The organism is Stenotrophomonas sp. GW821-FHT01H02A, from assembly GCF_059422145.1.
On record NZ_JBWKWI010000001.1, the window covers coordinates 393,359 to 507,448 of the forward strand.

A 114,090-nucleotide genomic window follows, 5' to 3' on the forward strand; every position below is an offset into this window, starting at 1 on the left:
GGCATGCTGTAACCGCCCATCGCCAGCCGGCGTCACGGCGTTCCCCGTAACCAGAACAGGAAATATCCGGTGTCCCAGTCTTCCGTGAGCTTCAACACCACCCGTTCCGCCCAGCCGCGCAGCAGCGAGGAGCGTGAGCGCATCCTGGCCGCCCCCGGTTTTGGTCTGCACTTCACCGACCACATGGTGGAAGTGCGCTGGGACAAGGACACCGGCTGGCACGACGCCGTGGTACGCCCGTACGGCCCGCTGCAGCTGGACCCGGCCGCCGCGGTGCTGCATTACGGCCAGGAAATCTTCGAAGGCATCAAGGCCTACCGCCACGCCGATGGTTCGATCTGGACCTTCCGCCCGGATGCCAACGGCCGCCGCCTGCAGCGTTCGGCCCAGCGCCTGGCGCTGCCGGAACTGCCGGTGGACATCTTCGTCGAATCGCTCAAGCAGCTGATCGCCGTCGATGCCAGCTGGGTGCCGTCGGCGGACGAATCCAGCCTGTATTTCCGTCCCTTCATGATCGGCGATGAAGCCTTCCTCGGCGTGCGCGGCGCGCACAAGGCCGGCTACTACGTGATCGCCAGCCCGGCCGGCCCGTACTTCGCCAAGGGCGTGGCCCCGGTGTCGATCTGGCTGTCCACCGAATACGCGCGCGCCGCCAAGGGCGGCACCGGTGCCGCCAAGTGCGGTGGCAACTACGCCGCCTCGCTGCTGCCGCAGCAGAAGGCGCAGGCGCAGGGCTGCTCGCAGGTGCTGTTCCTGGACCCGGTCGAGGGCAAGTACTTGGAAGAACTGGGCGGCATGAACGTGTTCCTGGTCTACAAGGACGGCACCCTGGTCACCCCGGCGCTGTCGGGCAGCATCCTGGAAGGCATCACCCGCGAGAGCATCCTGCAGTTGGCCCGCGACCGCGGCATGAAGGTCGAAGAGCGCAAGGTCACCATCGATGAGTGGAAGCAGGGCGTGGCCTCCGGCGAAATCGCCGAAGTGTTCGCCTGCGGTACCGCTGCGGTGGTCACCCCGATCGGCCAGCTCAAGGGCGAAAGCTTCTCGGTGGGCGACATCAACGCACCGGCCGGCGAAGTGACGATGTCGCTGCGCAAGGAACTGACGGACATCCAGTACGGCCGCCTGCCGGACCGTCACGGCTGGCTGGTCCGCCTGGACGCCTGATCCCGCCGGATTGACGCTGATGCTTCGGAATCCGCCTGGTGACAGGCGGGTTTTTTGTTGCCTGTCCTGCGGTGGCAATCCTGTAACCCATTGATGCGCAAGGGTTGACCTGGATTTGTCAGAGATGACAGCCGTTTCGGACATCCTTTGACGCCTGCGGGCCGTTCGAAAGCTCCGTAGCGCCTTCACTTTCACAAACCCTCGACCCGGAAAGTCTCAGATCCGACATTTCATGTCACGGACATGCCGCGGAAACGTTGTTCATCTGCCAGCAAGCTACTAGCGTCGGGCTGGGCGGTTCGATGTCAGGGGACCGATCCACTCACCGGGCCGATCCGCGCCAGCGCTTCCAGCAGCCCCCGGATCGGACCTGGATTCTCAGCCGCGATGACGGCACTCACTGTCTGAAAGGGAAATCCGATGTCTCATGTCTCGCAACACCGTTTGCGTCACCGTGCATTGGTTGTACTGGGCGCGTCCGTTCTGTCGACCCTGCTGCTGGCCACCCCGGCGTTCGCCGGCGACGTGCAGTTGAGCGGCCTGTCCTCGGCGCCGACCCATCAGCGCTTCATCGTGAAATACAAGGACGGCAGCAGCGACGTCGCCACCCCGAGCGCGCTGGCCAGCTCGCTCAAGGCGGCCGCCGCAGCGGTGCCGGCCGCGCAGGGGCGCGCGCTGGGGCTGCAGAAGCTGCGCCAGCTGGCGATCGGCCCGACCGTGGTCAAGGCCGACCGGCCGCTGGACCGTGCCGAAGCAGAGCTGCTGATGCGCCGCCTGGCAGCTGACCCCAGCGTGGAGTACGTGGAGGTCGACCAGCTGATGCAGGCGACCCTGGTGCCCAACGACACCCGCTTCTCCGAACAGTGGGGCTTCGGCACCAGCAATGCGTCGATCAATGTGCGCCCGGCCTGGGACAAGGCCACCGGCACCGGCGTGGTGGTGGCGGTGATCGACACCGGCATCACCAACCATCCGGATCTCAACGCCAACATCCTGCCCGGCTACGACTTCATCAGCGATGCGGCGATGGCGCGCGACGGCGGTGGCCGCGACAACAACCCCAACGACGAAGGCGACTGGTACGCCGCCAACGAGTGCGGCGCCGGCATTCCGGCGTCCAACTCCAGCTGGCACGGCACTCACGTGGCCGGCACCGTCGCCGCGGCGACCAACAACAGCACCGGCGTGGCCGGCACCGCCTTCAACGCCAAGGTCGTGCCGGTGCGCGTGCTCGGCAAATGCGGCGGCTACACCTCCGACATCGCCGACGCGATCGTCTGGGCCTCCGGCGGCACCGTCAGCGGCGTCCCGGCCAATGCCAATCCGGCCGAAGTGATCAACATGTCGCTCGGCGGCGGTGGCAGTTGCTCCACCACCTACCAGACCGCGATCAATGGCGCGGTCTCGCGTGGCACCACCGTGGTGGTGGCTGCCGGGAACAGCAACACCAACGTGTCCTCCTCGGTACCGGCCAACTGCGCCAACGTGATCGCCGTCGCCGCGACCACCTCGGCCGGCGCCCGCGCCAGCTTCTCCAACTACGGCACCGGCATCGATATCTCGGCCCCGGGGCAGGGCATCCTCTCCACGCTCAACAGCGGCACCACAGTGCCGGGCAGTGCCTCGTACGCTTCCTACAACGGCACCTCGATGGCCGCGCCGCACGTGGCTGGCGTGGTCGCGCTGATCCAGTCCGTGGCGCCCACGGCGCTGAGTCCGGCCGCCATCGAAAGCCTGCTCAAGAGCACCGCCCGGCCGTTGCCCGGGGCTTGCTCCGGCGGTTGCGGCGCGGGCATCGTCGACGCCGATGCGGCCGTGACCGCCGCGCTCAACGGCACCGGCCCGGGACCGGGCACCGGCAACGTGCTGCAGAACAACGTCCCGGTCACCGGCCTCGGCGCCGCCAGCGGTGCCTCGCTGGCCTACACCGTGACCGTGCCTTCGGGCAGCAGCCAGTTGAAGGTCACCATCGCCGGGGGCAGCGGCGATGCCGATCTCTACGTCCGCAATGGCAGTGCCCCGACCGACACGGTCTACACCTGCCGCCCGTACCTCAGCGGCAACAACGAGACCTGCACCATCGCGTCGCCGGCGGCCGGCACCTGGCACGTCCGGGTCAAGGCCTACTCGACCTTCTCCGGGGTGACGCTGACCGCGCAGTACTGATCGCTTTCCATGGCACCAACGAAGAACGCCCCGGCATGCCGGGGCGTTCGTTCAATCACCAGGGCTTATGCAGCCTCGAACCGGTTCGCCGCGACGTTCTTGCGCACCTGCTCCGGATTCCAGATCCGGCCGTTCATCGCGATGTACACCCCGCTCGGCAACGACTGCACCGCACCGATCGCACATCCGATATTGAACTCCGCATCCGAACCGCGGAAGCGTGCCGGACTCAGCGCGCCGGTCATCACGATGGTCTTGTCGGTGATCGACTTCAACACCTGGCCGGTCTGCACCATCGAATCGGTTCCGTGCGTGACCAGCACATGCCGCGTCGGCTGCGCGGCGATCGTCGCCCGGATCAGCTCGCGGTCATCGTCGGTGATGTGCAGCGAATCCTTGCGCAGGATCGGGATCACGTTGAAACGGAAGGTCACGCCCAGTTCGCGCAGGATCATGCCGATCTGCGGATCACCGATCTGATAGTCCGACTTGTCGTCGAAGTAGATCTTGTCGATCGTGCCACCGGTGGTGATGATCAGTAGTTCTTCCATTGCAAGCATCCTGGGTACCAGACAGAAGGGCACGGAACCGCCGCGCCGACCCGTAGATGATACGGCCCTCGGCCCGCCCGATGCAGGCGCGCCGCGTCCTCAGCCCGCGGTCGTCCTGCGCCCGAAGCGCCGCCGCAGCCCGGGCGTGCTCGCCACCCCGATCACGGCCAGGGCCAGCCCCAGCTCCAGCCAGCCCCATAGCGCCACCTCCGGATGGCTCCAGGCGCTCATCACCCCGTGGCTGAACCAGAACAGCGCCAGCACCCCGGCCCAGAACATCGCTTTGCCCCGCCGCACCAGTACGCCCAGTGCCAGCAGCAGCGGCGGCAGGGTGAAGACCAGCTGGGTGGCCAGCCAATGCTTGTCCTGCGCGAACCAGACCGCGAACAGCACCGCCAGTGCTGCCAGCAGCAGGGCCAGCACGACCTCCTGCGCCCGCGTGCTCACGCCAGCCGCCGTGCGATGTCGGCGACCCGCCGCCCCAGCGCCCGCGCCAGGATGCTTTCATCCTCGCTCGGCACCGGGTTGTCGTCCGCGCCGGCCACGTGGCTGGCGCCATATGGCGTGCCGCCGGTGGTGGTGTGGCTCAGCGCCGGCTCGGTGAACGGGATGCCCACGATCAGGCAGCCGTGGTGCAGCAGCGGCACCTGCATCGAGAGCAGGGTCGACTCCTGGCCGCCGTGCAGCGAGGCGGTGGAGGTGAACACCCCGGCCGGCTTGCCGGCCAGCGTGCCGTTGACCCACTCCGCGCCCAGCCCGTCCAGGAAGTGCTTCACCGGTGCGGCCATGTTGCCGAACCGGGTCGGACTGCCCAGCAGCAGCCCCGTGCATTCGGCCAGGTCGGCCACGCTCACATACGGTGCGCCGTCCTCGGGCACCGGTGGCAACGCCGTCTGCGTCACCGCGGCCACCGGCGGCACCGTGCGCAGCCGGGCGCTCATGCCCGGCACCTCGCCGATGCCACGCGCAATCTGGCGGGCAAGCCGTGCCACTGAACCGCCACGGCTGTAATACAGCACCAGGATCTCCGCCATTTCGCTTTCATCTCGTTGCGTCCGATGCAGGCAGTATGGCAACGCAGCCCGCTCAGGGCGAGGTCCGTGCATGCCCCACACCCGTCATCGGGTACCCTTGCGCCGATGGAACCTCTCGATACGATCAATCTGTGGATCGAACGCGTCCGGGACCGCGCGCGCACGATCAGCTTCGGCCGCTTCCTGTGGCGCCGTTTCCTCGATGACCGTCTGTTCCAGGCGGCCGCCTCGCTGGCCTACACCACGGTGTTCGCGCTGGTGCCGCTGGCGATCGTGGTGTTCGGGGTGCTCTCGGCGTTTCCGGTGTTCGACCGCTGGAGCGACACCCTCAGCGACTACGTGTTCTCCAACTTCGTGCCCAACGCCGCGCGCGCCGCCGAAGGCTACCTGCGCCAGTTCTCGGCCAGTGCCGGGCAGCTGACCGCCGCCGGCTTCATCGCGCTGGTGGTGTCGCTGCTGATCACCCTCAACAGCGTGGAAGAAACCTTCAACCAGATCTGGCGGGTGAGTTCGACCCGGCCGAAGCTGACCCGCTTCCTGGTCTATTGGACCGTGCTCACCCTCGGTGCGATGCTCGCGGCGGCCTCGCTGGCGGTCTCGGCACGGGTGTTCGCGCTGCCCCTGTTCGGTACCAGTGAAGGACGCTGGCTGGCCAACGTGTCGTTGACGGTCGCCCCGATCCTGATTGAATTCCTCTGCATCATGCTGGTGTACCGCGTGGTGCCGCACCACACGGTCAAATGGCGGCATGCCATTCCCGGCGCGATCCTGGCCGCGATCATGCTGGAGCTGGTGAAGTGGGGCATGGGGGCTTACCTGGGCAGCTTCCAGTCCTATCAGAAGCTCTACGGCACGGTCGCCTTCGTGCCGATCCTGCTGCTGTGGATCTACCTGTGCTGGGTCTCGGTGCTGCTCGGCGCCTCGCTTGCCTCCTCGATCGCCGCGTTCCGCTACCAGCCGGCCGACCTGCGCCTGCCGGTGGGGTACGAGATCTACGGCCTGCTGCGCCTGATCGGCCGCTTCCACCAGGCGCGTGCCGATGGCCGCAGCCTGGACGATGATGAGATCCTGCGGTTGGAGCCGATGCTGACCGACTCGCTGCTGCAGACCCTGCTCTGCGACCTGGAAGCGATCCGCGTGGTCCGCCGTGACGAGCAGGGCGACTGGTTGCTGGCGCGCGACCTGGACAAACTCACCCTGGCCGACCTGTACGAGACCACGCAGATGCGGATCCCGATCAAGGAAGCCTACCTGCCGTATCGCGACGACAGTCTGGGCACCGCCTCGGTGGCCGCGCTGGACACGTTGCGCCTGCCGCTGCGTGAACTGCTCAAGCGCCGCGTCAGCGACATCTACTCGACCCCCGGAGACAAATCATGACCGCCAAGCCCCTGCTGCTGGCCCTGGGCCTGCTGACGCTGGCTGCCTGCAACAAGCCCGCCGCTCAGAGCGAGGCCACCGTGCCCGCCACCCCTGCCCCGATCGATGCGCCCGCCGTGCCACCAACCGAGGCCGTGCCCGCCACCGAGCGCAAGACCGTCGAACAGCCGACGTTCAAGGCCAAGGCGCTGGATGGCACGGACTACGATCTGGCCGCCCACCGCGGCAAGTGGGTCGTGGTGAATTTCTGGGCGACCTGGTGCGCGCCGTGCCGCAAGGAAATGCCCGAGCTCTCTGCACTGCACGCGATGCGCAGCGAGATCGAGGTGGTCGGGCTGGCGTTCGAAGACATCGAGCCGGCCGAGATGAAGGCCTTCCTGGAGAAGCGTCCGGTCACCTATCCGATCGTGATCGTGGATACCTACAACCCGCCGGAGGACTTCGCGATCCCGCGGGGCCTGCCGATGACTTACCTGATCGCGCCGGACGGCAAGGTCGCCAAGGAATTCCTGGGTCCGGTCACCGCGCACGACATCGAAGCGCGGATCAAGGAAGGCTGAGCCTCACGTAGATCCACGCCATGCGTGGATCTACCCGGCACCGAACGGCTCGATCGGCTTCAATACCCCGAAATGCTCTTTGTGCAGCTTGCCCTTCAACGGCGGCAGCGCCAGCACCGGTTCGTCCACGCGGGTATCGGGCAGGCGGTCGAGCAGGTTGCGGATCAGGCCCAGCCGCCCGCGCTTCTGATCGTTGAAGTCCACCAGCGTCCACGGCGCATCGTCGTTGTGGGTGGCGCGCAGCATCGCTTCGCGGCTCTCGGTGTAAGCGCTGTATTTGCTGCGCGATTTCAGGTCCACCGGCGAGAGCTTCCAGCCCTTGAGCGGATCGAGGTGGCGTTCGGCGAAGCGCTTTTCCTGCTGTTCCTGGTCCACGCTGAGCCAGTACTTGAACAGCACGATGCCATCGTCGATCAGCAGCTTCTCGAACACCGGCGCCTGCGCCAGGAAGCTGCGGTACTGCGCCTCGCTGCAGTACCCCATCACATGCTCGACGCCAGCGCGGTTGTACCAGCTGCGGTCCATCAGCACGATCTCGCCAGCCGCCGGCAGGTGCGACACATAGCGCTGGAAGTACCACTGCGTGCTTTCGCGGTCGGTTGGCTTGGGCAGCGCGACCACCTTGCACTGGCGCGGATTGAGATGCTCGGCGATGGCCTGGATCGCGCCCCCTTTGCCGGCGGTGTCGCGGCCTTCGAACAGCACCAGCACGCGCTGCCCGGTGTGCTGCACCCAGCGCGCCATCGCCGCCAGTTCCAGTTGCATCGGTTCCAGCAGGGCCTGGTAGTCCTTGCGCTTGAGCTTGCCCATCCGCGTGCCTCGATCGTCCACAGGGAAGCCGAGCCTAGCGCAGCCGCTGCTCAGGCGATGTGTGGGCCCTGCCAGCCGCGCTCGCGCGCAAGCGTTTCGACCAGTCCGGTGAAATCCCGCGCGAAGCCGGCCATGTCGAACAGGCCGCTGTCCTGGCGGCGCTGCACCAGCGTGGCGCGCGCGGCCTGGAGGGCAGCCGGGTCGTTGCCGAGGCGCACCGCAGCGGCGACGAACGCGGCGTCATCGGCCACGTTGAAATCGTGCATGCCCAGGTGATGGTTCAGGCTGCCGGCCACGCGCGAGGCGAAGGTCGCGCCCGGGCAGGTCAGCACCGGGCAGCCGGCCCACAGCGCATCGGAGGCGGTGGTGTGGGCGTTGTAGGGATGGGTGTCCAGGAACAGATCGGCATGCTGATAGCGGGCCAGGTACTGCGGGTGGGGCAGGCGCGGCATGAACACCAGCCGCGCCGGATCCAGCTGCGCCTGGCGTGCCGCGCTGCGCAGGCGCGCGTCGGCATTGCCCGGACCGGACAGCAGCCACAGCACGCTGCCGGGCACGCCCTGCAGCACCGCGAACAGCCGTTGCATGCTGCGCGGGTTGAGCTTGTAGCTGTTGTTGAAGCAGCACAGCACCATGCCCTGCGCCGGCAGCCCGCAGGCCTCGCGCGACGGCACCGGTTCCAGCGCGCGGGTAGTGTCCGAGGGCTGGAACGCGCGCGGCAGGCGCCGCACGTTTTCACTGAAGCCCGGTGCCAGCGCGTCGGGCAGGACGAAGGCGTCGGCCAGCACGTGGTCGATCCACGCTGCGCCGGACGTGCCCGGGTAGGCCAGCCAGTTGATCTGCACCGGGGCCGGGCGCATCGCCAGCACCTGCGGGGTGCCGCCGCCGCCCCAGCCACGCAGATCGAACAACACATCGATCGCGGTCTCGCGGATGCTCCGGGCGATGATCTGGTGCGGCTGCGTGCTGACATCGTGCAGCGTGTCGGCCGCCTGCTGCAGGCGCTGTCGGATGGGGCTGCCGTCGTCCCCGGTGAGCGCGAACAGATGCAGCTGCAGCGTGCCGAGCGCACGCAGCTGCTCGAACAACGCGACGGTCAGCAGGCCGGTCGGATGCGCGCCGAAGCCGTTGGAGAGAAAGCCGACCCGCAGCGTGCCCTGCGCACGGACCGTGGTCGGGGGCAGGCGGGCAATGCCCTCTGCCAGGGCGGCGGCGCGCTGGCGGGCGCAGGCGAGCTGCTCGGCGGCGCTGCTGTCTTCGCTGAGGAAGGCGAACGGTTCGACCACCGCCTGGCCCTGGGCGACGGCCTGGCGTACCAGCGCCGACAACCGCTCCAGCTCGCGCCAGTCGCACAGCCTGCGTTGCCAGTTGAGCAGCTGGGCGGTGATGTAAGGTTCGTTCGGCAGCAGGCGATGTGCGTGGCGATAGGCATCGGCGGCGGCCTCGGGCTGGCCGGCGTCTTCCAGTGCATGGCCCAGCCACAGGGTGATGCCGGGATGCTGCGGGGCGCGATCGGCGGCCTGGCGCAGCAGGGTGGCCGCTTCGCCATGACGGCCCTGCATCCAGCGCGCACGACCGAGCCGGGCCAGTGCCTCGGGATGGTCGCCACGCAGCTGCAGCGCGCGCGCGGCGGCCTGTTCGCCGGCACCCACATCGCCAGCCTCGAGCTCGGCATCGGCCAGCATCACCCAGGCAATGAAATCCGCCGGTTGCCGCTGCACGGCCTGGCGCAGCTGCAGGCGCTGCGGATCGGCACTCATCGCTGCCGCTCCGGGGCGGCCATGCTCAGCTGCCTTCCGCGAGCCGGGCCAGCTCGTCGGCCTGGTGCTCGTGGGTCAGGCGGCTGACCAGTGCATCCAGGTCGCCGGTCAGGATGTTGGGCAGGTCGTACAGGGTCAGCCCTTCCACGCGGTGGTCGGTGATCCGCCCCTGCGGGAAGCTGTAGGTCCGGATACGCTGGCTGCGGTCGCCACTGCCGACCTGCAGCCGGCGGCTTTCGGCCTGGGCGGCGGCCTGCTTGCTGCGCTCGGTGTCCAGCAGCTGCGCCTTGAGGCGCTTCATCGCCTTGTCGCGGTTGGCGTGCTGGCTGCGCTCGGTCTGGCATTCCACCACCACGCCGGTCGGCAGGTGGGTGATGCGGATCGCCGATTCGGTCTTGTTGACGTGCTGGCCGCCGGCGCCGGAGGAGCGGTAGGTGTCCACGCGCAGGTCGGCCGGGTTGATCACCACGTCCTCCACGTCGTCCGCCTCGGGGATGATCGCCACGGTCGCCGCGGAGGTATGGATGCGCCCCTGCGACTCGGTCGCCGGCACGCGCTGCACGCGGTGCGTGCCCGATTCGAACTTCAACCGCGAGAACGCGCCACGACCCACCACGCGCGCCACGACTTCCTTGTAGCCACCATGTTCGCCGGGGTTGTCCGATTCGATCTCGACCTTCCAGCCCTGGCGCTCGGCATACCGGGCGTACATGCGGAACAGATCGCCCGCGAAGATCGCCGCCTCGTCACCGCCGGTACCGGCGCGGACTTCCAGGAACAGGTTGCCGTCGTCGCGCGGATCGCGCGGCACCAGCAGCAGCGCGAGCTCCTCGTCCAGCTGCTGCAGGCGCTGCTGCGCGGCGGTGATTTCCTCGTCGGCCAGCTCGCGCAGGTCCGGGTCCTCGCGCATCGCTTCGGCGGCAGCGAGATCGGCCTTGGCACGGGCTTCCTCGGCCAACGCCGTGGCGACCGGCTCCAGCTGCGAGAACTCGCGCGACAGCGACCGGAACCGGTCGTTGTCGCCCACCACGGCCGGGTCGGACAACAGGCGTTCAAGTTCTTCGCGGCGCTCGGCCAGCGCTTCCAGCTTACGGCGCAGGGTCGGCGTCATCGTTCCTCGCTACATCGGTACGCACGGCAGGGTGCTGGTAACCCGGCTTGGCCGGGAACAGGCGCTCGGCGGCGCGGGTGAGTTCAGTATCGCCGCTGAGCGCGGCCGCGCGCAGGGCGGCGGTCGGCGGGTGCAGCAGGCGGTTGGTCAGGCCGTGCGCGAGCAGTTCGAGCACTTCGTCCGGGGATTTGCCGTGGGCCAGCTGCTGGCGGGCTTTCTCCAGCATCTCCACGCGGGTCGCTTCGCCGTAGGCGCGCAGCTGCCGCAGCGGGGCCTGGTGCACGCTGGCCTGCAGCGTCTCCACGAAACGGGCGACCTGCAGTTCGATGATCGCTTCGGCCTCGGCCGCGGCTTCCCGGCGGCTGCGGCGGTTGTCTTCGACCGCCCGCTCCAGATCGTCCACGGTGTACAGGAAGGCATCGGCCAGTTCGCCCACGCCGGCCTCGATATCACGCGGTACCGCCAGATCGAACAGCAGCATCGGCTTGTGCTTGCGGGTCTTCAGCGCGGCGGCCACGTGCGCGCGGGTGATCACCGGCGCGCGTGCGGCGGTGGCCGAGAACACCACGTCGGCCTCGCCCAGATGGCGGTCCAGTTCGCTCAATGGCAGGGCGACGCCGCCATGCCGGCTGGCCAGCTCCTGCGCATGGGCGAGGGTACGGTTGGCGATCAGCAGCCGGCGCACGCGCCCTTCGCTGAGATGGCGTGCAGCCAGTTCGATGGTCTCGCCGGCGCCGACCAGCAGCACGGTGGAATCTTCCAGTCGCGCGAACGAATTCTGCGCCAGGCGCACTGCGGTGGAGGCCACCGAGACCGGATTGGCGCCCACGCGGGTATCGGTGCGGGCGCGCTTGGCGACCGAGAAGGTCTGCTGGAACAGCCGGTCCAGGCGCTGGCCAAGCAGGCCGTGGTCGCGGGCGAGGGCCCACGCATCCTTCACCTGGCCCAGGATCTGCGGCTCGCCCAGCACCATCGAGTCCAGCCCGGTGGCCACCCGGAACAGGTGGCGGACCGCATCGGCATCGGTGTGCTGGTAGAGGTACCCATGCAACGTGCCGGCGTGCGACTCCAGCCACTGCGCCAGCGCCTCACCGGATTCGGCCACCGCATACAGCTCGGTGCGGTTGCAGGTGGACAGCAGGACCGCCTCGGCCACCTGCGGGGTATCGCGCAGCGACGCCAATGCCTGGGGCAGGGCGTCGCCGCCAAAGGACGCGCGTTCGCGCAGTTCCACTGGCGCGGTCTGGTGATTCAGTCCGAGCACCCACAGGGTCATTGTTCAGTTGCTTGCGATAAGCTGCTGGCCATTCAAGTCGCCATTTTAAGGCTCAGATGCCCCCGATGCCCGCATTGATTCGCATCTCCAGCGTTCTGCTGCTGTCTTTGTTCACCGCCAACGCCCTGGCCGCCCCGTCGGCGGTCGCGGTCAAGGGCAAGGACAGCACGGCCGAGGCGATTCCCCTGGCCCCGGTCATGGCGGGCGAATTCGCCCTGCAGGCCGGCAAACTGGGCGATGCCGCGCGCTGGTACCTGGAGGCGGCCGAGGCCAGCGAGGGCGATGCCGGGCTGGCCGAGCGGGCGGCCCGGATCGCCATGCTGGCCAACGATGACAAGCGTGCCGCCCGTGCGCTGGCCCTGTGGGAGCAGCGCGCGCCCCGTTCGCTGGCCATGCGCAGCAGCACCGCCGCGCTGGATATGCGCCAGAACAAGGTGAAGGCGGCCCGCACCGAACTGCAGGCCCTGCTCAAGGATCCGGACCCCACCGCCTGGAAGTTCGCGATCGGCGCCCTGATCAGCGGCGGCAGCGATCCCAAGGTGCCAGCCCAGGTGCTGGGCGAGCTGGTCGATGCCAACGCGATTCCCGATCGCCTGGAGGTCTGGCAGGAGTTCGGCCGCCTGGCGATGCGCATGGAACAGCCCGAGCTGGCCCGGCGCATGGTCGATGAGGTGGTCAAGCGCTTCCCGGATGAGCCGCGCGTGGCCCTGCTGCATGCCAGCCAGCTCAACCAGGCCGGCAAGACCGATGAGGCCCTGGCCCTGTTGAAAGGCGTGGAGCCCAGGACCACGCAGGACCCGGAACTGCGCAACGCGGTGGCGATCTCCTACGACCTGATGGGCCAGCCGGCCGCGGCCGAGCGCGTGCTGGCGGTTGGCCCGCAGGACGTGCAGACCTACGGCATGCGCGCCTCGCTGCTGGCCAAGCAGAAGGACGACCCGGGCCTGCTGGCCCTGTATACCGACATCTCCAGGCAGGCGACCAAGCCGGACCCGGCCCAGCGCCTGCTGCTGGGCAAGATCGCCGAGTACCTCAAGCGCTACGAGGAGGCGGTCAACTGGTACCACAGCGTGCCCGGTGGCCCGGAGCGCGATGAATCGCGGCTGCGTGCGGCCAACGCGCAGAACGAACTGGGCCGCACCGACAAGGCCCTGGCCGAAGTGCACGCGATCCAGTCCGATGCCACCGTCGATGACGATGCCCGCCGCGATGCCTATCTGCTCGAGGCCGAACTGCGCCAGCGCGGCAACGACGATGTCGGTGAACTGGACGCGCTGGCCCGTGGCCTGGCGGCGTATCCGGATGAAAACGCGCTGCTGTATGCCCGCGCGCTGGCCTGGGAGCGCCGCGATGACATCCCGCGTGCCGAGGCCGACCTGCGCAAGGTGCTGGTCACCGACCCGGAGAACATCGCCGCGCTCAACGCGCTGGGCTACACCCTGGCCGACCGCACCCAGCGTTATCAGGAGGCCCTGGAGCTGATCGACCGCGCGCGCGTCGCCGAGCCGGACAACGCCGCCATCGTCGACAGCTATGGTTGGGTGCTGTATCGCCTGGGCCGCACGGAAGAAGCGCTGGTGCAGCTGCGCCGGGCCTGGACCCTGGCCAAGGATCCCGAGATCGCCGCGCATGTCGGCGAAGTGCTGTGGGTGTTGAACAAGAAGGACGAGGCGCGCCACTTCTTTGAAGAGGCCCGCAAGCTCGACCCGGACAACCGCGCCCTGCAGCGCGTGATCGAGAAATACGGCGTATGAATCTGCTGTTCCTGAAGGCCGCGTTTGCCGTGGCCGTCGCGTTGTCGCTCTCGGCCTGTGTATCGCTGGATGAGCGCAAGGCGCCCTCCGCCCCGGCCGTGGTCACCACCGTTTCGCCCGCGGCCCAGCAGGCCGAGGCCGAGCGCGTCGCCGCCGTGCGCGCGTCGCCGGCCTGGTCGTTCCAGGGCCGGGTGGCGATCAGCAAGGGCAAGAACGGCGGCAACGGCCGCATCGACTGGCAGCAGCAGGCGCAAGGCTACGTGGTCGAACTCAGTGCCCCGGTCACCCGGCAGAGCTGGAAGCTGACCGGTGACAGCCATCACGAGGGCGGGCGCCTGGAAGGCCTGGAAGGCGGGACGCGCGAGGGTGACGATGCCCAGCAGGTCCTGCTGGAGGCCACTGGCTGGGATATTCCGGTCAACCAGTTGCCCGACTGGGTGCGCGGCCTGGTGGCCGATGCCGCCCCGGCCGAGCGGATCGAGCGCGACGGCGAAGGCCGCCCGCGCCGTGTGCAGCAGCTGGGCTGGGAGATCCAGTACCTGGACTGGTACCCCGCGGAAGCCGGTCGCCCGGTGCTGCCGCGCCGGATCGAAGCGGTCAATGGCGACGCCAAGGTCCGCCTGGTGGTCGACAGCTGGGTGCTGGCCGGCCCATGAGCATGCTGCCGACGGCCGACGGCTGGTCGACCTGGCCGGCCCCGGCCAAGCTGAACCTGTTCCTGCACATCACCGGGCGGCGCCCGGATGGCTATCACCAGCTGCAGACCGTGTTCCGCCTGCTCGAGTGGGGCGATCGCATCCACCTGCGGGTGCGGGACGACGGCCGGATCCGCCGTGAAGGCACCTCGGTGGCCGGCGTCGCCGAGGACGATGACCTGGCGGTGCGTGCCGCCAAGTTGTTGAAGCGCGTGGCGAACATCGCTCAAGGTGCCGATATCGGCGTCGAAAAGCTCGTTCCTGCCGGCGGCGGCTTCGGCGGCGGTTCGTCCGATGCCGGCACCGTCCTGGTCGCGCTCAACCGGCTCTGGAACGCCGGCCTGGACGTCGACGCGCTGGCTGCGCTGGGCCTGCAGCTGGGCGCGGACGTGCCGGTCTTCGTGCGCGGGCACAACGCCTGGGCCGAGGGTGTGGGGGAAGTACTGACCCCGATCGCGCTGCCGCCGGCCTGGTTCGTGCTGGTCCATCCCGGCGTTCACGTGCCGACCCCCGCACTTTTCGCATCACCGGATTTGACGCGCGACGCCCCAGTGGCGAAAATAGCGGACTTCGCTTCCGGGTCTTTGCTCGGGAATGCGTTCGAGCCGGTCCTGCGCCGCCGCGAACCTGCCGTAGCGGCAGCGCTCGCAGCGTTGAGCAGTATCGGCCGGGCACGACTCACCGGGTCGGGAAGCGGTTGTTTCGTCGAGTTCGCCACGCGCGCTGCTGCAGAGCAGGGCTTGGCGCAATTGCCGAAGGAACTGCGGGCATGGGTGGCTGCGGGCGTGGAGCGCTCGCCACTGCTTGATGTACTCGAGCGTTACTGATTTTGATGCAGGGGCGTCGCCAAGAGGCCCAAGGCACCAGGTTTTGATCCTGGCATTCGGAGGTTCGAATCCTCCCGCCCCTGCCACTAGCGGATATCTGCCGCGACTCCATGCGCATGTCTGCGCGGGCGCGGTGCATACGCCGCGGTGTTGTCACCGCAGACACCTCCGGGTGCCGGCGGCCCAGTTCTCCGCCAATCGCTCCCGCCCGAGACCGTCATGATGCAAGAACACCCCAACCTGCTGGTATTTTCCGGCAACGCCAACAAGCGCCTTGCGCAGAGCATCTGCAAGGAACTGGGGGTGCGGCTTGGCAAGGCACTGGTGTCGCGCTTCTCCGATGGGGAGGTGCAGGTCGAGATCGAGGAAAACGTCCGCAAGCAGGACGTCTTCGTCATCCAGCCGACCTGTGCGCCCAGCGCCGAGAACCTGATGGAACTGCTGGTCCTGATCGATGCGCTCAAGCGCGCCTCGGTCAACAGTGTCACCGCCGTGGTGCCGTATTTCGGCTACTCGCGCCAGGATCGCCGCATGCGTTCCTCGCGCGTGCCGATCACCGCCAAGGTGGCTGCAAAGATGTTCAGCGCTGTCGGGGCTGACCGGGTACTGACGGTGGATCTGCATGCCGACCAGATCCAGGGCTTCTTCGACATGCCGGTGGACAATGTGTACGCCTCGCCGCTGCTGCTCGCCGATATCTGGCGCGCCTACGGCACGGAGAACCTGATCGTGGTGTCCCCGGACGTGGGTGGTGTGGTGCGTGCGCGCGCCGTCGCCAAGCGCCTGGATGATGCCGATCTGGCGATCATCGACAAGCGCCGGCCGCGCGCCAACGTCTCCACCGTGATGAACATCATCGGTGACGTCGAAGGCAAGACCTGCGTGATGGTCGATGACATCGTCGACACCGCCGGCACCCTGTGTGCGGCCGCTGCAGCCCTGAAGGCGCGCGGCGCCCTCAAGGTCGCCGCGTACTGCACCCACGCCGTGCTCTCGGGCCCGGCAGTGGACAACATCAACAACTCCCAGCTCGATGAGCTGGTGGTGACCGACACCATCCCGCTGCGTGAAGAGGCGCGGGTGTGCAGCAAGATCCGCCAGCTCAGCGTGGCGGAAATGCTGGCCGAGACGATGCGCCGCATCGCCTTCGGTGAGTCGGTCAGCTCGCTGTACGTGGATTGATTTTTCCGCCCGCCGGCAACGGTGGGTGGTTTCCCGGGGACATCTGGTCGCGGATGTCCCCTCACCGCTTCGCCGCAGGGCGAGGCATCAACTGGTAGTAAAACAATGTCCAAGACTCATGAAATCAAGGTCACCGCTCGTGACGTGCAGGGCAAGGGTGCGAGCCGCCGCCTGCGTCACGCCGGCGTGATCCCGGCCGTCGTGTACGGCGGCGACGTCGCTCCGATCAACATCAACCTGGACCACAACCAGATCTGGCTGGCGCAGCAGAACGAGTGGTTCTACTCGTCCATCCTGGACCTGAACCTGGACGGCCAGGTCACCAAGGTGCTGCTGCGTGACATGCAGCGCCACCCGTTCAAGCAGCTGATCATCCACCTGGATTTCCTGCGCGTGAACGAGAACGAAGCACTGACCGCCAGCGTGCCGCTGCACTTCATCAATGAAGACACCTCGGCCGCCGGCAAGGCTGCCGACGTCGTGGTCACCCACGAACTGAAGGAAGTGACCATCACCTGCCTTCCGAAGGACCTGCCGGAATCGATCGACGTCGACCTGGCCGACCTGAAGGCTGGCGATGTGATCTACCTGTCGGACATCAAGCTGCCGAAGGGCGTCGAGATCCCGGCCCTGGCCCAGGGCAAGGACCATGACGACGCGATCGTCACCGCCAAGCTCGGCAAGGAAGAAGCTGCCGACGAAGCGCCGGCTGCAGAGTAAGTGATTGCGGCGCCTGTCCTCCGGGACAGGCGCCGTTTCTGTATGTGCCGGCACAGGGCCGGTACCGACGAAAGAAGAGTGATGACAGGATTGCGATTGATCGTTGGTCTGGGCAATCCCGGACCCGAGCACGCCCAGACCCGGCACAATGCCGGGTTTCGTTTCATTGACGCCCTGGTGGAACAGGCCGGCGCGCGCTGGAGCGTGGACAGCAAGTTGTTCGGCGAGACCGCCAAGGTCGACATCGCCGGCCAGCCGGTGTGGCTGCTCAAGCCCGCCACCTTCATGAACCTCAGTGGCAAAGCGGTCACTGCCGCGCAGCGCTTCTGGAAGATCGAACCGGAACAGACGCTGCTGGCGCACGACGAACTGGACCTGCCGCCTGGCGTGGCCCGGCTTAAGTTCGACGGCGGTCATGGCGGCCAGAACGGCCTGCGCGACACCATCCGCCTGCTCGGCCACGGAAAATTCCACCGCCTGCGCATCGGCATCGGCCATCCCGGTCACAAGGACCGCGTGGTGCCGTGGGTGCTGGGGCGCGCGAGCAAGGACGACGATGTGCTGATCGGACACGCCGTCAACGATGCGATCGACGTCCTGCCGCTGGCAGTGAAGGGCGATTTCAGCGAAGCGATGAAGCGGCTGCACACCCCCAAGTAGGTACCGACCGTTGGTCGGTACGGAGAATGATTGGTAAAACGGCGAACACACCGCGCCTTTTTCCCAATCACGTTCACCCCAGAGGTTGTCAAAGATGGGTATCAAATGCGGCATCGTCGGTCTGCCCAACGTCGGCAAATCGACCCTGTTCAATGCGCTGACCAAGGCGGGCATCGCCGCGGCCAACTTCCCGTTCTGCACGATCGAGCCGAACGTCGGCATCGTGCCGGTGCCGGATCCGCGCCTGAACGAGCTGGCCGCGATCATCAACCCGCAGAAGGTCATCCCGACCGCGGTGGAGTTCGTCGACATCGCCGGCCTCGTTGCCGGCGCGGCCAGTGGTGAAGGCCTGGGCAACAAGTTCCTGGCCCATATCCGCGAAGTGGACGCGATCACCCATGTGGTGCGCTGCTTCGAGAACGCCGACGTCATCCACGTCAACAACAAGGTCGACCCGCTGTCGGATATCGACACCATCGATACCGAGCTGGCCCTGGCCGATCTGGACAGCGTCGAGAAGGCATTGAACCGCGCCGAGCGCGCCGCCAAGGGCGGCGACAAGGAAGCGGCGGCCCGCAAGCCGGTGCTGGCCAAGCTGCAGGCCGCGCTGGCCGACGGCAAGGCGGGTCGTACCGCCGGCCTGGACGAGGAAGAGAAGGCCCTGGTCCGTGACCTGTTCCTGCTGACCCTCAAGCCGGTGATGTACATCGCCAACGTGCTGGAAGACGGCTTCGAGAACAACCCGCACCTGGACGCCGTGCGTGCCCGCGCCGCCGAAGAAGGTGCGCAGGTGGTGCCGGTTTCGGCTGCGATCGAAGAAGAGCTGTCCCAGCTCGATGACGAAGACCGCGATACCTTCCTGGCCGACCTGGGCCTGTCCGAGCCGGGCTTGAACCGTGTGATCTACGCTGCCTACCAGCTGCTGGGTCTGCAGACCTACTTCACCGCGGGTGTGAAGGAAGTCCGCGCATGGACCGTGCGCAAGGGCGCCACTGCTCCGCAGGCCGCCGCCGTGATCCATACCGACTTCGAGAAGGGCTTCATCCGCGCCGAAACCATCGCGTATGACGACTTCATCAAGTACAAGGGCGAAGCCGGCGCGAAGGAAGCCGGTCGTCTGCGCCTGGAAGGCAAGGAGTACCGCGTCCAGGAAGGCGACATCCTGCACTTCCGCTTCAACGTCTGATTTGCTGCACGTTGATGCCCGCGACGCCCCGCCCTGAGCGGGGCGTTTGCGTTCGTGGACCAGCGTGATCCACGCCATGGAGATCTGGACAAAAAATGACCAGGCATCGAAACGCTTGCCAGGCATGCCTCTGCCTCACTTGTCCACAACAAACTCCCACGCCTCTCCACGCACCGTGTGGAGAACCTGCGGACGATAGTGCCGGCCGCTGGCCGGCAACCCGGCAGACCTGCCCGCCACGCGGCGTGGACAATTTCTGACCACCGCTGAAAACCGTTGCAGTGCATCGTTCACACCGGGTTGTCCACAGCAAACCCCCATCGCTTTCCACGCACTGTGTGGAAAACCGCCACCGCCGCGTGGATAAAAAACAGCCATGCCATGAAAGCGTTGCCCTGCATGGCTTGCATGCACTTGTCCACAGTAAGCCCCCATGCCTCTCCACGCGATGTGTGGAAAACAACGAGGCACATCCGGGGCATGCATGACGCCGGCCAGCGCCCGGTAGCACCCGTGCCTGCGGTGCGCATTCCGCCACTGGCGATGAACCTTCAAGAGCCCACCCGGCGACCAAAAAAAAGACGGAGGCCATGCCTCCGTCCCTGATCCCGCATTGGCCTGGGAAACGGCGTCCTACAACGCCGTACCGCCAAACTTGTGCGTGTACTGCAGATTGATCGTCCGGCCCACCGTGTCGAACCAGGACACGTCGTAGTACGGATACGGCGTGTACGTCGCATCCTTCGGCGGCATCTTGTTGGCGATGTTGACCACCGACAGCGACAGGCGCGAATGATCATCGAAGCGGTACTGCAGCGACACGTTGTAGCGGTACGTCGCCCCGATCCACGGGCTGTCGCCGCTGTCCGGGTCGAAGCTCTGGTCGTAGCTGTCGTAGGTCGGCAGCCTGCCCAGGCGCGAGCCATACAGCGTGGCCGACCATGCCGCGTTCTCCCAGGTCACGCTCGCACTGGTCTTGGTGCGCGGGATATCGAAACCGCTGTTGACCGCGAACTGGTCCTCGACCACGTCGCCCTCGAACTGCTGGAAGTCGTGCGTCTTCACCCAGGTGTGGTTGCCACTGAAGATGAAGTCGCCGATCCCGGTGCCCAGCCGGTAGCGCAGGCCCACGTCGATGCCGCGGGTCGTCTCGCGGGCGATGTTGATCGGGCTCACATGCACCCCGTACAGGCGGCCATCGCTGGTGCGGGTGACCCGGCTGATCGCATCCACGCAGGTCGGCGAGGCCGGATCAGCGCCACCCAGGCGGCAGGCTGCCTCGTCGCGCAGGATCGTGCTCACGTCCATGTCCTGCACCTGGTCGCGCATGTCGATGTCGAACCAGTCCACCGACAGGTCCAGCCCCACTGCCGGCGACCACACGAAGCCGGCGCTCCACGAGGTGCTGGTTTCCGGGTCCAGCTTGCGGTTGCCCTCGCGCGTGCGGATCAGGTTCTCTTCGTAGTCCGAGCAGTCATCGCCGCCGTCCACCGCGCAGGTGTAGTAGTCGTTGGCACTGGTTTCATCGTTGCCCGGGCCGGCATACACATAGTGCAGGTCCGGCGCGCGGAAGGCGGTGCCGTAGGAGCCGCGCACCAGCAGCGTGTCGATCGGGCGCCACTCCAGGCCGCCGCTCCAGGTCGCCTTGCCGATCGTGTTGCCGGAATAGCGGTACTGATCGAAACGACCGGCCACGCTCACGTTGAACGTGTCATGCAGCGGCAGCCGCAGTTCGGCCGCGGTGGCCCAGCGGTTGCGGCTGCCGTGGCCGTCCGAATCCTTCCAGCTGTAGTAGTAGTACTGCGTCGCCAGCGGGTCCGGATTCAGCGCGTAGGACTGGTTGCCGAACTCGGCGGTCGCCGCGAAGCCGGCCTTGCCGCCCGGCAGCTCGAACAGCTCGCCGTTGGTCAGGGTCAGCGCGGCGGTATCGGTGCGCGATTTCGGCGTATAGGTGGTGCGTGCGGCGATCGAGTCGTACTCGCCGCGGCTCAGCGGGCGGTACAGGCGCGCCGGGTCGGCGTTGAACACCGGGAACACGTTGTCATCGTCATCGGTGTACTCGCCCAGCTGCTCGCCCAGGAACAGGGCATTGGCCCTGGCGGCGATGATCTGCGGCCAGCGGATGCTGGACTGGTACTGCGAGTGGCTCAGCGAGGCTTCGTATTCCCAGTCCGCGCCGAGCGCGCCCTTGAAGCCGGTGGTCACGCTGAAGGTTTTCTGCGTGCTGCGCACCATGCCGTTGTCCAGGCCGCCCATTTCCTCGGGCGAGAACTGGCGCTGCCAGAACTCCACCTGGTCGGTGGCCTGGTTGTAGAAGTAGCCGTCTTCGTTGCCATCGGCGGCCATGCGGCCCCACTGGGTGACGTCGCGCATCAGCGCCAGGTCGTGGTAGCCCATCTGCACATCGGCGAACCATTCCGCGCCATTGTCGAAGGCATACCGCAGCGAGGCGTAGCCGTTGGCGCCGCGGCGCTTGCTGAGGATCGTGCCGTAGCCGATCGAGCTGTCGCTGCCGCAGTAGAAGCCATAGCGCGCACGTTCGGCGTACTGGGTGCTGCCGTTGTTCTGGCCAGCCAGCGCATCGCAGGTGGCCTGGCCCGGATCGAGGTAGTCGTCGTTGTAGTCGGTGCGCAGGTAGGCGCGGCGCGCGGCGCGGGCGCTCTCGGTGGGTGCGTCCAGGGTGGAATCCTGCTGGCTGCGCTCATACGCCCACAATGGCGTCTGCGACTGCAGTTCCAGGCTGTAGACCGCGCTGAAACGGCCCGCATCGAAACCGCTGGCGATGCTCATGTCGAACGACTCACCGCCGCCTTCGCTGGTGGTGCCCATGCGCATGTCCACCGTAGTGCCATCCACCTGCTTTTTCAGGATGAAGTTGACCACGCCGGCGATCGCGTCCGAGCCGTAGATCGCCGAGGCGCTGCCGGTGAGCACTTCGATGCGCTCGATCATCCCGATCGGGATGTTGGAGACATCGGTGAAGTTGCTGCGGCCCTGGAAGGGCATCGGGAAATCGGCGATGCGACGGCCATTGACCAGCACCAGGGTGTGGTTGGGGCCGAGGCCGCGCAGGTCGACCTGCTGCGCGCCGGGGGAGAAGTCGGCGCCGCTGGAGGACTGCTGGCTCTGGGTTTCACCGCCGTTCTGGGTCATCGAACGCAGCACGTCCGGCACGCTGGTGAAGCCGCTGGCCTGGATCTGCTCGGCGGTGATGACGGTGACCGGGGCCGGGCCTTCCACCTGCGCGCGCGGAATGCGCGAGCCGGTGACCTGCACCGTATCCAGTTGCTGCACCCCGGGGGCGGGCGCCTGCGCCCCCGCGGTTGCGGCCACACCCATCAACGCCAGCTGGATCGACCACGCCATCGCCTGTTTACGCATGAGAATTCTCGAGAAGAAAGTGTCGGCCTCGAGGGAGGCCTGTCCCCCATTCACATTTCGCGAATGGACGGCGCGCATTTAACGCCTTTTTTACGGGGTTGACCACTTCCAATTTCTCTGGCAAAGAGTGAAAGCGCTTACAGGCCCGTTTTGTTCAGGGAGGTCAACGTGCACAAGGGTTTCCGGCCGTTCCGCGCCTTTCTCTGGCTGCTGCTTGCCGTGCCCTCGGTGCCCCTCTCCGCGCAGGTGTCGCGCAGTCTGCAGGACCCGGGCTACCGCTATTACGAGATCGGCGCGTTGGGCACACCGCCGGCGACGCAGACCGAGCCGGCGATGCTGCTGATGGGCGGCGGCGAGTGGGTGCCGGCCGCCTTCCACTGGTGGCTGGAGCGTGCCCGCCACGGCCGGGTGGTGATCCTGCGCGCCTCCGGCGCCGACGACCTGCAGCGCCGCCTGTACCGGGAGATCGGCGGGGCAGCCTCGGTCCAGACCCTCGTGTTCAACAACCGCCGCGCAGCCGATGACCCGGCGGTGCTGGGCGTGATCGCCGCCGCCGATGCGATCTTCATCGCCGGCGGCGACCAGTCGCGCTACATCCGCTTCTGGAAGGGCACGGCGGTGAATCAGGCGCTCAATGCGCACGTCCGCGCCGGCCGGCCGATCGCCGGCACCAGTGCCGGGCTGGCCATCCTGGGCGGCTACAGCTATGGCGCCCTGGACGGTGGCAGCGTCACCTCCCGGCGCGCCCTGCGCGATCCGATGGGCAAGGCAGTCACCCTGGACAGCGATTTCCTGACGATGCCGTACCTGGCCAATGTGGTCACCGATACCCATTTCGGCAAGCGCGACCGGCTCGGCCGCCTGATCGTGTTCGTGGCCCGTGCGGCGCAGCGCAGCGGGCAGCAGGACATGGTCGGGATCGGCGTGGACGAGGACACTGCACTGTGCGTGGAAGCCGATGGCACCGGCCAGGTGTTCAGTCGTGATGGCGGCTACGCCTGGCTGGTGATGCCGCGGCACACCGCCGATCGCCTGCGTGGCGGCAGGCCGCTGGATTTCCATGCCGTCCCGGTCACCGGCGTGGGCGAGGGCAGTCGCCTGCACCTGGATGGCTTCCGGGTGGACGATGCGGCGTTCGAGATGACGGCGGACATCCGCAAGGGACGCCTGCAGCTGCGATAGCGCATGGCCATCCGGCGCCTGGCCCAGCATCGTGGCTGCCGGGTCAGGCTCTACCCACGGTGCGTCCGTGTCGCCATGATGGGGTTCCCGTCCGATCAGAGTGCGTTGCCCATGCCCCGTCCAAGCGCCTTGCTGCTCTCGCTGTATCTGTCGATCCCGCTGGCGGCCACCGCCGCCGAGCCGGTGCTGGTCATCCATGGGGGAGCGGGGGTGGAGCGCAAGGATCTCTCGCCCACCGAAGAGAAAGCCGCGCGCGCGGCCCTGCGGCAGGCGCTGTTGAAAGGCCATGCCGCGCTGGCGGCGGGCAAGCCGGCGTTGGAGGCCGTCACCGCGGCGATCACCGTGCTCGAGGACGATCCCACCTTCAATGCAGGCAAAGGGGCGGTATTCACCCACGATGGCCGCAACGAACTGGATGCCTCACTGATGGATGGCGCCACGCTCAAGGCCGGCGCGGTGGCCGGGGTGCAGCGCGTGCGCAATCCGATCCTGCTCGCCGAGGCGGTGATGCAGCATTCTCCGCACGTGATGATGGTCGGGCAGGGCGCCGAAGCCTTCGCCACCAGCCAGGGCATCTCCCTGGTGGACCCGTCGTATTTCCGTACCGACAAACGATGGCAGCAGCTGCAGAAGGCACTCAAGGAAGAAGCGAGCGGACAGGCCCATGTGGATCTGGAAACGGCGCGCCACTTCGGCACGGTCGGCGCGGTCGCACTGGACAAGGACGGCAAGCTCGCCGCGGGCACCTCCACCGGCGGGATGACCAACAAGCGCTACGGGCGTGTGGGTGACTCACCGATCATCGGCGCCGGCACCTATGCCGATGCAGGATGCGCGGTGTCCGGTACCGGTTGGGGCGAGTACTACATCCGCACCGCGGCCGCGCACGATATCTGCGCACGCATGCAGTACCTCAAGCAGGGGCCGGCGGAGGCGGGACGTGCGGTGATCAACGAGCGCATTCCCGCCCTCGGTGGCGATGGTGGCGCGATCGTGCTCTCCGCCGATGGCCGCGCCGCGACGCCGTTCAACACCCAGGGCATGTATCGCGGCTGGATCGGCGCCGACGGCGTGCCGCACGTGGCGATCTTCGCCAGCGAAACCCTGCCGCTGCCGGGCCAATAGCCTGTCCCGGCAAGGCAATTCGATATTCGTGTGAAAAAATTCAAAAAGGTTGTTGACAGAACCCCCGTTTATCCCCAAAATTCACGGCTCTTCCACCCCACACCGAAAACGCTTCGGCGCCACGGGACAGGGTGGTAAGGAGGGATACCCAAGCGGCCAACGGGGGCAGACTGTAAATCTGCTGGCTTACGCCTTCGGTGGTTCGAATCCACCTCCCTCCACCAGTTTCATGTTGTGGCAAGAGCTTCCGATGCGGGAGTAGTTCAATGGTAGAACCTCAGCCTTCCAAGCTGATGGTGCGGGTTCGATCCCCGTCTCCCGCTCCATTGAATGAATTTGAATATATTCAAATTCGTGCCATAATACAAAACTCGCTCACGTAGCTCAGTCGGTAGAGCACCTCCTTGGTAAGGAGGAGGTCGAAGGTTCGATTCCTTTCGTGAGCACCATCTAAGTGCCACCAATTCAGACGATTTCGAGATAAGCAGCCATGGCCAAGGGTAAGTTCGAGCGCACCAAGCCGCACGTCAATGTCGGCACCATCGGTCACGTCGACCACGGCAAGACCACGCTGACCGCCGCACTGACCAAGATCGGTGCCGAGCGCTTTGGCGGTGAGTTCAAGGACTACTCCGCGATCGACGCCGCGCCGGAAGAAAAGGCACGTGGCATCACGATCTCGACCGCGCACGTCGAATACGAATCCACCGTTCGTCACTACGCCCACGTCGATTGCCCGGGCCATGCTGACTACGTCAAGAACATGATCACCGGTGCTGCCCAGATGGACGGCGCGATCCTGGTCTGCTCCGCTGCTGACGGCCCGATGCCGCAGACCCGCGAGCACATCCTGCTGTCGCGTCAGGTCGGCGTGCCGTACATCGTCGTCTTCCTGAACAAGGCGGACATGGTCGATGACGCCGAGCTGCTGGAACTGGTTGAAATGGAAGTCCGCGAGCTGCTGAGCAAGTACGACTTCCCGGGCGACGACACCCCGATCATCTCGGGTTCGGCCCGCCTGGCGCTGGAAGGCGACCAGAGCGAGATCGGTGTGCCGGCCGTGATCAAGCTGGTCGAAGCCCTCGACAGCTGGATCCCGACCCCGGAGCGTGACGTCGACAAGCCGTTCCTGATGCCGGTGGAAGACGTGTTCTCGATCTCGGGTCGCGGCACCGTGGTGACCGGTCGTATCGAGCGCGGCGTGATCAAGGTCGGCGAAGAAATCGAAATCGTCGGTATCCGTCCGGTCCAGAAGACCACCGTGACCGGCGTGGAAATGTTCCGCAAGCTGCTCGACCAGGGTCAGGCAGGCGACAACGCCGGTCTGCTGCTGCGCGGCACCAAGCGTGACGACGTCGAGCGTGGCCAGGTCCTGGCCAAGCCGGGTTCGATCAAGCCGCACACCAAGTTCGACGCCGAAGTCTACGTCCTGTCCAAGGATGAAGGCGGCCGCCACACCCCGTTCTTCAAGGGTTACCGTCCGCAGTTCTACTTCCGTACCACCGACATCACCGGCGCTTGCGAGCTGCCGGAAGGTGTGGAAATGGTGATGCCGGGCGACAACGTGAAGATGGTGGTCACCCTGATCAACCCGGTGGCCATGGACGAAGGTCTGCGCTTCGCCATCCGTGAAGGCGGTCGTACCGTCGGCGCCGGCGTGGTCTCCAAGATCCTCGAGTAACAGCGTAATACCGGCGGTTGCATTGCGCTGCCGGTCTCGCGAGTGGCGGGCCGGGAACCTCGGTCCGCCTTCGCCGTCTTAGGGAAGGCAAGTTTTTTCAGTACGCCAGTAGCTCAATTGGCAGAGCAGCGGTCTCCAAAACCGCAGGTTGGGGGTTCGAGTCCCTCCTGGCGTGCCACTTCTCCCTTCCAGCGGCTATGCCGCCACAGCAGCCAGAGCCGGATGAACAGCAAGATCGAGCATTCCAAAGACAACGCCTCCACTGGAGGTGACATCGTCAAGTACGCCGCCGCAGCGATCCTCGTGCTGGCGGGTCTTTTTGCTTGGTATTGGTTCGGTGCTCCTGAGCACGCCTCACAGAGTGCATGGGCCGGTCCGCTTCGCGGTCTGGCCGTTGTCGTTGGCCTGGTGGCCGGCCTCGGCGTGTTCCTGCTGACCGGCAAGGGTCGCGACACGCGGGAATTCCTTTCCGAATCGCGTTTCGAACTGCGCAAGGTGGTCTGGCCGACGCGCCAGGAAGCCATTCGCATGACCTGGGTGGTGATCGTCGTGGTGATCATCCTCAGCCTGCTGCTGGGCGGATTTGACTTCGTGATTCAGAAATTGACCCAGTGGTTCCTGGGTCGATAAGGAGAAACCAGTGAAGCGTTGGTACGTCGTTCACGCCTATTCGGGCTTCGAAAAGTCGGTGGCGCAGGCTCTGCGCGATCGCATCGTGCGTGACGAGATGCAGGAGCGCTTCGGTGACGTCCTGGTCCCGACCGAGGAAGTGGTTGAAATGCGCGCTGGCCAGAAGCGCCGTTCCGAGCGCAAGTTCTTCCCGGGTTACGTGCTGGTCCAGATCGAGACCCACGAAGAAAACGGCATTCCGCGCATCGACAACGAAAGCTGGCACCTCGTGAAGGATACGTCCAAGGTGATGGGCTTCATCGGCGGCACCGCCGACCGTCCGTTGCCGATCCGTGATGAAGAGGCTGCCGCCATCCTGGACCGCGTTCAGGAAGGTGTGGAAAAGCCCCGTCCGAAGGTGCTGTTCGAGCCGGGCCAGATGGTCCGTGTCACCGAAGGTCCGTTCAACGACTTCAATGGCGTGGTCGAGGAAGTCAACTACGAGAAGAGCCGTCTGCGCGTCTCGGTGTTGATCTTCGGTCGTGCCACCCCGGTCGAGCTCGAGTTCGGCCAGGTCGAAAAGGCCGTCTGAGCCTGGGGCAGCAGGGTTCCGGGCGGCCGCCCGGAACCTGAACAGCCGGTGCCCGCGAGCCTGCAGGCAAGGGCGGAAAAAACCTGATATAGTGCGCGGCTTCCTGCCAGGAAGCTGGCAAAAAGCAAGGGCCGCCGCAAGGTGGCCTTCTGCGTGAATTCAAAACGCGATGCCGGGACGCGTGATTCCCGGTCCGATGGGGAGCCTGTTGTCGCAAGGCGCTAGCACCCGGAGAGCATACTCATGGCAAAGAAAGTTGTCGGTTACATCAAGCTGCAGGTGAAGGCCGGTCAGGCCAACCCCTCGCCGCCGGTCGGTCCTGCGCTGGGTCAGCGTGGCCTGAACATCATGGAATTCTGCAAGGCCTTCAACGCCGCCACGCAGAAGCTGGAGCCGGGTCTGCCGGTGCCGGTCATCATCACGGCCTACTCGGACCGTACCTTCACCTTCATCACCAAGAGCACCCCGGCCGCCGTGCTGCTCAAGAAGGCTGCTGGCATCTCCTCGGGCTCCAAGCGCCCGAACACCGAAAAGGTGGGCAAGGTGACCCGTAAGCAGCTGGAAGAAATCGCGAAGACCAAGGAAGCCGACCTGACGGCCGCCGACCTGGACGCCGCAGTGCGCACGATTGCCGGTTCTGCCCGTTCCATGGGCCTCGTGGTGGAGGGTTAAGAAGATGGCACAGACCAAGCGTGAGAAGGCCATCAAGGCCGCCGTCGTCCCGGGCAAGGCATATGCCTTCGAGGACGCGATCAAGATCCTGAAGACCGCTGCCAAGGCCAAGTTCGTCGAGTCCTTCGACGTTGCTGTGCGCCTGGGCGTGGACGCCAAGAAGTCCGACCAGCAGGTGCGCGGTTCCACCGTGCTGCCGGCCGGTACCGGCAAGAGCGTGCGCGTTGCCGTCTTCGCCCCGGCTGGCGCCAAGGCTGACGAAGCCCTGGCCGCTGGCGCCGAAGCCGTTGGTATGGACGATCTGGCCGAGAAGATGCAGGCCGGCGATCTGAACTACGACGTCGTCATCGCGACCCCGGACGCCATGCGCGTCGTGGGCAAGCTGGGCACCGTGCTCGGCCCGCGCGGCCTGATGCCGAACCCGAAGGTCGGCACCGTCTCGGCCAACCCGGGTGAAGCCGTCAAGAATGCCAAGTCGGGTCAGGTGCGTTACCGCACCGACAAGGCCGGCATCATCCATTGCACCATCGGCAAGGCCGACTTCGCCGAAGACGCGCTGAAGTCGAACCTGCAGGCGCTGCTGATGGACCTGATCAAGGCCAAGCCGGCCACCTCGAAGGGCACCTACCTGCAGAAGGTTTCGGTCAGCTCGACGATGGGCCCGGGCGTCACCGTCGACCAGTCGTCGCTGTCGCTGAAGTAATCGTTTCAAGCGGGTACCGGGCTCAGGTCCGGTACCCGCGATATTTGAAGGCAATCCGAGTGGGGTTCGCCCCGCGGAGATAGCCGTCAAAGACCGCAGGCGCGGTCAGTACATACCGGCGACGGGCAGGGATGCTCGCATTGGCAGGGAGTCGCCGCCGGCGCAGTACCGAACGCTTAATCGATTCCCCCGGGAATCACCCTGCGTAGATGGTGCCCTTCTGGAGTTTTTCTGGTTTACGCACGTCTGGGTTCTCCCAGGTTGGCCATCCAGGTCTAGAACGGCCCACCCTTGGAACATCACCTGATGTTCCCGGCGTCCAGGACGGATGCCGCCCAGGACCGCACACGGCAGGAGCCGTAAGCGGAGTTCAATTGGAGGAGTGCAATGGCTCTCAATCTGTCCCAGAAGCAAGAAGTAGTCGCCGAGCTGGCAGACGTCGCCGCCAAGGCTCACTCCTTGATCGCAGCCGAATACGCTGGCACCACGGTCTCCCAGATGACCGCGATGCGCAAGCAGGCACGCGAAACCGGCGTTTTCTTGAAAGTTGTCAAGAACACGCTGGCGGCACGTGCAGTGGAAGGTACCGAATACGAATGCGCCAAAGACGCACTCGTCGGTCCGCTGCTGTACGCGTTCTCGCTCGAGGAGCCCGGCGCAGCCGGTCGCCTGATCAAGGATTTTGCCAAGACCAACGACAAGCTGCAGGCAAAAGTCGTGGCCATCGGCGGGGAACTGTTCCCGGCCGGTCATGTCGACGTGCTGGCCTCGCTGCCGACCCGTGATCAGGCCCTGGCCATGCTGGCCCGCGTCCTGTCCGAGCCGGCTGCCATGTTCGCCCGCGCCGTCAAGGCCGTGGCCGACAAGCAGGGTGGCGGTGAAACCGCTGACGCTGCCGAGCCGGTCGCCGAAACCGCCTGAGTCGACGTTTCCGTGGTTCCGAACGGAACCTCAACCCAGAAAATTATCCAAAGGTAATCAAAATGTCCCTTACCAACGAACAGATCGTCGACGCCATCGCCGAGAAGTCCCTGATGGAAGTGATGGAGCTGGTCAAGGCCATCGAAGAGAAGTTCGGCGTCTCCGCCGCTGCTCCGGTCGCCGCAGCTGCTGCTGCTGGCCCGGCTGCCGCTGTTGAAGAGCAGACCGAATTCGACGTCATCCTGAAGTCGGCCGGCGACAAGAAGGTCGAAGTCATCAAGGCCGTCCGTGCCATCACCGGCCTGGGCCTGAAGGAAGCGAAGGATCTGGCAGAAGCCGGCGGCATGATCAAGGAAGCCGCTTCGAAGGACGACGCTGCCAAGTTCAAGAAGGACCTGGAAGCTGCTGGCGCGACTGTCGAAGTCAAGTAAGCAGTTCCTTGCCTCGCCATCGAAACACGGCGATGCAGCCAAGGCTGGGGGCGTAAGCCCCCGGCCTTTGGTCGTTTCACGCAACACCCGAAATACGAGCCCAACACGGGCTGCGGTCATCCTCTGCTACAGCGGCGCCCAGGCGCGCGGGCAGGGGAGTGGATGCAGACGAGTTGGCAGTTGGAAGTAGCGGGAGAAGGCGTGCTGGTGCCGGCAATACCAGCGACTTCCAACTGACAATTTCAGTTTCCCCTCGGGTCGTGGACGCACGATCCGCACAGCCAAGGTGATACCTCATGACGTCTTATTCGTTCACCGAAAAGAAGCGTATCCGCAAGGATTTCGGCAAGCAGCGCTCGATCCTCGAAGTGCCGTTCCTGCTTGCCATCCAGGTCGATTCCTATCGTGAATTCCTGCAGGAAAACGTCGATCCGGCCAAGCGCACGGACCACGGCCTGCATGCGGCCCTGAAGTCGGTGTTCCCGATTTCCAGCTACAGCGGCAATGCCGCCCTGGAATACGTCGGCTACAAGCTCGGCGACCCCGTGTTCGACGAGCGCGAGTGCCGTCAGCGTGGCATGAGCTACGGCGCGCCGCTGCGCGTGACCGTGCGCCTGGTGATCTACGACCGCGAGTCGTCGACCAAGGCCATCAAGTACGTGAAGGAGCAGGAAGTCTATCTCGGCGAAATCCCGCTGATGACCGACAACGGCACCTTCATCGTGAACGGTACCGAGCGCGTGATCGTCTCGCAGCTGCACCGTTCGCCGGGCGTGTTCTTCGACCACGACCGTGGCAAGACCCACAGCTCGGGCAAGCTGCTGTACAGCGCCCGCATCATCCCGTACCGCGGCTCCTGGCTGGACTTCGAGTTCGACCCGAAGGACGCCCTGTTCACCCGTATCGACCGTCGCCGCAAGCTGCCGGTCTCGATCCTGCTGCGTGCGCTGGGCTACAGCAACGAAGAGATGCTGGCCGAGTTCTTCGAGATCAACACGTTCCACATCAACCCCGATGAAGGCGTGCAGCTGGAGCTGGTCTCCGAGCGCCTGCGTGGCGAGACCCTGAACTTCGACCTGGCCGACGGTGACAAGGTCATCGTGGAAGCCGGCAAGCGCATCACCGCGCGCCACGTCAAGCAGCTGGAAGCCTCGGGCATTGCCGCGCTGGCCGTGCCGGACGAGTACATGGTCGGCCGCATCCTGTCGCACGACGTGGTCGATGCGAACACCGGTGAGCTGCTGGCCCAGGCCAACGACGAAATCACCGACGAGCAGCTGCAGGCCTTCCGCAAGGCCGGCGTGGATGCCGTGGGCACCCTGTGGGTGAACGATCTGGATCGTGGCCCGTACCTGTCCAACACCCTGCGCATCGATCCGACCAAGACCCAGCTGGAAGCCCTGGTCGAGATCTACCGCATGATGCGTCCGGGCGAGCCGCCGACCAAGGACGCCGCGCAGAATCTGTTCCACAACCTGTTCTTCACCTTCGAGCGCTACGACCTGTCCACGGTCGGCCGCATGAAGTTCAACCGTCGTGTCGGCCGCAAGGAAGTCACCGGCGAAGCCGTGCTGTACGACCGCAAGTACTTCGGTGAGCGCAACGACGAAGAGTCCAAGCGCCTGGTCGCCGAGCACGCCGATACCTCCGACATCCTGGACGTGATCAAGGTCCTGACCGAGATCCGCAACGGTCGCGGCGTGGTCGATGACATCGATCACCTGGGCAACCGTCGCGTGCGTTCGGTCGGTGAAATGGCCGAGAACGTGTTCCGCGTGGGCCTGGTCCGCGTCGAGCGCGCGGTCAAGGAGCGCCTGTCGATGGCTGAATCCGAAGGCCTGACCCCGCAGGAGCTGATCAACGCCAAGCCGGTCGCCGCTGCCATCAAGGAGTTCTTCGGCTCCTCGCAGCTGTCCCAGTTCATGGATCAGAACAACCCGCTGTCGGAAGTGACGCACAAGCGTCGCGTCTCGGCCCTGGGCCCGGGCGGCCTGACCCGCGAACGCGCCGGCTTCGAAGTGCGCGACGTGCATCCGACCCATTACGGCCGCGTCTGCACCATCGAAACGCCGGAAGGCCCGAACATCGGCCTGATCAACTCGCTGGCCGTGTACGCCCGCACCAACCAGTACGGCTTCCTGGAAACCCCGTACCGCAAGGTCGCCGACGGCAAGGTCTCCGACGAGATCGAATTCCTGTCGGCCATCGAAGAGAACGAGTACGTCATCGCCCAGGCCAACGCCCTGACCGATGCCAAGAGCATGCTCACCGAGCAGTTCGTACCGTGCCGCTTCCAGGGTGAGTCGCTGCTCAAGCCGCCGGCGGAAGTCCACTTCATGGACGTCTCGCCGATGCAGACCGTGTCGATCGCTGCCGCGCTCGTCCCGTTCCTGGAGCACGATGACGCCAACCGCGCACTGATGGGCGCCAACATGCAGCGTCAGGCCGTGCCGACCCTGCGTGCCCAGAAGCCGCTGGTGGGTACCGGTATCGAACGCGCCGTGGCCCGTGACTCGGGTGTGACCGTGAACGCCCGTCGTGGCGGCGAGATCGTGCAGATCGACGCCGGCCGCATCGTGGTCAAGGTCAACGAAGTGGAGATCACCGACGCGACCGACGCCGGCGTGGATATCTACAACCTGATCAAGTACACCCGCTCCAACCAGAACACCTGCATCAACCAGCGTCCGCTGGTGGAAGTGGGCAACGTGGTGGCGCGTGGCGACGTGCTGGCTGACGGTCCGTCCACCGACATCGGCGAACTGGCCCTGGGCCAGAACATGCTGATCGCCTTCATGCCGTGGAACGGCTACAACTTCGAAGACTCCATCCTGCTCTCCGAGCGCGTGGTGGAAGAGGATCGTTACACCACGATCCACATCGAAGAGCTGACCTGCGTCGCGCGTGACACCAAGCTGGGGCCGGAGGAAATCTCCGCCGACATCCCGAACGTGTCCGAGCAGGCGCTGAACCGTCTGGACGAGTCGGGCGTGGTGTACATCGGTGCGGAAGTGCGCGCCGGCGACATCATGGTCGGCAAGGTCACCCCGAAGGGCGAAAGCCAGCTGACCCCGGAAGAGAAGCTGCTGCGCGCGATCTTCGGTGAGAAGGCCTCGGACGTGAAGGACAGCTCGCTGCGCGTGCCGCCGGGCATGGACGGCACCGTCATCGACGTGCAGGTCTTCACCCGCGATGGCATCGAGAAGGACAAGCGCGCCCGTCAGATCGAAGAGTCTGAAATCAAGCGCGTCAAGAAGGACTTCGACGACCAGTTCCGGATCCTGGAAGGTGCCATCTACGCCCGTCTGCGTTCGCAGATCGTCGGCAAGGTGGTCAACGGCGGTGCCAACCTGAAGAAGGGCGACACCGTTACCGACGCCTACCTGGACGGCCTGAAGAAGGCGGACTGGTTCGTGCTGCGCATGAAGGACGAGGACGCCTCCGAAGCCATCGAACGCGCCCAGAAGCAGATCCAGGCGCACGAGAAGGAATTCGAGCGTCGCTTCGCCGACAAGCGCGGCAAGATCACCGCGGGCGACGATCTGGCCCCGGGCGTGCTGAAGATGGTCAAGGTGTTCCTGGCCGTGAAGCGTCGCATCCAGCCGGGTGACAAGATGGCAGGCCGCCACGGCAACAAGGGTGTGGTCTCCAACGTGGTGCCGGTCGAAGACATGCCGTACATGGCCTCGGGCGAGACCGTGGACATCGTGCTGAACCCGCTGGGCGTGCCGTCGCGTATGAACATCGGGCAGATTCTGGAAGTGCATCTGGGCTGGGCCGCCAAGGGCCTGGGTCGGAAGATCCAGGGCATGCTGGAAGCCCAGGCCGCGATCAACGACCTGCGCAAGTTCCTGGACGATGTCTACAACCACGACAAGACCCAGCACGCCAACCACGTCGACCTGACCCAGTTCAGCGACGAGGAGCTGCTGCGCCTGGCCGCCAACCTGACCGACGGCGTGCCGATGGCAACGCCGGTGTTCGACGGTGCGACCGAAGCCGAGATCAAGCACATGCTTGCCTTGGCCGACCTGCCGCTGAGCGGCCAGACCCAGCTGTATGACGGCCGCACCGGTGAGGCATTCGATCGCCACACCACCGTGGGCTACATGCACTACCTGAAGCTGAACCACCTGGTCGACGACAAGATGCACGCCCGTTCGACCGGCCCGTACTCGCTCGTCACCCAGCAGCCGCTGGGCGGCAAGGCGCAGTTCGGTGGCCAGCGCTTCGGTGAAATGGAAGTCTGGGCGCTGGAAGCCTACGGCGCGGCCTACACCCTGCAGGAAATGCTGACGGTGAAGTCCGATGACGTGCAGGGCCGCAACCAGATGTACAAGAACATCGTCGACGGTGAGCACGAGATGGTCGCGGGCATGCCGGAATCCTTCAACGTGCTCGTGAAGGAAATCCGCTCGCTGGCCATCAACATGGAACTGGACGGCAACTGATCGCGCAGGCGCGGCTGCCCCGGCAGCCGCGCCGCCACATCTGAACCGACAGCCCCATCGACAAGATTTCCTCCTTTCGGAGAAACACCATGAAAGACTTGCTCAACCTCTTCAACCAGCAGCGCCAGACGCTGGACTTCGACGCGATCAAGATCGCGCTGGCCTCGCCGGACCTGATCCGTTCGTGGTCCTTCGGCGAAGTGAAGAAGCCGGAAACCATCAACTACCGTACGTTCAAGCCGGAACGTGACGGCCTGTTCTGCGCCGCGATCTTCGGACCGGTCAAGGACTACGAGTGCCTGTGCGGCAAGTACAAGCGCATGAAGCACCGCGGCGTGGTCTGCGAAAAGTGCGGCACCGAAGTCACCCTGGCCAAGGTGCGCCGCGAGCGCATGGGCCACATCGACCTGGCCTCGCCGGTCGCGCACATCTGGTTCCTCAAGTCGCTGCCGTCGCGCATCGGCCTGATGCTGGACATGACCCTGCGTGACATCGAGCGCGTGCTGTACTTCGAAGCCTACGTGGTGACCGAGCCGGGCCTGACCGCCCTGGAGCGCCGCCAGCTGCTGACCGAAGAACAGTACCTGCAGGCCCGCCAGGAACACGGCGACGACTTCGATGCCGCCATGGGCGCCGAGGCCGTGTACGAACTGCTGCGCACCATCGACCTGCAGTCGGAAATGACCCGCCTGCGCGAAGAAATCGCCAGCACCGGTTCGGAAACCAAGCTCAAGCGACTGACCAAGCGGATCAAGCTGGTCGAGGCCTTCCTCGAGTCGGGCAACCGTCCGGAGTGGATGGTCATGACCGTGCTGCCGGTGCTGCCGCCGGACCTGCGTCCGCTGGTGCCGCTGGATGGTGGCCGCTTCGCGACCTCCGATCTGAACGACCTGTACCGCCGCGTCATCAACCGCAACAACCGCCTGCGCCGCCTGCTCGAGCTGAACGCGCCGGACATCATCGTGCGCAATGAAAAGCGCATGCTGCAGGAATCGGTCGATGCGCTGCTGGACAACGGCCGTCGCGGCCGTGCCATCACCGGCACCAACAAGCGCCCGCTGAAGTCGCTGGCCGACATGATCAAGGGCAAGCAGGGCCGCTTCCGCCAGAACCTGCTGGGCAAGCGCGTGGACTACTCGGGCCGTTCGGTCATCGTGGTCGGTCCGTACCTGCGCCTGCACCAGTGCGGCCTGCCGAAGAAGATGGCGCTTGAGCTGTTCAAGCCGTTCGTGTTCGCCAAGCTGCAGCGTCGTGGCCTGGCCACCACCATCAAGGCCGCCAAGAAGCTGGTCGAGCGCGAAGAAGCCGAAGTCTGGGACATCCTGGAAGAGGTCATCCGCGAACATCCGGTGATGCTGAACCGTGCGCCGACCCTGCACCGTCTGGGCATCCAGGCCTTCGAGCCGGTCCTGATCGAAGGCAAGGCCATCCAGCTGCATCCGCTGGTCTGCACCGCGTTCAACGCCGACTTCGACGGTGACCAGATGGCCGTCCACGTGCCGCTCTCGCTGGAAGCCCAGCTGGAAGCGCGTGCGCTGATGATGTCCACCAACAACATCCTGTCGCCGGCCAACGGCGAGCCGATCATCGTGCCGTCGCAGGACGTCGTGCTGGGTCTGTACTACATGACCCGCTCGCTGGTGAACAAGAAGGGCGAGGGCATGGCCTTCGCCAACATCGCCGAAGTCAAGCGCGCCTACGACAACCGCGTGGTGGAACTGCACGCGCGCGTCAAGGTCCGCATCACCGAAGTGGTGACCGACGAGGAAGGCAACAAGCAGAACAAGACCTCGATCGTGGACACCACGATCGGTCGCGCCCTGCTGGCTGAAATCCTGCCGGAAGGCCTGCCGTTCGCGCTGGCCAACACCGAGCTGACCAAGAAGAACATCAGCCGCCTGATCAACTCCAGCTACCGTCAGCTGGGCTTGAAGGACACGGTCGTGTTCGCCGACAAGCTGATGTACACCGGCTTCGCCTACGCAACCCGCGCCGGCGTGTCGATCGGCATCGACGACATGCTGATCCCGGACGAGAAGAAGGGCATCCTCACCGAGGCGGAAGCCGAAGTGCTGGAAATCCAGGAGCAGTACCAGTCGGGCCTGGTCACCGCCGGCGAGCGCTACAACAAGGTGGTCGACATCTGGTCGCGTACCAATGAGCGCATCGCCAAGGCGATGATGGACACCATCGGTACCGAGAAGGTCGTCAATGCCGAAGGCGAGACCATCGACCAGAAGTCGATGAACTCGCTGTACATCATGGCCGACTCCGGTGCGCGTGGTTCGCAGGCGCAGATCCGTCAGCTGGCCGGTATGCGCGGCCTGATGGCGCGTCCGGATGGCTCGATCATCGAAACGCCCATCAAGGCGAACTTCCGTGAAGGCCTGAACGTGCAGGAGTACTTCAACTCCACCCACGGTGCCCGTAAGGGTCTGGCCGATACCGCGCTGAAGACGGCGAACTCGGGTTACCTGACCCGTCGTCTGGTTGACGTGGCGCAGGACGTGGTCATCACCGAAGTGGATTGCGGTACCACCGAAGGCCTGACCATGACCCCGATCGTGGAAGGCGGCGACGTCGTGGAGCCGTTGAAGGACCGCGTGCTGGGTCGTGTCGTGGCCGAGGACGTGTTCCTGCCGGGCAACGACGAAGATCCGATCGTGACCCGCAACACCCTGCTCGACGAAGCCTGGGTGGCCAAGCTGGAAGACGCGTCGGTGCAGTCGGTCAAGGTCCGTTCGACCATCAGCTGCGCCTCGCCGTTCGGCGTCTGCGCACACTGCTACGGCCGCGATCTGGCCCGTGGCCACATCGTCAACATCGGCGAAGCGGTCGGCGTCATCGCCGCGCAGTCGATCGGTGAGCCGGGTACCCAGCTCACCATGCGTACGTTCCACATCGGTGGTGCGGCGTCGCGAGCGGCTGCGGTCGACAACATCACCGTCAAGACCACCGGTTCGGTGAAGTTCAACAACCTGAAGTCGGTCGAGCACGCCAGCGGTTCGCTGGTGGCGGTCTCGCGTTCGGGCGAAATGTCGGTGCTCGATGCCCATGGCCGTGAGCGTGAGCGTTACAAGCTGCCGTACGGCGCGACCATCACGTCCAAGGACGGCGATGCGGTCAAGGCTGGCCAGACCGTGGCCAACTGGGACCCGCATAACCACCCGATCGTGTCGGAAGTGGCGGGTTTCATCCGCTTCATCGACTTCATCGACGGCGTCACCGTCATCGAGAAGACCGACGAACTGACCGGCCTGGCATCGCGTGAAATCACCGATCCGAAGCGTCGTGGTTCGCAGGCGAAGGACCTGCGCCCGATCGTGCGCATCGTGGACAAGAACGGCAACGATCTGACCATCCCGAACACGGATCTGCCGGCGCAGTACCTGCTGCCGCCGCGCTCCATCGTCAACCTGCAGGACGGCGCCGCCGTCGGCGTGGGTGACGTGGTCGCCAAGATCCCGCAGGAAGCGTCCAAGACCCGCGACATCACCGGTGGTCTGCCGCGCGTCGCCGATCTGTTCGAAGCACGCAAGCCGAAGGATCCGGCGATCCTGGCCGAGCGTTCGGGCATCATCAGCTTCGGCAAGGACACCAAGGGCAAGCAGCGCCTGATCATCAAGGACACCGATGGTTCGGAACACGAAGAGCTGATCCCGAAGTACCGTCAGGTGATCGTGTTCGAAGGCGAGCACGTGACCAAGGGCGAAACCATCGTGGACGGCGAGCCGAGCCCGCAGGACATCCTGCGTCTGCTGGGTGTCGAACCGCTGGCGGCCTACCTGGTCAAGGAAATCCAGGACGTGTACCGCCTGCAGGGCGTGAAGATCAACGACAAGCACATCGAGGTGATCACCCGCCAGATGCTGCGCAAGGTCGAGATCACCGACCAGGGCACCAGCAAGTTCCTGAATGGCGAGCAGGCCGAGCGCCAGCGCGTCATCGAGGAAAATGCCCGCCTGGCCACCCGCAACGAGCTGCCGGCCCGTTTCGATCCGGTCCTGCTGGGCATCACCAAGGCCTCGCTGGCGACCGAGTCGTTCATCTCGGCGGCGTCGTTCCAGGAAACCACCCGCGTGCTGACCGAAGCGGCCGTTCGCGGCACCTCGGACAACCTGCGCGGCCTGAAGGAAAACGTCATCGTCGGCCGTCTGATCCCGGCCGGTACCGGCCTGGCGTACCACGCCAACCGTCGTCGCAACGCCTCCGGGCTGACCGACTCGGAAATGCAGACCCTGTCCGGCGGTGCGCCGGCCGTGGCCGAAGTGGCCCCGGTGGCCGCCGTGGCGGTGGAGTCGACCGAAGCTGAACAGGCTCCGGACAGCGACGAGTAATACGCAGGCCCGGCTCCGGCCGGGCCCGCGGCAGGGCAGGGCGCCGACGCTGGTCGGTGGCCCTCCCGGTAAATCTGCAGGCACCGGCCACTGGTCGTCTGCCTGCCGATGAGGTAGGATGCCCGCCGGTCTTTCAACGGACCGGCTTGACAACCTGAACGGGGGGCATGGAAAAGGCTCCCCTGTAACGGCCCGGGATCAGGGCTGGCTTGGCGCGTGCGCATTTGACTGCGTTTTCGCCGGGTTGCTACAATCGTCTGTCTCAGCAGGCCGGTCTTTCGCCTGCTCGCACATTTCCGCATTCATGGCCAGTCTTTTCATTGGCCTCTCTCAGAAGAACATACTGATGGCGACGATCAATCAGCTTGTCCGCAAGCCGCGGCAGGCAACCACTTATAAGAGTGCCTCCCCGGCCCTCGATAAGTGCCCCCAGCGCCGTGGCGTCTGCACGCGCGTGTACACCACCACTCCGAAGAAGCCGAACTCGGCGCTTCGCAAGGTTGCCAAGGTTCGCCTGACCAACCAGGAAGAAGTGATTAGCTACATCGGCGGCGAAGGCCACAACCTGCAGGAGCACTCCGTGGTCCTGATCCGTGGCGGTCGCGTCAAGGATCTGCCGGGTGTGCGTTACCACACCGTGCGTGGCTCGCTGGACGCCTCCGGCGTTGCCAAGCGTCGCCAGGGCCGTTCCAAGTACGGCGCCAAGCGTCCGAAGAGCTAAGGGAAAGTACACATGTCTCGTAAAGGTAATACGCCGCAGCGCTCTGTCCTGCCGGATCCGAAGCACGGAAGTGAAACCATCGCTCGTTTCATCAACATGGTGATGCTGAGCGGCAAGAAATCGGTCGCTGAAAAGATCGTCTACGGTGCCATGGACGTGATCGGTGAAAAGAACCCGAATTCCGTCGAGCTGGTGCAGAAGGCTCTGGAAAACGTGGCTCCGTCGGTCGAAGTCAAGTCCCGCCGTGTCGGTGGTGCCACCTACCAGGTGCCGGTCGAAGTGCGTTCGTCGCGCAAGATGGCCCTGGCCATGCGTTGGCTGATCGACTCGGCGCGCAAGCGTGGTGAGAACACCATGCCGAAGAAGCTGGCTGCCGAACTGCTGGACGCCTCGGAAAATCGTGGTGGCGCCATCAAGAAGCGCGAAGAAACCCACCGCATGGCCGAAGCCAACAAGGCCTTCGCGCACTACCGCTGGTGAGTTTGACGGCCTTGCAAAACAGGCACGGCAGCACCATCTAGGTGCTGCCCCGCGGCACCTGGGGTGCCGCGCCAATCCGAAGGCCGCCGAAAGGCGGCGTTCGGCCATCCGAATTCCAAGAAATTGAGAGGCTCCCGTGGCCCGCACCACTCCCATCGAGCGTTACCGCAATTTCGGCATCATGGCCCACATCGATGCCGGCAAGACCACCACGTCCGAGCGCATCCTGTTCTACACCGGCAAGAGCCACAAGATCGGTGAAGTGCACGACGGCGCTGCCACCATGGACTGGATGGAGCAGGAGCAGGAGCGTGGCATCACGATCCAGTCCGCTGCCACCACCGCGTTCTGGAAGGGCATGGACAAGTCCCTGCCGGAGCATCGCTTCAACATCATCGACACCCCCGGACACGTCGACTTCACCATCGAAGTGGAGCGCTCGCTGCGCGTGCTCGACGGTGCCGTCTTCGTGCTGTGCGCCGTCGGTGGCGTGCAGCCGCAGTCGGAAACCGTGTGGCGCCAGGCCAACCGTTACAAGGTGCCGCGCATTGCGTTCGTCAACAAGATGGACCGCACCGGTGCGAACTTCACCAAGGTCGTTGGCCAGCTGAAGGCCAAGCTGGGTGCCGTCGCCGTGCCGATGCAGCTGCCGATCGGCGCTGAAGACAACTTCAAGGGCGTCGTCGACCTGATCAAGATGAAGGCCATCCATTGGGATGAGGCCTCGCAGGGCATGAAGTTCGAGTACCTGGAGATCCCGGCGGACATGCAGGCGGAGGCCGAAGAGGCCCGCACCTACATGATCGAAGCCGCGGCTGAAGCCAGCGAAGAGCTGATGGAAAAGTACCTGGGCGGCGAAGAGCTGACCGAGGCCGAAATCGTCGAAGCCCTGCGCGTGCGCACCCTGGCCACCGACATCGTGCCGATGTACTGCGGCTCGGCGTTCAAGAACAAGGGCGTGCAGGCCATGCTGGACGGCGTGGTGCAGCTGCTGCCGTCGCCGATCGACGTGCCGGACGTGACCGGTACCGACGTCGACGATGAAACCGTCGCCCTGAGCCGCAAGTCCGATGACAAGGCGCCGTTCTCGGCCCTGGCCTTCAAGATCATCACCGATCCGTTCGTCGGCGCGCTGACCTTCTTCCGTGTCTACTCGGGCACGCTGAACGCCGGCGACCAGCTGCTGAACTCGGTGAAGGGCAAGAAGGAGCGCATCGGTCGCATCCTGCAGATGCACTCCAACGATCGCGAAGAAATCAAGGAAGTGCTGGCCGGTGACATCGCCGCCGCGGTGGGTCTGAAGGACACCACCACCGGTGACACCCTGTGCTCGCAGGACCATCCGATCATCCTGGAGCGCATGGTGTTCCCGGAGCCGGTCATCTCGATGGCCGTCGAACCGAAGACCAAGTCCGACCAGGAAAAGATGGGTCTGGCCCTCGGCCGTCTGGCCCAGGAAGATCCGTCGTTCCGCGTCAAGACCGACGAAGAATCCGGCCAGACCATCATCTCGGGCATGGGCGAGCTGCACCTGGACATCATCGTCGACCGCATGAAGCGCGAGTTCAACGTTGAAGCCAACGTCGGCAAGCCGCAGGTTGCGTACCGCGAAACCATCCAGGCCGCGGACGTCAAGTCGGACTACAAGCACGCCAAGCAGTCCGGTGGTAAGGGTCAGTACGGTCACGTCGTGATCGAGCTGTCGCCGATCACCGCCGAAGATCGTGCCGACCCGAAGATCGGGCCGCTGATCAAGGACGACTTCCTGTTCATCAACGACATCACCGGTGGCGTGATTCCGAAGGAATTCATTCCGTCAATCGAAAAGGGTCTGCGCGAAACCATCACCAGCGGTCCGCTGGCGGGCTTCCCGGTCGTGGACGTCAAGGTCAAGCTGGTGTTCGGCTCGTACCATGACGTCGACTCCTCGGAAATGGCGTTCAAGCTGGCCGCCTCGATGGCCTTCAAGCAGGGCTTCTCCAAGGCCAAGCCGGTCCTGCTGGAGCCGATCATGAAGGTCGAGATCGTGACCCCGAGTGATTACCAGGGTGACGTGATGGGCGACGTGAGCCGTCGTCGCGGCATGCTGCAGGGTTCGAGCGTGACCGGTGACGGTTCGGCTGAAATCATCAATGCGATGATCCCGTTGGGTGAAATGTTCGGCTACGCGACCTCGCTGCGTTCGCAGACCCAGGGTCGTGCAACGTTCACGATGGAGTTCGACCATTACGAGCCGGCTCCGTCGAACATCGCCGAATCCGTGGTCAAGAAGTCCTGAGCGTAAGCTCGGGACTCCACCTCATTCTTTTCTGATATCCAAGGTATACAACAATGGCAAAGGGTAAGTTCGAGCGCACCAAGCCGCACGTCAACGTCGGCACCATCGGTCACGTCGATCACGGCAAGACCACGCTGACCGCTGCACTGACCAAGATCGGTGCCGAGCGCTTCGGTGGCGAATTCAAGGATTACTCCGCGATCGACGCCGCGCCGGAAGAAAAGGCACGTGGCATCACGATCTCGACCGCGCACGTCGAATACGAATCCACCGTTCGTCACTACGCCCACGTCGATTGCCCGGGCCATGCTGACTACGTCAAGAACATGATCACCGGTGCTGCCCAGATGGACGGCGCGATCCTGGTCTGCTCCGCTGCTGACGGCCCGATGCCGCAGACCCGCGAGCACATCCTGCTGTCGCGTCAGGTCGGCGTGCCGTACATCGTCGTCTTCCTGAACAAGGCGGACATGGTCGATGACGCCGAGCTGCTGGAACTGGTTGAAATGGAAGTCCGCGAGCTGCTGAGCAAGTACGACTTCCCGGGCGACGACACCCCGATCATCTCGGGTTCGGCCCGCCTGGCGCTGGAAGGCGACCAGAGCGAGATCGGTGTGCCGGCCGTGATCAAGCTGGTCGAAGCCCTCGACAGCTGGATCCCGACCCCGGAGCGTGACGTCGACAAGCCGTTCCTGATGCCGGTGGAAGACGTGTTCTCGATCTCGGGTCGCGGCACCGTGGTGACCGGTCGTATCGAGCGCGGCGTGATCAAGGTCGGCGAAGAAATCGAAATCGTCGGTATCCGTCCGGTCCAGAAGACCACCGTGACCGGCGTGGAAATGTTCCGCAAGCTGCTCGACCAGGGTCAGGCAGGCGACAACGCCGGTCTGCTGCTGCGCGGCACCAAGCGTGACGACGTCGAGCGTGGCCAGGTCCTGGCCAAGCCGGGTTCGATCAAGCCGCACACCAAGTTCGACGCCGAAGTCTACGTCCTGTCCAAGGATGAAGGCGGCCGCCACACCCCGTTCTTCAAGGGTTACCGTCCGCAGTTCTACTTCCGTACCACCGACATCACCGGCGCTTGCGAGCTGCCGGAAGGTGTGGAAATGGTGATGCCGGGCGACAACGTGAAGATGGTGGTCACCCTGATCAACCCGGTGGCCATGGACGAAGGTCTGCGCTTCGCCATCCGTGAAGGCGGTCGTACCGTCGGCGCCGGCGTGGTCTCCAAGATCCTCGAGTAATCTGCTAGAATCTGCGCCCCGATGTTGCCTGGGTAGGGCATCGGGGCGTAACCAAATGGGAAAAGAGGCGCAGGATGCTCCTCGTGTTCCCCAGACCAGGAAGGGTCGCGCCATTCAGGCTTTGTCAACAGGACCCCTGTTGACTGCCAACTTGTATGCGCGCTATACTTTTTGTCTGGGCAGATCGGGAGACCGGTCTGCCTCGATTTTTGAGGTCTACGGAAAGATCTTGTCGCCGCGCAGGAATGTGCGGCGTCTGCATTCAGGATATTCATGGGGCAAGGCAACCCAGAGGCCTTGTCCGTCGCTCTTTTAACGAAGGAACCCACCGTCATGGCGGACCAAAAGATCCGGATTCGGCTGAAGGCGTTCGATCATCGTTTGATCGACCGTTCGGCCAGCGAGATCGTAGAAACGGCAAAGCGGACCGGCGCGCAAGTGCGTGGCCCGATCCCCCTGCCGACCAAGATCGAGCGTTACACCATTCTCGTCTCCCCGCACGTCGACAAAGACGCGCGTGACCAGTACGAGACCCGCACGCACAAGCGCGTGCTCGATATCGTTGACCCGAACGACAAGACCGTGGACGCGCTGATGAAGCTCGAACTGGCTGCCGGCGTCGACGTTCAGATCAAGCTGACCTGAGGACTACGACCATGACGAAGAAATATTCGTTGGGCTTCGTGGGCCGCAAGGCTGGCATGAGCCGCGTGTTCACCGAAGATGGCCAGGCCATCCCGGTAACCCTGATTGAAGCCACCCCGAACCGCATCGCGCAGATCAAGACCGTCGAAGCCGACGGCTACAGCGCCGTGCAGGTGACCGTCGGCGCGCGTCGCGCTGCCCTGGTCAACAAGCCGGAAGCCGGTCACTTCGCCAAGGCGAAGGTCGACGCGGGCCGTGGCCTGTGGGAATTCCGCGTTGAAGACGCGCAGCTCGGCGATTTCGCCGTCGGCGGCGAAGTCAAGGCGGACATCTTCGAGGTTGGCCAGAAGGTCGACGTCCAGGGTGTCACCAAGGGTAAGGGCTTCCAGGGCACCATCAAGCGCTACAACTTCCGTATGGGCGATGCAACCCACGGTAACTCGCTGTCGCATCGCGCGCCGGGTTCCTTGGGCCAGCGCCAGACCCCGGGTCGCGTTTTCCCGGGTAAGAAGATGTCCGGCCACATGGGTTCGGTGCAGCAGAGCACCCAGAACCTGGAAGTGGTGAAGGTCGATGTCGAACGTGGTCTGATCGCGATCCGTGGTGCCGTTCCGGGCGCAGCGGGTGGTGACGTGATCGTTCGTCCGGCTAGCAAGGCATAAGGAGAGATGACGATGGAACTCGTTATCACGGGTAGCAACAACAAGGTCTCGGTCTCCGATGCCGTGTTCGGTCGCGATTTCAGCGAAGATCTGGTTCACCAGGTCGTCGTTGCTTACCGCAACGCCGGTCGCGCCGGCACCAAGGCACAGAAGACTCGCTCTGAAGTGGCTGGTACCACCAAGAAGTCGAAGAAGCAGAAGGGCGGCGGCGCGCGTCATGGCGCACTGACGGCTCCGATCTTCATCGGCGGCGGTGTCACCTTCGCGGCCAAGCCGCGCAGCTTCGAGCAGAAGGTCAACCGTAAGCAGTACCGTGCAGCCATGTGCGCGATCCTGTCCGAGCTGAACCGCCAGGGCCGTCTGACGATCGTGGAGTCCTTCGATGTCGAAGCGACCAACACCAAGTCGTTGATCGCCAAGCTGGCCGGCCTGGAAGTGGGCAAGCGTCCGCTGATCGTCACCGAAGATGCTTCCGAGCACCTGTACCTGTCGGCCCGCAACATTCCCTACGTGGAAGTGCGTGACGTGCAGGGCCTGGACCCGGTGTCGCTGGTCGGTGCCGACACGGTCGTCATCACCGCTGATGCGGTCAAGAAGGTCGAGGAGTGGCTGGCATGAGCAGCAACGAAAAAGTCTTCAGCGTGCTGCGCGCTCCGCGGGTCTCCGAAAAGACCGCGCGCCTGCAGGAACATTCCAACCAGTATGTCTTCGAAGTTTCGAACGAAGCCACCAAGGCTGATGTAAAGGCCGCGGTCGAGCAGCTGTTCGACGTCAAGGTCGAGTCGGTCAACGTGCTGAACGTGAAGGGCAAGAACAAGTCCTTCCGTAACCGCACCGGCCGCCGCGGCGATTGGCGCAAGGCGTACGTGCGTCTCGCCGATGGCCAGTCCATCGATGTAACGGCCAAGGCCTGAGGTACATCCCATGCCATTGATGAAATTCAAACCCACTTCTCCCGGCCGCCGTTCGGCCGTGCGCGTGGTCACGCCCGATCTGCACAAGGGCGCGCCGCATGCCGCGCTGCTGGAGCCGCAGAGCAAGTCCGGTGGTCGTAACCACCACGGCCGCATCACCACCCGTCACGTGGGTGGTGGTCACAAGCAGCACTACCGTGTCATCGACTTCAAGCGCAACAAGGAAGGCATTCCGGCGCGCGTGGAACGCATCGAATACGATCCGAACCGCACCGCCCATATCGCCCTGCTGTGCTACGTCGACGGCGAGCGCCGCTACATCATCGCACCGAAGGGCCTGAAGGCCGGTGACCAGGTGATCGCGGGTTCGGATGCGCCGATCAAGACCGGCAACACCCTGCCGCTGCGCAACATCCCGGTCGGTACCACTGTCCACGGCATCGAACTGAAGCCGGGCAAGGGTGCCCAGATCGCGCGTGCCGCCGGCGCTGCCGTGCAGCTCGTCGCTCGTGAAGGCATCTACGCCACCCTGCGCCTGCGCTCGGGTGAAATGCGCAAGGTGCCGGTCGAGTGCCGCGCCACCATCGGTGAAGTCGGTAACGACGAACACAACCTGGAAAAGCTGGGCAAGGCTGGCGCCAAGCGCTGGCGTGGTGTCCGCCCGACCGTTCGTGGTGCTGCCATGAACCCGGTTGACCATCCGCACGGTGGTGGTGAGGCGAAGGCCGGCCAGGGCAACCCGCATCCGGTCACCCCGTGGGGTGTCCCGACCAAGGGTTACAAGACGCGCCATAACAAGCGCACCCAGCAATTCATCGTCCGCGATCGTAGGGGCTAATCGACCATGGCACGTTCACTCAAGAAGGGCCCGTTTGTCGATCACCACCTCATCAAGAAGGTGGAAGCCGCTGCGGGTAGCAAGAAGCCGATCAAGACCTGGTCGCGCCGTTCGATGATCCTGCCGGAAATGGTAGGCGTCACCATCGCCGTTCATAACGGTAAGAACCACGTTCCGGTGCTCGTCAACGAGAACATGGTCGGCCACAAGCTCGGCGAATTTGCCATCACCCGGACCTTCAAGGGTCACGGTGGTGACAAGAAGTCGGGCAAGTAAGGAGAGATGACAATGGAAGCGAAAGCAATCCTGCGCTCCGCGCGCATCTCTGCGCAGAAAGCCCGCCTGGTCGCTGACCAGGTGCGTGGCCTGCCGGCCGAGCGTGCGGTCAACCTGCTGAAGTTCTCGGACAAGAAGGCTGCCCACCTGATCAAGAAGGTGGTGGAGTCGGCTATTGCAAACGCCGAGAACAACCAGGGCGCCGACGTCGACGAGCTGAAGGTACAGACCATCATGGTAGATGAAGGTCCGACCCTGAAGCGTTTCATGGCGCGGGCGAAAGGCCGCGGCACCCGCATCCTCAAGCGCACCAGCCACATCACTGTGGTTGTGGGCGCCGGCAAGTAAGCGGAAAGGAAAACACCATGGGTCATAAAGTTCATCCGATTGGTATCCGCCTCGGCATTTCCAAGGACTGGAACTCCAAGTGGTACGCCAACAAGGCCGAGTTCGCTGGTTATCTGGCAGCCGACCTGAAGGTGCGGGACATGCTGCGCAAGAAGCTTGCGCAGGCCGGCATCAGCAAGATCCTGATCGAGCGTCCGGCAAAGACCGCTCGCGTGACGATCCACACCGCCCGTCCGGGCGTGGTGATCGGCAAGCGCGGTGAGGACATCGAGAAGCTGCGCAAGGAAGTGAGCGAGATGATGGGCGTCCCGGCGCACATCAACGTCACCGAAGTGCGTAAACCCGAGCTGGACGCACAGCTGGTTGCCGAGTCGATCGCGCAGCAGCTGGAGCGTCGCATCATGTTCCGCCGCGCAATGAAGCGCTCGGTCGGCAACGCGATGCGCCTCGGTGCCCTGGGCATCAAGGTCAACGTCGGTGGCCGCTTGAACGGCGCGGAAATCGCCCGTTCGGAGTGGTACCGCGAAGGCCGCGTGCCGCTGCATACGCTGCGTGCCGACATCGACTATGGCTTCGCTGAAGCCAAGACGACCTACGGCATCATCGGCATCAAGGTCTGGATCTACAAGGGCGAAGTCTTCGATTTCTCCCAGGTTGGCCAGGAAAAGCAGGACGACTCCCCGCGCAACGATCGTAACGATCGCGGCGATCGTGGTGACCGTCCGTCGCGCCCGGCTCGTGAAGCGAGGTAACGACAATGTTGCAACCCAAGCGAACCAAATACCGCAAGGTACACAAGGGCCGTAACGATGGTCTGAGCTGGAGCGGCAACGCCGTCAGCTTCGGCGAGTACGGCCTGAAGGCAACCGCTCATGGTCAGCTGACCGCGCGTCAGATCGAAGCGGCCCGCCGCTCGATCAGCCGCTACGTCAAGCGCGGCGGCAAGATGTGGATCCGAGTGTTCCCCGACAAGCCGATCACCAAGAAGCCCATCGAAGTCCGAATGGGTTCTGGTAAGGGCAACGTGGAGTACTGGGTAGCCCAGATCCAGCCCGGCCGCATGATCTATGAAATCGAAGGCGTCGCGGAAGACGTGGCACGTGAGGCGTTCCGCCTGGCTGCCGCCAAGCTCTCCGTGACCACCACTTTCGTGACCCGGACGGTGCTCTGATGGATATCAAACAACTTCGCGAAAAGTCGGCTGACGACCTGAAGAGCCACCTGATCGACCTGCGTAAGGAGCAGTTCTCGCTCCGTATGCAGCAGGTCACTGGCCAGCTGCCGAAGACCCACGAAACCCGCCGGGTTCGTCGCGAGATCGCTCGCGTCAAGACCCTGCTCGGCAGCACCAAGTAAGGATGGCCGCGATGAGCGATAACAACGACAGCAAGACGCTGCGCACGGTCGAAGGCCGTGTCGTCAGCAACAAGATGGACAAGACGGTCACCGTGTTGGTGGAGCGCCTGGTCAAGCACGCCCTGTACGGCAAGTACATCAAGCGTTCGACCAAGCTGCACGCACACGACGCCGACAACACCTGCAACGAAGGTGATGTGGTGCGCGTGGCCGAGATTGCTCCGATGTCCAAGACCAAGAACTGGCGCGTGGTGGAAGTCATCACGCGTGCGGCTGAATAAGGAGATCTGAATCATGATCCAGATGCAGAGCTACCTCGACGCCGCGGACAACTCCGGTGCCAAGGAACTGATGTGCATCAAGGTGCTGGGTGGTTCCAAGCGCCGTTATGCCCACATCGGCGACATCATCAAGGTCACCGTGAAGGACGCAATCCCGCGCGGCAAAGTCAAGAAGGGTGAAGTGTATGACGCCGTCGTGGTGCGTACCCGCAAGGGTGTGCGTCGCGCCGATGGCTCGCTGATCCGTTTCGACGGCAACGCCGCGGTCCTGCTCAACAACAAGCAAGAGCCGATCGGCACCCGCATCTTCGGACCGGTGACCCGTGAACTTCGTTCCGAGAAGTTCATGAAGATCGTCTCGCTCGCTCCCGAAGTTCTGTGAGCGCCAGGAGATAATCATGGCTAACCGTATCAAGAAGGGCGACCAGGTCGTCGTCAACACCGGCAAGGACAAGGGCAAGCAGGGCGAAGTCGTCCGCGTCGACGGCGATCGTGTGATCGTCGCCAACGTGAACATCGTCAAGCGCCACACCAAGCCGAACCCGCAGGCAGGCGTTGCCGGCGGCGTGGTCGAGCGTGAAGCTTCGATCCATATCTCCAACGTGAATGTGCTGAACCCGGCTTCGGGCAAGGGCGAGCGCGTTGGCTTCAAGGTGCTGGAGGATGGACGCAAACTGCGTGTGTTCCGCTCCAGCGGTGAGGCGCTCGACGCCTGAGGAATGAGCTGATGAATTCCCGTCTCGAAAAGTTTTACAAGGAAGAAGTGGTGCCGGCGCTGATGAAGCAGTTCGGCTACACCAATCCGATGCAGGTTCCGAAGCTGGTCAAGGTCACCCTGAACATGGGTGTCGGCGAAGCGGCCACGAACAAGAAGATCCTGGAAAATGCCGTCGCCGACATGGCCAAGGTCTCCGGTCAGAAGCCGATCGTGACCAAGTCCCGCGTCTCGGTGGCATCGTTCAAGATCCGCGATGGTTGGCCGATCGGCTGCAAGACCACGCTGCGTCGTGAAAAGATGTACGAGTTCATGGACCGTCTGATCAACATCTCGTTGCCGCGCGTGCGCGACTTCCGTGGTGTCTCGGGTCGTTCCTTCGACGGTCGCGGCAACTTCAACATGGGTGTGAAGGAACAGATCATCTTCCCGGAAATCGACTTCGACGCTGTCGACGCGATCCGCGGCATGGATATCGCCATCACCACCACCGCCAAGACCGATGCGGAAGCGAAGGCGCTGCTCGCAGCGTTCAAGTTCCCGTTCCGTAACTGATACGTCGAGGAATCCGAAATGGCAAAGACCTCCATGGTCAACCGCGACCTCAAGCGTGCGAAGCTGGCCGTCAAGTACGCCGGCAAGCGTGAAGAGCTGAAGAAGATCATCTCCAGCACGACCGCGTCGTACGACGAAAAGGCCGAGGCCGTCATCAAGCTGCAGAAGCTGCCGCGCGACTCGTCGCCGAGCCGTCACCGCAACCGTTGCGAGCTCTCGGGCCGCCCGCGTGGCGTGTACAGCAAGTTCGGCCTGGGCCGCAACAAGCTGCGCGAAGCCACCATGCGTGGTGACGTGCCGGGCCTGCGCAAGGCCAGCTGGTAAGGGATTCGTCCCTTCAACTGCCCGGCGCCTTCACGGTGCAGGGCAGGGGGGAGGGGCCGGTTTACCGGCCCTGATCCCGGATTAAGGGAGCCCGACGCAAGTCGGGCTCTTTTTGCCGTATACTCCCGCGTCTTGCTCGCCCGCAAGGCGTGAGCAGTGTGTGAAGACGGGCCCTGGCCCATCCCAGGTAGACACAAGATTTTCGCGAAAGCGGATATCGGTGCACTCAAAGGTATCGACTATGAGCATGACTGATCCCATCGCCGACCTGCTGGTACGCATCAAGAATGCGGCCGCGGTTGGCAAGCAGACGGTGAAAGCACCGTCGTCCAAGATCAAGGTGGCAATCGCAGAGGTGTTGAAGGCCGAAGGCTACATCACCGATCTGCGCGTGACCAAGATCGAGAACAACAAGGCCGAGCTTGAAATCGTCCTGAAGTACTTCGAAGGCAAGCCGGTCATCGAGACCCTGAAGCGTTTCTCGCGTTCGGGTCTGCGTCAGTACCGCGGCAAGTCCGAGCTGCCGAAGGTCCTCAACGGCCTGGGCATCGCCATCATTTCCACCTCCAAGGGCATCATGACTGATGCGCAGGCGCGCCAGTTGGGCGTCGGCGGCGAAGTCCTGTGCTTCGTGGCCTAAGGCGAGAAGGAGTCCACTATGTCCCGCGTAGCCAAGAAGCCAGTCAACCTGCCCAAGGGCGTTGAACTGAACATCCAGCCGGAATCCGTCAGCGTGAAGGGCCCGAAGGGCACCCTGTCGCTCACCAAGGTTGCCGGCGTTGAAATCACTGTCGACAACGGCGTTGCCACCCTGGCCGCCAACGATGCCTCGCTGGTCGCCCTCACCGGCACCGTGCGCGCCATCCTGGCCAACATGGTCCACGGCGTGACCGAAGGCTTCGAGCGCAAGCTCGAGCTGGTCGGCGTCGGTTACCGTGCTGCCATGCAGGGCAAGGACCTGAACCTGTCGCTCGGGTTCTCGCACCCGGTCGTGTTCGTGGCGCCGGAAGGCATCACCCTGTCGACCCCGACCCAGACCGAAGTGCTGGTCCAGGGCACCGACAAGCAGCGCGTTGGCGAAGTTGCCGCCAAGATCCGTGGCTTCCGTCCGCCGGAGCCCTACAAGGGCAAGGGTGTGAAGTACGCCGGCGAAGTCATCATTCGTAAGGAAGCCAAGAAGGCGTAACTCACGCCCTCAGCTTTCAAGGAAAAAGATCATGAACAAGAACATCGCTCGTCTGCGTCGTGCCAAGTCGACCCGTGCCCACATCCGTGTGCTCGGCGTGCCGCGTCTGTCGGTGCTGCGCACCGGCCAGCACCTGTACGCCCAGGTCTTCACCGCCGATGGCTCCAAGGTGCTGGCTTCGGCCAACACCACCCAGGCCGACGTCAAGGAAGGCCTGAAGAACGGCAAGAACAGCGACGCCGCCGCCAAGGTTGGCAAGCTGGTCGCCGAGCGCGCCAAGGCTGCGGGCATCGAGAAGGTCGCTTTCGACCGCTCGGGCTACCGCTACCACGGTCGCATCAAGGCACTGGCTGATGCAGCCCGCGAAGGCGGCCTGCAGTTCTAAGGGATAAGGAAGCGGGGCTGGTCCCCGCTTCCGCCTGCCTGCCGGCGCGGGTTGCGCCGGGCGACGTCCTTCTTCTGCAGGGGCGCCCGCACCACCGCTCCATCTCACAGCTATAAGCGGCCCTGAGCCGTACATACTCAATCAATCAAGGAATCAACATGGCAGAAGAACGTCAGCAGCGGGGTCGCGATCGCGATCGCCGCGAAGAGAAAGTCGACGACGGCATGATCGAAAAGCTGGTCGCGGTCAACCGCGTCAGCAAGACCGTCAAGGGCGGTCGCCAGTTCACCTTCACCGCACTGACCGTGGTCGGTGACGGCGCAGGCAAGGTCGGCTTCGGTTACGGCAAGGCGCGTGAAGTGCCGGTCGCGATCCAGAAGTCGATGGAGCAGGCCCGCAAGAACCTGGCCACCGTCGATCTGAACAACGGCACCCTGTGGCACCCGGTGAAGTCCGGCCACGGCGCAGCCCGCGTGTTCATGATGCCGGCCTCGGAAGGTACCGGTGTGATCGCCGGCGGTGCCATGCGCGCCGTGCTGGAAGCCGTTGGTGTCAAGAACGTGCTGGCCAAGGCCGTCGGTTCGCGCAACCCGATCAACCTGGTTCGCGCCACGCTGAAGGGTCTGACCGAAATGCAGTCGCCGGTCCGCATCGCGGCCAAGCGCGGCAAGAAGGTGGAGGATCTCAACCATGGCTAATGAAACCGTCAAGACCGTCAAGGTCCGCCTGGTGGCTGGCCTGCGTGGCACCCAGTCGCGTCACCGCCTGTCGGTGCGTGCCCTGGGCCTGAACAAGCTCAACGATGTGCGTGAACTGAAGGACAGCCCGCAGGTTCGCGGCCTGATCAACAAGGTCCACTACCTCGTCAAGGTTGAGGAATAATCCAATGACCATGCATCTGAATGAATTGAGCCCGGCACCGGGCGCTCGTAAAGAGCGCACCCGCGTCGGTCGTGGTATCGGCTCCGGCCTGGGCAAGACCTGCGGCCGCGGCCACAAGGGTTCGTTCGCCCGTAAGGGTGGCGGCAAGATCAAGGCAGGCTTCGAAGGCGGCCAGACCCCCATGCAGCGTCGTCTGCCGAAGGTCGGTTTCCGTTCCAAGATCGCCAAGGACACCGCTGAAGTGCTGTCCTACCAGCTGGAACGCCTGGAAGCCGGCGAGATCGACTTTGCCGCGCTGCGCGCTGCCAAGCTGGTCCCGAGCACCGCGAAGCGTGCCAAGATCGTCATGAAGGGTGACCTGACCAAGGCCTTCACCCTGAAGGGCGTCGCTGCAACGGCCAGTGCCAAGGCCGCGATCGAAGCTGCCGGCGGCAGCGTACAGGAGTAAGACATGGCGCAAGCTGGCATTGGTAACCTCGGCGGCGGGCTCGGCAAGTTCACGGAACTCCGCCAGCGACTGCTGTTCGTCATCGGGGCATTGATCGTCTATCGCATCGGCTGTTATGTGCCGGTGCCTGGCGTCAATCCCGATGCCATGCTTGCGCTCATGCAGGCGCAGGGCGGCGGCATCGTGGACATGTTCAACATGTTCTCGGGCGGCGCCCTGCACCGTTTCAGCATTTTCGCGCTGAACGTGATGCCGTACATCTCGGCGTCCATCGTGATGCAGCTGGCGGTCCACATCTTCCCGGCATTGAAGTCGATGCAGAAGGAAGGTGAATCGGGTCGTCGCAAGATCACCCAATATTCCCGCATCGGCGCCGTGTTGCTGGCGGTGGTGCAGGGCGGCAGCATCGCGCTGGCGCTGCAGAACCAGGTCTCCCCGGGCGGTGCCCCGGTCGTCTACGCACCGGGCATGGGCTTCGTGCTCACCGCCATCGTCGCGCTGACCGCCGGTACCATCTTCCTGATGTGGGTCGGTGAGCAGGTCACCGAGCGCGGCATCGGCAACGGTGTGTCGCTGATCATCTTCGCCGGCATCGTCGCCGGCCTGCCGGGCGCGGTCATCCACACCGTGGAAGCCTACCGCGACGGCAACATGAGCTTCATCGCGCTGCTGCTGATCGTGCTGGTGGTGCTGGCCTTCACCTACTTCGTGGTGTTCGTCGAGCGCGGCCAGCGCCGCATCACGGTGAACTACGCACGTCGCCAGGGTGGCCGCAACGCGTACATGAACCAGACCTCGTTCCTGCCGCTGAAGCTGAACATGGCGGGCGTGATCCCGGCCATCTTCGCCTCGAGCATCCTGGCGTTCCCGACGACCCTGGCGATGTGGTCCGGCCAGGCCAGTTCGGCCACGTGGCTGCAGAAGGTCGCCAACGCCCTCGGGCCGGGCGAGCCGCTGCACATGATCGTGTTCGCTGCATTGATCAGCGGCTTTGCGTTCTTCTACACCGCGCTGGTGTTCAACTCGCAGGAAACCGCCGACAACCTGAAGAAGTCGGGCGCGCTGATTCCGGGCATTCGTCCGGGCAAGGCGACCGCTGACTACGTGGATGCCGTGCTGACCCGCCTGACCGCTGCCGGTTCGCTGTACCTGGTGATCGTCTGCCTGCTGCCGGAAATCCTGCGCACCCAGCTCGGCGCCTCGTTCTACTTCGGCGGCACCTCGCTGCTGATCGTGGTGGTGGTGGTGATGGACTTCATCGCCCAGATCCAGGCCCACCTGATGTCGCACCAGTATGAGAGCCTGTTGAAGAAGGCCAACCTGAAGGGCGGCAACCGTGGCGGTTTTGCCCGCGGCTGATTGAGCTGTTACACTAGTCTTCTTGTTGTGAAGGCCCTCCGGTTCCCGGACTGGCCTTCCAAATCGAAGGGCGGCCCCTGCAGCGGTTTCGGGTGGGGGTGTGATGTGGTGGTCCCGCGCGGGAGTAGCGCGGGCGGCGGCGAGGGCAACCTCTGCAGTCAACGACATCCGGCGCCGGAGCATGGGCACACTCCCCACGCCGGGTCCATGGAACCTCAAGGTTCCACGGGCTTCCCAGTAAACCGAGACCTTGATAGAATCGCTAGTTCACTTTTTTGATCCATCCTGCCGGATTGGCGCGCCCATGGTGTGCTGTCGGCCATCACTCAGCTGGAGAACCGCGTCATGGCGCGTATTGCAGGCGTCAACCTGCCAGCCCAGAAGCACGTCTGGGTCGGGTTGCAAAGCATTTACGGCATCGGCCGTACCCGTTCGAAGAAGGTCTGCGACGCCGCAGGCGTGACCTCGACCACCAAGATCCGCGATCTGTCGGAGCCGGAAATCGAGCGTCTGCGTCTCGAAGTCGGCAAGTACATCGTGGAAGGCGATCTGCGCCGTGAAATCGGTATCGCGATCAAGCGCCTGATGGACCTGGGCTGCTACCGCGGTCTGCGTCACCGTCGCGGTCTGCCGCTTCGTGGCCAGCGCACCCGTACCAACGCCCGCACCCGCAAGGGCCCGCGCAAGGCGATCAGGAAGTAAGGGACCTAAGAAATGGCTAAGCCCGTCGCTAAGACCAAGAAGAAGATCAAGCGCGTCGTCACTGACGGCGTCGCCCACGTCCATGCTTCTTTCAACAACACCATCGTGACCATCACCGACCGCCAGGGCAACGCTCTGTCGTGGGCGACCTCCGGTGGCGCTGGCTTCCGCGGTTCGCGTAAGTCCACCCCGTTCGCTGCCCAGGTGGCTGCCGAGAAGGCCGGCCGTGCCGCGCTCGACTACGGCGTCAAGTCCCTGGAAGTCCGCATCAAGGGCCCGGGTCCGGGTCGTGAGTCGGCCGTGCGCTCGCTGAACAACGTGGGCTACAAGATCACCAACATCATCGACGTGACGCCAATCCCGCACAACGGGTGCCGTCCGCCGAAGAAGCGTCGCGTCTAAAGGAGCGATAAGAAATGGCTCGTTATATCGGTCCTACCTGTAAGCTCGCCCGCCGCGAAGGCGCCGACCTTTCCCTCAAGAGCCCGGCCCGTGCGCTGGACTCCAAGTGCAAGCTGGAGCAGAAGCCCGGCCAGCACGGCGCCACTGCCCGCAAGGGCAAGCTGTCCGACTACGCTACCCAGCTGCGCGAAAAGCAGAAGGTCAAGCGTATCTACGGCCTGCTGGAGCGTCAGTTCCGCAACTACTACAAGAAGGCCTCGACCAAGAAGGGCAACACCGGCGAGAACCTGCTGCAGTTGCTGGAAACCCGTCTGGACAACGTCGTCTATCGCATGGGCTTCGCTGTGACCCGTCCGGCTGCCCGTCAGCTGGTCTCGCACCGCGGCGTCACCGTGAACGGCAAGTCGGTCAACCTGGCTTCGTACCAGGTCAAGGCTGGCGACGCCGTTGCTCTGTCCGAGAAGGCTGCCAAGCAGCTGCGCGTTCAGGAAGCCCTGACCGTGTCTGCCACGCATGACCTGCGTCCGTCGTGGGTTGAAGTTGATTCCGGCAAGTTCGCCGGCATCTTCAAGGCCGTGCCGGATCGTTCGGACCTGCCTGCGGATATCAACGAAGCGCTGATCGTCGAGTTGTATTCGAAGTAATTCACATTGGAGAACCTCCGGGTCACACCGGAGGTTCGCAGGAGAACCCGCAACATGACGGTTACCGCCAACCAGGTTCTGCGTCCTCGCGGTCCGCAGATCGAACGCCTTACCGATACCCGCGCCAAGGTCGTCATCGAACCCTTGGAGCGTGGTTACGGGCATACGCTGGGCAACGCCCTGCGTCGCGTGCTGCTGTCGTCCATCCCGGGCTTCGCCATCACGGAAGTCGAAATCGATGGCGTACTGCACGAGTACACCACGCTCGAAGGCTTGCAGGAGGACGTGCTGGAAGTCCTGCTCAACCTGAAGGACGTGGCCATCCGCATGCATACCGGTGACAACGCTACGTTGTCGCTGTCCAAGCAGGGTCCGGGTGTTGTGACCGCTGCTGATATCAAGCTGGACCACAACGTCGAAGTCCTCAACAACGACCATATCATTTGCCACCTGACCAAGGACACGGCAATCAATATGCGTCTGAAGATCGAGCGTGGTTTCGGCTACCAGCCGGCCGCCGCGCGTCGTCGTCCGGATGAAGAAACCCGTGCCATCGGCCGTCTGGTCCTGGATGCCTCGTTCTCGCCGGTCCGTCGCGTCGCCTACTCGGTGGAAGCGGCCCGCGTTGAACAGCGTACCGATCTGGACAAGCTGGTGCTGGACATCGAAACCAACGGCACGATCGATGCCGAGGAAGCCGTGCGCACTGCCGCCGACATCCTCAGCGATCAGCTGTCGGTCTTCGGTGACTTCACCCACCGCGACCGCGGTGCGGCCAAGCCGGCCAACAACGGCGTGGATCCGGTGCTGCTGCGCCCGATCGACGACCTGGAACTGACCGTGCGTTCGGCCAACTGCCTGAAGGCAGAGAGCATCTATTACATCGGCGATCTGATCCAGAAGACCGAAGTGGAGCTGCTCAAGACCCCGAACCTCGGCAAGAAGTCGCTGACCGAAATCAAGGAAGTCCTCGCACAGCGCGGTCTTTCGCTTGGCATGAAGCTGGAGAACTGGCCGCCGGCCGGTGTCGCCCAGCACGGCATGCTCGGCTGATCCAGCGCGACGCAAGATGCTTGACCCCGCACCTTCGGGTGCGGGGGCTTCACCGGCAACACCCCGCACCGACAGGTCGATAGCCTGCGGTGACGGCCAGCCAGGACGGCTGGCACCGGACCATCCGCAGTCCAAGCAGCAACGCCAGGATGGCGACAGCGATACCCAACCGATCCAACATTCACTTCAGGAATCACCGTCATGCGTCATATGAAGTCCGGCCGCAAGTTCAACCGCACCAGCGCCCATCGCGAAGCAATGTTCAAGAACATGGCCGCGTCGCTGTTCAAGCACGAACTGATCAAGACCACCCTGCCGAAGGCCAAGGAACTGCGCCGCGTCGCCGAGCCGCTGATCACCCTGGCCAAGGTTGATTCGGTTGCCAACCGTCGTCTGGCGTTCGCCCGCCTGCGCGACAACGAAGCCGTCGGCAACCTGTTCACCACCCTGGGCCCGCGTTACGCGAACCGTCCGGGCGGCTACCTGCGTCTGCTGAAGTGCGGCTTCCGCGCTGGCGACAATGCGCCGATGGCCTATGTCGAGCTGGTCGATCGTCCGGCTGCCGTGGCTGAAGCCGTCGAAGAGTAATCTTCGAGCTGTACCTGTTATTCGGTGAAGAACCCGGCCTTGTGCCGGGTTTTTCCGTTTCTGGGGTTTGATGACGGCAACGGCAACGGCAACGGCAACGGCAACGGCAACGGCAACGGCAACGGCAACGGCAACCGCAAGAGCTTGTCGCTGCGGGTGGGGTGGGGCGTCGGCGCGGCTGGGTTGGCGGGACACGCCGTAAATCCGTCCATGGAGGCTCATGTCGCGCCATCCATGGCGCTCATGGTCCCGCCAACCCACCCACGCCAACGCCTGCACACAGGGTCGGTGCGCAGGGGTAAAGCGGGGGCTGTGTGCCGATCAGGGTGCGTGGGTAGAGCCGGCCGTTGGCCGGCTGCTTGGGGCACGGTCGCTACGTTCGTGTCGTTCCGTATGCTGCACGGAACACGCTGTCCGGTCGGTGGCGCCGATGGTCGGCAGGTGTCCGTGGGCGTTGGTGGTCGCGGCCCTGTTAATCTTGGGGCCTGGACTTTCACGAGTGTTGGCAATGAATCCATTGCGTTGGAGTTTCCGCGCCCAGTTCCTGCTGGGGTTCCTGGTCTGCGCGGCGCTGTTGGGGTATGCGATCTTCCTGCAGTTGAAGATGGGGCTGGAGCCGTGCCCGTTGTGCATTTTCCAGCGGATTGCGTTCGCGGCGCTGGGGCTGCTGTTCCTGATCGGGGCGCTGCACGGTCCGCGTGATCCGGCCGGGCGGAAGACGTATGGGGTGCTGGCCTTCATCGCGGCGGCTGTCGGTATCGGCATTGCCGGGCGCCATGTGTACGTGCAGTTGCTGCCGCAGGACATGGGCTCGAGCTGCGGGCCGCCGTTGAGCTTCCTCAGTGAGACGATGGGGCCGTTCGAGGTGTTCCGCACGGTGCTGACCGGTACCGGCAACTGCGGCAACATCGATTGGCAGTTCCTGGGGCTGACGATGCCGATGTGGAGCCTGGTGTGGTTCGCGCTGTTGGCAGCATGGGCGCTGGCCACCGCGTTCCGCGCGCGCCGCCGCCACTGAGGCGGCTGCTCAAGGTCCCCGGCCCGGCACGCGTTGCGCGGCCAGGCCGGATGCGACGATCAGGTTGGGATCCTGCGGATCTGATCAGATCGCAGGGCTGGCTGGCGCAGCTTAGAAATCCTGCTGCAGGCTGAGGTAGGCGCCGCGGCGGGGACCCCACTGCGGGGCGAACACGCCGATGCCGCCGCCGTCGCGCAGTTGGTAGCTGCGGTCCAGTGCGTTGACCAGTGCGAGCTGCGCGTGCAGCGGGTGGCCGCTGTCGGCGTTGAAGTCGTGGCCGGCGCTGAGGTTGAGCTGGAGATAGGCGGGGAGTTCGCCGCCGTTGGGGACGCCGTCGGTGTCCGAGCGCAGGCCGCTGCCGAAGACGTAGTCGGCGCCCAGGCGATTGTGGCCGGCGAAGGCGTAGCTGATGCCGCCGGACGAGGTCAGTTTCTGGTCGTGGTCCAGGTGGATCCAGTTGTCCTGGACGTAGGCGAGTGCCTCGGGATCGAGGTTGTACTGGCCGGTGATGACCTGCTTGCCCATCGCCTTGTTGTAGGCGGCGTTGAAGTAGGCGCTGAGCGGGCCATTGCTGTAGTCGGCGCTGAATTCCACGCCGTGGATATGGCCCAAGCGGTAGTTGAAGGTCGAATAGATGTAGGCGGCGCCGAACTGGCCTTCATCCTGCAGGCGGTCGACCTTGCGGTCGTAGGCATCCAGGCCGAGGGTGAGGTGTTCGCCGATCTGCTGGGAAACGCCGATGTCGTAGTAGTCGCTGCGCTCGGACAGCGGGGTGGTGCTGCCCCCTGCGGGCTGTTGGTTGGTGGTGCCGTCATAGAGCGCGATGTCGCTGCTGGCCACCAGTTCGCTGGCCGGCGGAGTGAAGTAGCGCGAGTAGCCGGCGTGCACGGTGGTGCTGTCGCTGGCGTTCCAGACCACGCCCAGGCGCGGGCTGAGCTGGCCCTCGGTGCCGCCGAACGCCTTGTAGCGGTCACCGCGCAGGCCGTAGTTGACCGTCCAGTCATCACCGAGGCGCCATTCGTCCTGCAGGTAGATGGCGGTCGTGGTGGCGTTGAAGGCGCTGGCGTCGGGGATCCGCAGCGGGGTGGTGCTGGCCTGTCGGCCGTCGGCGTCGACCGGGAAGACCCAGGTGTCGCTGCCGGCGCGCGCGTGTTCTGCGTTGACGTAGAGGCCATAGCGCAGCGTGTGGTTCTCGCCCAGCGGGGTGGAGAAATCGGCCTGCACGGTATTGGCGCGGTTGCTGCGCTCCACCTGCGAGGCCACGCCGTTGAAGATCAGGTCGCCAGCGAGGTCCGGGTCGAATGCGAGGTCGCTGTACCGCTGGCCGGCCGAGACCTGGTAGGCGGTGCTGCCCAGCGAGCCCTGCAGCACCAGCATGCCGAAGCGGGTGGTCTCGCGCTGGTTCTCGTCCAGCGCCGCCGAGTCGGCGTTGACCGTGTCCAGGTAGCCGAACTGCGGAGCCTGGCCGGGGTTGACCGGGATCTGGAAGCGGTTGTTGGAGAAGCCGGCGAACAGGCTCAGGCGAGTGTCTTCGTTGACCAGGTAGGTCAGGTCCGCGAACGCCTTGCCCTGATGGGTGTCATCGTGGTCCGGCCGGCGCGAGGCGGTGGGGTTTTCCATGCCCACCTGGTTCTGGTCGTAGTTGCCGGTCAGGTACCAGCTCCAGCGGCCCTGGCTGCCCCACCACGAGGCGTTGGGGTTGACCTTGCCGTACGAGCCGGCGGTGATCCCGGCGCTGCCGCCATTGCCCAGTTCGGCGCCGCTGCGGGTGGTGATGTCGACCACGGCCGCGGTGCGCTCGCCGAACTGGGCCGGCAGGGCGCCATCCATCAGGCGGATGCTCTTGATCGCGCGGGCATCCAGGGTCTGGCCGAAGCCGGAGATCGATTCGGGCAGCAGCACGCCGTTGAGGCGGTACTGGAGGTTGGCGTGGTCGCCGCGCACGTGCACGCCGCCGTAGGAGTCCTGGACCACGCCGGGCGCCTGCAGCAGCACCTGGTTCAACGGGGTGGAGGCGCCCAGTGGCAGGTTCTGGATGTCCTCGGCGGTGATCTGGTACTGGCTGCTGCCGATATCCGGCGACAGCGCGTTGCGGGCCTGGTCGAGCTGGGCACTGACGGTGACTGCGTCCAGGTCGGTGACGGCCGGGGCGCTGGCCGGGGCGGCGGCGAGGGCGGGCAGGCCGGTGAGGGCCAGGGAAACAGCAATACCGGTAGCAAGCAGGGAGGGCTTCATGAGGATGGCTTGGCTGGGCAAAGGGGGAGGGGGCCGGCCTGGCGAGTGTTACTCCGTAACAAATCATGCGCCTGTCCGCGTCGGCCGGACCATGCGCGATCTGGCCGATCAACGCATCCTTTGCTCGGCGTTCAGCCTGGGAAGACCGCCCGGCCCTTTGCGTCGGCGGCGCGCTCTGCGACCATGACCGGCCCCACACCCCGGAAGTCCGTGATGAGCCTGTCCGCCCCGCTTGTAGCCGATCCCGCCGCGACCGCCGTCGACGCTGCCTGGTCGCCGGAGAGCTGGCGTGGCAAGCCGGCGCTGCAGCTGCCGACCTACCCGGACCCCCTGGCGCTGGATGCCTCGCTGCACGAGCTCAAGCGGCTGCCGCCGCTGGTGACCTCCTGGGAAATCCTGGCGCTCAAGCAGCAGCTGGCCGAGGCCCAGGAAGGCAAGCGTTTCCTGCTGCAGGGCGGTGACTGCGCGGAGAATTTCAGCGATTGCGAATCCACCACCATCTCCAACCGGCTCAAGGTGCTGCTGCAGATGAGCCTGGTGCTGGTGCACGGCATGCGCAAGCCGGTGATCCGGGTCGGGCGCTTCGCCGGGCAGTACGCCAAGCCGCGCTCGGCCGATACCGAAACCCGCGACGGCGTGACCCTGCCCAGCTACCGCGGCGATGTGATCAATGCGCCGGAATTCACCGAAGCTGCGCGCCTGCCGGATCCGCGCCGGATGCTGCAGGCGCATGCGCACTCGGCGATGACGATGAACTTCGTGCGGGCGCTGATCGATGGTGGCTTCGCCGACCTGCACCACCCCGAGTACTGGAACCTGGAGTGGGTGCGGCATTCGCCGCTGGCCACCGATTACCAGAAGATGGTGTCCTCGATCGGCGATGCAGTGCGTTTCATGGAAACGCTGTCCGGCACGCAGGTGTACAACCTCAACCGGATCGACTTCTACACGTCGCACGAAGCGCTGCTGCTGCCCTACGAGCAGGCGCTGACCCGCCAGGTGCCGCGCCAGCAGGGCTGGTTGAACCTGAGCACGCATTACCCGTGGATCGGCATGCGCACTGCGGCCCTGGATGGCGCACACGTGGAATACCTGCGCGGCGTGCGCAACCCGATCGCGATCAAGGTGGGCCCGTCGGTGCAGCCGGACCAGTTGCTGCGCTTGATCGATGTGCTCAACCCCGATGACGAACCGGGCCGCCTGAGCTTCATCCACCGCATGGGCGCGGCGCAGATCGCGCAGAAGCTGCCGCCGCTGCTGGAGGCGGTCAAGCGCGATGGTCGTCGGGTGCTGTGGGTGTGCGACGCGATGCATGGCAACACCGAGAGCACCAGCAACGGCTACAAGACGCGCCGCTTCGACAACGTGCGTGGCGAGGTCGAGATGTCCTTCGATCTGCATGCGGCGGCCGGCACGCGGTTGGGGGGCGTGCACCTGGAGCTGACCGGCGAGGACGTCACCGAATGCACCGGCGGTGCGCGCGAATTGACCGAGCGTGATCTTGAACGTGCCTACCGTTCCTCGGTGGATCCGCGCCTGAACTACGAGCAGTCGCTGGAGATCGCGATGGCGATCGTGCGCAAGCAGGCGCATTACGCCGACTGAGGCGGGCGCGTGTCCTCGACACGCACCTTACATCCGCCTGACACGATGGTCATGGCCGCACCGGCATCCTGTGGACTTCCCCGCGAAGAACACAGGAGCGTGCAGTGACCGTGGACTGGCAGCAGGCAGGGTTGTATCTGTGGCCCATCTCGATCGCACTCGTGATCGGGATCAGTGGCTGGTGGTTGCTGATGGCATTGACGCGTCGGTTGAAACACCGTGATTACCGCCGCGCCCGCATCGCGCGCGTGATCAGCCGGCCGCTCGCCTTCGCCTTGCCACTGCTGCTGTTGATTCCCGCGCTGGAGGCCACGCCGCTGCACGGGCGTTGGCTGGATCAGTCACTGCGGCTGCTGCATATCGGCCTGACCGGCTGCTTCATCTGGTTGCTGGTGCGAGCGGTGGCCGCCGGTGAACAGGCGATCCTTCGCGATCACCCGATGGAGGTGGCGGACAATCTCGAAGCACGCCGGATCCAGACCCAGACCCGGGTGCTGAGCCGCGTACTGATGGGCGCGATCATCCTGGTCGGGGTCTCGCTGATTCTGTTGACCTTCCCGATGGTGCGCCAGATCGGCACGGCGCTGCTGGCCTCGGCCGGCATCATCGGCCTGGTCGCCGGTATCGCAGCCAAGCCGGTGTTCGGCAACCTGATCGCCGGTCTGCAGATTGCCTTGACCCAGCCGATCCGGCTGGACGATGTGGTGATCGTCGAAGGGGAGTGGGGTCGCGTGGAAGAGATCAACAGCAGCTACGTGGTGGTGCGGATCTGGGATGCGCGACGGATGGTGGTACCGCTCACGTGGTTCATCGAGCACCCGTTCCAGAACTGGACCCGGCGCAGCGCCGATCTGCTCGGCACCGCTTTCCTGTGGCTGGACTACACGGCACCCATTCCCGCGATCCGCGCCGAACTGGAGCGGATCTGCAAGGGCGAGGCGTTGTGGGATGGCCAGGTCTGCGTGACCCAGGTGACCGAGACCAGCGAGCACACCCTGCAGGTGCGCCTGCTGGTGAGCGCGCGCAACTCCGGGGATGCCTTCGATCTGCGCTGCATCGTGCGCGAGCGTATGCTCGACTTCCTCGCGCGCGAACACCCGCAGGCGCTGCCGCGCACCCGTGCCGAGCTCAATCAGGAAGTGACGCCGACGCGCCGGCCACGTTCGCAGCCGGCCGAGGATGCGCGCTCGCCAGGTGCCGAGGATGGCGGACCGGCGATCCTGCCGGACCCGGACCCGAAAGAGGTGACCCGGTAGCTACCGACCGTTGGTCGGTACACGCCCCTCAGGGCGCGACGCCGTTGGTGAGCAGGGTATCGGTCTGGAACCGCGGCGGGCGGCGTGCACGGGTGCGCTGCTCGTAGGCGTAGCCCAGCTCGATCAGGCGCGGTTCGCTCCACGCCGTGCCCATGAACAGCAGTCCCAGCGGCAGCCCGTTCACGTGTGCCATCGGCACCGTCAGGCTCGGGTAGCCGGCCACGGCGGCAGCGCTGTAGCTCTCGCCCGGGAAGTCATCCCCGCTGCCCGCCCGGATCGGCCAGGCCGTTCCGGTGGTCGGCGCCACCAGCGCATCCAGCTTCTGCTCGCGCAACACCGCATCGATGCCCTCGGGGCCGGCCAGGCGGCGCGCGTCACTGCGCGCGCGAATGTACTCCGGGGTGCCGAGGCCGCCCATCGAGGCAGCGGTTTCCATCAGGTCCTGGTCGAACAACGCCAGTTCCTTGCCTGCGTGCTGCCGGTTCCAGGAGATGACCTCGTCCAGGCTGCGCACCGGCGCCTGGTAGGCCGTGAAGTAGCGCTGCAGGCCGGCCTTGAACTCGTGCATCAGTACGATGCGCTCGGCGTCCTGCCACTGTCCCTGGGTCGGCAGCTGCACCGGCACCACGGTGGCGCCGGCGTCGCGCAGCACGGCCACGGCATGCTGCAGGGCCGGGGCGATGCCCGGCTTCTGCATCAGGTCGCCATACAGCACGCCGATCCGCGCGCCGCGCAGGCCATCGGGGTTCAAGCGCGAGGTGTAATCGTAGACCGCGCGACCGGGCATGGTGGCGGTGGCCGGGTCGGCCTCGTCGCGGCCGGCGATGGCGGTCAGCAGCGCCGCCGCATCGGCGACGCTGCGGGCCATCGGGCCGGCGGTGTCCTGGCTGAAGGAGATCGGGATGATGCCCTCGCGGCTGACCAGGCCGACCGTCGGCTTGAGCCCGACCACGCCGTTGACCGCGGCCGGGCAGACGATGCTGCCATCGGTTTCAGTGCCGATCGCCGCCACCGCGAGATTGGCCGACACCGCCACCGCGCTGCCGCTGCTGGAGCCGCAGGGGGTGTGGCTGAGTCGATACGGGTTGCGGGTCTGTCCGCCACGCGCGCTCCAACCCGAGACCGATTGGCTGGAGCGGAAGTTGGCCCATTCGCTGAGATTGGTCTTGCCGAGGATCAGCGCGCCGGCCGCGCGCAGGCGCTTGACCAGGAACGCGTCGTCCGGGCGGAAGCCGTCCAGCGCCAGCGAGCCGGCGGTGGTGCTCATCGGGCTGGCGCCGATGTTGTCCTTGAGCAGCAGCGGGATGCCGTGCAGCGGGCCCCGCAGGTGGCCCTGGTGGCGCTCGGCATCCAGTTGGGCGGCTTCGCGCAGCGCATCCGGGTTGAGCTCGATCACCGCGCGCAGGCGCGGGCCGGAGCGGTCCAGGCGGGCGATGCGGTCCAGGTAGGCGCGGGCCAGGGTGACGCTGTCCAGTTCGCCACTGGCCATCCGCGCCTGCAGATCGGCGATGTCGGCTTCGGCGTAGACGAACGGCACCGGCGCGCGGGTCGGGGGTACGGGAGCAGGCGACTCACGGGCATGCAGCGGCGCCGGACCCGGGCTGCAACCGGCCAGTGCGAACAGCATCAGTGATGTCAGTGTCAGGCGCATGCCTGTCCCCCCGAACCGGCCGACAGGCTAACCAGCACAGGCGGCGCTTGGCAACTCAAGCCGCTTTGGCGGCCTTGCCATGGCGTTTGCGGATATCGCGGGCGAGCACGCCGACCACGATCAGATTGATCACCAGCACCGACCACGAGGCCCAGCCCGGGTGACGGAGGATGGCGTAGATATCGAACGGCAGGTAGATGCCGGCAGTGACGCAGCCCAGCCAGGAGGCCCAGGCTTTGGCGCGCCAGAGGCCCCAGGCCTCGAACAGGTGCAGGACGCCATAGGCGACCATCGCAGCAGCCGCCAGATGCACGGCATCGGGGCTGATCATGTTGAGCAGTGAGGGCAGGGTGCCGTGATCCGGGTCCAGGCTGAACCGGCGGATCAGGGCATTGACCGCATCGCGCAGGGGCTGCGGGCCGAGCATTTCCAGCCCGGTCGCAGCCAACAGCGCCAGAACCGCCTTGCTGGCTTCCAGCAAGGCGATCAGGTGAAGCCCCGGATGCTTGTGAGGATCCGGGTTGTAGGGCTTGTCGATCACGACAATGGTCCGATCAGCCGCCGCGCGATGCCTTCTTGCGCTCGCTCTCGGTCAGGCCCTTCTTGCGCAGGCGGATTTCCTTCGGCGTGATTTCGACCAGCTCGTCGTCTTCGATGAAGTCCAGGGCCTGCTCCAGCGAGTACTTGATCGCCGGGGTCAGCTGGATCGCATCGTCCTTGCCCGAAGCGCGCATGTTGGTCAGCGGCTTGGTCTTGATCGCGTTGACGGTCAGGTCGTTGTCCTTGGAGTGGATGCCGACCAGCTGGCCTTCATACACATTGTCGCCTTCAGCAGCGAACAGCTTGCCGCGTTCCTGCAGCGGGCCCAGCGAGTACGCCGGGGTGGCACCCGGAGCATTGGCGATCATCACGCCGTTCTGGCGCTTGGCGATCGCGCCCTGCTCCTTCGGGCCGTAATGGTCGAACACGTGGAACAGCAGGCCCGAACCCTGGGTCAGGGTCTTGAACTCGTTCTGGAAGCCGATCAGGCCACGGGCCGGGATCTGGTATTCCAGGCGCACGCGGCCCTTGCCGTCCGGCTCCATGTTCTTCAACTGGCCCTTGCGGGTGCCCAGCTTTTCCATCACGCCGCCCTGGTGCTGCTCTTCGATGTCCACCACCAGCTGCTCGATCGGCTCCATGGCCTGGCCGTCGATCTGCTTGATGATCACTTCCGGGCGCGACACGGCCAGCTCGTAGCCTTCACGACGCATGTTCTCGATCAGCACCGACAGGTGCAGTTCGCCACGGCCGGAGACCAGGAACTTGTCGGCGTCTTCCAGCTGTTCCACCTTCAGGGCCACGTTGTGGACCTGCTCGCGGTCCAGACGGTCCTTGATCTGGCGGCTGGTCAGGAACTTGCCACCGGACAGGTCCTTGTTGCCGGCGAACGGCGAGTTGTTGACCTGGAAGGTCATCGAGATCGTCGGTTCATCGACGGTCAGCGCCGGCAGCGCTTCCGGGGTATCCGGGTGGCACAGGGTATCGGAGATGGTCAGTTCCGGAATGCCCGAGATGGCGATGATGTCGCCGGCCTCGGCGGTGTCCTGCTCGATGCGCTCCAGGCCCAGGAAGCCCAGCACCTGCGCGACCTTGCCGTTGCGCTTCTTGCCTTCACGGTCGATCACCGCGACCTGCATGTTCTTCTTCAGGGTGCCGCGCTGCACGCGGCCGATGCCGATCACGCCCACGAAGTTGTTGTAGTCCAGCTGGCTGATGCGCATCTGGAACGGACCTTCCGGGTCCACTTCCGGCTTCGGCGCATGCTGCATGATCGCTTCGTACAGCGGGGTCATGTCGCCATCGCGCACGGTATCTTCCAGGCCGGCGTAGCCGTTCAGGGCCGAGGCGTAGACGATCGGGAAGTCGAGCTGCTCATTGGTGGCGCCGAGCTTGTCGAACAGGTCGAAGACCTGGTCGATCACCCAATCCGGACGCGAGCCCGGACGGTCGACCTTGTTGACCACGACGATCGGCTTGAAGCCCATCGCGAAGGCCTTCTGGGTCACGAAGCGGGTCTGCGGCATCGGGCCGTCCATCGCGTCGACGAGGATCAGCACGGTGTCGACCATCGACAGCACGCGCTCCACTTCGCCGCCGAAGTCGGCGTGTCCCGGGGTGTCGACGATGTTGATCCGGTTCTTGATACCGGTCTTCTTGTCTTCCCAGGTGATGGCCGTGTTCTTGGCCAGGATGGTGATGCCGCGTTCCTTTTCCTGGTCATTGCTGTCCATCACGCGCTCGGCGAGCACGGTGCGCTCGGAGAGGGTGCCGGACTGCTTGAGCAGCTGGTCGACGAGGGTGGTCTTACCGTGGTCGACGTGGGCGACGATGGCGATGTTGCGAAGATTTTCGATAGACATGCGAAAGGGGGCCAGTCGGCGCCGGATTTGGAAAAAGAAGTCCAACATTATACGGCCAAGATGACCAATCGCGAAAAGTGCCTCGCAAGCCTTGCCGGACAGGCATTCAGCTGTGTGAGGGGAGCCTGTCCGGGCGGCCTGGCGCGCGCTGGAGAGGGGGTGTTCGACCATCGTCAGGCAGGCCGACGCCGGACCACGGGTGTATCCTTATGGGCTGACGATAACCCCGTATATCAAGGATCCGCATGTCCCTCATCGCCACCTTCGACACCACCCAGGGCCCGATCAAGGTCGAGCTGTTCGCCGACAAGGCCCCGCTGACGGTTGCCAACTTCGTCAACCTGGTCAAGCACGGCTTCTATGACGGCCTGATCTTCCACCGTGTGATCCCGGACTTCATGATCCAGGGCGGTTGCCCGCAGGGTCGTGGCACCGGCGGCCCGGGCTACAAGTTCGAAGATGAAAAGAACGGCGTGAAGCACCAGGTCGGCTCGCTGTCGATGGCCAATGCCGGTCCGAACACCAACGGCAGCCAGTTCTTCATCACCCACATCAAGACCGATTGGCTGGACGGCAAGCACACCGTGTTCGGCCAGGTGCTCGACGGCCAGGCCATCGTGGACTCGGTCAAGCAGGGCGACGTGATCCATTCGATCACCCTGGAAGGCGACACCGACGCCGTGCTGGCCGCCCAGGCCGAGCGCGTGGCGGAGTGGAACAAGCTGATCCCCAGCGCCTGATCCGATCCCGACGGCCCCCTGTGAAGGGGGCCGTTTTCACGTTCACAGCTACTTAGCTTCTTAGCAGAGGAAATCCCCATGAAAGCACCTGTTCGTGTTGCCGTGACCGGCGCCGCCGGCCAGATCGGCTACGCCCTGCTGTTCCGCATCGCCTCCGGCGACATGCTGGGCAAGGACCAGCCGGTCATCCTGCAGCTGCTCGAGCTGCCGGTCGACAAGGCCCAGGCCGCCCTGCGCGGCGTGATGATGGAACTGGAAGACTGCGCGTTCCCGCTGCTGGCCGGCATGGTCGGTACCGACGACGCCGAAGTGGCCTTCAAGGATGCAGACATCGCCCTGCTGGTCGGCGCGCGTCCGCGCGGCCCGGGCATGGAGCGCAAGGATCTGCTGCTGGAAAACGCCAAGATCTTCACCGCCCAGGGCGCAGCGCTGAACAAGGTCGCCAAGCGTGACGTCAAGGTGCTGGTGGTCGGCAACCCGGCCAACACCAATGCCTACATCGCGATGAAGTCGGCGCCGGACCTCAACCCGCGCAACTTCACCGCCATGCTGCGCTTGGACCACAACCGTGCGCTGAGCCAGCTGTCGACCAAGCTCGGCAAGCCGGTCGGTGGCATGGAGAAGCTGATCGTGTGGGGCAACCACAGCCCGACCATGTACCCGGACTACCGTTTCGCCACCGCCGATGGTGCCTCCATCGCCGATGCGATCAACGACCAGGACTGGAACGCCGGCACCTTCATCCCGACCGTGGGCAAGCGCGGCGCGGCGATCATCGAAGCCCGCGGCTCGTCCTCGGCGGCCTCGGCCGCCAATGCCGCCGTCGACCACATCCGTGACTGGGTGCTGGGCAGCAACGGCAAGTGGGTCACGATGGGCGTGCCGTCCGACGGCTCCTATGGCATCCCGGAAGGCGTGATCTTCGGCTTCGCGGTCACCACCGAGAACGGCGAGTACACCCTGGTCAAGGACCTGCCGGTCGACGACTTCAGCCAGAAGTACATCGACAAGACCCTGGCCGAGCTGGAAGAAGAGCGCGCCGGCGTCGCCCACCTGCTGGGCTGATCGCACGCGCTGTCGGGGGCCGGCCGTTGGCCGGTCGCCGCATGAAGAAACGCCGGGCTTGCCCGGCGTTTTTTTTGTCCTGGCGCGCGCGGCATCACGCATCGCATGGATCTGTCCACGCGCCTACGACCAAGGTCGGACGGCCCGCCCGACGGCATCGGACTATGCTCGATCCCATGACTTTGTCTGGGAGGGCTGTCATGCGTTACGAAGATGTCTATCGACGTTCGGTCGATGAACCCGAGGCGTTCTGGGGTGAGGAAGCCCAGCGCATCTATTGGCACACGCCGCCGCAGCAGATCCTCGACTACAGCAACCCGCCTTTCCGGCGCTGGTTCGTCGGCGGTGAAACCAACCTCTGCTACAACGCGGTGGACCGCCATCTGGTCGACCGTCCCGACCAGCTCGCCCTCGTCGCCGTCTCCAGTGAAACCGGGGTCACCCGCGAAATCACCTACCGCGAGCTGCACCGCGAAGTGAATGCCTTCGCGGCCGTGCTGCAGCGGCTGGATGTGCAGCGCGGCGACCGCGTGGTGATCTACATGCCGAACATGGCCGAAGCCGTGTTCGCGATGCTGGCCTGCGCGCGCATCGGGGCGATCCACTCGGTGGTGTTCGGTGGCTTCGCCGCGCACAACCTGGCGCTGCGCATCGACGATGCCGAGCCCAAGCTGCTGATCGCCGCTGATGCCGGCAAGCGCGGTGGCAAGGTGATCCCGTACAAGGCGATGGTCGACGCCGCCTGCGCCGAAGCCGCTTCGCCGCCGCCGCGCGTACTGATCGTTTCGCGCGGGCTGGACCCGGCCGAGCCGAAGGTGCCCGGCCGCGACGTCGACTACGCCACCCTGCGCGCCGAAGTGGGGGACCAGGATGTGCCGGTGGTGTGGCTGGAATCCAGCGAGCCGAGCTATCTGCTCTACACCTCCGGCACCACCGGCAAGCCCAAGGGCGTGCAGCGCGACGTGGGGGGCTACGCGGTAGCGATGGCGCAGTCGATGGAGACCGTGTTCGACTGCAAGCCCGGCCAGGTGATGTTTTCCACCTCGGACGTGGGTTGGGCGGTGGGGCATTCCTACAACGTGTATGGCCCGTTGATCGGCGGCTGTACGTCGTTGCTGTACGAAGGGTTGCCGACCAGCCCCGACCCGGGCATCTGGTGGGCCCTGTGCGAACAGTACGGCGTGCGCACGCTGTTCTCCTCGCCGACCGCGATCCGCGTACTGAAGAAGCACGATGCCGACTTCATCCGCCGCCACGATCTGGCGTCGCTGAAGTACGTGTTCCTCGCTGGTGAGCCGCTCGACGAACCCACCGCGCACTGGATCAACGACGCGCTGGGCAAGCCGATCATCGACAACTACTGGCAGACCGAAACCGGCTGGCCCGCACTGACCCTGCTGCCGGGCGTGGACATGAAACCGGTCCGCTTCGGTTCGCCCGGTTTCCCGAATCTCGGCTACAGCATGAAAGTCATCGACGAGAACACCGGTGAAACCGTCGCACCGGGGCAGAAGGGCGTGCTGGTGATGGTCCCGCCCTTGCCGCCGGGCTGCATGACCACCGTCTGGAAGGACGATGCGCGCTTCATCCAGAGCTACTTCAGCCACTTCAAGGAGCTGCTCTACAGTTCGCTCGACTGGGCGATCCAGGATGAGGACGGGTATACCTTCATCCTGGGCCGCACCGACGATGTCATCAACGTGGCCGGGCACCGCCTGGGCACGCGCGAGATCGAAGAATGCATCGCCGGCCATCCGCTGGTGGCCGAGGCGGCCGTGATCGGGGTCAAGGACGAGCTCAAGGGCCAGGTGCCGCTGGTGTTCGTCACCCTCAAACAGGCGCTGCAGGGCGACGGCAGTGCCGTCGTGGCCGAGATGATGCAGCGGGTGAGCAGCACGCTGGGCGCGGTCGCACGGCCGGCGCACATCCATATCGTGAATGCGTTGCCCAAGACCCGCTCGGGCAAGCTGCTGCGGCGCTCGCTGCAGGCGTTGGCGGAGGCGCGTGACCCGGGGGATCTGTCGACGCTGGATGACCCGGCGGCACTGGACGAGATCCGGCGCGCGCTGGGGAACTGAGCGCGCGCCTGAGCGGCGCGTGCTGCAGCGCATTATCCGTGGCGTCCAGCGTCAGGTAAGCTCGGGACGTGACCGCTCCGGGCTCCCGGCGGCAAGCGTTGCGCTGGGGACACGGCGCGCGTCGGCGCCGGCGTGGGGAGCCGCCCGGAACGGTCGCAAGGGGACGCACGTGCACCGGCCAACGGCTCGGCTGCCGGGCGTGGCAATGCAGCAGGCGACAGGGGGAACCACCAGATGGCCTACATCCATGCCAAGACGGCCGCTGGCCGTCAGGAAATCGAGGACCGTGCACGGCGCCTGCCGCCGGCGTTGCGGTCCATTCTGCTGATGGTCGATGGTCAGCGTGATGACACGGCGTTGAACGCTTTGTTGCCGGGCCTGCGCGCGCCGGAGGATGCGCTGGCACAGCTGTCGGCGATGGGCCTGATCGATATCATCGGCGGCAGCGCCGCACCGGTCGTGGCCGCGGCGCTGACCGCCGGGCGCGAACAGGACCCGGATCTGTACAAGCGACTGTACGACTGGATGAGCGAATCGGTGCGCAGGCATCTCGGCCTGAAGGGCTATTTCATGCAGTTGAAGGTGGAGCGCTGCACCGATGCAGCCAGCCTGGAGAAACTGTGGCCGGACATGGCCGCGGCGATCAGCAAGGCGAAAAGCCCGGCATTGGCCAGCCGCTGGCTGGACGAGACGCGCACGCTGCTGCAGGCCGACGCGTCGATCGCCTGAGACGACGCCTCCACGGCGGCGGGGCAGCGCGCTGTTTAGAATGCGCGCTGATTCTGTGGCGGGAGAGCGGTGATGGAGGATGTGATCGAGGATGACGGTGCGCCCGGTTGGGATGCCATCGATGCCGCGTTGAAGGCGGTGTATCCCGTGCAGGCGCCGCAGCATTACGGCCCGTTGCTGCGTTCGCTGCTGGGCGGCGAGGATCCGCTGGACGGCATCAGCGCATACTGGAACGATGCGCCGCTGCCGCACTGGCACTTCGTCAGCTATGGCTTCTCCGAGCTGTATGAAAAGGAGAGCGATGATCCGGTCACCAGCGGCTACGGTTTCGAGCTGAGCGTCCGGGTTGCCGCCGCGGCGGGCAGCGAGCCGCCGGCCTGGGCGATGAACTTCCTGCAGAACCTGGCGCGCTACGTGTTCGCCAACGGCAAGGTGTTCCAGCAGGGCCACTACCTCAACGCGGGCGGGCCGATCGCCGCCGACACCGATACGCTGCTGCGGCATGTCGCCTTCATGCGCGATCCGCAGCTGCCGCCGCGCGAGACGCCCAACGGTTCGCTCGAGTTCCTGCAGGTGATCGGGCTGACCGATGACGAGATGGAAGCGGTGAAGCGCTGGTCGACCACCGGTGTGCTCGAAGCGCTGCTGCCGAAGATGCCGCTGTGGATCACCGATATCGCGCGTGGCTCGCTGCTGCTGGACGACCCTGCGCTTGCTGCCGCCGTGGCAGCGGGCGCGGCACGCGAAGGCTCGCAGACGGCCTATCTGTTCCTGGAAAAGCTGGGCGGGGCGGCGCAGGGCGAGGGTGCCGACCAGCAGTTGACCCTGACGCTGGGCGCGCGTCAGGTGGAATCGCTGCTCGCACTGCTGCCGGCGCGGTTGCTGTTCGGGCAGCCGTTGACGCTGGTCGGCAATGATCGGCAGATCACGTTGTCGCCGGCGGCGGTCAATGCGCTGGTGGTCGAGGCAGATGCGCTGGACTGCCAGCTGGCCCCGGCCACGGTGCAGGCACTGGTCGCCACGGTCCTGCCACGCCGCGGGACCTATGCGATCCCGGGCTGGCCGGCGCTGCAGGTGGTGGTGGAGCCGAGCGAACTTCGCGATGCCGAGGGCAATGTGGTCGAGGTCGTTGGCTGATCGCCGCGCGCTGGAAACGAAAAAGCCCGGCACTGCCGGGCTTCTTCTTGTCCGTCTGGATCAGACGCACCGGTCAGCTCAGGCCTTCGGCCTTCAGCGCCGCCTGCACGCCGGCATCGGCGTCCATGCGCTGCTTGAACGCGGCGATGTTGTCCAGCCCGCTCAGGTCGATCTTCGCGCCCGCAGCCCAGCGCAGGGTGATGTAGAAGTACGGATCGGCGAAGCTGCGGAAGCCGGCCAGCCAGGGGCGGTCGGCGAGCTGGGTGTCGGCGCGCTCGAACAGGCCACGCAGGCGCTTGCGTGCGGCACTGCGGACCGCGTCGTATTGGGTCTCGTCTTCGATGAACTTGCCCGGCCCGAACAGCGGCGAGAACGCCGGGTGCAGGTCGGAGTTGACGAAGGACAGCCAGCGGGTGGCTTCGGCGCGCTGCTTGGGGCTGCCGTCACCGACCAGGCCGGCCTGCGGGTAGGTGTCGGCGATGTAGCCCATGATGGCCGCGTTCTGGGTCAGCACGAAATCGCCATCGACCACTGCCGGAACCGAACCTGCGGGATTGATGGCCAGGAACGCAGGCGCCTTCAGGGTGTCCTTGTCGAGCAGTTCCACCTCGAACGGCTGGCCGGTCCACTGCAGGGCGATATGGTCGGCGGTGGAGCAGGCTCCGGGCTTGCTGTACAGCTTCATGGGAACTCCGTTGCGGATGGGTGGAAGGTGAGCCGCCCACTATTCCAGAGCCGGCCCCGCATCCTCAACGGTATTGCCGTAACAGATCGTTACGATGCGCGCGGCTTGAGTTTCTGCACGCGGTAGAAGGTGTGGTCGCCGATGGTCGCCACCTGGTAGGCATTGCGCCAGCTCGGGTTGGCGATCGCCATCGCGGCGAAGTGGCTCGCACCAGGCACGATCTCTTTGCGCTCACCGGCCGGCAGGGCCCAGTTACGCTCGGCATCGAAGGCCACGGTCATCGCTTCCTGCCAGGCATCGGCGTTGCCGAGCTGGGTGCCGGGCGCGACGATGGTCGGGGCGAACTGCTTGCGGGCGGTCACCACCTGGCACATCGAGTCGCCCCACAGGCCGCTGTCCAGGCGGCGCAGGGCCACTTCCGCGACGGCTTGCTGGCCGCGCAGGGTCTGGTCACGCGCTTCGAGGTAGACGGTCGTGCTCAGGCACAACGAATCGGCGGCAGGCTGCGGCAACAACTGTGACAGCCAGAGAATCCAGGCCAGTTTCATAAATCTCCTTGCTCCGTGTGGGCCGCACCTGGCTGGTCCATCCGATCGTGCGGACGGGGCGAGGGTTACGACTTGGCGTGATGGGGAGGCGGCCATCGGGGCCGCCCGGGGGCGGACCCGAAGAAGACGTGGGGTCCGCGCGCTCACTCGAACTGGGTGGTGAGCGGGAAAGTTGGCGCACGATAGGGGGGGATTTCCCAATGCATCCTGAACCCGAAGGCTTGACATTCAGGTTCGGAGGTGGGGCTGAATCAGCGGTTCAGCCCCGTATTCAGGTCGGTCTCGACCCGAATCAGAGGGCGGCGGCGACCCGGCTGCCCTGATCGATCGCGCGCTTGGCGTCGAGTTCGGCGGCGACATCCGCGCCGCCGATCAGCTGTGCGTTGATGCCGGCGGCCTGCAGCGCGGCGTGCAGATCGCGGCGCGGTTCCTGGCCGGCGCAGACCACCACGTGGTTCACCGGCAGCAGTTGTTCCTCGCCGTCCACGCGGATGCGCAGTCCGCGGTCATCCACGCCCAGGTACGCCACGCCGCCGAGCATGGTCACGCCCTTGGCCTTGAGCGTGGCGCGGTGGATCCAGCCGGTGGTCTTGCCCAGGCGTGCGCCGGGCTTGCCCGGGCTGCGCTGCAGCAGCCAGACCTTGCGGGCAGGTGCTTCAGGTGCCGGCCTGGCCAGCGCGCCCCGGCCCTCGAAGCTGGGATCCACGCCCCATTCGGCCATCCAGCGCGCCGGGTCCAGCGCAGAGGAGGGCCCCTCGTGGACCAGGAACTCGCCGACATCGAAGCCGATGCCGCCGGCGCCGATGATCGCGACCTGCTCGCCGACCTGGACCTTGCCGAGCAGCACATCCAGGTAGGTCACCACCTTGGGGTGGTCGGCGCCGGGGAAATCGACCCGGCGCGGGGTGATGCCGGTGGCGATCACCACCTCGTCGAAACCGGCCAGCGTGGCCACCTCGGCCACGGTGCCCAGCTTCACCTCGACACCGGTCTCGTCCAGCTTGTGGCGGAAATAGCGCAGCGTCTCGTGGAATTCCTCCTTGCCCGGAATGCGCTTGGCGACGTTGAACTGCCCGCCGATCTCGCTGCCGGCGTCGAACAGCGTCACCGCGTGGCCGCGCTCGGCAGCCACGGTCGCGCAGGCCAGCCCGGCCGGGCCGGCGCCGACCACGGCGATCCGGCGCGGCGCGGTGGTCGGGCGATAGACCAGTTCGGTCTCGTGCACGGCGCGTGGGTTGACCAGGCAACTGGCGGTCTTGTTCTCGAACACATGGTCCAGGCAGGCCTGGTTGCAGGCGATGCAGGTGTTGATCGCCTCGGGGCGCCCGGCGCGCGACTTGTTGGCCCACTGCGGGTCGGCCAGCAGCGGTCGCGCCAACGAGACCATGTCGGCACCGCCCGCGGCGAGGATCCCCTCGGCGACGTCGGGCATGTTGATGCGGTTGGTGGCGATCACCGGCACGCGCACATGCGGCTTGAGCTTGGCGGTGACCCCGGCAAAAGCGCCGCGCGGGACCGAGGTGGCGATGGTCGGGATGCGCGCCTCGTGCCAGCCGATGCCGGAGTTGATCAGGGTCGCGCCCGCCGCCTCGATGGCCTGCGCCTGCTGCACGATCTCGGCCCAGTTGCTGCCGTCGGGGACCAGGTCTACCAGGGAAAGCCGGTAGATGATGATGAAGTCCGGCCCGCAGGCTTCGCGGATGCGGCGCACGATCTCCACCGCGAAGCGCATGCGCTGTGCCGCGTCGCCGCCCCAGCGGTCGGTACGCTGGTTGGTGCGCGGCGCGATGAACTCATTGATCAGATAGCCTTCCGAACCCATCACCTCGACGCCGTCGTAACCGGCGTCGCGGGCCAGCCGCGCGCTGCGCGCGTAATCGGCGATGTGGCGGTCGACGCCTCGCGCGGACAGCGCCCGCGGGGTGAACGGGTTGATCGGCGCCTTCAGCTTGGAGGGCGCTACCGAGAGGGGGTGGTAAGCGTAGCGGCCCGCATGCAGCAGTTGCAGGCAGATCCTGCTGCCGTTCTCGTGCACGGCCCGGGTGACCTGGCGATGCGGGCGTACCTCCCAGGGCCAGGACAGCTTGCCGCCGAACGGCTTGAGCCAGCCGACCACGTTGGGCGCGAAGCCGCCGGTGACGATCAGGCCGACGCCGCCGGCCGCCCGCTCGGCGAAGTACGCCGCCAGCCGCGGGAAATCGCGCGCGCGGTCTTCCAGGCCGGTGTGCATGGACCCCATCAGGACCCGGTTGCGCAGCTGGGTGAAGCCCAGATCGAGGGGGGCGAACAGGTGCGGATAGGCGGTGGATTCGGCGGCTGGCGACATGTGGATACGCTTGCGTACGGAAGCCCGCAGGGTGCCGTGAAAGCCCCTGAAGAGCAAGCGCATGTGTCCCGCCAGATACCCGCCCGCCGGTCGGGACGGGCGCCCGTTACGGCGTGGCGGCGGCCGGGGCGGGCTTGCGGATGCCGAACAGCGGCAGGGTGACGCCGCACAAGGGACCGATCAGCAGGGCGAAGGCGAGGGTGCCGACCCCGACGTTGCCGCCCAGCCACCAGCCGATCAGCAACACCGTGCCTTCGATCGCGCTGCGCACGATCCAGATCGGCCAGCCGGTCCGGGCGTGCAGGCCGGTCATCAGGCCATCACGCGGGCCGGGGCCGAAGCGCGCGCCGATGTACAGGCCGGTGGCCAGCGCGACGAGCAGCAGGCCACACAGGAACATCGGGATCTGCCAGGCCAGGCCGTGCACCTCCGGCAGCAGCCACAGCCCGAACTGCGCGCTGGGGCCGATCAGCATCACGTTCAGTACCGTGCCCAAGCCCGGCTTCTGCCGGATCGGCCACCACAGCAGCAGCACCAGTGCGCCGATCACATTGGTGGCCACGCCGAAGGACAGCGGCGTCTGCAGCGCGATGCCCTGCGAAAGCACATCCCAGGGCGCCACGCCGATGGCGGCGCGGATCATCACCGCCGCGCCGAAGCCATACAGGAACAGGCCAAGCAGGAGTTGCAGCAGGCGCAGGGGCAGGGAGGTGGGCATGACGGGTATCACCGGAAGGGCCACTGACTGTAGGCGGCGCCGGGCACCGCCGACAGATACAGATGACCGCGAATCTGCGCTGACACGTCGGCGCGCGGTCTACGCCCAGCCGGACAGCACCAGCTTGCCGATCACGCCGCCGCCTTCCAGCCGCCGGTGTGCCTCGCGCAGGTTCGCTGCATTGATGATGCCCAGGTGCGTGTGCGCTGTGGTGCGCAGTTCACCGGCATCGATCAGGCTGGCGGCGCGGCCGAGGATGCAGTGCTGCTCGATCATGTCGTCGGTCTGGAAGCGCGAGCGCGCGAACATGAACTCCCAATGGATAGCGATGCACTTGGCCTTGTAAGGATCGCCGATGCGCAGCGGTCCGCGCGGTTCGACGATCAGGCCCACATGCCCCTGCGGTGCCAGCAGGTCACCCAGCGCCTCCCAGTACTGGTCGGTGTCGGCCAGGTTCAGCGCGACCTGCACCTGGGTGATGCCGAACGCCTGCAGCTGCCCAGCCAGCGGCTGGCGATGATCGATCACGTGGTCGGCGCCCATCCGCAGGCACCACGCACGACTTTCCTCGCGCGAGGCGGTGGCGATCACGGTGAAGCCTGCATGGCGTGCGAGCTGGATCGCCATCGAACCGACGCCGCCTGCACCGCCGATGATCAGCAGATGCTGGCCGCGATGGCGGCGGTCCTCGAACTGCAGTGGCATGCGCTGGAACAGCAGCTCCCAGGCGGTCAACGTGGTCAATGGCAGCGCCGCGGCCTCGGCGAAATCCAGCGTGGTGGGTTTGCGACCGACCAGCCGCTCGTCCACCCATTGATACTGCGCGTTGCAACCGGGGCGGGTGACGTCGCCCGCGTAATACACCTCATCCCCGGGCGCGAAGGCGGTGACCTCGGGGCCCACGGCTTCCACCATGCCCGCGGCGTCGTAACCCAGGATCCGCGGCGGATGCTCCTGCTGCGCGCGCGGCGCACGCTGTTTGGTATCCACGGGATTGACGGAAACAGCATGGATTCGCACCAGCAGGTCGCGACCCTGGGGCGTACCCGGTGTCGCAATATTCACGTCCTGCAGTGCGGCGGGGTCTTCAATCGGCAGATACTGGGTCAATCCCACGGCTTTCATGTCGGCTCCGGATCGGGGGAATCCTCCCCATCATACGGATCACGGCGTCGCTGTTTTTGCGCTGAATCAAGGCGCCATCGCGATTTGAACCCTAACGTGAAAAATGTGTCGCGACGTCGCCTGAATTAGGCAAAACCCTTGTCATTGTTGGGTCTTGCGGAATTTCATCAACCTGTATAGGGTGCCACCAGCTGGACCCGGTAGAGGTCTGGCGGTCGTCTTCACATGTTACGGGACTGTTAACATCACCTTCACTCGCCTGAGCATAATGTTCGCGGCGGTGGCGTGCTGAATCGGCAGTCTGAAAACGACGCAGTAGTGCTGGCCCATGCCTCTACCGGTTTCATACCCCCGAAATAGGAGCTGTACTCAATGAACAAGAAGATCCTCACTGCCGCGCTGCTGGGCGGTCTGGCTTTCGCCCAGGCTGCATCGGCGCAGGATTTTGACGACCGCTGGTACCTGACCGGTTCGGCCGGCTTCAACTTCCAGGATAGCGACCGTCTGACCAACGACGCTCCGTTCGTTACCCTGGGCCTCGGTAAGTTCATCAGCCCCAACTGGTCGCTGGACGGCGAGCTGAACTACCAGAACCCGAACTTCGACGCCAACCAGGATCTGAACTGGAGCCAGTACGGCGCCTCGCTCGACCTGCGTCGCCACTTCATCCAGGAAGGCCGCGGCTGGAACCCGTACCTGCTGTTCGGCCTGGGCTACCAGAAGTCGGAAGAAGAGTACGCAGCGCTGAACACCAACGGTCCGCGTGAGCGCAAGGACGGCAACTTCGCCGCCAAGCTCGGCGTCGGTCTGCAGACCACCTTCGAAAAGCGCGTCGCCGTGCGTGCCGAAGTGGCCTACCGCGCTGACTTCGACGACCAGAGCATTGCTGCTCCGAGCGAAGACTGGTTCGGCGACGTGCTGGCTTCGGTCGGTGTCGTGATCCCGCTGGGCCCGGCCCCGGTTGCTGCCGTGCCGGCTCCGGCTCCGGTTGCGCCGAGCTGCGCCGACCTGGATGACGACGGTGACGGCGTCAACAACTGCGACGACAAGTGCCCGAACTCGCAGCCGGGTCAGACCATCGGTCCGGACGGTTGCCCGGTCCCGGTGTCGATCGATCTGAAGGGCGTGAACTTCGACTTCGACAAGTCGAACCTGCGTCCGGACGCGGTTGCGATCCTGAGCGAAGCTTCGGAAATCCTGAAGCGTTACCCGGATCTGCGCGTTGAAGTGGCCGGTCACACCGATTCCAAGGGTACCGACGCTTACAACCAGAAGCTGTCCGAGCGTCGTGCCACCTCGGTGTACAACTACCTGACCCAGAACGGCGTTGACGCTTCGCGTCTGGTCGGTCCGATCGGTTACGGCGAGAGCCGCCCGATTGCGCCGAACACCAACCCGGATGGTTCGGATAACCCGGAAGGTCGCGCCAAGAACCGTCGTACCGAGCTGAACGTCCAGAACTAATCCTTCTGGCAGTACAGTCTCAGAAGCAGGGCCCGGCATTGCCGGGCCCTGTTTTTTTTTGCCCCTGCGGCGAGCTGGATACAGGAAATCAACAATAAATCCAACAAGTTGCCGTATTCATTGAAGGTGGCGCTTGAAAGACGTTGTGGCGCTGTTAAACTCGCCGCGTCGACCCCTTCCTGGATGCATCCCATGCAGCGTTTTGCACTGGCCGCCGCGCTTGGCCTGGCCCTGGTTCCCACCGCCCACGCTGCCGTGGACTGTTCGGCACCTGTCAGCGCATCACCGCTGCCGCTGCCGGCTACCGCGATCGCACCGGTAGCCGAAGAGCTGTACATCCGCAACGTGCAGCTGGGCATGCCCGCTGGCGTGCTGACCTCCAACTTCGACCAGGAACAGTCGCTGGACCGCGTGCTGCAGCGCCTGCGCATCGACGGCTGCCAGAACATCGCCAAGGCGATCCCCAGCGCACCGGTGATCAACCCGAATGATCCGGCCGCCTACAAGCCGCAGACCGAGTTCGACAACACGCCGTGGCGCTTTGACATGAGCCAGAACGGCAAGCGCATGACCGCCGAAGAATTCGACGCCTGGATGAAGGCGCGCGGTGTGCGCGTGGTCAAGGCGCGTCCGGCGCCGGCGGCCGTGCCGGCCGCCACCACCGACGCACCGGCTGAGACCAAGCCGGCGGACAAGAAGTAAGCCGCCTGAGCGAGCACGATGACGACACGCCGGCCCCCCGCCGCGAACGCGTCCCGACCACGCCGCCCCGAGCGGCGTGCGAGCCCCGCAACAGGCAACCGCAGCACCGCCTCCAGCAGCACCCCGACCGCACCGCGCCATGGCCTGGCGCGGGTACTGTCCAAAGCCGGGCTGTGCTCGCGTACCGAAGCCGCGCGCTGGATCGCCGACGGCCGGGTCACGGTCGACGGCCGTGTCATCAACAACCCCGAATTTCCGATCATCGACGGGCGCCATCACGTGCGCGTCGATGGCCAGCCGCTGGATGCCCCCAAGCGCGTGTATCTGCTGCTCAACAAGCCGCGCGGGCTGGTCACCACCGCGCAGGACGAGCGCGGCCGCGACACCGTCTACCGCTGCTTCGACGATGCCGGTCTGCCGTGGATCGCGCCGGTCGGGCGCCTGGACAAGGCCAGCGAAGGCCTGCTGCTGTTCAGCAATGATCCGCAGTGGGCCGCGCGCCTGACCGATCCGGCCACCGGCCCGGACAAGACCTATCACGTCCAGATCGATGCGATTCCCGACGCCGCGCAGTTGCAGGCGTTGTGCGCAGGGATCGAGGACGAAGGGGAATGGTTGCGCGCGCGACGCGCCACGCTGCTGCGCAGTGGCGACAAGACGGCCTGGCTGGAAGTGGTGCTGGAGGAAGGCCGCAACCGGCATATCCGCCGCCTGCTGGCCGCCTTCGACATCACCGTGCTGCGCCTGGTGCGCGTGGCGATCGGCCAGCTGCCGCTGGGCGAACTGGGTAAGGGCGCCTGGCGCGAGCTCAGTCAACACGATCTGGATCTGCTTCATGCCGCGGCCGACAGCGCCGCGGCCACACCGTGACCTCGTGGCCTGCCGGCATGTGGCAGGCCATTCGACCCGGGCAATGGATGGCCTTCGAAGGGATGTTCCGTTCAATACCGGGAGTAAGACCATGCACGTCAGTACCCTCAACCGTTCCCTGTTCCGTGGCGCCTGCCTGCTGTTGCCGGCCGCGTTGCTGACCGCCTGCGGCGGCCACAAGCAGATCGCCAAGCAGGATCCGCCGGTGACCGACAAGGTCGTGGAGGTCAAGGTTCCCGAGCTGGATGGCCGCGGCAGCTACCGCTTCCTGATGAGCGATGGTGACAAGCGCATGAGCGCCGACGAGTTCGATGCCTGGATGAAGGCCAACGGCATCCGCGTGGCCAAGGGCAACGGCCAGGATGGGCCGGTCGCCGCACCGGTGGTGGTGGCCAGCAAGGAACAGGCCAAGGACAAGAAGAAAAAGAAGAAGTAACCCCGCCGCGCGCGTCGCACCGACGGTAGAGCCGACCGTTGGTCGGCTGGGGCACGCAAGGCGTGCCCCCGTGTCGGATGTTGATGACCCACATCTACGGTGGATGACCTGCGACGGAGGGCAGCCGACCAACGGTCGGCTCTACCCCATGACGCGCGGGTGCGGCGCTAGCGCCGTTTGGCACTCAGCCCTTGATCACGCCCAGCTCCACACCGATGCGGGTGAACGCATCGATGGCGCGGTCCAGGTGCGCACGCGTGTGCGCGGCGCTGATCTGGGTGCGGATGCGGGCCTGGCCCTTGGGCACCACCGGGAAGAAAAAGCCGATCGCGTAGATGCCTTCTTCCAGCAGGCGCTCGGCGAACTTCTGCGCCAGCGGCGCGTCGTACAGCATCACCGGGCTGATCGGGTGCACGCCCGGCTTCACGTCGAAGCCGGCCGCGGTCATCTTTTCGCGGAAGTAGGCGGTGTTCTCGGCCAGCGTGCTGCGCAGGTCGTCGGCGGCGGCCAGCATTTCGAAGGCCTTGATGCCGGCGGCGACCACGTGCGGCGGCAGCGAGTTGGAGAACAGGTACGGGCGCGAACGCTGGCGCAGCAGTTCGATCACCTCGGCGCTGGCGCAGGTGAACCCCCCCAGTGCGCCGCCCATGGCCTTGCCCAGGGTGCCGGTGATGATGTCGATCTTCTCCAGCACGCCCTTGACCTCGGCCGAGCCGCGGCCGGTCGCACCGAGGAAGCCGGTGGCATGGCATTCGTCGATGTGCACCAGCGCGTTGTACTTCTTCGCCAGCGCGGTGATCTCATCCAGCGGGGCGATGAACCCGTCCATCGAGAACACACCGTCGGTGGTGATCAGCTTGGTCCTGCAGCCAGCCGCATCGGCGGCCTGCAGCTGGGCTTCCAGGTCGGCCATGTCGCAGTTGGCGTAGCGGAAGCGCTTGGCCTTGCACAGGCGCACGCCGTCGATGATCGAGGCATGGTTGAGCGCATCGGAAATGATCGCGTCGTGCTCGCCCAGCAGCGGCTCGAACAGGCCGCCGTTCGCATCGAAGCAGGCCGCGTACAGGATGGTGTCCTGCTTGCCGAAGAAGCCGGCGATCTGCTTTTCCAGTTGCTTGTGCAGGTCCTGGGTGCCGCAGATGAAGCGCACCGAGGCCATGCCGAAGCCGTGGGTATCCAACGCATCCTTGGCCGCCTGGATCAGGTCCGGATGGTCGGCCAGGCCCAGGTAGTTGTTGGCGCAGAAGTTCAGCACGGTGCGGCCGTCGTCCAGGGTGATCTCGGCCGACTGCGGGCTGGTGATGATGCGTTCGGACTTGAACAGGCCCTGGGCGCGGATCGCCTCCAGTTCTTCAACGTAATGCTGGGTCAGCGAGGCGGTGGTGGCGTCGGTCATGGCAGGCAATCTTCGGCACGGGAAACCCGGGATTTTACCTGTCACGGGCAGCTGCCGGGTTGCACCGCCGGGTGATCCGGGCGGGGCAGGGCCGGGGACGGTTGCAGACGTGATTGTTGCATCGCAATATCAATCAGGTTAAAAAACTGTAAACCGCGCCGTTCCGCCCACCCCCACGTCTGGAGAGACCCCGCATGAACCACGCCACGCGCTGTACCGCCGCCGTTGTGCTCTGCGCCGCCCTGCTCGCCCCGTTTGCCGCCAGTGCCCAGGACGAGGCCGCCTCTCCCTTCAGCTGGAACGTCACCGGTGTGTCGGATTATGTGTTCCGTGGCGTCTCGCAGACCGACGAGGACCCGACGATCCAGGCCGGTTTCACCTACACCTCGCCGGTCGGCCTGTACGCCGGTGTCTGGGGCTCGGGCGTGGACTTCGGTGATGGCGGCCCGGATGCCGAGGTCGATTACCTGATCGGCTACGCCTTCGACGTGAGCGACAGCGTCAATCTGGACCTGCTGCTCAACCGCTACACCTACCCGGGGTCCAGCGAGCTGGCCTACAACGAGTTCATCACCAAGACCACGTTCGCCAAGCAGTACAGCCTGACCGTGACCTACACCAACGACGTGTTCAATTCGGGCACCGATGCGTGGTACTACGCCGTGGGTGGCGAGTGGGCGCTGCCGCAGGAGTTCACGCTGAGCGCCAACGTCGGCCGCAGCACCTTCGAAGAAGGCATCTCCAAGGATTACACCGACTGGAACGTCGGCGTCAGCCGCCAGTTCGGCCTGTTCAACCTGGGCCTGGGCTACTACGGCACCGACGGCAATGGCCGTGACAACTCCGGCAAGCTGGCCGACAGCCGTGTGGTGTTCACCGTAGCCGTCGGCAATTAGCCGGCCACTGGCCGGCGCCCGACACCGCCGGCCACCTCGCGAAAAAAAAGGCGCCCGGATGGGCGCCTTTTCACTGTTGGCCTCACACCGGAACCCCTGCTGGAGAACAGCCCCCTGTCGTTCAAGGGGGCGCGCCAACGGCGCGGGGACAAGGTGGAATGGACGATTGATCATCTGTGCCGAAGGCACAGGAGATCAATTCCAGCTCAACACCACCTTGCCGGCCTTGCCCTGTTCCATCAGATCGAAGCCCTTCTGGAACTCATCGATCGGCAGCTGGTGGGTCATCACCTTGCCGAGCGGGAAGCCGGACAGCACCAGCTGGGTCATCTTGTACCAGGTCTCGTACATCTTGCGGCCGTAGATGCCCTGCACGGTCAGGCCCTTGAAGATGATCTTGTCCCAATCGCAGCCAGCGCCCTTGGGCATAATGCCGAGCATGGCGATCTTGCCGCCGTGGTACATGCAGTCGAGCATGTCGTTGAACGCGCGCGGGTTGCCGCTCATTTCCAGGCCCACGTCGAAGCCCTCCATGTGCAGCTCCTTCATCACGTCCTTGAGCGAGGTGTTGGACACGTTGACCACGCGGGTGGCACCCATGTCGGCGGCCAGCTTCAGGCGGAAATCGTTGACGTCGGTAACGACCACGTTGCGTGCACCGATGTGCTTGCAGATGCCCGCGGCGATGATGCCGATCGGGCCGGCGCCGGTGATCAGCACGTCCTCGCCGATCACGTTGAACTCCAGCGCGCAGTGCGCCGCATTGCCGTACGGATCGAAGAAGGCGGCCAGCTCGGACGGGATCTGGTCGGGGATCGGCCACAGGTTGCTGGCCGGCATCACCATGTACTCGGCGAAGGCGCCGTTGACGTTCACGCCGATGCCCACGGTGTTCGGGCACAGGTGCTGGCGGCCGCCGCGGCAGTTGCGGCAATGGCCGCAGACGATGTGGCCTTCGGCCGAGACGCGCTGGCCGATCTCATAGCCGGTCACGCCCGGGCCGATCTCGGCGATGCGGCCGACGAACTCGTGGCCGATGGTCAGGCCCGGCTTGATCGTGCGCTGGCTCCACTCGTCCCACAGGTAAATGTGCAGGTCGGTACCGCAGATGGCGGTCTTTTCCAGCTTGATCAGGACCTGGTTCGGGCCGGGGGTGGGGACCGGAACCTCTTCCAGCCAGATGCCCTTGGCGGCTTCGCGTTTGACCAGGGCCTTCATTGTTTGCTGCGCCATCGGGGTGGAACTCGTCTGGGGGAAAACGCGGATTATAGAGCCGCTGGCGGTTTTCCCATGTTGCAGCGCGGGTGGTTTGGCGGCCGCCCTGTCCGGCATGACTTCCGGGCATCGGGCCGGGGCAGGGGCGTGGGCTACACTCGGCGGTTCTTTCACCAGGGGCTGCTCTATGCGCTCGAACCTGCTCGCTTTCTCCGTCGTCGCCAGCCTTGGGCTGGTCCAGGTCGCCCATGCCGCTGAAGGCATGTGGGTGCCGCAGCAGCTGCCGGAAATCGCCGGCCCGCTCAAGCAGGCCGGCCTGAAGCTGTCCCCGGAGCAGATCTCCAACCTGACCGGCGACCCGATGGGCGCGGTGGTGGCACTGGGCGGCTGCACCGCCAGCTTCGTTTCCCCGCAGGGCCTGGTGGTCACCAACCACCACTGCGCCTACGGTGCGATCCAGCTGAACTCGACCGCCGAGAAGAACCTGATCAAGGACGGCTTCAACGCCCCGACCTTGAAGGACGAGCTGAGCGCCGGCCCGAACGCCCGCGTGTTCGTGCTGGACCAGATCACCGACGTGACCGACCAGGCCAAGGCCGCGATCGCCGCCGCCGGCAAGAACCCGTTGGCCCGTACCCGCGCGCTGGACGCCTTCGACAAGGCCCAGACCGCGGCCTGTGAAGCCGATGCCGGCTTCCGCTGCCGCCTGTACAGCTTCTCCGGCGGCAACACCTACCGCCTGTTCCGCAACATGGAAATCAAGGACGTGCGCCTGGTGTACGCGCCCCCGGGCAGCGTCGGTAAATTCGGTGGCGACATCGACAACTGGATGTGGCCACGCCACACCGGCGATTTCTCGTTCTACCGCGCCTACGTGGGCAAGGACGGCAAGCCGGCCGCCTTCTCGGCCGACAACGTGCCCTACCAGCCCAAGCACTTCCTGAAGTTCGCCGACCAGCCCTTGGGCGCCGACGACTTCGTGATGGTGGCTGGCTACCCGGGCCGCACCAACCGCTACGCGCTGGCCGGCGAGTTCAATGAAACCGCCAGCTGGACCTACCCGACCATCGCGCGCCACTACAACGCGGTGCTGAAGATGATCGACGAGGCCGGCAAGGCCGACCCGGACGTCAAGGTGAAGTACGCCGCCACCGCGGCCAGCATGAACAACGTGGCCAAGAACTACGCCGGCCAGCTGGAAGGTTTCAAGCGCATCGACGCGGCCGGCCAGAAGCAGGCCGAGGAAGCCGCCGTGCTGGCCTGGCTGAAGCAGCGCGGTGCTGCCGGCAAGCCGGCCCTGGCTGCGCATGCGCAGCTGGTCCAGCACCTGGACACGAGCAAGGCCACGCGTGAGCGCGATCTGTTCGTCAGCCAGTTCAACAGCACCTCGGCGGTGGGTTCGGCAATCACCCTGTACCGCCTGTCGATCGAACGCAGCAAGGCCGATGCCGAGCGTGAAGTCGGCTATCAGGAGCGCGATCTGCCCTCGATCGAAGGCGGCCTGAAGCAGATGGACCGCCGTTACGTGCCGCGCATGGACCAGCAGCTGCAGACCTACTGGCTGAGCCAGTACGTGGCCCTGCCGGCCGCGCAGCGCAGCAACGAGGTGCTCAACCAGTGGCTGGCGGGCAGCGATGCGGCGGCCGTGCAGGCTCTGGTGGGCAAGCTTTCGGCCACCAGGCTGGGCAGCCTGGACGAGCGCCTGAAGTGGTTCAAGGCCGACCGCGCCGCCTTCGAAGCCAGCACCGATCCGGCGATCCAGTACGCGGTGGCGGTGATGCCGGCGCTGCTGCAGCAGGAAGAACAGAAGAAGACCCGCGAAGGCGAGTCGCTGGTGTCGCGCCCGCTGTACCTGCAGGCCGTGGCCGACTACAAGAAGAGCAAGGGCGAGTTCGTCTATCCGGACGCCAACCTGTCGTTGCGCATCACCTTCGGCAACGTCATGGGTTATGGCAAGGACGGCGTGAACTACACCCCGTTCACTACGCTGGAAGGCGTGGCCGCGAAGGAAACCGGCGAGGATCCGTTCGATTCGCCCAAGGCGCTGCTGGATGCGGTCAAGGCCAAGCGCTACGGCGGTCTGGAAGACAAGCGCATCGGCTCGGTGCCGGTGAACTTCCTGTCCAACCTGGACATCACCGGCGGCAACTCCGGCTCGCCGGTGCTGGATGCCAACGGCAAGCTGGTCGGCCTGGCCTTCGATGGCAACTGGGAATCGGTCAGTTCGAACTGGGTGTTCGATCCGGTGATGACCCGCATGATCGCGGTCGACAGCCGCTACATGCAGTGGATCATGCAGGAAGTGGCGCCGGCGCCGCAGCTGCTGAAGGAACTGAACCTCAGCAAGTAAGCCGACACGTCGGTATCGATAACCCCGCAGCGAATTTTTCCCCGTGGGAGCGCGCCGGGCAGGGCTGGGCGAGACGCGCCGTGAACCCATCCATGGGGGCTCGTTCGACCGCATCCATGCGGTCGAACGGTCCCGCCCAGCCCTACCCGGCGCGCTCTGGACAGATGCCCATTGCGGACGGAAAGGCGAAGGCACAGCGCTTGCTCTTTGTGTCCCCGTCACCGAAGGAAACCTGGGTGGATGAGGCAGAGTTGCCTCTGGACACACCGTTGTACGCACGGGAAAAAGCAGCGGCACTGCATTTGCCCTCGTGTCCGCGTCAGCGATGGAAACCTTGGTGGATGAGGCCGGGCAGCCTCTGGCAGGACCGTTCGACGGCATGGATGCCGTCGTACGAGCCCCCAGGGATGGGTTCACGGCGCGTCCTGCCAGAGGCTGCCCGGCCTCATCCGGCGCGGACCAGTCAGGCGCCAGGCTGTACGAGCCATCCGTCCGCAGGTCAGCAAGCACGCAAACAACGAAGCGCAAGGCGCCGCACAGCTTCGCCGCCGCGACCGGGTATGATCCCTGTTCGGCGTGGTTTCACAGAATGTGAACGAAACGCCGGACCCTCCTCCCCCAAGGAACCCTTGTCCGCATGCGCATCCTGCTTGCCCGTCACGGCGAAACGCCGTGGAATGCCGAAGGCCGCTACCAAGGCCAGATCGATATCCCGTTGTCGCCGATCGGCGAAGCCCAGGCCAAGGCATTGGGGGAACGCCTCAACTCCGTCGATATCACCCGCGCCGTCGCCTCGCCGCTGGTGCGCGCCCAGCGCACCGCCCAGCTCGCCCTTGGCGCCGCGCGTGCCCCGATGCTGCTGACCGAGCCGGACCTGCAGGAAATCGCCCACGGCGAATGGGAAGGCCTGCTCGCCAGCGAGATCCACGAGAAAGATCCCTCCCGCCTGCGCGCCTGGCGCGAAGAGCCGGACACCGTGCTGATGCCCGGCGGCGAATCGCTGCGCCTGGTGCTCGAGCGCAGCTGGCGTGGCCTGGCCCGCGCCGCTGAGGGGCTGGGCGAGCACGACACCCTGCTGGTGGTCGCCCACGACGCCGTCAACCGCGTGATCCTGTGCCGCATCCTCGGCCTGCCGATCTCGCGCCTGTGGACCTTCCGCCAGGCACCGACCACGCTCAACCTGCTCGAAGGCCCTGACCTGGACCAGCTCGAACTGGTCCGCCTCAACGACTGTGCCCACCACACCCCGTTCTTCGGCGAAGCCAAGCACCGCGCGCTGTAACGCACTGCGTCCCATCCTGCCGTCCGCCCCAACGATCCCGATCCAACGACCATGACCACCACCGCCCGCCCGCAGACCCTTTCCGACTGGCTCAGCTACATCGAGCAGCAGCACCCCGCCACCATCGACATGGGGCTGGACCGGGTGCGCACCGTGGCGCAGGCGATGGGGCTGGGTGCACCGGCCGAGCGCAGCATCGTCGTCGGGGGGACCAACGGCAAGGGCTCCACCATTGCCTTCATCGAGGCGATCGCACGCGCTGCGGGCTGGAAGGTCGGCGCGTACACCTCGCCGCACCTGTTGCGCTACAACGAGCGCGTGCGCATCGATGGCCAGGACGCCAGCGATGAGGCGCTCATGGCCGCCTTCAACGCCATCGAGGACGCGCGTGGCGACACCACGCTGACCTATTTCGAATACGGCACCCTGGCCGCCCTGCAGCTGTTCGCGCAGGCCGGCCTGGATCTGGCCGTGCTGGAAGTCGGCCTCGGCGGGCGCCTGGACGCGGTCAACATCGTCGACGGCGACGTCGCGGTGATCACCACCGTCGACATCGATCACAGCGACTGGCTGGGCGAGGACCGCGAAGCGATCGGCACCGAGAAGGCCGGCATCATCCGGGGCTGGAAGCCGGTCATCTTGGGCGAAATCGATCCACCCTCGAGCGTGCTTGCGCGCGCCTATCTGCTCGGCGCCAACGCCATCCGCGGCGGCAGCGATTTCTTCGCCGATGCCATCGATGGCGAACGCTGGCGCTGGCGCGATGTCGGCTTCCGTCTTGAACTGCCACACCCGGCCCTGCGCGGCCCGATCCAGCGCGCCAATGCCGCCACCGCGATCGCCGCCCTGCGTGCCCTGGATCGTCCGCTGCCGCGCACCGCGTTCATCGAAGGCGTCGCCGCCGCACGCATCCGTGGCCGCCTGCAGGCGTTCGACCGCGCGGGCGTGGAAGTGCTGGTCGATGTCGGCCACAACCCGCAGGCCGCGCGCGAGCTGGGCTCCGCACTCAAGGCCAGTCCCGTCACCGGCAGCACCATCGCCGTGTTCGCCGCGCTGCAGGACAAGGATGCCGTCGGGGTGGTCGAGGCGTTGGCCGACCAGGTCCAGCAGTGGCATCTGGCCGGCCTGGCCGGTGCCCGCGCGCAGAGCGCGGACGCACTGCGCGCGCGCCTGGCTGGGACGGCTGCGGCCGATGCTGCGCCGCACGCTACCGTCGGGGACGCTCTGCAGCACGTGCTGGAGCACGCCAAGGCCGGCGATCGGGTGCTGGTGTTCGGCTCCTTCCACACCGCCGCCGAGGCACTGCAGGTCCTGGATCCCAGCGCCTGAGGGCGCTTTGCGGTGCCGTTCAGCCGCATCAGCCGCCGCACACGCGCGCACCCGTATAATCGCCGTGGCATTCCGCCGCGCCGCCTGCCTGCCTTCACGTGGATACTCCTCTGAAACAGCGACTGATTGGTGCCATCGTCCTGGTGGCGTTGGCCGTGATTTTCCTGCCCATGCTGGTCAAGGGTCCCGCACCTGACAGTGGTGTCGCCAACGTGCCGATCAGTGCACCGGCCGCGCCATCCGATGGCCAGTTCGAAACCCGCGAACTGCCGCTGGTCGCACCGACCGGTGGCGCCACCGGCCTGCAGAGCGGCGCATCGACCACCCAGCCGCTGGCCGACAGCGCTGCCGTCGCCGCCGATCCGGCCCCGGCCGATACCTCGCCGGCCGTCGCCGCCGGCAACTACGCCGTGAGCTTTGGCGCCTACGCCAGCGAAGCCGATGCCGACCGCGTCATCGCCTCGTTGAAGAGCGCCCAGTTGGCGGGCTTCCGCGAGCCGGCCACGATCAACGGCCGCCAGGCCTGGCGCGTGCGCGTCGGCCCCTACGCCGATCGTGCGCTCGCCGAAGCCGGCCGCCTGCAGGCGGTGAAGGTGCGCAACGACGTCAAGGCCGAGGTGATCACCCTGGATGCCCGCGCCGATACCGCGGTTGCCGCCACCCCGGCTGCCACGGCACCAACGCCCTCGGCTGCACCGGCGGCCTCCAGTGCTGCCGCGGCGGCGTCGGGCAACACGGTGAAAACCGAATCGCTGCCGGCCGAACCGGTTGCGGCGGCCAAGCCGGAACCGAAGCTGGCCGCGCCGAAGCCCGAGCCCAAGCCGGCACCGGCCCCCAAGCCCGATACCGCCGCCACTGCGCCCGTGACCGCCCCGGCCGCGCCGGCCGCCAGCAGCGTCGGCTTCGCCGTGCAGCTGGGGGCTTTCGGCCAGGCGGCCGAAGCCAATGCGCTGCGCGACAAGGTCCGCGCCGCCGGCTTCAGTGCCTTCGTGGAGCAGGTCCGTACCGACAAGGGCACCCTCAACCGGGTCCGCGTCGGGCCGGTCGCCAACCGCGCCGATGCCGAGAACCTCAAGGCCCAGGTCGCCGCAAAGGTCGGTGTGGCCGGCATGGTCCGCCCGCATCCCTGATGCCTGAGCTGCGCCGCCCCGCACCCGCTGGACGGCGCCTGCCGCGCGCGCGCGGCCTGCCGGCATGATCGACATCGTCCTGCTGGTCCTGATCGCCGCCTCGGTCCTGCTGGGCCTGATGCGCGGCTTCGTTGGCATCGTGGTCGGCACGCTGTCCTGGCTGCTGGCCGGCTGGGCCGCGTTCCTGTTCGGCAACGATGCGGCGCACTGGTGGGCCGCACCTCTGGAACCGGGCACCGGTCACTACGTTGCCGGCTACCTGGGCGTGTTCCTGATCGTGATGATCGCGGTGGGCCTGATCGGCATGCTGATCAAGGCCGCCGTGAAGGTCACCTGCCTGACCGGTGCCGACCGCCTGCTGGGCGGCGCGCTGGGTCTGGTCCGCGGGGCCTTCCTGGGCTGCGTGCTGCTGATGCTGGCCGCCTTCACGCCGTTGCCGCAGGAGCCGGCCTGGCAGACCTCGCAGGTGCGGCCGCTGCTGCAGCCCGGCGTGCGCTGGATGCAGGCGCAGCTGCCCGAGATGGCGCTGCCGGAGGTGAATCTGCCGCAACTGCCGGCGATGGATTTGGGCAAGCCGCTCGCGACAGGCGATAATGGCGTGCTTGGCGAGGTAGTGGCAGGGCGCGGATGGCCGCGTCCCGTTGACGAGGGGAGGGAGACGGCACCTGCCGACGCTGCGGCGCGCGGGCCGGCTTCCACACTGCCAGTCAATATCGAGCCGCCGCATCCGCGTCCGGACGACACCGCTCCGGCACGGAACGGTACCCCCGGCCAGGCACGGCCACCTTCACTGTAGATGGGCGCAGCCCAGCGGAGAACTCGCACCATGTGTGGCATCGTCGGAATCGTCGGCAACCAGAACGTCGCCGGGCAGTTGTATGACGGCCTGACCGTCCTCCAGCATCGTGGCCAGGACGCGGCCGGCATCGCCACCGCCGATGGCACCCGCCTGCGCGTGCAGAAGGCCAATGGCCTGGTGCGTGATGTGTTCGATGCCAAGCGCATGTCCACGCTGGAAGGCCGCGTCGGCATCGCGCACGTGCGCTATCCCACCGCCGGTTCGGAAGGCATGGACGAGGCGCAGCCGTTCTACGTGAACTCGCCGTACGGCATCGCGCTGGCCCATAACGGCAACCTGATCAATACCGAGGCGCTGCGCCAGCAGGTATTCGAGCAGGACCGCCGCAACGTCAACACCGACTCGGACAGCGAGGTGCTGCTGAACGTGTTCGCCTTCGAACTGGACGCGCAGCGTCAGCTGACCCCGGAAGCGGCGATCCGCGCCGTGGCCGCCGTGCACCGCCGGGTCAAGGGTGGCTATGCGGTGATCAGCGTGGTGCTGGGCCTGGGCCTGGTCGCCTTCCGCGATCCGCACGGCATCCGTCCGCTGGTGCTGGGCAAGCGCGCCCACGCCGAAGGCGATGAATACATCGTGGCCTCCGAATCGGCCGCACTGGACGTGCTCGGCTTCCAGCGCGTGCGCGATGTGCGCCCGGGTGAAGCACTGGTCATCACCGCGCGCGGCGAGCTGTTCTCCGAAGTCTGCGCCGAGCCGGTCGAGCACAGCCCGTGCATCTTCGAGTACGTGTACTTCGCCCGCCCGGATTCGATGATCGACAACGTTTCGGTGCACAAGGCGCGCATGCGCATGGGCATCAAGCTGGGCGAGAAGATCCTGCGCCTGCGCCCGGACCATGACATCGACACCATCATCCCGATCCCGGATACCTCGCGCGATGCCGCGCTGGAGATCTCCAACACGCTCGGCGTGAAGTACCGCGAAGGCTTCATCAAGAACCGCTACATCGGCCGCACCTTCATCATGCCGGGCCAGGGTGAGCGGGTGAAGTCGGTGCGCCGCAAGCTCAACCCGATCCACCTGGAGTTCCACAACCGCGTGGTGCTGCTGGTGGACGACTCGATCGTGCGCGGCACCACCAGCCAGCAGATCGTGCAGATGGCGCGCGACGCCGGCGCCCGCAAGGTCTACCTGGCCAGCGCCGCGCCGCCGGTGCGCTACCCGAACATCTACGGCATCGACATGCCGGCGGCCGAAGAGCTGGTCGCGCACAGCCGCAGCATCGAAGAAATCGAGAAGCACCTGGGCTGCGACTGGCTGATCTACCAGGACATCGAGGACATGGAAGCAGCGGTGAGCGAAGGCAACCCGGAGCTGAAGTCGTTCGATTCCTCGTGCTTCAACGGCGTCTATCCGACCGGAATCGAGCCGGGCTATTTCGAGCGCATCCAGCAGTTGCGTTCGGACGATGCCAAGCACAAGCGTCGTGCCTGAGGGCAGGGCATGAGTGATGTGCTGGACAGCGCGGCCGGCGATCTGCTGCAGGCCGCGCAGCAGTGCCTGGCCGAGCCGGATCCACTGCGCAAGGTCGCGTTGACCCAGCACTACGCCGTACAGTTCCGCGCCGGTCGCCTCAAGGCACCGGCCGATGCGCCGGCGCCGGACCCGATCCGGATGCCGGGTCGCCCCGCCAGGCCGACCCTGGTCCACCCGCGCGATCTGCCGCGGCGTGGCCTCGGCAGCGTGGAGGGGCGCGCCGCCTTCGTGCACGCCATCGCGCATATCGAACTCAATGCGATCGACCTGGCCTGGGATGCGGTGTACCGCTTCCGTGGTCTGCCCACGTCGTTCCATGCCGACTGGGTCAGCGTGGCCGATGACGAATCGCGCCACTTCATGCTGCTGCACGATCGGCTGCAGGCCAACGGCTACGCCTACGGCGATTTCGACGCGCACAACGGCCTGTGGGAAATGTGCGAGAAGACCGCGCATGACGGTCTCGCCCGCATGGCGCTGGTGCCGCGCGTGCTGGAAGCGCGCGGGCTGGATGTCACCCCCGGCATGATCGTGAAGCTGCGTGCCGGCGGCGACCATGCCACCGCCGATGTGCTGGAGATCATCCTGCGCGAGGAAGTGGCGCACGTGGCGGCCGGTTCGCGCTGGTACCGCTGGTACTGCACGCGCGAGAACGTCGAGCCACGCCCGCGTTTCATGGCCCTGCTGAAGGAATACGCCGGCGGCTTCCTCTATGGGCCGTTCAATCTGGAAGCGCGGCTGCTGGCCGGATTCGACGAAGAAGAACTGGCCGAGCTGATCGAACAGACCGAGCTGCGCGGTCAGGTGTTGGCCAGCACCACGCGCTGACCGCTTTCGGTCGGTCGATTGACGTAGAACAGGCCGGGTCCCGGCCGATACGGCAGTTCCCGCGTGCCTTCATCGGCGGCGTAGCGCAGCGCGGTATCCCCCAGCGCATCGAAGTTCCAATGTGCCGACTGCATCAGGTAGCGCTGGCGCAGGGTGAGCTCCTGCGCGGTGTCCAGCGGCAGCCCTGCCAGCAACCGCGCTGCGATCGGTTGCAGCTCCATGGGCAGCGCCAGCGCAGGCAGCTGCTCGGGCGAGGTCGTCCACGCCACACCCGCCGCCGTGGCACGCTGGTGCAGCAGCCGCAACGCGATGAACTGATAGCGGGCATCGATCTCGCGGCGCAGGACGACCGCCGCGTACCCACGCAGGGTGAGTTGCGGCACGACGCTGCGGCTGCCGGCGACCCGCTGCGGCTGCCACTGGTGCCAGACATCGACCCAGATCGCCTCGTCGCCCAGGCCAAGTGCGCGCTGCCAGCGGCGGCACCTCGCCTGCCGCCAGTCCGGTGCCACGCAGCAGCTGGCCCTGCGGGCGGCTCAGCAGCTTGGGCCCTTCGATGCGCTGGTCGTAGCCGCCGCCGACGTTGGCATGCACCCCTGGCAGGGCGATCTCTTCATGTTCGGGAGCCACGCTGGTCAGCGCGAAATGCTCGCGGTGCTCATCCCGGTGCTGGCGGCCGATCGCCACCACGGTATCGAGCAGCCCGACGAAGCGCACCGGGCGCATGGCGGTTTGAAATTCCGGCGCCAACGCCCAGCCGGAGCGCACCAGTTGTTCGCGCAGCCATGCGCTGCCGCCGGGTGCGTTGAGCACGTTCACCGCGTCGCGCGCACTGGCCGCGCCACGCGAGTAGCCGAACAGATCCAGCTGCACGCTGCCCAGCATCCGGCCAGGCTGCGCGCGGGCGAGCTGGCGCAGCGCCTCGGGCAGCAGCTGCTCCAGCGCCCGGCGACGTTTGGCGCGCACACCGGTGCGGCCGATCCCGAAGGCCAGCCCCAACAGATCATCTTCCTCGCCGGCGCGCGTGCCCACGCCTTCGATGTAGATCGACACCGCGAGGGCGTCACCCGCGGGCGGCCTCTGCCGGTGGTCCGGGTACAGTGCATGCAGCCGGGCGATGTTGGTCAGGCCGTTGCTGTAGCTGCTGGTCAAGCGGCTCTGGTACGGAGAGGCATCGTCGGCGACCACCGCGGGTGGCCGCGGTGCGGGCGTGGTGGCGCCGGGCGGGCGCGAGGCGCGTTGCAGGTTGTCGGCGTTGTTGCGGGTGCCGTCGAAGAACAGGCCGATGTGCAGCGACACCGTCGGCACCGTTGTCGGTTGGGTAGCTGCCACCGCCATATCGTCCCTGTTCCCCGAGGATGCCCGGGTAAGGTAGCGCGGAACCGGAGTGCCGGAACAGCGCCGCAGGCAGGGCTGCCGGCGTCAGCTCGCCAGCGAATCCAGCGTCCAGCCGTCGGGGGTGACGCGCAGCACCGAGCCCTGCTCGTACCAGTCGCCCAGCACGATGCGCGTGCACGCCTTGCCGCCGGCCTGCAGGGTGTGGAGGGCAGGGCGGTGGGTATGGCCATGGATCAGAGTGTCCACGCCGTAGCGGGCGAAGGTGGCCTCCACTTCCGCCGGTGCGACATCGGTGACCGTCTCGAACTGGGCGTGGTCACCCTGCTTCATTTCCGACTGACGCGCCTGGCTGGCATCGCGCGCCTTCTGTGCGAAGGCGATGCGCGCGGCCAGCGGCTGCGACAGGAACTGTGCCTGGAACACCGGGTCGCGGGTCTGCGCGCGGAACTGCTGGTAGGCGACGTCGTCGGTGCACAGCAGGTCGCCGTGCTGCAGCAGCACCGGGCGGCCGTACAGATCGATGACGCTGGGATCGGGCAGGATCGTGAATCCGGCGCGGCGCGCGTAGTCCTCGCCGACCAGGAAGTCGCGGTTGCCGCGGATGAAGTACACCGGCACGCCGGCATCGGCCACGGCATGCAGCGCGACCGCGACCGCATCGGCGGCCGGGGAGGGCGTGTCATCGCCGATCCAGGCTTCGAACAGATCGCCCAGGATGTACAGGGCATCGGCCTGCATCGCTTCATCGCGCAGGAACGCCAGGAACAGGTCGGTGATGGCTGGACGACTCGGGTCCAGGTGCAGATCGGAGATGAACAGCGTGGTCATGCCCGCATTGTAAAACGCAGGTGCGCGCTGCGCGTGTACCCGCTGCTCAGACCGGCAACGGCAGCCATTGCAGACTGGCGGCGGCCAGCAGGACGGCGATCCCGGTCGCGGCCAGTACATCGCTGGGGTAGTGCAGCCCCAGCACCACCCGCGACAGGCCGATCAGGAGGGTGAAGGGCACCAGTACCGGCGCCAGCCACGGGTAGTAGGCCAGCGCCACGATCGTGAAGGAGACCGCGTGCAGCGTGTGCCCGGACGGGAAGCTGAACTCGTCCAGCGGCGCGACCCAGGCCCGGATGCGCAGATCGGCGGCATAGGGCCGCGGGCGTCGCGTCCAGCGCTTGAGGCCCTTGTACAGCAGCAAGGCCATCAAGCCGGTGGCGGCCATGTGCAGCGAGGCACGCAGGCCGTCGAAGCCGTCCAGCAGCACCAGCGCGGCCATCAGTGCATACCAGAACGCACCATCACCCAAGCGGCTGATCACTGCGAAGGCATGCCGGATCCGGCGGTGCCGGCAGTAGTGGTTGGCGCGTCGGCACCAGCGGGTTTCGCGGCCGCGCAGGGCATCAAGCGGCGTGGTCGGCATGTGGCCTCCGGGCCTGGGCCAGTTCGGCGAGCAGGGCATCGAACTCGGCGACCACGTGCTGCGGATGCAGCCGCTTCATCGCGGTGGCGGCGTTGCGGCCCAGGCGGTGCCGCAGTGCATCGTCGCCGGCCAGCTGTATCGCCGCGGTCACGAACTCGCCGTCGTCATTCACGGCCATGCCGTTGTCATCCGTGCGCAGGTACTCGCGGGCGGCACCATAGTCGAAGGCGACCGTGGCCAGGCCGCTGGCCATGGCTTCCAGCGTCACGTTGCCGAAGGTCTCGCTGCGGCTGGGAAACAGGAACAGATCGCCGCTGGCGAAATGCCGGGCGAGCGCATCGCCGCGCTGCACGCCGCAGAAGATGAAGTCCGGATTGTCGTGGGCGAGCCTGGCACGCGCGGGGCCATCGCCGACGAACACGAAGCGTGCCTTCGGCCGCACCTGCTGCAGGCGGCGGAAGGCTTTGACCGCCAGCCCGAGGTTCTTTTCCGGCGCGATGCGGCCGACATAGATCGCCGCGAAGCCATTGCCGTCGATGCCCCATTCCTCGCGCAGGGCGGGGTCGCGCCGCTCGGGTTCGAACTGGCTGCTGTCCACCGCGCGCGCCAGCAGGCGGACCCGGTCGAACCCCTGTTCGCCGAGGAACTGCTGCAGTTCCTGGGTCGGCACCAGGGTCGCATCGGCCTGGTTGTGGAAGCGCCGCATCCAGCGCAGCGCGGCCGCCTGCAGCCAGGCCACGCCGTAGTCGGGCAGGTATTCATCGAAACGGGTGTGGAAGCCGGTGGCGACCGGAATGCCGAGACGCCGCGCGGTGCGCAGTGCCGACCAGCCCAACGGGCCTTCGGTAGCGATGTAGACCGCATCCGGACGCTGCTGCTGCCACTGCCGGCTCAAGCGGGAGGGCGCGGGCAGGCCGAAGCGCAGGCCCGGGTAGCGCGGCAGGTTGGCGCCGGTGACCAGGAGGATGCCTTCGGCGGCGTCCACATCGGACGGCTGCCGGGGCCGGACCAGATCGACCTGGTGGCCGGCGGCACGCAGGCCCAGTTCCAGGCCCTGCACGGTCAGGGCGACGCCGTTGACTTCCGGGGGATAGGTTTCGGTGACGATGGCATAGCGCATGGCGGGCCTCCGGTATGCCACGCATGCTGGGGCTGGGCGATGTAGCCGACATGACCGCCGGATGACGCCTGGATGACGTCTGCGCCGGACAGAAAAAAGCCACGGCCCCGAAGGGCCGTGGCGGTCAAACAGGGTTACCCGGCGGCGATCAGAAGCGCTGCTGGTACTTCATGTACATGAAACGACCGATGTCATAGCCGCCGTAGTACGAGAAGGCCGAGTTCGGCTTGCTGTACATGATCGGGCCTTCCTTGCCGAACACGTTGTTGGCACCGACCGAAACGGTGGCATCCCACGGCAGCTTGTAGCGGACCTGCACGTCGTGGAAGGTAACCGAGCCGCGCTCGTTGTAGTTGCGCGAGCCCTTGTACCACGGTGCGAACACGCCCGGATCCGAGCATTCGTCCGGATACTTGGAGATGTCGACGCACTGTTCCTTCACGCCGGAGTAGTAGCGCGCGGTCCAGCTGACGCCGAAGTTCTCCAGATCCCAGCCCAGCACCAGGTTGGAACGGATGCGGAAGCCGCTGCCGATGCCGTTGGTCGGGGTCGGAACCACCTTGGTGTCGTTGGTCGAACGGTAGATGTTCTCGCTGACGTAGGTGGTGGCCCAGCCGGCGTTGAACTTGCCGTAGTCGGTATCCAGACGGTAGCTGACGTCCAGGTCGTAACCTTCGGTCTGCAGGAAGCCGGCGTTGCGGTTGCCGAACTGCAGATCGGTGACGATGCCGGTGGCCGGGTCGCGGCTGAAGCGGGTGCAACGCGAATCAATGCCCTGCTCGTAGCAGTCGATCAGGATCTGCGTCGGCGTGTCGGCGATGATGGTGTTGTCGATGCGGATCTTCCACCAGTCCAACGACACATTGAAGTTGTTGATGAAGGTGGGGCTCCACACCACGCCCAGGGTCTTGCTGGTCGAGGTTTCCGGGGTCAGCAACGGGTTGGAGCCGTTGGTGAACGGCACCGGAGTGGCGTCCGTGGCCGTGGCGACCGGCTGGTTGCCCTGGCGCAGCTGGCGGAAGGTGTCGGCGTTGGCGATATCACGTGCACAGCGCGCGCGCACTTCGGCGCTGGTCTTGGAGGCACCGAACTGGGTATCGCAGGGATCGCTGAACTGCGCGAAGGTCTGCGAACCACCACCGTACAGATCGTTGATCGTCGGCGCGCGGAAACCTTCCGCCCAGGTACCACGGACCAGCAGCTGGTCGATCGGCTTCCACTTGAAGCCGAACTTGCTGTTGAGCGTGTTGCCGAAGGTGTCGTAGTCGGAGAAACGCGTAGCGGCGTTGAAGCTCAGCTCACGGGCACCCGCCAGGTCGGCCAGCACCGGCACGTTGATTTCCAGATAGGCTTCGTTGACCTGGTAGTCGCCACCGGTCGGGCCTGCGGCCAGGTTGGTGGTGGCACCGGTCTGGGCCAGCGGGTCCGGGATGTACTCGCCGATTTCCTTGCGGCTTTCCAGGCCGAACGCAAAGCCCAGATCACCGGCCGGCAGCGTCATGATGCTGCCCGCGATGTTGGCGAAGAAGTTCTTGCTGGTGGTCTTGCCGGTGGTGTGCTCCGGCGGGAACAGCCATTCCAGCAGCGCGGCATTGCCGTCCAGGCCGTTCGGATCGATGGTGCCGTACGGGACCAGCGGGTTCCACGGCATGCAGTTGGCGACCGGGGCGCCCGGACGACCGCATTCGACCTTGCCGGTGGCGGCATTGTAGAAGGACGGGCCGACGGCGGCGGCGACACGACCCTTGTGCAGGTTGCCGGTGGCGACCGATTCAAGTTCGTTGCGGTTGTACTGGTAGCCCACTTCCCAGTCGAAGTAGCGCTCGCCGATGTCGAAGGAACCATCGAACGATGCCACCGCGCGGTAGGTCTTCAGCTCGCTGGTGGTCACGCGCGGCACTTCCCAGGTGCGACGGTTCCACGCGATGGCGGTCGGCGTGGCGTAACCGTGCTGGTTGCCGAACGGGTTGAAGTAGCTGTCGATCGACATCGCACCGACACCGGCGGTGCTGGACTGCAGCGGGTAACCCGCGATCTGGCGATCGGAGGTGCGCTTGTTGTAGCCCAGTTCGGTGCGGAAGTTGACGTTGTCGGTGATCTTGAAGCGGCCGTCGAAGTACACCGAATCACGCTTGATCGGGTAGCTGACGTGCATCTGGTCATTGGCGTTGCTGACGTCGCCGGTGAAGCCGGTCGGATCGGTCAGGTGGTAGTTCGCCGGATTGGTCGGATCGGCACCGCGGTTCAACGAGTAGTTGCACCCGGCGACGATGTTCGTGCAGCCCGGGCCGCCCTTCAGGCCGGTGAACTGGCCGTACTGGCTGATCGTGGACCAGTTGGTCAGGTTGTCGGCGTGGCGGTCGGTCAGGCCGTAGGCGCTGAAGCCACGGTCCTTGGCCCACACGGACTTTTCTTCGGCGTGCTCGGCCGACAGCGTCAGCGAGATGCGGTCATTGCTCCAGCCGGTGACCACGTCGAAGCGATCGCGCGCGCCGTCGCCTTCACTGTACTGGCCGTGGTAGACGTTGGCGGTCACGCCGCTGACATTGCTGCGGGTGATGATGTTGACCACGCCGGCCATGGCATCGGAGCCATAGATCGCCGAAGCGCCATCCTTCAGCACTTCGATACGCTCGACCGCCGAGACCGGCAGGGTGGAGACGTCCTGGTAACCGGAGGTGCTGATGCCCAAGCGCTTGCCGTTGACCAGCACCAGCGTGCGCTGGGTGCCCAGGTTGCGCATGTCGATGTAGGTGCCGCCGGCGTTCTCGCCCGCGGTCAGCGCATTGGCACGGCTGATCGTCGGGCTGCCCATCGCAGTGACGTTCTGCAGGATGTCGGCAACCGAGCTGAAGCCCTGCTGCTCGATGTCGTTGCGGGTGATGGCGAAGACCGGCTGGGCGGTTTCAACGTCGACCTGGCGGATGCGCGAGCCGGTGATCTCGATCCGGTCCAAGGTGGTCGGCGCACTGTCCTGTGCCATGACGGGGGCGGCGGCCAGACCGGCCAGACCGCCTACCAGGGCAACGCGAATCGCCTGCCCCAGCACGTTGATGCGTGAAGTCATAAAGCTCTCTCTCTCGTTCAGAACTGCATCAAAAAGAGTCGACAGACGCGATAGGCGCCGCCTCCCCAAAAGCCGATCCTGTGAAGACCGGTGACCCGATCATAGCTTCAGCTGTTAATGGTTTGTAAAGAGATTGAGAGGTTCTTCTAACGCAAAAATAACCAGCGAGACGAAATGTGAGAAAAAGCAACAGGTTGCCGCGCATTCGTTCAGGTTCGGACCGGCGCTTGTTGTGCGGTGCAGCAAATGCGGCGCTGGTACGGACCCGTGACAGAGGCTGGCGGCCGGAACGCACCACGGCCCCGAAGGGCCGTGGTGGTCACGCGGTGCCGGGCGGCGGCGATCAGAAGCGCTGCTGGTACTTCATGTACATGAAGCGACCGATGTCGTAGCCGCCGTAGTACGAGAAGTTGGAGTTCGGCTGGCTGTACATGATCGGGCCGTACTTCTCGAAGACGTTGTTCGCACCGACCGAGACGGTGGCATCCCAGGCCAGGTTGTAGCGGAACTGCAGGTCATGGAAGGTCACCGAGCCGCGCTGATTGTAGTCGCGCGAACCGGCGTACCACGGTGCCTGTACGCCCGGGTCCGAGCACTCGTCCGGCCGGTTCCTGGCGTCGATGCAGCGTTCCTTGACGCCAGAGTAGTAGCGGGCGGTCCAGCTCACTCCGAAGTTCTCCAGGTCCCAGCCCAGCGTCAGATTGGAGCGCACGCGGAAGCTGCCACCGATGCCGTTCTTGGTTTCCGGCGCCACGTCGGCATCGTTGGTGGTGCGCTCCAGATAGGAGCTGACGTAGGTCGTGGTCCACCCCGTGCTCAGCTTGCCGTAGCCGGTGTCCAGATGGTGGCTGAGCTCCAGGTCGTAGCCTTCGCTTTCCAGGAAGCCGGAATTGCGCCGACCGTAGGTCAACGCGTCCACGATGCCGGTGACCGGGTCGCGGGTGAAGCCGCCGCAGCGCGACGCGATGCCCAGCTCATAGCAGTCGCGCAGCATGTCGTTGGGGTGGTCGTTGACGATGGTGTTGTCGATGCGGACCTTCCACCAGTCCAGCGCGACGTTGAGGTGGGGCACGAAGCCCGGACTCCAGACCAGGCCCAGGGTGCGGCTGGTCGAGGTTTCCGGCTGCAGGTCCGGGTTGGCGCCATTGGTGAACGGCACCGGGGTCTGGTCGGTGCTGGAGGTGATCGGCACGCCGCCCTGGCGCAGCTGGCGATAGCTGTCCGCGTTGGCGATGTCCCTGGCACAGCGGGCGCGTACGTCGGCGCTGCTGGCCGAGGCCCCGTAGACGGTGTCGCAGGGATCGTGATAGCCGGTGGTGAAAGTTTCCGAGCCACCGCTGTACAGATCGGAGATGGTGGGAGCGCGGAAGCCCTGTGCCCAGGTGCCGCGCACCAGCAGCTGCTCGATCGGCTTCCACTTGAAGCCGAACTTGCTGTTGAGGGTGGTGCCGAACGTGTTGTAGTCCGAATGGCGGGTGGCCGCACTCAGGCTGAGCTCGCGTGCGCCGGGAAGGTCGGCCAGGATCGGGACGCTCAGCTCGAGGTAGGCCTCGTTGACCCGATACCCGCCACCGGTCGGGCCGGCGGCGAGGTTGGTGGTGGCACCGGTCTGGGCCAGGGCATCGGGGATGAACTCACCGGCCTCCTTGCGGGTCTCCACGCCGAAGGCGAAGCCCAGCTCACCGGCCGGCAGCGTCATCACCGTGCCGGCGACGCTGGCGAATGCGTTGCGGGTGGTGGTCCTGCCGCGGCTGATCTCCGGCGGGAACAGATAGTCCAGCAGTGCCTGGTTGCCGGTCAGGCCGTTGGGGTCGTTGACCCCGGCAGGCACGAAGGGATTCCAGGGAATGCAGCCGGCAATCGGTGCCCCGGGGGTGCCGCATTCGACCCTGCCGGTATCCGGGTTGTAGTACGAAGGGCCGACCGCGTTCTTGACCCGCTCCTTGTGCAGGTTGCCGGTTGCATGCTGCAGCAGTTCGCTGCGGTTGTACTGGTAGCCCGCTTCCCAATCGAAGTAGCGGTCACCGATATCGACGCTGCCTTCCAGCGCGGCCACGGCGCGCCAGGTGGTCAGGTCGCTCCTGCTGACCCGGGGCACTTCCCAGGTGCGGCGGTTCCAGGCGATGTCGGTGGGATCCTCATAGCCGTGGTGGTTGCCGAACGGATTGAACCAGCTGTCGGCCGACATCCGCCCGATACCGGCAGTGGAGGACTGCAGCGGATACCCCGCGATCTGTCGGGTGGACGTGCGCTTGTTGTAGCCCAGCTGGGTGCTCAGGCGCAGCGCATCGGTCAGGTCCAGGCGGCCGTCAAGGAACAGCGAGTCGCGCTTGAGCGGCGTGAACAGGTGCATCTGCTCCGATGTGTTGCTGACGTCGCCGGTGCCCGGCGTCAGGTCGCTGCGGTGGTAGTTGGCCGGGTTGGTCGGATCGGCACCGCGATCCAGCGAGTAGTTGCAGCCGGCCGCGGCGGTACATCCGGGTCCCTTCAGGCCAGTGATCTGGCCCCACTGGCTGAGCTGGGTCCAGTTGTCGCCCGGGTGGCGGTTGGTGTTGGGGTACTGGCTGAACCAGCGGTCGCGTGCCCAGACCCCCTTCTCTTCGGTGTGCTCGGCAGAGAACGTCAGCGAGGCGCGGTCGTTGGCCCAGCCGGCCACCACATCCACGCTGTCACGCGCGCCGTCACCCTGGCTGTATTGGCCGTGGTAAACGTTGGCGGTGACCCCGTTGGCGTTGCTGCGGGTGATGATGTTGATCACCCCGGCCATGGCGTCGGAGCCGTAGATCGCCGAGGCGCCGTCTTTCAGCACTTCCATGCGCTCGATCGCCGAGACCGGCACGCTGGAGATGTCCTGGTAGCCGCTGGTGGTGATGCCCAGGCGCTTGCCGTTGATCAGCACCAGGGTGCGCTGTGCGCCCAGATTGCGCATGTCGATGTAGGTGCCGCCTGCGGTTTCGCCGGCGCTGAGCACACTGGAACGACTGAGCGCCGGACTGCCGACCGCCGTCAGGTTCTGCAGGATGTCGGCGACCGAGCTGAAACCCTGGCGTTCGATGTCGGCGCGGCTGATGGCGAGCACGGGCTGGGCCGATTCCACGTCGACCTGGCGGATGCGCGAACCGGTGATCTCGATGCGGTCCAGCGTGGTCGGAGTGGCGTCCTGGGCGAGGACGGTGGTGGAGGCCAGGCCAGCGCTGCCGGCGACCAGGGCAAGGCGGATCGCCTGCCCCAGCGGGGTAGTGGATGAAGACATGATCGACTCTCTCTCTTATCGGAACGACGTCCAGGAAGCCGGCGGATCCAACGTGCCGCCGGCTTCAAAAAACCGGTCGTGAAGGCCGGTGTCCCGAGAGTAGATCGATTGGTTAAGCGCTCATGAAGAACATGTGTTGTTGTTCTCACAAATTCTTCACGCGCGCCGCGTTCTGCGAACTCAGACGAAAAATTGCTGCGATCGCACGCGTCGAAGCAGGTAAAAAGCGTCAGGCAACGAAGGGACGGAACTGCACACCGAGCCCCGCCATGCCTTCGGTTTCACCGATCAGATCCGCACGCAGCAGCGGGCGCGCGTCGATGTAGGCCTGCGGCAGGATCAACGACAGGCGCGCGTCATCGGCGGTCAGTTCCAGCGTCGGCATCGGCGTGTCTTCGTGCGCGCGGTTGAGCAGCACCGCTAGGCGCAGCAATGCGGTCATGCGCCGTGCCGGCTGCAGCAGACGCTCGGGCAGCGCATCGAACGCGGACTTGGAGATGTTGCGGCGATGGCTGCGTACCAGTGCCGCCAGCAATTGCTGCTCCTGCCGCGAGAAACCGGCGATGTCCGAGTTCTCCAGCACGTAGCTGCCGTGCACGTGGTAACCGCTGTGCGCGATCATCAGGCCAAGCTCATGCAGGCGCGCGGACCAGCCGAGCATGCGCGCATCGTCCGGGTCCAGCTGCCAGCTTTCTTCGACTTGGGCGAGCAGGTTCATCGCGGTGTTCTCCACCCGATCGGCCTGCACCGTATCGATGCCATAGCGCTGGGTCAGTGCCGCCACCGATTCGTCGCGCAGGTCGTTCTCGCTGGCGCGGCCGAGGATGTCGTACAGGATGCCTTCGCGCATCGCCGCCTTGCTGACCAGCAGTTTCTGCAGGCCCAGCGCCTGGAAGGCCGCCTCGAGCACCAGGATGCCGCCGGCGATGATCGGGCGGCGATCGGCCGACAGGCCGGGCAGGTTGATGTCTTCGATGCGCTTGGCCTTGAGCAGCTCATCGCGCAGCTGCGGCAGGGCTTCGGCGGTGATCGCGCCCTTGCTGAGCTTCATGGTGGCGCAGATTTCGCTGATCGCCTTGTGCGTGCCCGACGAGCCCAGCGCTTCGTGCCAGCCCAGCGCGCGGTACTTGTTGGCGAACTGCTGGAATTCCGCACCGATCTCGGTCAGCGCGTCCTTCCAGCGTTTCTTGCTGAGCTTGCCGCCCGGGAAGAAGCGCCGGGTGCTGGCGATGCAGCCGGCCTGCAGGCTTTCGCGTTCCAGGGTCTGCATGCCCTGGCCGATGATGAATTCCGTGGAGCCACCGCCGATGTCGATCACCAGCCGGCGCTGGTCCGGCTTGGGTGGCTGCGCATGGGCCACGCCCAGGTAGATCAGGCGCGCCTCTTCGCGGCCGCTGACCACTTCGATGGCATGTCCGAGCGCGGTTTCGGCCGGCATCAGGAAGGCCTGCGGCGAGCGCAGCTGGCGGACGGTGTTGGTGGCCAGGGCGCGGACCCGCACCGAGGGGATCGCGCGGATGCGCTGGCCGAACCGGGCCAGGCATTCCAGCGCGCGCTGGCGGGCTTCGGCGGACAGGCCGCCCTTGCCATCCAGGCCATCGGCCATGCGCACGGTCTCGCGCAGGCGGTCGACCACCCGCAACTGCCCGAGGGTGTATCGCGCGATGACCATGTGGAAACTGTTGGATCCCAGGTCGATGGCGGCGAGCAGGTCGCCATCCTGCAAAGCGGGCGGTGTCGTGGAGGTATGCGGCATTTGCGAATGTTAGCCGAACGGTGGGTCGCGAAGTCACCGCGCGCCCTTCATATGGGCAGGCTGCGACGACCGGTCGCATCGAAGGGGCAGGCAATGACCGCGTACCGACCAACGGTCGGTACCTACAGACCCTGCAGCAAGGCCATCTGCGCGGCGTGCGGCGGCTCGTCATGCCCGGGCGTGCACTTGATGTAGCTGCCGTCGGCCTGCAGTTCCCAGGCGTTGAGGTTGTCGTCCAGGTAGTTCTGCAGCACGTCGCGGTAGACCTTGCGTGCCAGCTCCGGGTCCAGGATCGGGAAGCAGGTCTCGACCCGGCGCAGCAGGTTGCGCTCCAGCCAGTCCGCGCTGGCGCAGAACAGCTCCGAGGCGCCGTCATTGCCGAACCAATAGACCCGGCTGTGCTCCAGGAAGCGGCCGACGATCGAGCGCACCCGGATGTTGTCCGAGACGCCGGGCATGCCGGGGCGCAGGGTGCAGGCGCCGCGCACGATCAGGTCGATCTGCACGCCCGCCTGCGAGGCCGCATACAGCGCGCGGATCATCTGCGGTTCGTTGAGGGCGTTCATCTTGGCGATGATCCGCCCGGCGCGCCCACTGGCCGCCAGCCGCGTCTCGCGCTCGATCCGCTGCAGCAGGCCCGGGTGCAGGGTGAAGGGCGACTGCAGCAGACGCTTGAGCTTCATCTGCGGGGCCAGCCCGGAGAGCTGCTGGAACAGCAGGTGCACATCGTCGCCGATGTCCGGGTCGGCCGTGATCAGGCTCAGGTCGGTATACGCGCGTGCGGTGCCGCTGTGGTAGTTGCCGGTGCCCAGGTGCACGTAGCGGCGCAGCTTGCGGCCTTCGCGACGCACGATCAGCAGCATCTTGGCGTGGGTCTTGAACCCGACCACGCCGTACACGACCTGCACGCCGGCTTCCTGCAGGCGGTCGGCGAGGCCGAGGTTGGCTTCTTCATCGAAGCGCGCGCGCAGTTCGACCACCACGGTGACGTCCTTGCCGTTGCGGGCCGCCTGGATCAGCGCGTCCACGATCAACGAGTCCTTGCCGGTGCGGTACAGGGTCTGCTTGATCGCCAGCACGTTCGGGTCGACCGCGGCCTGCTTGATCACGTCGAGCACGGCGGTGAACGCATCGAAGGGGTGGTGCAGCAGTACATCGCGGCGCGCCACGATCTCGAAGATCCCGTCGCTGTCGCGCAGGGTGCGCGGGCTCAGCGAGGGGTACTTCAGTTCCGGTCGCTGGATCACGTCGTATAGCTGGATCACGCGGTTGAGGTTGACCGGGCCGTCGATGCGGTAGACCGCGTTTTCGGTCAGCCCGAAGTTCTGCAGCAGGGTGCGCACGATGTCGCGCGGGCAATCCTGCGCGATCTCCAGCCGGACCGCCGGGCGGTAGCCACGGTCGACCAGTTCGTCGCGCAGTGCCAGGGCGAGGTTCTCGACCTCTTCTTCGTCCACCACCAGTTCGGAGTTGCGGGTCACGCGGAACTGGTAGGCGCCCTGGACTTCCATGCCCGGGAACATTTCATCGACGAAGGTCGACAGCACCGAGGACAGGAACACGAAGGTCTGCGGGCCGCCGAGTTTCTCCGGCAACTGGATGATGCGCGGCAGCGAGCGCGGCGCACGCACGATCGCCAGGTGCCCGGCGCGGCCGAACGCATCGGTGCCCTTGAGCACCACCACGATGTTCAGTGATTTGTTGAGGATCTTCGGGAACGGGTGCGAGGGATCCAGCCCGAGCGGCGACAGCACCGGCATGATCTCGTTGCGGAAGTAGGCGCGCAGCCAGCGCTTCTGCCGGTGGTTCCAGGAGTGCCGGCCAAGCACGTCGATGCCGGCCTCGTGCAGCGCGGGACGCAGGGTTTCGTTCCAGCAGCGGTACTGCTGGTCCACCAGCTGCGCGGCGCGGTCATGGATGGCATTGAGGATCGCCTGCGGCGTCATGCCGTCCGGCGCCGGCGGCAGGCCGAACTCCTGCGCATGGCGCACGGCGGCCGCGCGGATCTCGAAGAACTCATCCAGGTTGGTGCAGGAGATGCACATGAAACGCAGGCGCTCCAGCAGCGGGACCTGCGGATCCATGGCCTGGGCCAGCACCCGGAAATTGAAATCCAGTTGCGACAGTTCACGGTTGATGTACAGCGCCGGGTCGCGCAGCGGATCGCCGTCCACGGGCACGGCGACGGGAACAGGAGTACTCATGCGGAAAAGTCTTCGGCTGAAGGAAGGGAGGCGACTTCGGTGCGCGCACGCACCTGGTCGGCATCGAAATGGCAGGAGAACGTGCTGCCCTTGCCGACCTCGCTCTGGATCTCCAGGCGGGCATGGTGCAGGCCGAGAATGTGCTTGACGATCGACAGGCCCAGGCCGGTGCCGCCGCTCTCGCGCGAGCGGCTGCTGGAGACGCGGTAGAAGCGTTCGGTCAGGCGCGGCAGGTGGTTGGCCGGGATGCCGTAGCCGGTGTCACGCACCGACAGCACTACGCCATCCCCTTCGCGGGCGAACTCCACTTCCACCCGGCCGCCGGCCGGGGTGTAGCGCACGGCATTGGTGACCAGGTTGGAGAACGCGCTGTGCAGTTCCTTGTTGGAGCCCTGCAGGTCCACCCCGGCGGTATCGATGATGTTGATCTGGTGGCGGCCCTGGCTGTGCGCTTCGGCCTCGCGGCGCAGGGTGGCCAGCATCGGCGTCATCGCCACGGCTTCGGCTTCGGTATGTTCCTGCGATTCCAGCCGCGACAGGGTGAGCAGGTCTTCGACCAGCTGCGCCATGCGCTGGGACTGCTTGCGCATTTCCTCCAGCATCGGGCCGGTGCCGGGGAAGTCCTCCGGGTCCATCATGTCCAGGTAGCCGTGCACGACGGTCAACGGCGTGCGCAGTTCATGCGAGACGTTGGCGACGAAGTCGCGGCGGACCTGCTCCAGCCGCAGCAGCTTGCTGACGTCGCGCGCGATCAGCAACCAGTAGTCGGGCGAGTAGGGAATCAGTCGCAGGTTGAGGCGGATCGCGGGATCGACCGGCGAGGGCACGTCCAGGATCGGTTCGGCATTGCGGCCGCCGGCCAGCCAGTGCGCCAACGGCATCGGCTGCAGGCGCTCGACCAGGGCTTCGCCGAGGTCGCCCGGATGGTGCAGGCCGAGCAGCGACGTGGCCGCTTCGTTGAACCACTGCACGCGCTGACTGTTGCGGTCGACCACCACGACGGCATCGGGCAGCGCGGCGGCGGCGGCGCGATAACTGCGCAGCATGTCGAGCAGGCGACGCTTGCGCGTGCGCATTTCCCATTGATTGCGATAGAGCAGGCGGTCCAGCTCGTTCCATACGCCGGTGCCGTCGCCCATGTCCCAGCGATGGCGCGCGGTCAGCCCGCGCAGCACCCGGCGCAGCCGCCAGTAATGCCAGGCCAGTGCGCCGATGGAGGCCAGTGCGATGCACATCCAGACATGTCCCACTGCCAGGCCCAGCAAGCCGGCCGCGAGCAGCAGGGCGGCGAGGGTGGCCAGCGTTTTCAACCAGGCAGAACGGATGTGGCGGGGCATTGCGGTCTCGCAGAAAGTGCGGTCCTCGGACTCGATCCAAGGTTATAGCAGGAGTGGCCGGAACCGGGCATGCGCGCCCGGCACCGGCCCGACGAGACTCAGGTCGAGGTCGAGGTCGAGAAGCGGTAGCCGGCGCCGCGCACGGTCTGCACCATGTTCTCCGCGCCGAACGGCTCCAGCGTCTTGCGCAGGCGGCGGATGTGCACGTCGATGGTGCGCTCCTCCACGTACACGCTGCCGCCCCACACGTGATCCAGCAGCTGGGCACGGGTGTACACACGCTCGGGGTGGGTCATGAAGAAATGCAGCAGGCGGTACTCGGTCGGACCGATCGGCACCGGCTGGTCGCCGGCAAAGACGCGGTGCGCGGCGCCGTCGATGCGGATCGTACCGACCTCCACGCTGCCGTCTTCGTCATCGTCACGGGCACGTCGCATCACCGCACGGATGCGGGCCAGCAGCTCGCGGGCGGAGAACGGCTTGACCACGTAGTCGTCGACACCGGCTTCCAGGCCGCCGACGCGGTCGTTCTCCTCCCCGCGCGCGGTCAGCATGATGATCGGCACCTCACGGGTGAGGGCTTCCTTACGCCAGCGCCGGGCCAGGTCCAGGCCGCTGGTGCCCGGAAGCATCCAGTCCAGCAGGATCAGGTCCGGGACACGGTCGGCGATGGCGGTCTGCGCCTCGCGGGCGTCGCCGGCATGGATCGGGTCATAGTCGCCCTTGCGCAGAGCAAAGGCGACCATTTCGCGGATCGCGGGTTCGTCATCGACGATCAGGATGCGTTTCTGCACGTGCCCACCGTATTGCTCATCAGATCGGGATTGAGCTCAGTAGACTACGGTTTCATGACAGGTTTGTGACGAGGTAGCCGTTCCCGTCGCTAGCGGCGGTCCAGCTCCGGATCGTCGATCCCCTGCCGGCGCATTTCCAGCACGGTCGGGGTGATGCTCTCGATCCGGGCATCGACCCGCGCCCGACCGACATAATCCAGGCCGGGCTGCCGCTTCAATGCCTGCAGCTGGATCAGCGCCTGCTCCGGGCGGCCGCTCAGGAACGCCGCTTCTGCGTAGGCCTCGCTGGCCCGGGTGGTATCCCCGGCCAGTTCGCTGGCGCGGGCGAAGCGTTGCTGGAAGACGGGATCATTGCCACTTTGCGACAGCATCGGGCGCAGCATGGCCTGCGCCCGCTGGCCGGCTTCGCGTCCGCCCTGTTCATTGAGGATGGCGGCATAGGTCAGCGCCACCGGGCGGCTGCCGGGGTGCTGGCGCATCAAGGTCTCGAAACGGGCGTTGGCCTGCGCCGGCTGGCCGCTGCGCGACTCTGCCTCGCCCAGCGCCAGCGCCACCCACACGTTGTCCGGATGGTCGCGCAGCAGTTCGCCCAGGTCGCGGCTGGCCTGCGCGGCGGCACTGTTGCGCAGCCGGCCCAGCGCCAGCCCGTAACGCTGCGGCTCGGTCAGCCCATTCTTCTGCGCGCGCTGCAGGCTTTCATATTCACGGATCACGTCGCCGGGGGTGTCGGCGCTGAGCACCCGCAGGCGCTCGCGCGCCCATTCAAACTGGCCGGTGCTGCCGCGGCTGAGCGAATTGACCGAAATCTGCATCGAGGCCGGCAGCAACGGGTTGCTCCGCCGCACCAGCGGATCGGACAGGGCCGGATCGGAGGGATTCACCCGTTCCTGGCGCACGCCGCCCGGCACCTCGGTGGTCAGCAGCACCGTGTCTTTCTTCATCTGCTCGGCACGGGCCTTGGCCTCGCTGATGCGGGTGGTGGTGACCGGGTGGGTCTGCAGGAAGTCCGGGACGCTGTAGCCGCCCTGGTTGCCGCGCATCGAGGCTGACATCCGCTCGAAGAAGCCAGCCATGGCATCCACGTCGTAACCGCTGCGGGCCAGGGTGCGGATGCCCAGGCGGTCGGCCTCGGATTCGTTGGAACGGGTGTAGTTGATCTGGCGCTGCTGCATCAGCCCCATGCCCGAAGTGATCGCCGCCATGGTGGCGTCACCGGAGGAGTTGCCGCCGGCCTGCTGCGCGGCCACGATCGCGGCGAGCATGCCGAGCAGGATCGGGATCTGGTCGCGCTGGGCACGCTCGACACCGCGCAGCACGTGCTGCTGGGTGACGTGGGCGATCTCGTGGGACAGCACCGCGGCGACTTCGTCCTCGCGCTCGGCGGTCAGGACCAGGCCGGCATTGACCCCGATATAGCCGCCCAGGGTCGCAAAGGCATTGATCTGCCGGTCCTTGAGCATGAAGAAGGTGTAGGACTGGCGTGGCTGGGCACTGTTGGAGCCCAGCCGGGCGCCCATGGTCTGCAGCCAGTCATCGACCAGCGGGTCATCGAGCAGATAGCCGTAGTTGCGCAGTTCGCGCAGCATCATCCCGCCGTATTCGGCCTGCCGGGCCGGGGTCAGCAGCTCGCCGGCCGAGGAACCGATGTCCGGCAGCTTGTTTTCCTGCGCCCCGGCCAGGGGCACGGCCAGGGCCAGGGTCAACGCGGCAGAGAGCAGCAAGGGGCGCAAACGAAGCTCCTGGGGGAAAGCGGACGACAGCGTGACAGAGCCACTGCAACCTGCAGTTAAACCACAGTGTTGCGGCGGTGACGTGGAAAATCCAGCGGACCGCTACCATATACAGACCAACGTTCCGCTGTGGAGTTTCCCGTGAGCCAAGATGCTGTTTCCACCCCCGGTGGCGCCCCCGCCATCACCATCTACTCGACCGCGGTCTGCCCGTACTGCGTGGCCGCCAAGAACTTCCTGAAGAGCAAGGGCCGCGACTGGACCGAGGTCCGGATCGACCTGGACCCGGTCGAGCGCGAGAAGATGATGGCCAAGA

General features: G+C 65.8%; 105 protein-coding genes and 5 tRNA genes (2 of these 110 only partly in view). 80 read left to right on the plus strand and 30 right to left on the minus strand.

Annotation, left to right across the window (positions count from 1 at the left end):
* The 3 genes from sufT to AC07WC_RS01805 all read left to right on the plus strand — a co-directional run.
* A protein-coding gene (gene sufT, locus AC07WC_RS01795; protein WP_019182393.1) for a putative Fe-S cluster assembly protein SufT crosses the window boundary here: on the plus strand, positions 1-12 show its 3' portion. Its footprint begins 540 nt before the window's first position; the window shows 12 of its 552 coding nt (coding positions 541-552); its start codon lies beyond the left edge, outside the window; it ends in the stop codon at positions 10-12.
* A 57-nt stretch (positions 13-69) separates the two neighbouring features.
* Positions 70-1,167, plus strand: coding sequence for a branched-chain amino acid aminotransferase (locus AC07WC_RS01800; RefSeq protein WP_495208533.1), 1,098 nt, complete (start codon positions 70-72; stop codon positions 1,165-1,167).
* A 420-nt stretch (positions 1,168-1,587) separates the two neighbouring features.
* The gene (locus AC07WC_RS01805; RefSeq protein ID WP_495208534.1) at positions 1,588-3,333 is read left to right on the plus strand and encodes a S8 family peptidase; all 1,746 of its coding nucleotides are present in this window, start codon (positions 1,588-1,590) and stop codon (positions 3,331-3,333) included.
* A 65-nt stretch (positions 3,334-3,398) separates the two neighbouring features.
* Here AC07WC_RS01805 and AC07WC_RS01810 read toward each other — a convergent pair whose 3' ends face one another.
* From AC07WC_RS01810 to wrbA, 3 genes are all read right to left on the minus strand, one after another.
* The gene (locus tag AC07WC_RS01810) at positions 3,399-3,884 is read right to left on the minus strand and encodes an asparaginase domain-containing protein (protein ID WP_121044584.1); all 486 of its coding nucleotides are present in this window, start codon (positions 3,882-3,884) and stop codon (positions 3,399-3,401) included.
* A gap of 99 nt (positions 3,885-3,983) precedes the next feature.
* Positions 3,984-4,331, minus strand: coding sequence for a DUF2069 domain-containing protein (locus AC07WC_RS01815; RefSeq protein WP_495208535.1), 348 nt, complete (start codon positions 4,329-4,331; stop codon positions 3,984-3,986).
* Entirely contained in the window at positions 4,328-4,918 is a 591-nt protein-coding gene (gene wrbA, locus AC07WC_RS01820) for an NAD(P)H:quinone oxidoreductase (RefSeq protein ID WP_019186096.1), read from the minus strand. The genes AC07WC_RS01815 and wrbA overlap by 4 nt, the downstream gene beginning before the upstream one ends.
* Positions 4,919-5,023: 105 nt before the next feature.
* Between wrbA and AC07WC_RS01825 the strand changes: the two genes are divergently transcribed.
* On the plus strand, positions 5,024-6,298 hold the full coding sequence (locus AC07WC_RS01825; protein WP_495208536.1) for a YihY family inner membrane protein: 1,275 nt from the start codon (positions 5,024-5,026) through the stop codon (positions 6,296-6,298).
* Positions 6,295-6,858 carry a TlpA family protein disulfide reductase gene (locus AC07WC_RS01830; protein WP_495208537.1) on the plus strand — a complete coding sequence of 188 codons (564 nt, stop codon included), beginning with the start codon at positions 6,295-6,297 and terminating at the stop codon, positions 6,856-6,858. The genes AC07WC_RS01825 and AC07WC_RS01830 overlap by 4 nt, the downstream gene beginning before the upstream one ends.
* Before the next feature lie 30 nt (positions 6,859-6,888).
* Here the strand turns inward: AC07WC_RS01830 and ppk2 are convergent, their stop codons facing one another.
* The 4 genes from ppk2 to hemA are packed head-to-tail and all read right to left on the minus strand — an operon-like array spanning position 6,889 to position 11,815.
* Positions 6,889-7,668 (minus strand): polyphosphate kinase 2, encoded by a 780-nt coding sequence (gene ppk2 / locus AC07WC_RS01835; RefSeq protein WP_495208538.1) that lies wholly within the window; start codon positions 7,666-7,668, stop codon positions 6,889-6,891.
* 50 nt (positions 7,669-7,718) lie between these two features.
* Entirely contained in the window at positions 7,719-9,428 is a 1,710-nt protein-coding gene (locus AC07WC_RS01840; protein ID WP_495208539.1) for an O-linked N-acetylglucosamine transferase, SPINDLY family protein, read from the minus strand.
* 25 nt (positions 9,429-9,453) lie between these two features.
* The gene (gene prfA, locus AC07WC_RS01845) at positions 9,454-10,539 is read right to left on the minus strand and encodes a peptide chain release factor 1 (protein WP_495208540.1); all 1,086 of its coding nucleotides are present in this window, start codon (positions 10,537-10,539) and stop codon (positions 9,454-9,456) included.
* The gene (hemA, locus tag AC07WC_RS01850; RefSeq protein WP_495208541.1) at positions 10,517-11,815 is read right to left on the minus strand and encodes a glutamyl-tRNA reductase; all 1,299 of its coding nucleotides are present in this window, start codon (positions 11,813-11,815) and stop codon (positions 10,517-10,519) included. Before hemA ends, prfA begins: the two co-directional genes overlap by 23 nt.
* Before the next feature lie 65 nt (positions 11,816-11,880).
* On the opposite strand from hemA, the gene AC07WC_RS01855 reads away from it, so the two are divergent.
* From AC07WC_RS01855 to ychF, 8 genes are all read left to right on the plus strand, one after another.
* Positions 11,881-13,569, plus strand: coding sequence for a tetratricopeptide repeat protein (locus AC07WC_RS01855; protein WP_495208542.1), 1,689 nt, complete (start codon positions 11,881-11,883; stop codon positions 13,567-13,569).
* Positions 13,566-14,225 carry a lipoprotein insertase outer membrane protein LolB gene (gene lolB, locus AC07WC_RS01860; protein WP_495208543.1) on the plus strand — a complete coding sequence of 220 codons (660 nt, stop codon included), beginning with the start codon at positions 13,566-13,568 and terminating at the stop codon, positions 14,223-14,225. The genes AC07WC_RS01855 and lolB overlap by 4 nt, the downstream gene beginning before the upstream one ends.
* Entirely contained in the window at positions 14,222-15,091 is an 870-nt protein-coding gene (gene ispE / locus AC07WC_RS01865; protein WP_495208544.1) for a 4-(cytidine 5'-diphospho)-2-C-methyl-D-erythritol kinase, read from the plus strand. The genes lolB and ispE overlap by 4 nt, the downstream gene beginning before the upstream one ends.
* 9 nt (positions 15,092-15,100) lie before the next feature.
* Positions 15,101-15,177, plus strand: a tRNA-Gln gene (locus tag AC07WC_RS01870).
* A gap of 136 nt (positions 15,178-15,313) precedes the next feature.
* Positions 15,314-16,273, plus strand: a complete 960-nt coding sequence (locus AC07WC_RS01875) for a ribose-phosphate diphosphokinase (RefSeq protein ID WP_495208766.1) — start codon at positions 15,314-15,316, stop codon at positions 16,271-16,273.
* A 105-nt stretch (positions 16,274-16,378) separates the two neighbouring features.
* Positions 16,379-16,993, plus strand: a complete 615-nt coding sequence (locus AC07WC_RS01880) for a 50S ribosomal protein L25/general stress protein Ctc (RefSeq protein WP_070426684.1) — start codon at positions 16,379-16,381, stop codon at positions 16,991-16,993.
* Positions 16,994-17,074: 81 nt separating this feature from the next.
* Positions 17,075-17,653, plus strand: a complete 579-nt coding sequence (gene pth / locus AC07WC_RS01885) for an aminoacyl-tRNA hydrolase (RefSeq protein ID WP_495208545.1) — start codon at positions 17,075-17,077, stop codon at positions 17,651-17,653.
* A gap of 94 nt (positions 17,654-17,747) precedes the next feature.
* Entirely contained in the window at positions 17,748-18,839 is a 1,092-nt protein-coding gene (gene ychF / locus AC07WC_RS01890; RefSeq protein ID WP_088434937.1) for a redox-regulated ATPase YchF, read from the plus strand.
* 633 nt (positions 18,840-19,472) lie between these two features.
* On the opposite strand, the gene AC07WC_RS01895 is transcribed toward ychF, so the two are convergent.
* Positions 19,473-22,220, minus strand: coding sequence for a TonB-dependent receptor plug domain-containing protein (locus AC07WC_RS01895; RefSeq protein WP_495208546.1), 2,748 nt, complete (start codon positions 22,218-22,220; stop codon positions 19,473-19,475).
* 168 nt (positions 22,221-22,388) lie between these two features.
* On the opposite strand from AC07WC_RS01895, the gene AC07WC_RS01900 reads away from it, so the two are divergent.
* The 47 genes from AC07WC_RS01900 to AC07WC_RS02130 all read left to right on the plus strand — a co-directional run bounded on the left by AC07WC_RS01900 (position 22,389) and on the right by AC07WC_RS02130 (position 59,228).
* Positions 22,389-23,402, plus strand: coding sequence for a cyanophycinase (locus AC07WC_RS01900; RefSeq protein WP_495208547.1), 1,014 nt, complete (start codon positions 22,389-22,391; stop codon positions 23,400-23,402).
* A gap of 111 nt (positions 23,403-23,513) precedes the next feature.
* Positions 23,514-24,527, plus strand: coding sequence for an isoaspartyl peptidase/L-asparaginase family protein (locus tag AC07WC_RS01905; RefSeq protein WP_495208548.1), 1,014 nt, complete (start codon positions 23,514-23,516; stop codon positions 24,525-24,527).
* Positions 24,528-24,665: 138 nt separating this feature from the next.
* A tRNA-Tyr gene (locus AC07WC_RS01910) sits at positions 24,666-24,751 on the plus strand.
* Positions 24,752-24,779: 28 nt separating this feature from the next.
* Positions 24,780-24,853: transfer RNA gene (locus AC07WC_RS01915), tRNA-Gly, on the plus strand.
* A gap of 47 nt (positions 24,854-24,900) precedes the next feature.
* Positions 24,901-24,976, plus strand: a tRNA-Thr gene (locus AC07WC_RS01920).
* Between the two features lie 41 nt (positions 24,977-25,017).
* Positions 25,018-26,208: an elongation factor Tu gene (gene tuf / locus AC07WC_RS01925; protein WP_019186113.1), complete on the plus strand. Its 1,191-nt coding sequence runs from the start codon at positions 25,018-25,020 to the stop codon at positions 26,206-26,208.
* A 102-nt stretch (positions 26,209-26,310) separates the two neighbouring features.
* Positions 26,311-26,386, plus strand: a tRNA-Trp gene (locus AC07WC_RS01930).
* A 44-nt stretch (positions 26,387-26,430) separates the two neighbouring features.
* Positions 26,431-26,838, plus strand: coding sequence for a preprotein translocase subunit SecE (secE, locus tag AC07WC_RS01935; protein WP_019186114.1), 408 nt, complete (start codon positions 26,431-26,433; stop codon positions 26,836-26,838).
* 10 nt (positions 26,839-26,848) lie between these two features.
* A complete protein-coding gene (gene nusG / locus AC07WC_RS01940; protein WP_019186115.1) occupies positions 26,849-27,409 on the plus strand; it encodes a transcription termination/antitermination protein NusG in 561 nt (186 codons plus the stop codon).
* Positions 27,410-27,652: 243 nt separating this feature from the next.
* Entirely contained in the window at positions 27,653-28,081 is a 429-nt protein-coding gene (gene rplK / locus AC07WC_RS01945; protein ID WP_019186116.1) for a 50S ribosomal protein L11, read from the plus strand.
* A gap of 4 nt (positions 28,082-28,085) precedes the next feature.
* On the plus strand, positions 28,086-28,784 hold the full coding sequence (rplA, locus tag AC07WC_RS01950) for a 50S ribosomal protein L1 (protein ID WP_495208549.1): 699 nt from the start codon (positions 28,086-28,088) through the stop codon (positions 28,782-28,784).
* A gap of 387 nt (positions 28,785-29,171) precedes the next feature.
* Entirely contained in the window at positions 29,172-29,705 is a 534-nt protein-coding gene (gene rplJ / locus AC07WC_RS01955; RefSeq protein ID WP_088434028.1) for a 50S ribosomal protein L10, read from the plus strand.
* A gap of 62 nt (positions 29,706-29,767) precedes the next feature.
* Positions 29,768-30,136 carry a 50S ribosomal protein L7/L12 gene (gene rplL / locus AC07WC_RS01960; RefSeq protein WP_019186119.1) on the plus strand — a complete coding sequence of 123 codons (369 nt, stop codon included), beginning with the start codon at positions 29,768-29,770 and terminating at the stop codon, positions 30,134-30,136.
* Positions 30,137-30,432: 296 nt separating this feature from the next.
* On the plus strand, positions 30,433-34,587 hold the full coding sequence (gene rpoB / locus AC07WC_RS01965) for a DNA-directed RNA polymerase subunit beta (protein ID WP_266083998.1): 4,155 nt from the start codon (positions 30,433-30,435) through the stop codon (positions 34,585-34,587).
* Positions 34,588-34,676: 89 nt separating this feature from the next.
* Positions 34,677-38,924, plus strand: coding sequence for a DNA-directed RNA polymerase subunit beta' (rpoC, locus tag AC07WC_RS01970; protein ID WP_495208550.1), 4,248 nt, complete (start codon positions 34,677-34,679; stop codon positions 38,922-38,924).
* Positions 38,925-39,270: 346 nt separating this feature from the next.
* Entirely contained in the window at positions 39,271-39,645 is a 375-nt protein-coding gene (rpsL, locus tag AC07WC_RS01975; protein WP_017356008.1) for a 30S ribosomal protein S12, read from the plus strand.
* 12 nt (positions 39,646-39,657) lie between these two features.
* The gene (gene rpsG, locus AC07WC_RS01980; RefSeq protein ID WP_019186122.1) at positions 39,658-40,125 is read left to right on the plus strand and encodes a 30S ribosomal protein S7; all 468 of its coding nucleotides are present in this window, start codon (positions 39,658-39,660) and stop codon (positions 40,123-40,125) included.
* A 136-nt stretch (positions 40,126-40,261) separates the two neighbouring features.
* Positions 40,262-42,403 carry an elongation factor G gene (gene fusA / locus AC07WC_RS01985; RefSeq protein WP_481451795.1) on the plus strand — a complete coding sequence of 714 codons (2,142 nt, stop codon included), beginning with the start codon at positions 40,262-40,264 and terminating at the stop codon, positions 42,401-42,403.
* 53 nt (positions 42,404-42,456) lie between these two features.
* Positions 42,457-43,647: an elongation factor Tu gene (gene tuf / locus AC07WC_RS01990; RefSeq protein WP_019186113.1), complete on the plus strand. Its 1,191-nt coding sequence runs from the start codon at positions 42,457-42,459 to the stop codon at positions 43,645-43,647.
* A gap of 333 nt (positions 43,648-43,980) precedes the next feature.
* On the plus strand, positions 43,981-44,292 hold the full coding sequence (rpsJ, locus tag AC07WC_RS01995) for a 30S ribosomal protein S10 (RefSeq protein ID WP_010341589.1): 312 nt from the start codon (positions 43,981-43,983) through the stop codon (positions 44,290-44,292).
* An 11-nt stretch (positions 44,293-44,303) separates the two neighbouring features.
* Positions 44,304-44,954, plus strand: coding sequence for a 50S ribosomal protein L3 (gene rplC / locus AC07WC_RS02000; RefSeq protein ID WP_019186145.1), 651 nt, complete (start codon positions 44,304-44,306; stop codon positions 44,952-44,954).
* 12 nt (positions 44,955-44,966) lie between these two features.
* Positions 44,967-45,572, plus strand: coding sequence for a 50S ribosomal protein L4 (gene rplD / locus AC07WC_RS02005; protein WP_019186146.1), 606 nt, complete (start codon positions 44,967-44,969; stop codon positions 45,570-45,572).
* Positions 45,569-45,868, plus strand: a complete 300-nt coding sequence (gene rplW / locus AC07WC_RS02010; RefSeq protein WP_019186147.1) for a 50S ribosomal protein L23 — start codon at positions 45,569-45,571, stop codon at positions 45,866-45,868. The genes rplD and rplW overlap by 4 nt, the downstream gene beginning before the upstream one ends.
* Before the next feature lie 10 nt (positions 45,869-45,878).
* Positions 45,879-46,706: a 50S ribosomal protein L2 gene (gene rplB, locus AC07WC_RS02015; protein WP_017355408.1), complete on the plus strand. Its 828-nt coding sequence runs from the start codon at positions 45,879-45,881 to the stop codon at positions 46,704-46,706.
* 6 nt (positions 46,707-46,712) lie between these two features.
* Positions 46,713-46,982: a 30S ribosomal protein S19 gene (rpsS, locus tag AC07WC_RS02020; RefSeq protein ID WP_019186148.1), complete on the plus strand. Its 270-nt coding sequence runs from the start codon at positions 46,713-46,715 to the stop codon at positions 46,980-46,982.
* A 12-nt stretch (positions 46,983-46,994) separates the two neighbouring features.
* Positions 46,995-47,330, plus strand: coding sequence for a 50S ribosomal protein L22 (rplV, locus tag AC07WC_RS02025; protein ID WP_017355410.1), 336 nt, complete (start codon positions 46,995-46,997; stop codon positions 47,328-47,330).
* Between the two features lie 17 nt (positions 47,331-47,347).
* The gene (gene rpsC, locus AC07WC_RS02030) at positions 47,348-48,082 is read left to right on the plus strand and encodes a 30S ribosomal protein S3 (RefSeq protein ID WP_019186149.1); all 735 of its coding nucleotides are present in this window, start codon (positions 47,348-47,350) and stop codon (positions 48,080-48,082) included.
* Between the two features lie 5 nt (positions 48,083-48,087).
* Complete coding sequence (gene rplP / locus AC07WC_RS02035; RefSeq protein ID WP_019186150.1) at positions 48,088-48,501, plus strand: 50S ribosomal protein L16; 414 nt, start codon at positions 48,088-48,090, stop codon at positions 48,499-48,501.
* Positions 48,501-48,686 carry a 50S ribosomal protein L29 gene (gene rpmC, locus AC07WC_RS02040; protein WP_019186151.1) on the plus strand — a complete coding sequence of 62 codons (186 nt, stop codon included), beginning with the start codon at positions 48,501-48,503 and terminating at the stop codon, positions 48,684-48,686. Before rplP ends, rpmC begins: the two co-directional genes overlap by 1 nt.
* An 11-nt stretch (positions 48,687-48,697) precedes the next feature.
* Complete coding sequence (gene rpsQ, locus AC07WC_RS02045) at positions 48,698-48,967, plus strand: 30S ribosomal protein S17 (RefSeq protein WP_019186152.1); 270 nt, start codon at positions 48,698-48,700, stop codon at positions 48,965-48,967.
* Positions 48,968-48,980: 13 nt separating this feature from the next.
* On the plus strand, positions 48,981-49,349 hold the full coding sequence (rplN, locus tag AC07WC_RS02050) for a 50S ribosomal protein L14 (protein ID WP_019186153.1): 369 nt from the start codon (positions 48,981-48,983) through the stop codon (positions 49,347-49,349).
* 16 nt (positions 49,350-49,365) lie between these two features.
* Positions 49,366-49,683, plus strand: a complete 318-nt coding sequence (gene rplX / locus AC07WC_RS02055; RefSeq protein ID WP_017355416.1) for a 50S ribosomal protein L24 — start codon at positions 49,366-49,368, stop codon at positions 49,681-49,683.
* 11 nt (positions 49,684-49,694) lie between these two features.
* Positions 49,695-50,237 (plus strand): 50S ribosomal protein L5, encoded by a 543-nt coding sequence (gene rplE, locus AC07WC_RS02060; protein ID WP_019186154.1) that lies wholly within the window; start codon positions 49,695-49,697, stop codon positions 50,235-50,237.
* Positions 50,238-50,255: 18 nt separating this feature from the next.
* Positions 50,256-50,561, plus strand: coding sequence for a 30S ribosomal protein S14 (rpsN, locus tag AC07WC_RS02065; RefSeq protein WP_019186155.1), 306 nt, complete (start codon positions 50,256-50,258; stop codon positions 50,559-50,561).
* A 241-nt stretch (positions 50,562-50,802) separates the two neighbouring features.
* Positions 50,803-51,201, plus strand: a complete 399-nt coding sequence (rpsH, locus tag AC07WC_RS02070) for a 30S ribosomal protein S8 (protein ID WP_481474655.1) — start codon at positions 50,803-50,805, stop codon at positions 51,199-51,201.
* Between the two features lie 18 nt (positions 51,202-51,219).
* The gene (gene rplF, locus AC07WC_RS02075; RefSeq protein WP_495208551.1) at positions 51,220-51,747 is read left to right on the plus strand and encodes a 50S ribosomal protein L6; all 528 of its coding nucleotides are present in this window, start codon (positions 51,220-51,222) and stop codon (positions 51,745-51,747) included.
* Positions 51,748-51,778: 31 nt separating this feature from the next.
* The gene (gene rplR / locus AC07WC_RS02080) at positions 51,779-52,132 is read left to right on the plus strand and encodes a 50S ribosomal protein L18 (RefSeq protein WP_495208552.1); all 354 of its coding nucleotides are present in this window, start codon (positions 51,779-51,781) and stop codon (positions 52,130-52,132) included.
* A 158-nt stretch (positions 52,133-52,290) separates the two neighbouring features.
* On the plus strand, positions 52,291-52,830 hold the full coding sequence (gene rpsE / locus AC07WC_RS02085) for a 30S ribosomal protein S5 (RefSeq protein WP_019186159.1): 540 nt from the start codon (positions 52,291-52,293) through the stop codon (positions 52,828-52,830).
* On the plus strand, positions 52,823-53,014 hold the full coding sequence (gene rpmD / locus AC07WC_RS02090; protein WP_019186160.1) for a 50S ribosomal protein L30: 192 nt from the start codon (positions 52,823-52,825) through the stop codon (positions 53,012-53,014). The genes rpsE and rpmD overlap by 8 nt, the downstream gene beginning before the upstream one ends.
* A 4-nt stretch (positions 53,015-53,018) precedes the next feature.
* Positions 53,019-53,462 carry a 50S ribosomal protein L15 gene (gene rplO, locus AC07WC_RS02095; RefSeq protein ID WP_019186161.1) on the plus strand — a complete coding sequence of 148 codons (444 nt, stop codon included), beginning with the start codon at positions 53,019-53,021 and terminating at the stop codon, positions 53,460-53,462.
* A gap of 3 nt (positions 53,463-53,465) precedes the next feature.
* Complete coding sequence (gene secY, locus AC07WC_RS02100) at positions 53,466-54,821, plus strand: preprotein translocase subunit SecY (protein WP_019186162.1); 1,356 nt, start codon at positions 53,466-53,468, stop codon at positions 54,819-54,821.
* A gap of 345 nt (positions 54,822-55,166) precedes the next feature.
* Entirely contained in the window at positions 55,167-55,523 is a 357-nt protein-coding gene (rpsM, locus tag AC07WC_RS02105) for a 30S ribosomal protein S13 (protein ID WP_019186163.1), read from the plus strand.
* 12 nt (positions 55,524-55,535) lie between these two features.
* Positions 55,536-55,925: a 30S ribosomal protein S11 gene (rpsK, locus tag AC07WC_RS02110; protein WP_017355427.1), complete on the plus strand. Its 390-nt coding sequence runs from the start codon at positions 55,536-55,538 to the stop codon at positions 55,923-55,925.
* Positions 55,926-55,939: 14 nt separating this feature from the next.
* Entirely contained in the window at positions 55,940-56,569 is a 630-nt protein-coding gene (gene rpsD, locus AC07WC_RS02115; RefSeq protein WP_019186164.1) for a 30S ribosomal protein S4, read from the plus strand.
* A gap of 54 nt (positions 56,570-56,623) precedes the next feature.
* The gene (locus tag AC07WC_RS02120) at positions 56,624-57,622 is read left to right on the plus strand and encodes a DNA-directed RNA polymerase subunit alpha (protein WP_019186165.1); all 999 of its coding nucleotides are present in this window, start codon (positions 56,624-56,626) and stop codon (positions 57,620-57,622) included.
* A gap of 201 nt (positions 57,623-57,823) precedes the next feature.
* Positions 57,824-58,210: a 50S ribosomal protein L17 gene (gene rplQ, locus AC07WC_RS02125; protein WP_019186166.1), complete on the plus strand. Its 387-nt coding sequence runs from the start codon at positions 57,824-57,826 to the stop codon at positions 58,208-58,210.
* A 508-nt stretch (positions 58,211-58,718) separates the two neighbouring features.
* Positions 58,719-59,228 carry a disulfide bond formation protein B gene (locus AC07WC_RS02130; protein ID WP_495208553.1) on the plus strand — a complete coding sequence of 170 codons (510 nt, stop codon included), beginning with the start codon at positions 58,719-58,721 and terminating at the stop codon, positions 59,226-59,228.
* A 111-nt stretch (positions 59,229-59,339) separates the two neighbouring features.
* Here the strand turns inward: AC07WC_RS02130 and AC07WC_RS02135 are convergent, their stop codons facing one another.
* Entirely contained in the window at positions 59,340-61,463 is a 2,124-nt protein-coding gene (locus AC07WC_RS02135) for a TonB-dependent receptor (protein ID WP_495208554.1), read from the minus strand.
* A gap of 219 nt (positions 61,464-61,682) precedes the next feature.
* Here AC07WC_RS02135 and AC07WC_RS02140 point away from each other — a divergent pair, with 219 nt between their 5' ends.
* Positions 61,683-63,068 carry a class II 3-deoxy-7-phosphoheptulonate synthase gene (locus AC07WC_RS02140; protein WP_495208767.1) on the plus strand — a complete coding sequence of 462 codons (1,386 nt, stop codon included), beginning with the start codon at positions 61,683-61,685 and terminating at the stop codon, positions 63,066-63,068.
* A 110-nt stretch (positions 63,069-63,178) separates the two neighbouring features.
* Positions 63,179-64,324 (plus strand): mechanosensitive ion channel family protein, encoded by a 1,146-nt coding sequence (locus AC07WC_RS02145; protein ID WP_495208768.1) that lies wholly within the window; start codon positions 63,179-63,181, stop codon positions 64,322-64,324.
* A gap of 28 nt (positions 64,325-64,352) precedes the next feature.
* On the opposite strand, the gene AC07WC_RS02150 is transcribed toward AC07WC_RS02145, so the two are convergent.
* The 3 genes from AC07WC_RS02150 to typA are packed head-to-tail and all read right to left on the minus strand — an operon-like array spanning position 64,353 to position 68,377.
* Positions 64,353-65,975 carry an amidase gene (locus AC07WC_RS02150; protein ID WP_495208555.1) on the minus strand — a complete coding sequence of 541 codons (1,623 nt, stop codon included), beginning with the start codon at positions 65,973-65,975 and terminating at the stop codon, positions 64,353-64,355.
* Between the two features lie 55 nt (positions 65,976-66,030).
* Positions 66,031-66,516 carry a DUF2127 domain-containing protein gene (locus AC07WC_RS02155; protein ID WP_495208556.1) on the minus strand — a complete coding sequence of 162 codons (486 nt, stop codon included), beginning with the start codon at positions 66,514-66,516 and terminating at the stop codon, positions 66,031-66,033.
* Between the two features lie 13 nt (positions 66,517-66,529).
* A complete protein-coding gene (gene typA, locus AC07WC_RS02160; RefSeq protein WP_495208557.1) occupies positions 66,530-68,377 on the minus strand; it encodes a translational GTPase TypA in 1,848 nt (615 codons plus the stop codon).
* Between the two features lie 245 nt (positions 68,378-68,622).
* Between typA and AC07WC_RS02165 the strand changes: the two genes are divergently transcribed.
* The 5 genes from AC07WC_RS02165 to AC07WC_RS02185 all read left to right on the plus strand — a co-directional run bounded on the left by AC07WC_RS02165 (position 68,623) and on the right by AC07WC_RS02185 (position 74,126).
* Complete coding sequence (locus tag AC07WC_RS02165; protein ID WP_019186174.1) at positions 68,623-69,117, plus strand: peptidylprolyl isomerase; 495 nt, start codon at positions 68,623-68,625, stop codon at positions 69,115-69,117.
* Between the two features lie 78 nt (positions 69,118-69,195).
* Complete coding sequence (locus tag AC07WC_RS02170) at positions 69,196-70,182, plus strand: malate dehydrogenase (protein WP_495208558.1); 987 nt, start codon at positions 69,196-69,198, stop codon at positions 70,180-70,182.
* Between the two features lie 200 nt (positions 70,183-70,382).
* Positions 70,383-72,260, plus strand: coding sequence for a propionate--CoA ligase (prpE, locus tag AC07WC_RS02175; RefSeq protein WP_495208559.1), 1,878 nt, complete (start codon positions 70,383-70,385; stop codon positions 72,258-72,260).
* A 234-nt stretch (positions 72,261-72,494) separates the two neighbouring features.
* Positions 72,495-72,989 (plus strand): hypothetical protein, encoded by a 495-nt coding sequence (locus AC07WC_RS02180; RefSeq protein ID WP_495208560.1) that lies wholly within the window; start codon positions 72,495-72,497, stop codon positions 72,987-72,989.
* Between the two features lie 72 nt (positions 72,990-73,061).
* Positions 73,062-74,126 carry a suppressor of fused domain protein gene (locus AC07WC_RS02185; RefSeq protein ID WP_495208561.1) on the plus strand — a complete coding sequence of 355 codons (1,065 nt, stop codon included), beginning with the start codon at positions 73,062-73,064 and terminating at the stop codon, positions 74,124-74,126.
* A gap of 73 nt (positions 74,127-74,199) precedes the next feature.
* Here AC07WC_RS02185 and AC07WC_RS02190 read toward each other — a convergent pair whose 3' ends face one another.
* The 5 genes from AC07WC_RS02190 to AC07WC_RS02210 form a co-directional block, all read right to left on the minus strand.
* Entirely contained in the window at positions 74,200-74,811 is a 612-nt protein-coding gene (locus AC07WC_RS02190) for a glutathione S-transferase N-terminal domain-containing protein (protein WP_495208562.1), read from the minus strand.
* Positions 74,812-74,900: 89 nt separating this feature from the next.
* Positions 74,901-75,359 carry a cell wall hydrolase gene (locus AC07WC_RS02195; RefSeq protein WP_019185842.1) on the minus strand — a complete coding sequence of 153 codons (459 nt, stop codon included), beginning with the start codon at positions 75,357-75,359 and terminating at the stop codon, positions 74,901-74,903.
* A 292-nt stretch (positions 75,360-75,651) separates the two neighbouring features.
* Complete coding sequence (locus AC07WC_RS02200; protein WP_495208563.1) at positions 75,652-77,685, minus strand: 2,4-dienoyl-CoA reductase FMN-binding domain-containing protein; 2,034 nt, start codon at positions 77,683-77,685, stop codon at positions 75,652-75,654.
* Between the two features lie 106 nt (positions 77,686-77,791).
* Entirely contained in the window at positions 77,792-78,403 is a 612-nt protein-coding gene (gene yczE, locus AC07WC_RS02205; protein WP_495208564.1) for a membrane protein YczE, read from the minus strand.
* Between the two features lie 99 nt (positions 78,404-78,502).
* Positions 78,503-79,528, minus strand: a complete 1,026-nt coding sequence (locus AC07WC_RS02210) for a zinc-binding alcohol dehydrogenase family protein (RefSeq protein ID WP_495208565.1) — start codon at positions 79,526-79,528, stop codon at positions 78,503-78,505.
* 372 nt (positions 79,529-79,900) lie between these two features.
* Here AC07WC_RS02210 and AC07WC_RS02215 point away from each other — a divergent pair, with 372 nt between their 5' ends.
* From AC07WC_RS02215 to AC07WC_RS02230, 4 genes are all read left to right on the plus strand, one after another.
* Positions 79,901-80,992 carry an OmpA family protein gene (locus tag AC07WC_RS02215; RefSeq protein WP_088435197.1) on the plus strand — a complete coding sequence of 364 codons (1,092 nt, stop codon included), beginning with the start codon at positions 79,901-79,903 and terminating at the stop codon, positions 80,990-80,992.
* A gap of 192 nt (positions 80,993-81,184) precedes the next feature.
* On the plus strand, positions 81,185-81,694 hold the full coding sequence (locus AC07WC_RS02220) for a hypothetical protein (protein ID WP_495208566.1): 510 nt from the start codon (positions 81,185-81,187) through the stop codon (positions 81,692-81,694).
* 18 nt (positions 81,695-81,712) lie between these two features.
* Positions 81,713-82,564, plus strand: coding sequence for a pseudouridine synthase (locus AC07WC_RS02225; protein ID WP_495208567.1), 852 nt, complete (start codon positions 81,713-81,715; stop codon positions 82,562-82,564).
* Positions 82,565-82,655: 91 nt separating this feature from the next.
* Positions 82,656-83,000, plus strand: a complete 345-nt coding sequence (locus AC07WC_RS02230; protein ID WP_495208568.1) for a hypothetical protein — start codon at positions 82,656-82,658, stop codon at positions 82,998-83,000.
* A gap of 184 nt (positions 83,001-83,184) precedes the next feature.
* Here the strand turns inward: AC07WC_RS02230 and kbl are convergent, their stop codons facing one another.
* Positions 83,185-84,396, minus strand: a complete 1,212-nt coding sequence (gene kbl, locus AC07WC_RS02235; protein WP_495208569.1) for a glycine C-acetyltransferase — start codon at positions 84,394-84,396, stop codon at positions 83,185-83,187.
* Between the two features lie 194 nt (positions 84,397-84,590).
* On the opposite strand from kbl, the gene AC07WC_RS02240 reads away from it, so the two are divergent.
* Complete coding sequence (locus AC07WC_RS02240; RefSeq protein WP_495208570.1) at positions 84,591-85,292, plus strand: TorF family putative porin; 702 nt, start codon at positions 84,591-84,593, stop codon at positions 85,290-85,292.
* Between the two features lie 195 nt (positions 85,293-85,487).
* On the opposite strand, the gene tdh is transcribed toward AC07WC_RS02240, so the two are convergent.
* Positions 85,488-86,510 (minus strand): L-threonine 3-dehydrogenase, encoded by a 1,023-nt coding sequence (tdh, locus tag AC07WC_RS02245; RefSeq protein ID WP_026070190.1) that lies wholly within the window; start codon positions 86,508-86,510, stop codon positions 85,488-85,490.
* A gap of 184 nt (positions 86,511-86,694) precedes the next feature.
* On the opposite strand from tdh, the gene AC07WC_RS02250 reads away from it, so the two are divergent.
* The 7 genes from AC07WC_RS02250 (at position 86,695) to AC07WC_RS02280 (ending at position 95,761) form a co-directional block, all read left to right on the plus strand.
* Positions 86,695-88,857, plus strand: a complete 2,163-nt coding sequence (locus tag AC07WC_RS02250; protein ID WP_495208571.1) for a S46 family peptidase — start codon at positions 86,695-86,697, stop codon at positions 88,855-88,857.
* Positions 88,858-89,494: 637 nt separating this feature from the next.
* Positions 89,495-90,139, plus strand: coding sequence for a histidine phosphatase family protein (locus AC07WC_RS02255; RefSeq protein ID WP_495208572.1), 645 nt, complete (start codon positions 89,495-89,497; stop codon positions 90,137-90,139).
* A 51-nt stretch (positions 90,140-90,190) separates the two neighbouring features.
* Entirely contained in the window at positions 90,191-91,468 is a 1,278-nt protein-coding gene (folC, locus tag AC07WC_RS02260) for a bifunctional tetrahydrofolate synthase/dihydrofolate synthase (RefSeq protein ID WP_495208573.1), read from the plus strand.
* Positions 91,469-91,566: 98 nt separating this feature from the next.
* Positions 91,567-92,598 carry an SPOR domain-containing protein gene (locus tag AC07WC_RS02265; RefSeq protein ID WP_495208574.1) on the plus strand — a complete coding sequence of 344 codons (1,032 nt, stop codon included), beginning with the start codon at positions 91,567-91,569 and terminating at the stop codon, positions 92,596-92,598.
* Positions 92,599-92,662: 64 nt separating this feature from the next.
* Complete coding sequence (locus tag AC07WC_RS02270) at positions 92,663-93,394, plus strand: CvpA family protein (RefSeq protein ID WP_495208575.1); 732 nt, start codon at positions 92,663-92,665, stop codon at positions 93,392-93,394.
* A 30-nt stretch (positions 93,395-93,424) separates the two neighbouring features.
* A complete protein-coding gene (purF, locus tag AC07WC_RS02275) occupies positions 93,425-94,891 on the plus strand; it encodes an amidophosphoribosyltransferase (RefSeq protein WP_495208576.1) in 1,467 nt (488 codons plus the stop codon).
* A gap of 9 nt (positions 94,892-94,900) precedes the next feature.
* Positions 94,901-95,761, plus strand: coding sequence for a ferritin-like domain-containing protein (locus AC07WC_RS02280; protein ID WP_495208577.1), 861 nt, complete (start codon positions 94,901-94,903; stop codon positions 95,759-95,761).
* On the opposite strand, the gene AC07WC_RS02285 is transcribed toward AC07WC_RS02280, so the two are convergent.
* From AC07WC_RS02285 to AC07WC_RS02335, 11 genes are all read right to left on the minus strand, one after another.
* Positions 95,734-96,273 (minus strand): hypothetical protein, encoded by a 540-nt coding sequence (locus tag AC07WC_RS02285; RefSeq protein WP_495208578.1) that lies wholly within the window; start codon positions 96,271-96,273, stop codon positions 95,734-95,736. The two genes, AC07WC_RS02280 and AC07WC_RS02285, sit on opposite strands and share 28 nt — an antisense overlap.
* Before the next feature lie 910 nt (positions 96,274-97,183).
* Positions 97,184-97,927 carry a UDP-2,3-diacylglucosamine diphosphatase gene (gene lpxH / locus AC07WC_RS02290; protein ID WP_495208579.1) on the minus strand — a complete coding sequence of 248 codons (744 nt, stop codon included), beginning with the start codon at positions 97,925-97,927 and terminating at the stop codon, positions 97,184-97,186.
* 46 nt (positions 97,928-97,973) lie between these two features.
* The gene (locus tag AC07WC_RS02295; RefSeq protein ID WP_495208580.1) at positions 97,974-98,513 is read right to left on the minus strand and encodes a phosphatase PAP2 family protein; all 540 of its coding nucleotides are present in this window, start codon (positions 98,511-98,513) and stop codon (positions 97,974-97,976) included.
* Entirely contained in the window at positions 98,494-99,633 is a 1,140-nt protein-coding gene (locus AC07WC_RS02300) for a glycosyltransferase family 4 protein (protein WP_495208581.1), read from the minus strand. Before AC07WC_RS02300 ends, AC07WC_RS02295 begins: the two co-directional genes overlap by 20 nt.
* A 148-nt stretch (positions 99,634-99,781) precedes the next feature.
* Positions 99,782-102,700 carry a TonB-dependent receptor domain-containing protein gene (locus AC07WC_RS02305; RefSeq protein ID WP_495208582.1) on the minus strand — a complete coding sequence of 973 codons (2,919 nt, stop codon included), beginning with the start codon at positions 102,698-102,700 and terminating at the stop codon, positions 99,782-99,784.
* A 343-nt stretch (positions 102,701-103,043) separates the two neighbouring features.
* Positions 103,044-105,953 (minus strand): TonB-dependent receptor plug domain-containing protein, encoded by a 2,910-nt coding sequence (locus tag AC07WC_RS02310; protein WP_495208583.1) that lies wholly within the window; start codon positions 105,951-105,953, stop codon positions 103,044-103,046.
* A gap of 229 nt (positions 105,954-106,182) precedes the next feature.
* A complete protein-coding gene (gene ppx, locus AC07WC_RS02315; RefSeq protein WP_495208584.1) occupies positions 106,183-107,709 on the minus strand; it encodes an exopolyphosphatase in 1,527 nt (508 codons plus the stop codon).
* A 122-nt stretch (positions 107,710-107,831) separates the two neighbouring features.
* Positions 107,832-109,913, minus strand: coding sequence for a polyphosphate kinase 1 (ppk1, locus tag AC07WC_RS02320; RefSeq protein ID WP_495208585.1), 2,082 nt, complete (start codon positions 109,911-109,913; stop codon positions 107,832-107,834).
* Entirely contained in the window at positions 109,910-111,250 is a 1,341-nt protein-coding gene (gene phoR / locus AC07WC_RS02325) for a phosphate regulon sensor histidine kinase PhoR (protein ID WP_495208586.1), read from the minus strand. Before phoR ends, ppk1 begins: the two co-directional genes overlap by 4 nt.
* Before the next feature lie 98 nt (positions 111,251-111,348).
* Positions 111,349-112,044 (minus strand): phosphate regulon transcriptional regulator PhoB, encoded by a 696-nt coding sequence (gene phoB / locus AC07WC_RS02330; protein ID WP_495208587.1) that lies wholly within the window; start codon positions 112,042-112,044, stop codon positions 111,349-111,351.
* An 89-nt stretch (positions 112,045-112,133) separates the two neighbouring features.
* Positions 112,134-113,774 (minus strand): M48 family metalloprotease, encoded by a 1,641-nt coding sequence (locus tag AC07WC_RS02335; RefSeq protein ID WP_495208588.1) that lies wholly within the window; start codon positions 113,772-113,774, stop codon positions 112,134-112,136.
* Between the two features lie 141 nt (positions 113,775-113,915).
* Here AC07WC_RS02335 and grxC point away from each other — a divergent pair, with 141 nt between their 5' ends.
* Positions 113,916-114,090 carry the 5' portion of a glutaredoxin 3 gene (gene grxC, locus AC07WC_RS02340; protein WP_019185813.1) on the plus strand. It continues 125 nt past the right edge of the window, so only the first 175 of its 300 coding nucleotides appear in the window; the start codon lies at positions 113,916-113,918; its stop codon lies off the right edge, out of view.

Bases quoted from the DNA above. Each gene is read 5' to 3' on its own strand.
- AC07WC_RS01805 (WP_495208534.1), top strand. From the start codon at position 1,588: ATGTCTCATGTCTCGCAACACCGTTTGCGTCACCGTGCATTGGTTGTA.
- AC07WC_RS01810 (WP_121044584.1), bottom strand. From the start codon at position 3,884: ATGGAAGAACTACTGATCATCACCACCGGTGGCACGATCGACAAGATC.
- wrbA (WP_019186096.1), bottom strand. From the start codon at position 4,918: ATGGCGGAGATCCTGGTGCTGTATTACAGCCGTGGCGGTTCAGTGGCA.
- AC07WC_RS01825 (WP_495208536.1), top strand. From the start codon at position 5,024: ATGGAACCTCTCGATACGATCAATCTGTGGATCGAACGCGTCCGGGAC.
- AC07WC_RS01830 (WP_495208537.1), top strand. From the start codon at position 6,295: ATGACCGCCAAGCCCCTGCTGCTGGCCCTGGGCCTGCTGACGCTGGCT.
- ppk2 (WP_495208538.1), bottom strand. From the start codon at position 7,668: ATGGGCAAGCTCAAGCGCAAGGACTACCAGGCCCTGCTGGAACCGATG.
- AC07WC_RS01840 (WP_495208539.1), bottom strand. From the start codon at position 9,428: ATGAGTGCCGATCCGCAGCGCCTGCAGCTGCGCCAGGCCGTGCAGCGG.
- prfA (WP_495208540.1), bottom strand. From the start codon at position 10,539: ATGACGCCGACCCTGCGCCGTAAGCTGGAAGCGCTGGCCGAGCGCCGC.
- hemA (WP_495208541.1), bottom strand. From the start codon at position 11,815: ATGACCCTGTGGGTGCTCGGACTGAATCACCAGACCGCGCCAGTGGAA.
- AC07WC_RS01855 (WP_495208542.1), top strand. From the start codon at position 11,881: ATGCCCGCATTGATTCGCATCTCCAGCGTTCTGCTGCTGTCTTTGTTC.
- lolB (WP_495208543.1), top strand. From the start codon at position 13,566: ATGAATCTGCTGTTCCTGAAGGCCGCGTTTGCCGTGGCCGTCGCGTTG.
- ispE (WP_495208544.1), top strand. From the start codon at position 14,222: ATGAGCATGCTGCCGACGGCCGACGGCTGGTCGACCTGGCCGGCCCCG.
- AC07WC_RS01875 (WP_495208766.1), top strand. From the start codon at position 15,314: ATGCAAGAACACCCCAACCTGCTGGTATTTTCCGGCAACGCCAACAAG.
- AC07WC_RS01880 (WP_070426684.1), top strand. From the start codon at position 16,379: ATGTCCAAGACTCATGAAATCAAGGTCACCGCTCGTGACGTGCAGGGC.
- pth (WP_495208545.1), top strand. From the start codon at position 17,075: ATGACAGGATTGCGATTGATCGTTGGTCTGGGCAATCCCGGACCCGAG.
- ychF (WP_088434937.1), top strand. From the start codon at position 17,748: ATGGGTATCAAATGCGGCATCGTCGGTCTGCCCAACGTCGGCAAATCG.
- AC07WC_RS01895 (WP_495208546.1), bottom strand. From the start codon at position 22,220: ATGCGTAAACAGGCGATGGCGTGGTCGATCCAGCTGGCGTTGATGGGT.
- AC07WC_RS01905 (WP_495208548.1), top strand. From the start codon at position 23,514: ATGCCCCGTCCAAGCGCCTTGCTGCTCTCGCTGTATCTGTCGATCCCG.
- tuf (WP_019186113.1), top strand. From the start codon at position 25,018: ATGGCCAAGGGTAAGTTCGAGCGCACCAAGCCGCACGTCAATGTCGGC.
- secE (WP_019186114.1), top strand. From the start codon at position 26,431: ATGAACAGCAAGATCGAGCATTCCAAAGACAACGCCTCCACTGGAGGT.
- rplK (WP_019186116.1), top strand. From the start codon at position 27,653: ATGGCAAAGAAAGTTGTCGGTTACATCAAGCTGCAGGTGAAGGCCGGT.
- rplA (WP_495208549.1), top strand. From the start codon at position 28,086: ATGGCACAGACCAAGCGTGAGAAGGCCATCAAGGCCGCCGTCGTCCCG.
- rplJ (WP_088434028.1), top strand. From the start codon at position 29,172: ATGGCTCTCAATCTGTCCCAGAAGCAAGAAGTAGTCGCCGAGCTGGCA.
- rplL (WP_019186119.1), top strand. From the start codon at position 29,768: ATGTCCCTTACCAACGAACAGATCGTCGACGCCATCGCCGAGAAGTCC.
- rpoB (WP_266083998.1), top strand. From the start codon at position 30,433: ATGACGTCTTATTCGTTCACCGAAAAGAAGCGTATCCGCAAGGATTTC.
- rpoC (WP_495208550.1), top strand. From the start codon at position 34,677: ATGAAAGACTTGCTCAACCTCTTCAACCAGCAGCGCCAGACGCTGGAC.
- rpsL (WP_017356008.1), top strand. From the start codon at position 39,271: ATGGCGACGATCAATCAGCTTGTCCGCAAGCCGCGGCAGGCAACCACT.
- rpsG (WP_019186122.1), top strand. From the start codon at position 39,658: ATGTCTCGTAAAGGTAATACGCCGCAGCGCTCTGTCCTGCCGGATCCG.
- tuf (WP_019186113.1), top strand. From the start codon at position 42,457: ATGGCAAAGGGTAAGTTCGAGCGCACCAAGCCGCACGTCAACGTCGGC.
- rpsJ (WP_010341589.1), top strand. From the start codon at position 43,981: ATGGCGGACCAAAAGATCCGGATTCGGCTGAAGGCGTTCGATCATCGT.
- rplC (WP_019186145.1), top strand. From the start codon at position 44,304: ATGACGAAGAAATATTCGTTGGGCTTCGTGGGCCGCAAGGCTGGCATG.
- rplD (WP_019186146.1), top strand. From the start codon at position 44,967: ATGGAACTCGTTATCACGGGTAGCAACAACAAGGTCTCGGTCTCCGAT.
- rplW (WP_019186147.1), top strand. From the start codon at position 45,569: ATGAGCAGCAACGAAAAAGTCTTCAGCGTGCTGCGCGCTCCGCGGGTC.
- rplB (WP_017355408.1), top strand. From the start codon at position 45,879: ATGCCATTGATGAAATTCAAACCCACTTCTCCCGGCCGCCGTTCGGCC.
- rpsS (WP_019186148.1), top strand. From the start codon at position 46,713: ATGGCACGTTCACTCAAGAAGGGCCCGTTTGTCGATCACCACCTCATC.
- rplV (WP_017355410.1), top strand. From the start codon at position 46,995: ATGGAAGCGAAAGCAATCCTGCGCTCCGCGCGCATCTCTGCGCAGAAA.
- rpsC (WP_019186149.1), top strand. From the start codon at position 47,348: ATGGGTCATAAAGTTCATCCGATTGGTATCCGCCTCGGCATTTCCAAG.
- rplP (WP_019186150.1), top strand. From the start codon at position 48,088: ATGTTGCAACCCAAGCGAACCAAATACCGCAAGGTACACAAGGGCCGT.
- rpmC (WP_019186151.1), top strand. From the start codon at position 48,501: ATGGATATCAAACAACTTCGCGAAAAGTCGGCTGACGACCTGAAGAGC.
- rpsQ (WP_019186152.1), top strand. From the start codon at position 48,698: ATGAGCGATAACAACGACAGCAAGACGCTGCGCACGGTCGAAGGCCGT.
- rplN (WP_019186153.1), top strand. From the start codon at position 48,981: ATGATCCAGATGCAGAGCTACCTCGACGCCGCGGACAACTCCGGTGCC.
- rplX (WP_017355416.1), top strand. From the start codon at position 49,366: ATGGCTAACCGTATCAAGAAGGGCGACCAGGTCGTCGTCAACACCGGC.
- rplE (WP_019186154.1), top strand. From the start codon at position 49,695: ATGAATTCCCGTCTCGAAAAGTTTTACAAGGAAGAAGTGGTGCCGGCG.
- rpsN (WP_019186155.1), top strand. From the start codon at position 50,256: ATGGCAAAGACCTCCATGGTCAACCGCGACCTCAAGCGTGCGAAGCTG.
- rpsH (WP_481474655.1), top strand. From the start codon at position 50,803: ATGAGCATGACTGATCCCATCGCCGACCTGCTGGTACGCATCAAGAAT.
- rplF (WP_495208551.1), top strand. From the start codon at position 51,220: ATGTCCCGCGTAGCCAAGAAGCCAGTCAACCTGCCCAAGGGCGTTGAA.
- rplR (WP_495208552.1), top strand. From the start codon at position 51,779: ATGAACAAGAACATCGCTCGTCTGCGTCGTGCCAAGTCGACCCGTGCC.
- rpsE (WP_019186159.1), top strand. From the start codon at position 52,291: ATGGCAGAAGAACGTCAGCAGCGGGGTCGCGATCGCGATCGCCGCGAA.
- rpmD (WP_019186160.1), top strand. From the start codon at position 52,823: ATGGCTAATGAAACCGTCAAGACCGTCAAGGTCCGCCTGGTGGCTGGC.
- rplO (WP_019186161.1), top strand. From the start codon at position 53,019: ATGACCATGCATCTGAATGAATTGAGCCCGGCACCGGGCGCTCGTAAA.
- secY (WP_019186162.1), top strand. From the start codon at position 53,466: ATGGCGCAAGCTGGCATTGGTAACCTCGGCGGCGGGCTCGGCAAGTTC.
- rpsM (WP_019186163.1), top strand. From the start codon at position 55,167: ATGGCGCGTATTGCAGGCGTCAACCTGCCAGCCCAGAAGCACGTCTGG.
- rpsK (WP_017355427.1), top strand. From the start codon at position 55,536: ATGGCTAAGCCCGTCGCTAAGACCAAGAAGAAGATCAAGCGCGTCGTC.
- rpsD (WP_019186164.1), top strand. From the start codon at position 55,940: ATGGCTCGTTATATCGGTCCTACCTGTAAGCTCGCCCGCCGCGAAGGC.
- AC07WC_RS02120 (WP_019186165.1), top strand. From the start codon at position 56,624: ATGACGGTTACCGCCAACCAGGTTCTGCGTCCTCGCGGTCCGCAGATC.
- rplQ (WP_019186166.1), top strand. From the start codon at position 57,824: ATGCGTCATATGAAGTCCGGCCGCAAGTTCAACCGCACCAGCGCCCAT.
- AC07WC_RS02130 (WP_495208553.1), top strand. From the start codon at position 58,719: ATGAATCCATTGCGTTGGAGTTTCCGCGCCCAGTTCCTGCTGGGGTTC.
- AC07WC_RS02135 (WP_495208554.1), bottom strand. From the start codon at position 61,463: ATGAAGCCCTCCCTGCTTGCTACCGGTATTGCTGTTTCCCTGGCCCTC.
- AC07WC_RS02150 (WP_495208555.1), bottom strand. From the start codon at position 65,975: ATGCGCCTGACACTGACATCACTGATGCTGTTCGCACTGGCCGGTTGC.
- typA (WP_495208557.1), bottom strand. From the start codon at position 68,377: ATGTCTATCGAAAATCTTCGCAACATCGCCATCGTCGCCCACGTCGAC.
- AC07WC_RS02165 (WP_019186174.1), top strand. From the start codon at position 68,623: ATGTCCCTCATCGCCACCTTCGACACCACCCAGGGCCCGATCAAGGTC.
- AC07WC_RS02170 (WP_495208558.1), top strand. From the start codon at position 69,196: ATGAAAGCACCTGTTCGTGTTGCCGTGACCGGCGCCGCCGGCCAGATC.
- prpE (WP_495208559.1), top strand. From the start codon at position 70,383: ATGCGTTACGAAGATGTCTATCGACGTTCGGTCGATGAACCCGAGGCG.
- AC07WC_RS02180 (WP_495208560.1), top strand. From the start codon at position 72,495: ATGGCCTACATCCATGCCAAGACGGCCGCTGGCCGTCAGGAAATCGAG.
- AC07WC_RS02185 (WP_495208561.1), top strand. From the start codon at position 73,062: ATGGAGGATGTGATCGAGGATGACGGTGCGCCCGGTTGGGATGCCATC.
- AC07WC_RS02190 (WP_495208562.1), bottom strand. From the start codon at position 74,811: ATGAAGCTGTACAGCAAGCCCGGAGCCTGCTCCACCGCCGACCATATC.
- AC07WC_RS02195 (WP_019185842.1), bottom strand. From the start codon at position 75,359: ATGAAACTGGCCTGGATTCTCTGGCTGTCACAGTTGTTGCCGCAGCCT.
- AC07WC_RS02200 (WP_495208563.1), bottom strand. From the start codon at position 77,685: ATGTCGCCAGCCGCCGAATCCACCGCCTATCCGCACCTGTTCGCCCCC.
- yczE (WP_495208564.1), bottom strand. From the start codon at position 78,403: ATGCCCACCTCCCTGCCCCTGCGCCTGCTGCAACTCCTGCTTGGCCTG.
- AC07WC_RS02210 (WP_495208565.1), bottom strand. From the start codon at position 79,528: ATGAAAGCCGTGGGATTGACCCAGTATCTGCCGATTGAAGACCCCGCC.
- AC07WC_RS02215 (WP_088435197.1), top strand. From the start codon at position 79,901: ATGAACAAGAAGATCCTCACTGCCGCGCTGCTGGGCGGTCTGGCTTTC.
- AC07WC_RS02220 (WP_495208566.1), top strand. From the start codon at position 81,185: ATGCAGCGTTTTGCACTGGCCGCCGCGCTTGGCCTGGCCCTGGTTCCC.
- AC07WC_RS02225 (WP_495208567.1), top strand. From the start codon at position 81,713: ATGACGACACGCCGGCCCCCCGCCGCGAACGCGTCCCGACCACGCCGC.
- AC07WC_RS02230 (WP_495208568.1), top strand. From the start codon at position 82,656: ATGCACGTCAGTACCCTCAACCGTTCCCTGTTCCGTGGCGCCTGCCTG.
- kbl (WP_495208569.1), bottom strand. From the start codon at position 84,396: ATGACCGACGCCACCACCGCCTCGCTGACCCAGCATTACGTTGAAGAA.
- AC07WC_RS02240 (WP_495208570.1), top strand. From the start codon at position 84,591: ATGAACCACGCCACGCGCTGTACCGCCGCCGTTGTGCTCTGCGCCGCC.
- tdh (WP_026070190.1), bottom strand. From the start codon at position 86,510: ATGAAGGCCCTGGTCAAACGCGAAGCCGCCAAGGGCATCTGGCTGGAA.
- AC07WC_RS02250 (WP_495208571.1), top strand. From the start codon at position 86,695: ATGCGCTCGAACCTGCTCGCTTTCTCCGTCGTCGCCAGCCTTGGGCTG.
- AC07WC_RS02255 (WP_495208572.1), top strand. From the start codon at position 89,495: ATGCGCATCCTGCTTGCCCGTCACGGCGAAACGCCGTGGAATGCCGAA.
- folC (WP_495208573.1), top strand. From the start codon at position 90,191: ATGACCACCACCGCCCGCCCGCAGACCCTTTCCGACTGGCTCAGCTAC.
- AC07WC_RS02270 (WP_495208575.1), top strand. From the start codon at position 92,663: ATGATCGACATCGTCCTGCTGGTCCTGATCGCCGCCTCGGTCCTGCTG.
- purF (WP_495208576.1), top strand. From the start codon at position 93,425: ATGTGTGGCATCGTCGGAATCGTCGGCAACCAGAACGTCGCCGGGCAG.
- AC07WC_RS02280 (WP_495208577.1), top strand. From the start codon at position 94,901: ATGAGTGATGTGCTGGACAGCGCGGCCGGCGATCTGCTGCAGGCCGCG.
- lpxH (WP_495208579.1), bottom strand. From the start codon at position 97,927: ATGACCACGCTGTTCATCTCCGATCTGCACCTGGACCCGAGTCGTCCA.
- AC07WC_RS02295 (WP_495208580.1), bottom strand. From the start codon at position 98,513: ATGCCGACCACGCCGCTTGATGCCCTGCGCGGCCGCGAAACCCGCTGG.
- AC07WC_RS02300 (WP_495208581.1), bottom strand. From the start codon at position 99,633: ATGCGCTATGCCATCGTCACCGAAACCTATCCCCCGGAAGTCAACGGC.
- AC07WC_RS02305 (WP_495208582.1), bottom strand. From the start codon at position 102,700: ATGACTTCACGCATCAACGTGCTGGGGCAGGCGATTCGCGTTGCCCTG.
- AC07WC_RS02310 (WP_495208583.1), bottom strand. From the start codon at position 105,953: ATGTCTTCATCCACTACCCCGCTGGGGCAGGCGATCCGCCTTGCCCTG.
- ppx (WP_495208584.1), bottom strand. From the start codon at position 107,709: ATGCCGCATACCTCCACGACACCGCCCGCTTTGCAGGATGGCGACCTG.
- ppk1 (WP_495208585.1), bottom strand. From the start codon at position 109,913: ATGAGTACTCCTGTTCCCGTCGCCGTGCCCGTGGACGGCGATCCGCTG.
- phoR (WP_495208586.1), bottom strand. From the start codon at position 111,250: ATGCCCCGCCACATCCGTTCTGCCTGGTTGAAAACGCTGGCCACCCTC.